The sequence below is a fragment of the uncultured Arcobacter sp. genome (assembly GCF_937982575.1).
GTDB lineage: Bacteria > Campylobacterota > Campylobacteria > Campylobacterales > Arcobacteraceae > Arcobacter.
Genome location: NZ_CALJLR010000005.1, coordinates 1 through 115,343 on the forward strand (window position 1 = coordinate 1; position 115,343 = coordinate 115,343).

Annotated in this window: 119 protein-coding genes and 4 tRNA genes (1 of these 123 running past the window's edge); 59 read left to right on the plus strand and 64 right to left on the minus strand. The window is 28.1% G+C overall.

Annotated elements, in window-relative coordinates:
* From Q0617_RS03475 to Q0617_RS03495, 5 genes are all read left to right on the plus strand, one after another.
* On the plus strand, nucleotides 1–1,829 hold a 1,829-nt coding region (locus Q0617_RS03475), incomplete at its 5' end, for a tetratricopeptide repeat protein (protein WP_298750525.1).
* Complete coding sequence (locus tag Q0617_RS03480) at nucleotides 1,826–2,578, plus strand: hypothetical protein (RefSeq protein ID WP_298750528.1); 753 nt, start codon at nucleotides 1,826–1,828, stop codon at nucleotides 2,576–2,578. The genes Q0617_RS03475 and Q0617_RS03480, both read left to right, overlap by 4 nt.
* A gap of 41 nt (nucleotides 2,579–2,619) precedes the next feature.
* On the plus strand, nucleotides 2,620–3,252 hold the full coding sequence (locus Q0617_RS03485) for a hypothetical protein (protein WP_298750529.1): 633 nt from the start codon (nucleotides 2,620–2,622) through the stop codon (nucleotides 3,250–3,252).
* Nucleotides 3,253–3,255: 3 nt separating this feature from the next.
* On the plus strand, nucleotides 3,256–3,723 hold the full coding sequence (locus Q0617_RS03490; RefSeq protein WP_298750532.1) for a GNAT family N-acetyltransferase: 468 nt from the start codon (nucleotides 3,256–3,258) through the stop codon (nucleotides 3,721–3,723).
* A 13-nt stretch (nucleotides 3,724–3,736) separates the two neighbouring features.
* On the plus strand, nucleotides 3,737–4,180 hold the full coding sequence (locus Q0617_RS03495; RefSeq protein WP_298750534.1) for a GyrI-like domain-containing protein: 444 nt from the start codon (nucleotides 3,737–3,739) through the stop codon (nucleotides 4,178–4,180).
* A 15-nt stretch (nucleotides 4,181–4,195) separates the two neighbouring features.
* On the opposite strand, the gene Q0617_RS03500 is transcribed toward Q0617_RS03495, so the two are convergent.
* Nucleotides 4,196–5,131, minus strand: a complete 936-nt coding sequence (locus tag Q0617_RS03500; protein WP_298750535.1) for a multidrug resistance efflux transporter family protein — start codon at nucleotides 5,129–5,131, stop codon at nucleotides 4,196–4,198.
* Between the two features lie 98 nt (nucleotides 5,132–5,229).
* Between Q0617_RS03500 and Q0617_RS03505 the strand changes: the two genes are divergently transcribed.
* Nucleotides 5,230–5,880, plus strand: coding sequence for an MOSC domain-containing protein (locus Q0617_RS03505; protein ID WP_298750537.1), 651 nt, complete (start codon nucleotides 5,230–5,232; stop codon nucleotides 5,878–5,880).
* A gap of 7 nt (nucleotides 5,881–5,887) precedes the next feature.
* On the opposite strand, the gene Q0617_RS03510 is transcribed toward Q0617_RS03505, so the two are convergent.
* Genes Q0617_RS03510 through Q0617_RS03520 form a run of 3 tightly spaced genes read right to left on the minus strand, consistent with a single transcriptional unit; the run spans nucleotide 5,888 to nucleotide 7,692 of the window.
* A complete protein-coding gene (locus Q0617_RS03510; protein ID WP_298750539.1) occupies nucleotides 5,888–6,118 on the minus strand; it encodes a hypothetical protein in 231 nt (76 codons plus the stop codon).
* 42 nt (nucleotides 6,119–6,160) lie between these two features.
* A complete protein-coding gene (locus Q0617_RS03515; protein WP_298750541.1) occupies nucleotides 6,161–7,315 on the minus strand; it encodes a DUF3095 domain-containing protein in 1,155 nt (384 codons plus the stop codon).
* On the minus strand, nucleotides 7,315–7,692 hold the full coding sequence (locus Q0617_RS03520) for a helix-turn-helix domain-containing protein (RefSeq protein ID WP_298750543.1): 378 nt from the start codon (nucleotides 7,690–7,692) through the stop codon (nucleotides 7,315–7,317). The genes Q0617_RS03515 and Q0617_RS03520 overlap by 1 nt, the downstream gene beginning before the upstream one ends.
* A gap of 127 nt (nucleotides 7,693–7,819) precedes the next feature.
* Here Q0617_RS03520 and Q0617_RS03525 point away from each other — a divergent pair, with 127 nt between their 5' ends.
* Genes Q0617_RS03525 through Q0617_RS03550 form a run of 6 tightly spaced genes read left to right on the plus strand, consistent with a single transcriptional unit; the run spans nucleotide 7,820 to nucleotide 12,515 of the window.
* Nucleotides 7,820–8,410 carry an NAD(P)H-dependent oxidoreductase gene (locus tag Q0617_RS03525; protein WP_298750544.1) on the plus strand — a complete coding sequence of 197 codons (591 nt, stop codon included), beginning with the start codon at nucleotides 7,820–7,822 and terminating at the stop codon, nucleotides 8,408–8,410.
* Nucleotides 8,411–8,470: 60 nt separating this feature from the next.
* A complete protein-coding gene (locus Q0617_RS03530) occupies nucleotides 8,471–8,767 on the plus strand; it encodes a putative quinol monooxygenase (RefSeq protein WP_298750547.1) in 297 nt (98 codons plus the stop codon).
* A gap of 10 nt (nucleotides 8,768–8,777) precedes the next feature.
* Nucleotides 8,778–9,806 (plus strand): NADH:flavin oxidoreductase/NADH oxidase, encoded by a 1,029-nt coding sequence (locus Q0617_RS03535; RefSeq protein WP_298750549.1) that lies wholly within the window; start codon nucleotides 8,778–8,780, stop codon nucleotides 9,804–9,806.
* Nucleotides 9,806–10,732: a DMT family transporter gene (locus tag Q0617_RS03540; protein ID WP_298750551.1), complete on the plus strand. Its 927-nt coding sequence runs from the start codon at nucleotides 9,806–9,808 to the stop codon at nucleotides 10,730–10,732. Before Q0617_RS03535 ends, Q0617_RS03540 begins: the two co-directional genes overlap by 1 nt.
* Nucleotides 10,733–10,741: 9 nt before the next feature.
* Complete coding sequence (locus tag Q0617_RS03545; protein WP_298750553.1) at nucleotides 10,742–11,875, plus strand: iron-containing alcohol dehydrogenase; 1,134 nt, start codon at nucleotides 10,742–10,744, stop codon at nucleotides 11,873–11,875.
* 10 nt (nucleotides 11,876–11,885) lie between these two features.
* Nucleotides 11,886–12,515 (plus strand): NAD(P)H-dependent oxidoreductase, encoded by a 630-nt coding sequence (locus tag Q0617_RS03550; protein WP_298750555.1) that lies wholly within the window; start codon nucleotides 11,886–11,888, stop codon nucleotides 12,513–12,515.
* Nucleotides 12,516–12,532: 17 nt separating this feature from the next.
* Here the strand turns inward: Q0617_RS03550 and Q0617_RS03555 are convergent, their stop codons facing one another.
* Nucleotides 12,533–13,456 (minus strand): AEC family transporter, encoded by a 924-nt coding sequence (locus tag Q0617_RS03555; RefSeq protein WP_298750557.1) that lies wholly within the window; start codon nucleotides 13,454–13,456, stop codon nucleotides 12,533–12,535.
* A 131-nt stretch (nucleotides 13,457–13,587) separates the two neighbouring features.
* Between Q0617_RS03555 and thiI the strand changes: the two genes are divergently transcribed.
* The 3 genes from thiI (at nucleotide 13,588) to Q0617_RS03570 (ending at nucleotide 18,329) form a co-directional block, all read left to right on the plus strand.
* Nucleotides 13,588–15,060: a tRNA uracil 4-sulfurtransferase ThiI gene (thiI, locus tag Q0617_RS03560; protein ID WP_298750559.1), complete on the plus strand. Its 1,473-nt coding sequence runs from the start codon at nucleotides 13,588–13,590 to the stop codon at nucleotides 15,058–15,060.
* Between the two features lie 110 nt (nucleotides 15,061–15,170).
* A complete protein-coding gene (locus Q0617_RS03565; protein ID WP_298750561.1) occupies nucleotides 15,171–16,667 on the plus strand; it encodes a hypothetical protein in 1,497 nt (498 codons plus the stop codon).
* 72 nt (nucleotides 16,668–16,739) lie between these two features.
* On the plus strand, nucleotides 16,740–18,329 hold the full coding sequence (locus tag Q0617_RS03570) for an ATP-binding cassette domain-containing protein (RefSeq protein ID WP_298750564.1): 1,590 nt from the start codon (nucleotides 16,740–16,742) through the stop codon (nucleotides 18,327–18,329).
* Between the two features lie 22 nt (nucleotides 18,330–18,351).
* Here the strand turns inward: Q0617_RS03570 and Q0617_RS03575 are convergent, their stop codons facing one another.
* From Q0617_RS03575 to Q0617_RS03585, 3 genes are all read right to left on the minus strand, one after another.
* On the minus strand, nucleotides 18,352–18,831 hold the full coding sequence (locus Q0617_RS03575; RefSeq protein WP_298750566.1) for an acyl-CoA thioesterase: 480 nt from the start codon (nucleotides 18,829–18,831) through the stop codon (nucleotides 18,352–18,354).
* Between the two features lie 110 nt (nucleotides 18,832–18,941).
* Entirely contained in the window at nucleotides 18,942–20,888 is a 1,947-nt protein-coding gene (gene ligA, locus Q0617_RS03580) for an NAD-dependent DNA ligase LigA (RefSeq protein ID WP_298750568.1), read from the minus strand.
* A gap of 10 nt (nucleotides 20,889–20,898) precedes the next feature.
* On the minus strand, nucleotides 20,899–21,603 hold the full coding sequence (locus Q0617_RS03585) for a class I SAM-dependent methyltransferase (RefSeq protein WP_298750570.1): 705 nt from the start codon (nucleotides 21,601–21,603) through the stop codon (nucleotides 20,899–20,901).
* 62 nt (nucleotides 21,604–21,665) lie between these two features.
* Between Q0617_RS03585 and Q0617_RS03590 the strand changes: the two genes are divergently transcribed.
* The 11 genes from Q0617_RS03590 to Q0617_RS03640 all read left to right on the plus strand — a co-directional run bounded on the left by Q0617_RS03590 (nucleotide 21,666) and on the right by Q0617_RS03640 (nucleotide 31,428).
* Nucleotides 21,666–22,007: a hypothetical protein gene (locus tag Q0617_RS03590; protein WP_298750572.1), complete on the plus strand. Its 342-nt coding sequence runs from the start codon at nucleotides 21,666–21,668 to the stop codon at nucleotides 22,005–22,007.
* Nucleotides 22,008–22,040: 33 nt separating this feature from the next.
* Nucleotides 22,041–22,115: transfer RNA gene (locus tag Q0617_RS03595), tRNA-Val, on the plus strand.
* A gap of 186 nt (nucleotides 22,116–22,301) precedes the next feature.
* Nucleotides 22,302–22,976: a response regulator gene (locus tag Q0617_RS03600; protein ID WP_298750574.1), complete on the plus strand. Its 675-nt coding sequence runs from the start codon at nucleotides 22,302–22,304 to the stop codon at nucleotides 22,974–22,976.
* Between the two features lie 3 nt (nucleotides 22,977–22,979).
* Nucleotides 22,980–23,942 (plus strand): cytochrome-c peroxidase, encoded by a 963-nt coding sequence (locus Q0617_RS03605; RefSeq protein ID WP_298750580.1) that lies wholly within the window; start codon nucleotides 22,980–22,982, stop codon nucleotides 23,940–23,942.
* Nucleotides 23,943–24,007: 65 nt separating this feature from the next.
* Nucleotides 24,008–25,432 (plus strand): ATP-binding protein, encoded by a 1,425-nt coding sequence (locus tag Q0617_RS03610; protein WP_298750582.1) that lies wholly within the window; start codon nucleotides 24,008–24,010, stop codon nucleotides 25,430–25,432.
* 149 nt (nucleotides 25,433–25,581) lie between these two features.
* The gene (locus Q0617_RS03615) at nucleotides 25,582–26,550 is read left to right on the plus strand and encodes a cytochrome-c peroxidase (RefSeq protein WP_298751178.1); all 969 of its coding nucleotides are present in this window, start codon (nucleotides 25,582–25,584) and stop codon (nucleotides 26,548–26,550) included.
* Nucleotides 26,551–26,869: 319 nt separating this feature from the next.
* The gene (locus Q0617_RS03620; protein WP_298750584.1) at nucleotides 26,870–28,714 is read left to right on the plus strand and encodes a 7TM diverse intracellular signaling domain-containing protein; all 1,845 of its coding nucleotides are present in this window, start codon (nucleotides 26,870–26,872) and stop codon (nucleotides 28,712–28,714) included.
* Nucleotides 28,707–29,393, plus strand: coding sequence for a response regulator (locus tag Q0617_RS03625; RefSeq protein ID WP_298750585.1), 687 nt, complete (start codon nucleotides 28,707–28,709; stop codon nucleotides 29,391–29,393). The genes Q0617_RS03620 and Q0617_RS03625 overlap by 8 nt, the downstream gene beginning before the upstream one ends.
* Before the next feature lie 60 nt (nucleotides 29,394–29,453).
* Entirely contained in the window at nucleotides 29,454–30,215 is a 762-nt protein-coding gene (locus Q0617_RS03630; RefSeq protein WP_298750586.1) for a hypothetical protein, read from the plus strand.
* Between the two features lie 85 nt (nucleotides 30,216–30,300).
* Entirely contained in the window at nucleotides 30,301–30,990 is a 690-nt protein-coding gene (locus tag Q0617_RS03635) for a response regulator (protein ID WP_298750587.1), read from the plus strand.
* A 60-nt stretch (nucleotides 30,991–31,050) separates the two neighbouring features.
* Complete coding sequence (locus Q0617_RS03640) at nucleotides 31,051–31,428, plus strand: DUF302 domain-containing protein (protein WP_298750589.1); 378 nt, start codon at nucleotides 31,051–31,053, stop codon at nucleotides 31,426–31,428.
* A gap of 6 nt (nucleotides 31,429–31,434) precedes the next feature.
* Here the strand turns inward: Q0617_RS03640 and Q0617_RS03645 are convergent, their stop codons facing one another.
* Complete coding sequence (locus tag Q0617_RS03645) at nucleotides 31,435–32,715, minus strand: M20/M25/M40 family metallo-hydrolase (RefSeq protein WP_298750590.1); 1,281 nt, start codon at nucleotides 32,713–32,715, stop codon at nucleotides 31,435–31,437.
* 134 nt (nucleotides 32,716–32,849) lie between these two features.
* On the opposite strand from Q0617_RS03645, the gene Q0617_RS03650 reads away from it, so the two are divergent.
* Nucleotides 32,850–34,634 carry an HD domain-containing phosphohydrolase gene (locus Q0617_RS03650; protein WP_298750593.1) on the plus strand — a complete coding sequence of 595 codons (1,785 nt, stop codon included), beginning with the start codon at nucleotides 32,850–32,852 and terminating at the stop codon, nucleotides 34,632–34,634.
* A 19-nt stretch (nucleotides 34,635–34,653) separates the two neighbouring features.
* On the opposite strand, the gene ccsA is transcribed toward Q0617_RS03650, so the two are convergent.
* Entirely contained in the window at nucleotides 34,654–37,419 is a 2,766-nt protein-coding gene (gene ccsA, locus Q0617_RS03655) for a cytochrome c biogenesis protein CcsA (RefSeq protein WP_298750595.1), read from the minus strand.
* Between the two features lie 137 nt (nucleotides 37,420–37,556).
* Here ccsA and cmoB point away from each other — a divergent pair, with 137 nt between their 5' ends.
* Complete coding sequence (gene cmoB, locus Q0617_RS03660; protein ID WP_298750597.1) at nucleotides 37,557–38,477, plus strand: tRNA 5-methoxyuridine(34)/uridine 5-oxyacetic acid(34) synthase CmoB; 921 nt, start codon at nucleotides 37,557–37,559, stop codon at nucleotides 38,475–38,477.
* Here cmoB and Q0617_RS03665 read toward each other — a convergent pair.
* Together Q0617_RS03665 and Q0617_RS03670 are read right to left on the minus strand one after the other, a co-directional pair.
* Nucleotides 38,474–39,442, minus strand: a complete 969-nt coding sequence (locus Q0617_RS03665) for a GGDEF domain-containing protein (protein WP_298750599.1) — start codon at nucleotides 39,440–39,442, stop codon at nucleotides 38,474–38,476. The two genes, cmoB and Q0617_RS03665, sit on opposite strands and share 4 nt — an antisense overlap.
* Before the next feature lie 82 nt (nucleotides 39,443–39,524).
* Nucleotides 39,525–40,118, minus strand: a complete 594-nt coding sequence (locus Q0617_RS03670) for an MBL fold metallo-hydrolase (protein WP_298750601.1) — start codon at nucleotides 40,116–40,118, stop codon at nucleotides 39,525–39,527.
* A gap of 59 nt (nucleotides 40,119–40,177) precedes the next feature.
* On the opposite strand from Q0617_RS03670, the gene Q0617_RS03675 reads away from it, so the two are divergent.
* Together Q0617_RS03675 and Q0617_RS03680 are read left to right on the plus strand one after the other, a co-directional pair.
* Nucleotides 40,178–40,999, plus strand: coding sequence for a ferritin-like domain-containing protein (locus tag Q0617_RS03675; protein WP_298750604.1), 822 nt, complete (start codon nucleotides 40,178–40,180; stop codon nucleotides 40,997–40,999).
* A gap of 75 nt (nucleotides 41,000–41,074) precedes the next feature.
* Nucleotides 41,075–43,954, plus strand: a complete 2,880-nt coding sequence (locus tag Q0617_RS03680) for a PAS domain S-box protein (RefSeq protein ID WP_298750605.1) — start codon at nucleotides 41,075–41,077, stop codon at nucleotides 43,952–43,954.
* Here the strand turns inward: Q0617_RS03680 and Q0617_RS03685 are convergent.
* A complete protein-coding gene (locus Q0617_RS03685) occupies nucleotides 43,940–45,076 on the minus strand; it encodes a hybrid sensor histidine kinase/response regulator (protein WP_298750606.1) in 1,137 nt (378 codons plus the stop codon). The genes Q0617_RS03680 and Q0617_RS03685 overlap by 15 nt on opposite strands.
* A gap of 185 nt (nucleotides 45,077–45,261) precedes the next feature.
* Here Q0617_RS03685 and Q0617_RS03690 point away from each other — a divergent pair, with 185 nt between their 5' ends.
* Entirely contained in the window at nucleotides 45,262–46,488 is a 1,227-nt protein-coding gene (locus Q0617_RS03690) for a response regulator (protein WP_298750607.1), read from the plus strand.
* A 1-nt stretch (nucleotide 46,489) separates the two neighbouring features.
* Here Q0617_RS03690 and Q0617_RS03695 read toward each other — a convergent pair whose 3' ends face one another.
* The 12 genes from Q0617_RS03695 to dnaJ all read right to left on the minus strand — a co-directional run bounded on the left by Q0617_RS03695 (nucleotide 46,490) and on the right by dnaJ (nucleotide 57,509).
* Nucleotides 46,490–47,563 carry an EAL domain-containing protein gene (locus Q0617_RS03695; protein ID WP_298750609.1) on the minus strand — a complete coding sequence of 358 codons (1,074 nt, stop codon included), beginning with the start codon at nucleotides 47,561–47,563 and terminating at the stop codon, nucleotides 46,490–46,492.
* A gap of 10 nt (nucleotides 47,564–47,573) precedes the next feature.
* Nucleotides 47,574–48,215 carry a pyridoxamine 5'-phosphate oxidase gene (gene pdxH / locus Q0617_RS03700; protein WP_298750611.1) on the minus strand — a complete coding sequence of 214 codons (642 nt, stop codon included), beginning with the start codon at nucleotides 48,213–48,215 and terminating at the stop codon, nucleotides 47,574–47,576.
* A gap of 9 nt (nucleotides 48,216–48,224) precedes the next feature.
* Nucleotides 48,225–48,758: a DUF3833 domain-containing protein gene (locus tag Q0617_RS03705; RefSeq protein ID WP_298750613.1), complete on the minus strand. Its 534-nt coding sequence runs from the start codon at nucleotides 48,756–48,758 to the stop codon at nucleotides 48,225–48,227.
* Nucleotides 48,755–49,981, minus strand: a complete 1,227-nt coding sequence (locus Q0617_RS03710) for a cyclopropane-fatty-acyl-phospholipid synthase family protein (protein ID WP_298750615.1) — start codon at nucleotides 49,979–49,981, stop codon at nucleotides 48,755–48,757. Before Q0617_RS03710 ends, Q0617_RS03705 begins: the two co-directional genes overlap by 4 nt.
* Nucleotides 49,981–50,724 carry a DUF1365 domain-containing protein gene (locus tag Q0617_RS03715; protein ID WP_298750618.1) on the minus strand — a complete coding sequence of 248 codons (744 nt, stop codon included), beginning with the start codon at nucleotides 50,722–50,724 and terminating at the stop codon, nucleotides 49,981–49,983. The genes Q0617_RS03710 and Q0617_RS03715 overlap by 1 nt, the downstream gene beginning before the upstream one ends.
* Nucleotides 50,721–51,956 (minus strand): FAD-dependent oxidoreductase, encoded by a 1,236-nt coding sequence (locus tag Q0617_RS03720; protein WP_298750620.1) that lies wholly within the window; start codon nucleotides 51,954–51,956, stop codon nucleotides 50,721–50,723. Before Q0617_RS03720 ends, Q0617_RS03715 begins: the two co-directional genes overlap by 4 nt.
* A 9-nt stretch (nucleotides 51,957–51,965) precedes the next feature.
* Complete coding sequence (locus Q0617_RS03725) at nucleotides 51,966–52,463, minus strand: lipocalin family protein (protein WP_298750622.1); 498 nt, start codon at nucleotides 52,461–52,463, stop codon at nucleotides 51,966–51,968.
* A 79-nt stretch (nucleotides 52,464–52,542) separates the two neighbouring features.
* Nucleotides 52,543–53,781, minus strand: a complete 1,239-nt coding sequence (locus Q0617_RS03730) for an MFS transporter (RefSeq protein ID WP_298750623.1) — start codon at nucleotides 53,779–53,781, stop codon at nucleotides 52,543–52,545.
* On the minus strand, nucleotides 53,778–54,212 hold the full coding sequence (locus Q0617_RS03735) for a nuclear transport factor 2 family protein (RefSeq protein WP_298750625.1): 435 nt from the start codon (nucleotides 54,210–54,212) through the stop codon (nucleotides 53,778–53,780). The genes Q0617_RS03730 and Q0617_RS03735 overlap by 4 nt, the downstream gene beginning before the upstream one ends.
* Nucleotides 54,209–54,961, minus strand: a complete 753-nt coding sequence (locus Q0617_RS03740; RefSeq protein WP_298750627.1) for an SDR family NAD(P)-dependent oxidoreductase — start codon at nucleotides 54,959–54,961, stop codon at nucleotides 54,209–54,211. The genes Q0617_RS03735 and Q0617_RS03740 overlap by 4 nt, the downstream gene beginning before the upstream one ends.
* 73 nt (nucleotides 54,962–55,034) lie before the next feature.
* Nucleotides 55,035–56,243: a tryptophan synthase subunit beta gene (trpB, locus tag Q0617_RS03745; protein WP_298750629.1), complete on the minus strand. Its 1,209-nt coding sequence runs from the start codon at nucleotides 56,241–56,243 to the stop codon at nucleotides 55,035–55,037.
* A 132-nt stretch (nucleotides 56,244–56,375) separates the two neighbouring features.
* On the minus strand, nucleotides 56,376–57,509 hold the full coding sequence (gene dnaJ / locus Q0617_RS03750; protein WP_298750631.1) for a molecular chaperone DnaJ: 1,134 nt from the start codon (nucleotides 57,507–57,509) through the stop codon (nucleotides 56,376–56,378).
* Between the two features lie 76 nt (nucleotides 57,510–57,585).
* On the opposite strand from dnaJ, the gene recR reads away from it, so the two are divergent.
* The 6 genes from recR (at nucleotide 57,586) to Q0617_RS03780 (ending at nucleotide 61,750) form a co-directional block, all read left to right on the plus strand.
* Nucleotides 57,586–58,158 (plus strand): recombination mediator RecR, encoded by a 573-nt coding sequence (gene recR, locus Q0617_RS03755; RefSeq protein WP_298750634.1) that lies wholly within the window; start codon nucleotides 57,586–57,588, stop codon nucleotides 58,156–58,158.
* Nucleotide 58,159: 1 nt separating this feature from the next.
* Nucleotides 58,160–58,336, plus strand: a complete 177-nt coding sequence (locus Q0617_RS03760; protein ID WP_298750637.1) for a uracil-DNA glycosylase — start codon at nucleotides 58,160–58,162, stop codon at nucleotides 58,334–58,336.
* Nucleotides 58,337–58,401: 65 nt separating this feature from the next.
* Entirely contained in the window at nucleotides 58,402–59,787 is a 1,386-nt protein-coding gene (locus Q0617_RS03765) for a HAMP domain-containing sensor histidine kinase (RefSeq protein WP_298750639.1), read from the plus strand.
* A gap of 9 nt (nucleotides 59,788–59,796) precedes the next feature.
* Nucleotides 59,797–60,717 carry a dUTP diphosphatase gene (locus Q0617_RS03770; RefSeq protein WP_298750641.1) on the plus strand — a complete coding sequence of 307 codons (921 nt, stop codon included), beginning with the start codon at nucleotides 59,797–59,799 and terminating at the stop codon, nucleotides 60,715–60,717.
* 33 nt (nucleotides 60,718–60,750) lie between these two features.
* The gene (locus Q0617_RS03775; RefSeq protein WP_298750643.1) at nucleotides 60,751–61,440 is read left to right on the plus strand and encodes an AzlC family ABC transporter permease; all 690 of its coding nucleotides are present in this window, start codon (nucleotides 60,751–60,753) and stop codon (nucleotides 61,438–61,440) included.
* Nucleotides 61,430–61,750 carry an AzlD domain-containing protein gene (locus Q0617_RS03780; protein WP_298750645.1) on the plus strand — a complete coding sequence of 107 codons (321 nt, stop codon included), beginning with the start codon at nucleotides 61,430–61,432 and terminating at the stop codon, nucleotides 61,748–61,750. Before Q0617_RS03775 ends, Q0617_RS03780 begins: the two co-directional genes overlap by 11 nt.
* A gap of 1 nt (nucleotide 61,751) precedes the next feature.
* On the opposite strand, the gene Q0617_RS03785 is transcribed toward Q0617_RS03780, so the two are convergent.
* The 9 genes from Q0617_RS03785 to Q0617_RS03825 form a co-directional block, all read right to left on the minus strand.
* On the minus strand, nucleotides 61,752–62,318 hold the full coding sequence (locus Q0617_RS03785; protein WP_298750647.1) for a GNAT family acetyltransferase: 567 nt from the start codon (nucleotides 62,316–62,318) through the stop codon (nucleotides 61,752–61,754).
* Between the two features lie 65 nt (nucleotides 62,319–62,383).
* A complete protein-coding gene (locus Q0617_RS03790) occupies nucleotides 62,384–62,992 on the minus strand; it encodes a Crp/Fnr family transcriptional regulator (protein WP_298750650.1) in 609 nt (202 codons plus the stop codon).
* Entirely contained in the window at nucleotides 62,985–64,256 is a 1,272-nt protein-coding gene (locus tag Q0617_RS03795) for a response regulator (RefSeq protein ID WP_298750653.1), read from the minus strand. The genes Q0617_RS03790 and Q0617_RS03795 overlap by 8 nt, the downstream gene beginning before the upstream one ends.
* Nucleotides 64,257–64,282: 26 nt before the next feature.
* Complete coding sequence (locus Q0617_RS03800; RefSeq protein WP_298750655.1) at nucleotides 64,283–64,783, minus strand: gamma carbonic anhydrase family protein; 501 nt, start codon at nucleotides 64,781–64,783, stop codon at nucleotides 64,283–64,285.
* A 61-nt stretch (nucleotides 64,784–64,844) separates the two neighbouring features.
* A complete protein-coding gene (locus tag Q0617_RS03805) occupies nucleotides 64,845–67,430 on the minus strand; it encodes a M14 family zinc carboxypeptidase (RefSeq protein WP_298750657.1) in 2,586 nt (861 codons plus the stop codon).
* 4 nt (nucleotides 67,431–67,434) lie between these two features.
* A complete protein-coding gene (locus Q0617_RS03810; RefSeq protein ID WP_298750659.1) occupies nucleotides 67,435–68,931 on the minus strand; it encodes a helix-hairpin-helix domain-containing protein in 1,497 nt (498 codons plus the stop codon).
* Nucleotides 68,928–69,842 (minus strand): ATP-grasp domain-containing protein, encoded by a 915-nt coding sequence (locus tag Q0617_RS03815; protein WP_298750660.1) that lies wholly within the window; start codon nucleotides 69,840–69,842, stop codon nucleotides 68,928–68,930. The genes Q0617_RS03810 and Q0617_RS03815 overlap by 4 nt, the downstream gene beginning before the upstream one ends.
* A gap of 12 nt (nucleotides 69,843–69,854) precedes the next feature.
* Nucleotides 69,855–70,949, minus strand: coding sequence for a M20 family metallopeptidase (locus Q0617_RS03820; protein WP_298750662.1), 1,095 nt, complete (start codon nucleotides 70,947–70,949; stop codon nucleotides 69,855–69,857).
* Between the two features lie 154 nt (nucleotides 70,950–71,103).
* Complete coding sequence (locus Q0617_RS03825; protein ID WP_298750664.1) at nucleotides 71,104–72,342, minus strand: argininosuccinate synthase; 1,239 nt, start codon at nucleotides 72,340–72,342, stop codon at nucleotides 71,104–71,106.
* Nucleotides 72,343–72,408: 66 nt separating this feature from the next.
* Here Q0617_RS03825 and Q0617_RS03830 point away from each other — a divergent pair, with 66 nt between their 5' ends.
* Genes Q0617_RS03830 through lptB form a run of 4 tightly spaced genes read left to right on the plus strand, consistent with a single transcriptional unit; the run spans nucleotide 72,409 to nucleotide 74,790 of the window.
* Nucleotides 72,409–72,672 (plus strand): RNA-binding S4 domain-containing protein, encoded by a 264-nt coding sequence (locus Q0617_RS03830; protein ID WP_298750666.1) that lies wholly within the window; start codon nucleotides 72,409–72,411, stop codon nucleotides 72,670–72,672.
* Nucleotides 72,665–73,645, plus strand: coding sequence for an anthranilate phosphoribosyltransferase (trpD, locus tag Q0617_RS03835; RefSeq protein WP_298750668.1), 981 nt, complete (start codon nucleotides 72,665–72,667; stop codon nucleotides 73,643–73,645). Before Q0617_RS03830 ends, trpD begins: the two co-directional genes overlap by 8 nt.
* Nucleotides 73,646–73,655: 10 nt before the next feature.
* Nucleotides 73,656–74,075, plus strand: coding sequence for a tRNA (adenosine(37)-N6)-threonylcarbamoyltransferase complex ATPase subunit type 1 TsaE (tsaE, locus tag Q0617_RS03840; RefSeq protein ID WP_298750670.1), 420 nt, complete (start codon nucleotides 73,656–73,658; stop codon nucleotides 74,073–74,075).
* On the plus strand, nucleotides 74,068–74,790 hold the full coding sequence (gene lptB / locus Q0617_RS03845; protein ID WP_298750672.1) for an LPS export ABC transporter ATP-binding protein: 723 nt from the start codon (nucleotides 74,068–74,070) through the stop codon (nucleotides 74,788–74,790). Before tsaE ends, lptB begins: the two co-directional genes overlap by 8 nt.
* Here lptB and Q0617_RS03850 read toward each other — a convergent pair.
* The 3 genes from Q0617_RS03850 to Q0617_RS03860 are packed head-to-tail and all read right to left on the minus strand — an operon-like array spanning nucleotide 74,787 to nucleotide 78,197.
* Nucleotides 74,787–76,031: a response regulator gene (locus Q0617_RS03850; protein ID WP_298750674.1), complete on the minus strand. Its 1,245-nt coding sequence runs from the start codon at nucleotides 76,029–76,031 to the stop codon at nucleotides 74,787–74,789. The genes lptB and Q0617_RS03850 overlap by 4 nt on opposite strands.
* Nucleotides 76,032–76,055: 24 nt before the next feature.
* Nucleotides 76,056–76,781 carry a 3-deoxy-manno-octulosonate cytidylyltransferase gene (kdsB, locus tag Q0617_RS03855; protein ID WP_298750676.1) on the minus strand — a complete coding sequence of 242 codons (726 nt, stop codon included), beginning with the start codon at nucleotides 76,779–76,781 and terminating at the stop codon, nucleotides 76,056–76,058.
* Nucleotides 76,782–76,793: 12 nt separating this feature from the next.
* Entirely contained in the window at nucleotides 76,794–78,197 is a 1,404-nt protein-coding gene (locus tag Q0617_RS03860; RefSeq protein ID WP_298750678.1) for a PAS domain S-box protein, read from the minus strand.
* A gap of 72 nt (nucleotides 78,198–78,269) precedes the next feature.
* On the opposite strand from Q0617_RS03860, the gene polA reads away from it, so the two are divergent.
* The 5 genes from polA (at nucleotide 78,270) to Q0617_RS03885 (ending at nucleotide 83,529) form a co-directional block, all read left to right on the plus strand.
* Nucleotides 78,270–80,972: a DNA polymerase I gene (gene polA, locus Q0617_RS03865; protein WP_298750680.1), complete on the plus strand. Its 2,703-nt coding sequence runs from the start codon at nucleotides 78,270–78,272 to the stop codon at nucleotides 80,970–80,972.
* An 89-nt stretch (nucleotides 80,973–81,061) separates the two neighbouring features.
* A complete protein-coding gene (locus Q0617_RS03870) occupies nucleotides 81,062–81,772 on the plus strand; it encodes a response regulator (RefSeq protein ID WP_298750682.1) in 711 nt (236 codons plus the stop codon).
* A gap of 14 nt (nucleotides 81,773–81,786) precedes the next feature.
* On the plus strand, nucleotides 81,787–81,978 hold the full coding sequence (locus Q0617_RS03875) for a hypothetical protein (RefSeq protein ID WP_298750684.1): 192 nt from the start codon (nucleotides 81,787–81,789) through the stop codon (nucleotides 81,976–81,978).
* Complete coding sequence (locus tag Q0617_RS03880; protein WP_298750686.1) at nucleotides 81,978–82,232, plus strand: DUF2116 family Zn-ribbon domain-containing protein; 255 nt, start codon at nucleotides 81,978–81,980, stop codon at nucleotides 82,230–82,232. The genes Q0617_RS03875 and Q0617_RS03880 overlap by 1 nt, the downstream gene beginning before the upstream one ends.
* Nucleotides 82,216–83,529, plus strand: a complete 1,314-nt coding sequence (locus Q0617_RS03885; RefSeq protein WP_298750689.1) for a response regulator — start codon at nucleotides 82,216–82,218, stop codon at nucleotides 83,527–83,529. Before Q0617_RS03880 ends, Q0617_RS03885 begins: the two co-directional genes overlap by 17 nt.
* Here the strand turns inward: Q0617_RS03885 and lgt are convergent.
* Genes lgt through argF form a run of 4 tightly spaced genes read right to left on the minus strand, consistent with a single transcriptional unit; the run spans nucleotide 83,526 to nucleotide 87,922 of the window.
* Nucleotides 83,526–84,338, minus strand: a complete 813-nt coding sequence (gene lgt / locus Q0617_RS03890; protein ID WP_298750691.1) for a prolipoprotein diacylglyceryl transferase — start codon at nucleotides 84,336–84,338, stop codon at nucleotides 83,526–83,528. The two genes, Q0617_RS03885 and lgt, sit on opposite strands and share 4 nt — an antisense overlap.
* Complete coding sequence (locus Q0617_RS03895; protein ID WP_298750693.1) at nucleotides 84,338–85,636, minus strand: (Fe-S)-binding protein; 1,299 nt, start codon at nucleotides 85,634–85,636, stop codon at nucleotides 84,338–84,340. Before Q0617_RS03895 ends, lgt begins: the two co-directional genes overlap by 1 nt.
* Nucleotides 85,636–87,003 (minus strand): oxygen-independent coproporphyrinogen III oxidase, encoded by a 1,368-nt coding sequence (gene hemN, locus Q0617_RS03900; RefSeq protein WP_298751180.1) that lies wholly within the window; start codon nucleotides 87,001–87,003, stop codon nucleotides 85,636–85,638. The genes Q0617_RS03895 and hemN overlap by 1 nt, the downstream gene beginning before the upstream one ends.
* Complete coding sequence (gene argF / locus Q0617_RS03905) at nucleotides 86,996–87,922, minus strand: ornithine carbamoyltransferase (RefSeq protein WP_298750695.1); 927 nt, start codon at nucleotides 87,920–87,922, stop codon at nucleotides 86,996–86,998. The genes hemN and argF overlap by 8 nt, the downstream gene beginning before the upstream one ends.
* A 199-nt stretch (nucleotides 87,923–88,121) precedes the next feature.
* On the opposite strand from argF, the gene Q0617_RS03910 reads away from it, so the two are divergent.
* The 3 genes from Q0617_RS03910 to Q0617_RS03920 are packed head-to-tail and all read left to right on the plus strand — an operon-like array spanning nucleotide 88,122 to nucleotide 91,033.
* Nucleotides 88,122–90,236, plus strand: coding sequence for a ribonucleoside triphosphate reductase (locus tag Q0617_RS03910; RefSeq protein ID WP_298750696.1), 2,115 nt, complete (start codon nucleotides 88,122–88,124; stop codon nucleotides 90,234–90,236).
* Complete coding sequence (nrdD, locus tag Q0617_RS03915) at nucleotides 90,214–90,378, plus strand: anaerobic ribonucleoside-triphosphate reductase (RefSeq protein WP_298750697.1); 165 nt, start codon at nucleotides 90,214–90,216, stop codon at nucleotides 90,376–90,378. Before Q0617_RS03910 ends, nrdD begins: the two co-directional genes overlap by 23 nt.
* Nucleotides 90,356–91,033, plus strand: a complete 678-nt coding sequence (locus tag Q0617_RS03920) for an anaerobic ribonucleoside-triphosphate reductase activating protein (protein WP_298750698.1) — start codon at nucleotides 90,356–90,358, stop codon at nucleotides 91,031–91,033. Before nrdD ends, Q0617_RS03920 begins: the two co-directional genes overlap by 23 nt.
* Here Q0617_RS03920 and Q0617_RS03925 read toward each other — a convergent pair.
* The 3 genes from Q0617_RS03925 to hemB are packed head-to-tail and all read right to left on the minus strand — an operon-like array spanning nucleotide 91,010 to nucleotide 93,886.
* Nucleotides 91,010–91,690: a response regulator transcription factor gene (locus tag Q0617_RS03925; RefSeq protein ID WP_298750699.1), complete on the minus strand. Its 681-nt coding sequence runs from the start codon at nucleotides 91,688–91,690 to the stop codon at nucleotides 91,010–91,012. The genes Q0617_RS03920 and Q0617_RS03925 overlap by 24 nt on opposite strands.
* Before the next feature lie 2 nt (nucleotides 91,691–91,692).
* On the minus strand, nucleotides 91,693–92,910 hold the full coding sequence (locus tag Q0617_RS03930) for a PAS domain S-box protein (RefSeq protein ID WP_298750701.1): 1,218 nt from the start codon (nucleotides 92,908–92,910) through the stop codon (nucleotides 91,693–91,695).
* Nucleotide 92,911: 1 nt separating this feature from the next.
* Nucleotides 92,912–93,886 carry a porphobilinogen synthase gene (gene hemB, locus Q0617_RS03935; RefSeq protein ID WP_298750702.1) on the minus strand — a complete coding sequence of 325 codons (975 nt, stop codon included), beginning with the start codon at nucleotides 93,884–93,886 and terminating at the stop codon, nucleotides 92,912–92,914.
* A 60-nt stretch (nucleotides 93,887–93,946) separates the two neighbouring features.
* On the opposite strand from hemB, the gene ribA reads away from it, so the two are divergent.
* Genes ribA through Q0617_RS03970 form a run of 7 tightly spaced genes read left to right on the plus strand, consistent with a single transcriptional unit; the run spans nucleotide 93,947 to nucleotide 97,990 of the window.
* Nucleotides 93,947–94,510, plus strand: a complete 564-nt coding sequence (gene ribA / locus Q0617_RS03940; protein ID WP_298750703.1) for a GTP cyclohydrolase II — start codon at nucleotides 93,947–93,949, stop codon at nucleotides 94,508–94,510.
* Entirely contained in the window at nucleotides 94,510–95,094 is a 585-nt protein-coding gene (gene rsmG / locus Q0617_RS03945; RefSeq protein WP_298750704.1) for a 16S rRNA (guanine(527)-N(7))-methyltransferase RsmG, read from the plus strand. The genes ribA and rsmG overlap by 1 nt, the downstream gene beginning before the upstream one ends.
* Nucleotides 95,094–95,315, plus strand: a complete 222-nt coding sequence (locus Q0617_RS03950; protein ID WP_298750705.1) for a PP0621 family protein — start codon at nucleotides 95,094–95,096, stop codon at nucleotides 95,313–95,315. Before rsmG ends, Q0617_RS03950 begins: the two co-directional genes overlap by 1 nt.
* Entirely contained in the window at nucleotides 95,312–95,689 is a 378-nt protein-coding gene (locus Q0617_RS03955; RefSeq protein ID WP_298750707.1) for a hypothetical protein, read from the plus strand. Before Q0617_RS03950 ends, Q0617_RS03955 begins: the two co-directional genes overlap by 4 nt.
* Nucleotides 95,686–95,832, plus strand: coding sequence for a hypothetical protein (locus Q0617_RS03960; RefSeq protein WP_298750709.1), 147 nt, complete (start codon nucleotides 95,686–95,688; stop codon nucleotides 95,830–95,832). Before Q0617_RS03955 ends, Q0617_RS03960 begins: the two co-directional genes overlap by 4 nt.
* Nucleotides 95,825–97,840 carry a glycine--tRNA ligase subunit beta gene (glyS, locus tag Q0617_RS03965; protein WP_298750711.1) on the plus strand — a complete coding sequence of 672 codons (2,016 nt, stop codon included), beginning with the start codon at nucleotides 95,825–95,827 and terminating at the stop codon, nucleotides 97,838–97,840. Before Q0617_RS03960 ends, glyS begins: the two co-directional genes overlap by 8 nt.
* A gap of 9 nt (nucleotides 97,841–97,849) precedes the next feature.
* Nucleotides 97,850–97,990 (plus strand): entericidin EcnAB, encoded by a 141-nt coding sequence (locus Q0617_RS03970; RefSeq protein ID WP_298750714.1) that lies wholly within the window; start codon nucleotides 97,850–97,852, stop codon nucleotides 97,988–97,990.
* Nucleotides 97,991–98,018: 28 nt separating this feature from the next.
* Here Q0617_RS03970 and Q0617_RS03975 read toward each other — a convergent pair whose 3' ends face one another.
* The 7 genes from Q0617_RS03975 to Q0617_RS04005 all read right to left on the minus strand — a co-directional run bounded on the left by Q0617_RS03975 (nucleotide 98,019) and on the right by Q0617_RS04005 (nucleotide 100,520).
* Nucleotides 98,019–98,300 carry a hypothetical protein gene (locus Q0617_RS03975; protein ID WP_298750715.1) on the minus strand — a complete coding sequence of 94 codons (282 nt, stop codon included), beginning with the start codon at nucleotides 98,298–98,300 and terminating at the stop codon, nucleotides 98,019–98,021.
* Between the two features lie 133 nt (nucleotides 98,301–98,433).
* The gene (locus tag Q0617_RS03980) at nucleotides 98,434–98,679 is read right to left on the minus strand and encodes a helix-hairpin-helix domain-containing protein (RefSeq protein WP_298750717.1); all 246 of its coding nucleotides are present in this window, start codon (nucleotides 98,677–98,679) and stop codon (nucleotides 98,434–98,436) included.
* Between the two features lie 102 nt (nucleotides 98,680–98,781).
* Entirely contained in the window at nucleotides 98,782–99,279 is a 498-nt protein-coding gene (locus Q0617_RS03985; RefSeq protein ID WP_298750719.1) for a nucleoside 2-deoxyribosyltransferase, read from the minus strand.
* Between the two features lie 23 nt (nucleotides 99,280–99,302).
* Nucleotides 99,303–100,202, minus strand: coding sequence for a uroporphyrinogen-III synthase (locus Q0617_RS03990; protein ID WP_298750721.1), 900 nt, complete (start codon nucleotides 100,200–100,202; stop codon nucleotides 99,303–99,305).
* A 65-nt stretch (nucleotides 100,203–100,267) separates the two neighbouring features.
* Nucleotides 100,268–100,344, minus strand: a tRNA-Met gene (locus tag Q0617_RS03995).
* A gap of 15 nt (nucleotides 100,345–100,359) precedes the next feature.
* Nucleotides 100,360–100,436 (minus strand) — tRNA-Met (locus Q0617_RS04000).
* A gap of 9 nt (nucleotides 100,437–100,445) precedes the next feature.
* Nucleotides 100,446–100,520, minus strand: a tRNA-Gln gene (locus Q0617_RS04005).
* Between the two features lie 117 nt (nucleotides 100,521–100,637).
* Between Q0617_RS04005 and Q0617_RS04010 the strand changes: the two genes are divergently transcribed.
* Nucleotides 100,638–101,669: a bifunctional 3,4-dihydroxy-2-butanone 4-phosphate synthase/GTP cyclohydrolase II gene (locus Q0617_RS04010; RefSeq protein ID WP_298750723.1), complete on the plus strand. Its 1,032-nt coding sequence runs from the start codon at nucleotides 100,638–100,640 to the stop codon at nucleotides 101,667–101,669.
* 16 nt (nucleotides 101,670–101,685) lie between these two features.
* Here Q0617_RS04010 and Q0617_RS04015 read toward each other — a convergent pair whose 3' ends face one another.
* From Q0617_RS04015 to Q0617_RS04035, 5 genes are all read right to left on the minus strand, one after another.
* A complete protein-coding gene (locus Q0617_RS04015; RefSeq protein ID WP_298750725.1) occupies nucleotides 101,686–102,180 on the minus strand; it encodes a hypothetical protein in 495 nt (164 codons plus the stop codon).
* Between the two features lie 64 nt (nucleotides 102,181–102,244).
* Nucleotides 102,245–103,825, minus strand: a complete 1,581-nt coding sequence (gene pckA, locus Q0617_RS04020) for a phosphoenolpyruvate carboxykinase (ATP) (RefSeq protein WP_298750727.1) — start codon at nucleotides 103,823–103,825, stop codon at nucleotides 102,245–102,247.
* A 21-nt stretch (nucleotides 103,826–103,846) separates the two neighbouring features.
* On the minus strand, nucleotides 103,847–105,172 hold the full coding sequence (locus Q0617_RS04025) for a sodium ion-translocating decarboxylase subunit beta (RefSeq protein WP_298750729.1): 1,326 nt from the start codon (nucleotides 105,170–105,172) through the stop codon (nucleotides 103,847–103,849).
* Nucleotides 105,173–105,192: 20 nt separating this feature from the next.
* Nucleotides 105,193–107,001, minus strand: coding sequence for a biotin/lipoyl-containing protein (locus tag Q0617_RS04030; protein ID WP_298750732.1), 1,809 nt, complete (start codon nucleotides 106,999–107,001; stop codon nucleotides 105,193–105,195).
* 5 nt (nucleotides 107,002–107,006) lie between these two features.
* Nucleotides 107,007–107,255, minus strand: a complete 249-nt coding sequence (locus Q0617_RS04035) for an OadG family transporter subunit (RefSeq protein ID WP_298750734.1) — start codon at nucleotides 107,253–107,255, stop codon at nucleotides 107,007–107,009.
* Nucleotides 107,256–107,564: 309 nt separating this feature from the next.
* On the opposite strand from Q0617_RS04035, the gene Q0617_RS04040 reads away from it, so the two are divergent.
* Nucleotides 107,565–108,221 (plus strand): S24 family peptidase, encoded by a 657-nt coding sequence (locus tag Q0617_RS04040; protein ID WP_298750736.1) that lies wholly within the window; start codon nucleotides 107,565–107,567, stop codon nucleotides 108,219–108,221.
* Here the strand turns inward: Q0617_RS04040 and Q0617_RS04045 are convergent.
* Genes Q0617_RS04045 through mobB form a run of 5 tightly spaced genes read right to left on the minus strand, consistent with a single transcriptional unit; the run spans nucleotide 108,218 to nucleotide 112,717 of the window.
* Nucleotides 108,218–109,207 carry a peptidoglycan synthetase gene (locus Q0617_RS04045; protein WP_298750738.1) on the minus strand — a complete coding sequence of 330 codons (990 nt, stop codon included), beginning with the start codon at nucleotides 109,205–109,207 and terminating at the stop codon, nucleotides 108,218–108,220. The genes Q0617_RS04040 and Q0617_RS04045 overlap by 4 nt on opposite strands.
* A gap of 8 nt (nucleotides 109,208–109,215) precedes the next feature.
* Nucleotides 109,216–111,165 (minus strand): methionine--tRNA ligase, encoded by a 1,950-nt coding sequence (metG, locus tag Q0617_RS04050; protein WP_298750740.1) that lies wholly within the window; start codon nucleotides 111,163–111,165, stop codon nucleotides 109,216–109,218.
* A gap of 13 nt (nucleotides 111,166–111,178) precedes the next feature.
* Nucleotides 111,179–111,379 carry a hypothetical protein gene (locus Q0617_RS04055; RefSeq protein ID WP_298750742.1) on the minus strand — a complete coding sequence of 67 codons (201 nt, stop codon included), beginning with the start codon at nucleotides 111,377–111,379 and terminating at the stop codon, nucleotides 111,179–111,181.
* On the minus strand, nucleotides 111,369–112,214 hold the full coding sequence (locus tag Q0617_RS04060; RefSeq protein ID WP_298751182.1) for a class 1 fructose-bisphosphatase: 846 nt from the start codon (nucleotides 112,212–112,214) through the stop codon (nucleotides 111,369–111,371). Before Q0617_RS04060 ends, Q0617_RS04055 begins: the two co-directional genes overlap by 11 nt.
* The gene (gene mobB / locus Q0617_RS04065) at nucleotides 112,214–112,717 is read right to left on the minus strand and encodes a molybdopterin-guanine dinucleotide biosynthesis protein B (protein ID WP_298750744.1); all 504 of its coding nucleotides are present in this window, start codon (nucleotides 112,715–112,717) and stop codon (nucleotides 112,214–112,216) included. The genes Q0617_RS04060 and mobB overlap by 1 nt, the downstream gene beginning before the upstream one ends.
* Before the next feature lie 78 nt (nucleotides 112,718–112,795).
* Between mobB and Q0617_RS04070 the strand changes: the two genes are divergently transcribed.
* On the plus strand, nucleotides 112,796–113,305 hold the full coding sequence (locus Q0617_RS04070; RefSeq protein ID WP_298750746.1) for a hypothetical protein: 510 nt from the start codon (nucleotides 112,796–112,798) through the stop codon (nucleotides 113,303–113,305).
* On the opposite strand, the gene Q0617_RS04075 is transcribed toward Q0617_RS04070, so the two are convergent.
* The 3 genes in view from Q0617_RS04075 to gltX are tightly spaced (at most 10 nt apart) and all read right to left on the minus strand, a layout consistent with a single transcriptional unit that may run on beyond the window.
* Entirely contained in the window at nucleotides 113,271–114,650 is a 1,380-nt protein-coding gene (locus Q0617_RS04075; RefSeq protein ID WP_298750749.1) for a transglycosylase SLT domain-containing protein, read from the minus strand. The genes Q0617_RS04070 and Q0617_RS04075 overlap by 35 nt on opposite strands.
* A 10-nt stretch (nucleotides 114,651–114,660) precedes the next feature.
* Entirely contained in the window at nucleotides 114,661–114,939 is a 279-nt protein-coding gene (locus Q0617_RS04080; RefSeq protein ID WP_298750751.1) for a YggT family protein, read from the minus strand.
* Nucleotides 114,936–115,343: the 3' portion of a glutamate--tRNA ligase gene (gene gltX, locus Q0617_RS04085; protein ID WP_298750753.1), read on the minus strand. Its footprint extends 873 nt past the window's final position; the window shows 408 of its 1,281 coding nt (coding positions 874–1,281); its start codon lies beyond the right edge, outside the window — the gene reads right to left on this strand; it ends in the stop codon at nucleotides 114,936–114,938. Before gltX ends, Q0617_RS04080 begins: the two co-directional genes overlap by 4 nt.

Here is a 115,343-nt window from a genome sequence, read left to right on the forward strand (position 1 = left end):
AAAATCACGCAGATACGGCAGACTCTTATAATTGCTTAGGCGTTTATTATGATAGAATAAATGATTTTGAAAAAGCAAAAGAGTACTTAGATAAAGCATTAAAGATAAGATTGGAAGTATTAGGAGAAAATCACGCAGATACGGCAGACTCTTATAATTGCTTAGGCGTTTATTATGATAGGATAAATGATTTTGAGAAATCAAAAGAGTACTATGATAAAGCACAAAAAATAAGATTGGAAGTATTAGGAGAAAATCACGCAGATACGGCAGACTCTTATAATTGCTTAGGCGTTTATTATGATAGGATAAATGATTTTGAGAAATCAAAAGAGTACTATGATAAAGCATTAAAGATAAGATTGGAAGTATTAGGAGAAAATCATGCTGATACTGCAGAGTCTTACAATAATTTAGGTTTTTATTATTATAGGGTAAATGAGTTAGTAAAAGAAAGAGAGTACTTTGAAAAAGCACTAAGAATTTCTTTGAAACTAGGGAATAGGATTTCTAATATAAATAAAAGTACAAAACTTTTTTATAATAATTTAAAGTCTATTTCGTATAAAAAATTCTTTATTGATTCAAGCTTTAGTATTGCACCTTTTGTTAAAAAAGCAAAAATTGAAAACTTCAAACTTTTAAAAGATTTTGAAATAGAGTTTTCACCAAATATAAATATTATAATAGGGGAAAATTCTTCAGGAAAAACATCTTTATTACAAGCACTTACTTTAGGACTTTTAGAAGAGAATTATAGTGGAGAATCAAATGAAAAGTATCCAAACTACATAACAAAAAGTAAAGATAGTGCTAATATTGATTTAACGATAGATGAATATAAAAAGAGTGTTAAAATAACATCTCAAGAAAGAACAATAGATAATATTATACTTTCTCCTTTTGTTTTATCATATGGTTCAAATATCTTTACAAAATACAAGCTTGAAGTAAATGATTTGGTTTCAGATATTTTAGAAAAAAAGATTACAAATAATTTTACAAACTCTATTTTTAAAGATTATGTAGATGAGTTTCATAATCCAAAAAGTATTTTAAATGAACTTGAAAGAATTGATACACGAAGAGCAAAAGAGGTAAAAAAAATATTTATAAATACTATAAATAATTTACAAGATGAATATGAGCTAGTATATGATAAAGGAAAGTATTTTTTTAAACACAATAATAAAAATATTTTTAAATTAGAAAACTTAAGTGAAGGATATAGAAATAATATCTTACTTATAACAGATATTTTAGTAAGAATTTTAGGGATAGGAAAAACTCCTGAAACAATAGAAGGTGTTATCTTAATAGATGAGTTTGATAGACATCTTCATCCAAAATGGCAATCAAATATTGTATCTAAACTACTAGATACTTTTCCGAAAATTCAATTTATTTTAACTACCCATAATCCTATGTCAATATTAGATAGAAACGAAGATGAAATAACTATTATTAAAGAAATAGATGGAAAGCTAGAAGCTCAAAAAGGTTCAGGTACTAAAAATATTGATGTTGGAATGGTACTTTTAAAATATTTTGGAGTAAATTCTTTAGTAGGTGAAGAGATGCAAAAAAACCTATCAAAATTTACTAAGATAAAGCTTTTAGATGAATTAACAGATGAACAAGAGGATGAACTAAAAAGTTTAGAAGATAAATTAAGTGAAACAGTTGCAACAAACTTTATTTACAATAGAGGATACTTTCAGTTCTTAAAATTTATAAAAGAACATAAAGATATAGAATTTGAAAAATTAGATGAGATGAGTGAAGATGAAATAGATGATTTATTAAAGGATTTTGAGGAATCTTTATGATAGATATGAGAGAGATTTATGTAGATAAACTTTTCCAAGAAGCTCTAACAGAGTTTAACCATAAGGAACTTGATGGAGATTGCACTGGAGTGAGTGAATGTAAATGGAAAGTTTTTAAAAAAGCTTTTTTAGAATTTACTAATTCTAAATGTCCTATTTGTGAAAAATTAATAGATGAATATTCTCATATTGACCATTATCGACCAAAAGATAAAACTTTATACCCATTTTTGGAGTGTTGTTATCAAAATTACATGTTAATGTGCCCTGTTTGTAATAGTACCTATAAGAAAACTGATTTTCCATTATATGGTCAAAATAGAATACGGGCTAAAAATAAGTCTGAGTTGACAAATGAAAAGCCACTTATTGCTAATCCTTTACATGATGATATTTACGAACTTTTTGAATTGCAGTTTATTAATACTACAAAGGGTAAGTCAATTTTAATTCTTAATCCAAGAAAAGATTTAGATGAATATAAAAAAGCAAAAGCAGAAAAAACAATAGAATTTTATGGAATAGGTAATTGTGATAATAATGAGAAAATGAGTAGTTGTAGAATAGATTTATTGGAAGAACATTATGAAAGGCTTTTAGATTTTGCTAGATTATCTAAGAAGTGTTTAACTCAAAAAACAGAAGAAAATAAAAAGATATTAGCAGGTTATGTTAAGGATAAACCTAATATAAAGAAATATGGATTTTATAAGTTTATAGTGAAGAACCAATTTAAAATTGCGGTTTAGTAAGTAGAAGTTATATTTATAATTAAAAGGTTTTTGTAAAAATGAACACAGAAAAACTAAAAGATGTAGAGTCTGAATTTTTTGATGCCTATCCAAAGGGCTTTGAGGATGAGAAGTTAATTAAACTTATAAAAAAGTTCAACCCTGAAAAGCTAGAAGCCTATGCAAAAGATGCTTTTCAAAAAGAGAATTTTTCAGACCCTCATTTTATAGCAGAGGCATATTTTAAAACTATCCAAAAATCAGTTATGGTATCACTTTTTGATAAGGTTAAACTTCGTGATGTGATTAAGGCTTTGACTTCATATGAAAAAGATATGCTGAGTATCGAACTTTATGAACTGTTGCATGGAAATAAGAAAAATGGTTTTGAAGGGCTTGTGGAGTTTTTAGCTGAGTTTGGTATGGCAAAGTGGACTTTGGTTACTCTTGTACCTTATAGTATAAATAGGCAAACAGAGTATTTTATTAAACCCACAACTACAAAAAATATCATAAAGTATTTGGAGATACCAGACTTGATATATAAACCAAGACCATCTTATGAGTTTTATAAAGAGTATTCAAAAGTATTAGATACTATTAAATCAAAAGTTTCAGGACCACTATCCTTTGACAATGCTGCTTTTACAGGATTTTTAAAAATGGGTATTGAAATTTGTAATGAGCAATAAACAATGAAGATAGAAATAATAGAGTATGACCACCACTTTAAAAAAGATATTCCTATTCTTTTTACAAACACTATTCATAAAACTTGCAATAAAGATTACACCCAAGCCCAACTTGATGCATGGGCAAATCCAAATATAGATTTTGAAATTTGGGAAAAAAAAGTAGCTAAAACGAAACCATATTTAGCTATTATTCAAAACAAGTTAGTAGGCTTTGTAGAGTTTTATGAAGATTATATTGACTGTTTTTATATTCATCATCAGTATCAAGGTATGGGTGTAGGAAAAAGTTTAATGGAACATGTTTTATCAATAGCAAAAAATAATAATATATCTAAAATAAAAGTTGATGTAAGTATTACTGCTAAGCCATTTTTTGAAAAATTTGGATTTAAGCAAGTAAAAATGAACCATGTAAAAAGGTGCGATGAAGAGTTGATTAATTTTTCTATGCAATTAGATAATAAATAAAATTGGAGTTTTAATGAAAGTAACAAAAGTAAAAGACCTAATGATTTCAGGTCTTAGTACAACTACAAATAACAAGTTCGAATTAGAATCAGAAGATGGTAAAATTCCTCAGTTGTGGGAAGATTATATTGAGAAAAATGTTTATGGAAGTACTTTTAATAAAGCAAATAGTAAATATATGTATGGTGTTTATACTGACTATACAAGTGATGTAAATGGTGACTATACAGTAACTGTGGGTGTTGAAGTTACAAAACCTAAAAATGCTATTGTTATTAAAGATGAAAGATATTTAGTATTTTCAAACAAAGGTGAGCTTCCTGATATGGTTTTACAAACTTGGGCTGAGATTTGGGAATACTTTGAAAACAATAGTGAATATGAAAGAAAATATAGTATAGATTTTGAAAAATATGTTAAAGAAGATGAGATAGAGATTTATATCTCTATAAAATAAAAACCTTACAAAATATCAATATGCTTGATATTTTGTAAATAAAAATAGTCCTGCCATTATAAGTACAAGTCCTACCATAGCGATTAGATTTAAAGAGCCTGTTCCTAAAAATATCATTCCACCAATCAATGCAAAAACTACCTCTGTAGCTTGTGTAGCATCAACTGCTGCAAGTTCGTTTGAATTTTTAGCGATATTTCTAGTATATAAAAATATTGAAGTTGCAAATACACCTGAGAATAGAGCTACAAAGGCTGTATTCATTATTTGAGAGTCACTTGGTGCACTTGGTTGAATAATAGCTATTAAAACAAACCACAATGGTAAAGAGCCAAGAGAGAGTAAAAATACTTTATTAAAAGCATTGTTTAAGAGCTTTGATTTAATTTGTGGTACATTTTTATGTTCACCATTCTTTGCTTCCCATACAAGTTGATTTCCTATTGGATAACAAAAAGAGGCAATAAGAATAGGAAATCCACCTAACAATAGAGCTTTTAAATCAAATGTTTCCATATGAGCTAGATTTACTAAACAAACTCCAACGAATATTATAATTGAAAAAAACCAAATCTTTTTAGGAAATTTTTTACCAAAAAACATCAACACAAAAAGAGTAGCTACAACTGTAAATTGCCAAGTGGCAGCTATTACCCAACCAGGAGAAAAATCAGCACTAAAACAAATCAAGGCATAAAAAAATCCAAATCCTACTGTTCCGCTTATTGTCCAGAAAATATAATTACTAAGGTATAGTTTACATACATCAATAACTCTTTGAATTCCACCTTGGAATATCAAAACAAGAGCTAAAAATATTATCATAAAAAAGTATCTAAGTGTTGCAGACCAAAGCCAATGTCCACCTGATATACTCATAAGTTCATTTAAAACAAATGTAGTACTAAAAAATGCACCAGCAATAATTCCTAATATAATTAATTTAAACATTTATAATATCCGATAAAACAATTTTGCAGAACTCTAACATAATGTCACTTTATCTTTTTTGTGGTATATTTATTAAAAAATTAAATTCTTGGGTTTATATGAAAACAATAGCAAAAATAATTTCACTTAAAGTTGGAAAAGCAAAAGAGTTAAAGAATAAAGAAAAGGTAATACAGTCAGCTATAAATAAAAAAATTGTAGAAGAGTCATATCTTACAAAAATAGGTTTTAAAGGTGATGACCAAGTTAATAAAAAATATCATGGTGGACCTAATAAAGCGGTACTTTTTTACTCTTCTTTAACTTATGAAAAATTAAATGAAGTACTAAATATAAATTTAGACTATAAAGATATATCACCTTTAGGTGAAAACTTACTTGTATCAGAAATTACTGAAGAAGATATTTGTGTAGGAGATATTCTGAAGCTAGGAGATGCTGTTGTTCAAGTAACACAGCCAAGAGAACCTTGTAATGTATTAAATATAAATACAAAAACAAAAGAGATGCTAAAAACTGTAATCAAATATGGATATACAGGATGGTATGCAAAAGTTATAGAAGAGGGTGTTGTAAAACAAACGAATAGTGTAGAACTTGTTGAAAGATTATTTCCAAATCTAACAATTGAAAAATTAAACAATGCAAAAGCAAACCCAAAAGAAAATCTTGATTTTATACAAGAAACTATATCTTGTGAAGTATTGGGAGCGCCTTTTAAAGAGGCTTTAGAAAAACATTTGGGATAAAATAGTATTAAACTATTTTATCCACTTCATATTCATAACAATCTTTTATATCACTATACTCAAAATCTTTATATTCTGGTGATGTTATCTCATAATTTAGTCTTGTAAGCTCATCATTGAGACTAACTTTTGAAAAATCCATAGAATGTAACTTTGGAAAATCCTCAATTATATTACCAATTGTAGTTATTGAATCAAAGGCATTTGGATCAAATGGAAGTTTACTTTTTTTACTCATAGATATCCTTATTTTATCGTATAATTAACTACAATGCATTTTTCATTCTTTTGCTTTTAATCTTGCTTTTAATGCTTTTGATGCAAGAGCATATCCACCATTTGAACTATCTACAAAGTGAATATGTTTACCATGTCGCTCAAAAATAAGACAAGTCATCAATGCTGAGTCTGATTTGTGTATACCATAGACTAAATAGTCATCTTGATACTCTTTTTCTAAATAATCCTCAAGCTCTTTTGTTTGTATTTTATCTGTTGAAATTACCATTCTTAGCATATCATCAAACTTTTCTGTGTCTGTAGTTCTCATGATTCTATTTTTATAATCACCCCATTTACCAATAGAAAACTTCATAAGAAAAACTCCAAGTAAATTTTCAATAATAATCCCTATTATCGCAAAAAATTTAGAAAAAATATTTAAAGAAGAGAGTGAAGCCTCTGTATTTAAAACTTTTGGATTAAATGAAACATTAAGTTGATTTATCTCTTTTATAGGATTTCTTTGGGTTTGAGAACCTGCTATTTCGTCTATTTTATTTAAAACATTTTGATAAATAACATTTGATTTTTCGAGGTTTGTACTTTTTATCAATAAGGCAATTGTTTCCTCTTTAGGACTTTTAATATCTTCCCAACGACACTCTAATCCATCAAAATCAGGAAGATAGTCATATGTAAAGTTTTCATCTATTTTAAAAGTTTTATACTCTTTTTTTAAAAGATCTTCAGCAAGTTCAAGTCCATTGCCTCTTACTATTGCTTGAGTGTAATCTTTTGTGGCTCTAAATTTAGTGATTTCAATAAAAGAGCCTTTTTCTTTTATCTCTTTTACACTCACAACTCCCACTCTTAAGTCTAACTCAAATACGTCTTTTGCTTTTTTTGCAGTTTCTAAGAGTACAACTTTTGCTCTATCTAGTAAATGTGGAGGTATAATTAAACTAGCTCCATCACCACCAAATATATATGGAAATTCTGAATTTTTATCAATATTTAAAACACCTATTATTGCAAGAGCAGCTACAAAGTTTACTTTTTTGTACATACCTTTTTCTATAGCTTTTGTAGAGCCTTTTATATCAGAAACCAAAACATACCAATTTTCAGGTATCTTAGAATAGTTACTATCATCCATAATTTGAGAAAAATCTTTTATCTCTTCTAATTCTTTATAAAATTGTGTGGTATTCATTAATTTTGCTTACAAAGTGTTGTTTCACATGGATTTTCATCTGTGATTTTTCCACACTCTCCAACATAAGCGATTCCCCACTTGTACATCTCTTCTAATACAGGTTTTAGTTTTTTTCCACAGTCAGTAAGACTATATACTACTTTTGGTGGAACTTCAGCATAAACTTCTCTATGAATAATATTTTTTTCTTCCAATTCTTTTAGTTTAATAGTTAATGTTTTTTGTGTGATTTCACTTACGGTTTCATGTAAGTCTTTAAATCTCATATCCGAATCTAATAGATGCCAAATAATGCCTAACTTCCATCTATCATTAAATATGTCAAGTGTAACAGCAACTGAACACTTATATTCTTTATCATTTATATAATACATCATAAATCCTTTTCTTGGAATAATTATATCATAAACTAAATAAAAGTGTATTACTTACCTAAAGTAAAGTAAGGGTAAATTAAGTTTACAAGCTATATAATTTTTAAATAAGTTTTTAGGAGAAAAAATGAAAAATGTATTAATAATAAATGGACATCAATATTATAAAGATATAGCAGAAGGAAATCTAACTAGAAGTTATATAAATAAAGCAGATGAGTTTTTATCAAAAAATGGCTTTACTATAAAACATAGTACAGTAGATAAAGAGTATGATATCAACGAAGAAGTAGAAAAGTTTGCTTGGGCAGATTATATAATTTTTCAATATCCTGTTTATTGGATGAGCTTACCTTGGAAAGCAAAAAAATATGTTGATGAAATTTTTTCAACTGGGGCAGGGAAAGTAACATATGCTGGTGATGGAAGAAGTAGAGAAGATGCTAGTAAAAAATATGGAAGTGGTGGATTAATGAACGACAAAAAATATATGCTAAGTCTTACATATAACTGTCCAATAAGTGAATTTGATAATAAAGATGGTTTTTTTGAAGGTTTATCTTTAGATGAAGCAAATTATGCCGTACATAAGACATTTCAATTTTGTGGAGCAAAACAGTTAGAAACATATTCAGTGCATGATATTTTTAAAGGTGACTTGGATTTAAATTCTCAATTAGGTATATTTGAGAAAATATTGACTAAAAACTTTTTGTAAAATATAATTTAAAAAACTATACAAAACAAGATTTAAATTTGAAAATCAAAAGGAAACATTATGAAAAACATAGTAATTGTAGCGACAATAAAAGTAAAAGATGGTTTTAAAGATGTAGTTTTTAATGAACTTAAAAACTTGTATAAAGCTACTCATAAATTTGATGTAGGATGTATTCAATATGATTTACATAAAGATTTAGATGATGAAAATAGCTTTACATTTGTAGAGACTTGGGAGAACCAAGAATTATTATCAGCACATGAAAAAAAAGAACATTTTCTCTCTTTTGTAGCTACTATCAAAGATAAAATTGAACTCTTGACAATTAATAAGTTAGAAAAAGTAGATATCTAAAGGAGTTTTTATGAATTTATTATTCCAAGAGGGACAAATAGGAGATTTGAAGCTAAAAAATAGAATTGTTATGCCTCCTATGTGTATGTATAAAAGTGATAATAGTGGTGAATTAAAGACTTTTCACAAGGGGCATTATTTAAGTAGAGCTATTGGTGGAGTTGGTTTTATTATTATTGAAGCAACAGCTATTGAGCCAAGAGGAAGAATCTCTGCAAATGATTTAGGTCTTTGGAATGATTCTTTAATAGAATCACACAAAATATTAAATGAACAAATGCACTCTTTTGGAGCAAAAACTGCTATTCAATTAGCACATGCTGGTAGAAAATGTACAGTTGAAGATGAAACTCCTCTTGCACCAAGTTCAATAGCTTTTAGTGAAAACAAACCTTTCAAAAAGCCAATTGCTGCGACACTTGAAGATATAAATGAGATAAAAGAACTGTTTATAAAAGCAGCTCTTAGAGCTAAAAGTGCTAATTATGATGCCATAGAACTTCATGGAGCTCATGGGTATTTTTTATGTGAGTTTTTATCTCCTTTGAGTAATCACAGAAATGATATTTATGGAGGCAGTTTAGAAAACAGATGTAGATTACTTTTAGAAATAGCAAAAGAGTTAAAGCAAAAAGTTGATTTACCTTTAATTGTAAGAATAAGTGCAGATGAGTGGATGAGTGAAGGTTGGAATATAACTGATTCAATTTATCTTTCAAAAGAGTTAGAAAAAATTGGGGTTGATTCTATCCATGTTTCCTCTGGAGGAAATCAAGAAAAACCAAATAAAGCAATAGAATTAAAACCTATGTACCAAGCAAATTTTGCAAAAGCGATAAAAAAAGAGGTAAATATCCCAGTGATTGCTGTGGGATTAATCACAACAGCACAAGAGGGTGAAAAGCTTTTAGAAGAATTGTATTGTGATTTTGTTGCTTATGGAAGAGAACTGTTGCGTTCACCAAATTTTACTTTTATTGCTGCTAATGAGTTTAGTAAAAAAGAGTTTATAGATTCCTCATATCAAAGAGCCTTTTAATGCCACAAGAAGAGAATAAAACTAAATATTTTGTTGGTATGTTTATTGCCATGGTACTTTGGGGTATTGCTTGGACATCTGGAAAAGCAGCTGTTGAACACTCAAATATCCAAGTCTCATCTTTTTGGAGATATTTTATATCTTTTATTGGAATGATTCCTGTTATTTTTTATATGAAAAGATCTCTAAAAAGTGACTTTGTAGGATATATCTATATGGTTTTAGGTGGATTGTTGAGTGCCTTGTTTTCTTATCTTTTTTTTGCAGGACTTTCCCATGGAGAAGCGGGATATGGAGGCACAATGGTTACGTCACTAGTTCCTTTGCTTACATATTTTTTATCTATGATAATATTTAGTACAAAAGTCTCTTCAAAACAAGTTGTAGCATTGGGAATTGGTGTTTTTGGTGCTATTGTACTACTTCGTATTCCTATGGAAGGATTATCTTTTTTAAATATAAATAGTATATATTTTTTATTGTGTGCAATTGTTTGGTCTTTTGTAACAATTATAACTCAAAAAGTATCCCATAGAGTTGATCCAATGTTTTATACCTTGGTTCTTTTAGGAGTAACATCTTTTACAAATATGTTATTTGCCTTACCTTATCATCCTTTTGATATAGCTCTATATGACTCAATATTTTGGTGGAATATTCTTTTTGTAGGACTTCTATCAGGAACATTTTCAATGGCAATGTTTTTTGCAAGTGCCAGTAGAATAGGGGCCCATAATACTGGTGTATTTATGTTTATTGTTCCTATTGGAGCAGTTGTATCAAGCTATTTTTTTTATGATGAAAAAATTGCTTTATCTACTATACTTGGTTGCTTGTTATCATTTGTTGCCGTTGTATTATTTAACAAAAAAAGTAGAATTGAAAAAATGAGATTAAAAGCATTAGAAAAAACAGATAATTTATAAAGGAATAATATGCAGTTTTCATATATAAATCCAACTCAAATAGAGTTTGGTCAAGGAAAAATAGAAAAAATATCACAACTAATATCAAAAGAAGATAGAGTTTTATTTTTATATGGTGGTGGAAGTATAAAGAAAAATGGTGTTTATACTCAAGTTAAAGATGCCTTATCAAATCATACTTGGTTTGAGTTTGGAGGAATTGAACCAAACCCTAAAAAAGAGACTTTAGATAAGGCTATTTTATATGCAAGAGAAAACAGAGTTGATTTTGTATTAGCAGTTGGTGGTGGTTCTGTTATTGATGGTGCGAAATATCTTGCAAATGCTTATTATCATGATGGTGATGGATGGGATTTATTAGATGGGAAATTTATAGCTACAAAAGCTTTAAAAATAGGTGCAGTTTTAACTTTAGCTGCAACAGGAAGTGAATCAAATACAGGTTCTGTTATTACAAAAAAACAGACAAATGAAAAAAGATTTTTTCATTCTCCTTTTTCATACCCACAATTTGCAATTTTAGACCCAGATGTTTTAAAAAGTTTAGATGATAGACAACTAGTAAATGGAGTAGTTGATGCTTTTGTACATACATGTGAACAGTATTTAACCCAACCCCATGGAGCTTTGGCACAAGACTATTATAGTGAAGGACTTTTAAGAGGTTTAGTTGAACTTGCAAAGACATTTGAATCAAGGGATGACCTTTGGCATGCAAACCTTATGTGGCTTGCAAATCAAGCATTAAATGGACTAATTGGACTTGGTGTTCCTCAGGATTGGGCAACACATTTTATAGGTCATGAATTAAGTGGCTTATATGGCATAGACCATGCACGAACTTTAGCTATTATTCAACCAAATCTACTTACAATTCTAGCTGATGAAAAAAAAGACAAGCTTTTACAAATGGGAGAAAATGTATTTAAGATAAATACAAGTGACCCATTAGTTGTAGTGGAAAAAATTAGAGCTTTATATTCATCACTAAATATAGATTTAAAAATCTCTTCATATACTGAGGATAAAGAGATTACAAAAAAAGTTACAACACTTTTAGAAAAACATGGATTTACACAATTTGGTGATAGAGAAACAATTGATAAAACAGTTGTAGAAAAAATATTAGAAAAATCAATATAAAGGAATAATTATGGAAAAAAGTTTTATGGAAGCTATGGAATTTAGACATGCGTGTAAGATTTTTGATGAGAGTAAAAAGATAAGTGATGAGGATATGAAGTTTATCCTTGAAGCTGGAAGAAAATCACCATCTTCTTTTGGTATGGAAGCTTGGAAGTTTTTAGTTATCACAAATGAAGAGTTAAAAGCAAAACTCAGACCTTTTTGTTGGGATCAACCTCAAGTTACAACTTGTTCTCATTTGGTAATTGTTTTAGCTGGGATTGAAGGAGTAAAACCTGAAAGTGGAATCCCTGCAAAAAGATTTGCAAGACGAGATATGCCAAAAGAAAAATATGATTTTTACCTAAATCTTTATGCTGAACATCTAAAAGAGACTTTAAGCAGTGATAAAAATATTTATGCATGGACTGCAAGACAAACATTTATTGCTTTAGGAAATATGATGACAGCAGGTGCTGTTAAAGGAATAGATTCTTGTCCTATTGAAGGTTTTGATAAAGATGGTGTAGAAAAAGTATTAGGTCTTGATACTTCAAAATTCCAATTAACTTGTGTACTTCCTTTTGGATATAGAATTAATGAACAATCAACACAACTAAGAGAAAAATTTGAAGATATAGTAGAGTTTATTAAATAAAGAGTTTTACTCTTTATTTAATTTGTATATAAAAATATCATAAGTGGTATATAAAACAAAGATACCAATGTAGATATAAAAACTGCTAAAGACATCTTCAGGGGTTTAACATTTAGTAAGGTTGCTATTGTTACAGTATTTCCAGCAAGTGGTACGATAGAGAACAAAAACATCACCATATAAAAACCATCATTTAAAAAGTGTATAAAGTTTTTATCTATAAAAATAAATATCAAAATAAGTGCTGGCCAAAGTATAAACTTAATACCCAATGCATAAGAGATAAACTTTTTATCAAATGAGTTCTCTGTTTTGATATTTTCCATTCCCATACCTACAAGCATCATTCCCAAAATTGCATATGCACCTTTTAAATAGTTGCTATAGTCCATGAACATAGTAGGCATTTTTATATCTAGTAAGTTGAAGATAATTCCCAAAATAAAAGCATATATTACAGGTAGTTTTAATACTTTTATTAAACTATCTTTTGCACTAAAAGAACCCTTTGCTGTTATATAATATCCCACAGAGTTTTGATATAAGATAGAAGCTAGAACAGTAAAGATAAATACATCTACTAATCTAGGCTCTAAAAATAAAATTGCAAGTGGAATACCAATATTTCCAGTATTACCAGTAGCTGTGCTAAAAGCTAAAAGATTTGAAGTATTATCACTCCATACTTTTTTAAAAACTATCAATAAAACAAAAGCAAGAATTGAACTTAGAAGAAAAAAGAAAATAGGCATAAAAAGAACCGATGGGATAAGTTTTACATTTATAGTTGCATTAAATACAATTAGTGGAGCTAAAATAAAAAGTAGAATTTTGGCAACAGTATCTTTACTGCACTTTAAAATAGCAGTACTTAAAAAACCCAAAATAATACTAAAATATAAGGGAAGAATTTTTCCTAATAAAGTTAAAAAAATAGTCATTGTTTACCTTGAGTTGTTCTTATAATGCTATCTAATTATTATGTAAGAATTATGTTACCATCAAATATTAATTTTCAATTATTATTCTTATGATATAATTGCGCTTAATTAAAAATAAGGTTCATAGACGAATGGATATTTCTCCAATAAAAACACAAAAATTTATAATAAAACTATTCCCAGAAATAATGATAAAAGGGACATCTGCTAAAAGACAAATGGTTGCAAGACTTCATGGAAACCTACAAAAACTCTTAACAAGAATTTCACCAGATATTACAACTAAAAAATTTTTTGACAAGATAGAAGTAGTTTGTCCTATTGATGTTGTTACAGAAGTTAGGATTAAACTACTAGACACTCCAGGAATTGAGTTAGTTTTAGAAGCATTACAATTTGATAAAATCACAACAATTGATGAGATAAAAGAGATTGTTAATGAACATATGGCAAAAGAAATAATTGATAAAAGTTTTGTTGTAAGAGTAAAACGTTCAGGAACACATGAGTTTAAATCTACACAGATTGAGCAGACTGTTGGTGGATATATGCTTCATGAAAATAAAGGTTTGAGCAAAGGCGTAGATTTACGAAATGCTGAAGTTACTATAAATCTTGAACTAATAAACAATCAACTAAATATCATAACACTAAGACACAAGGGTCTTGGAGGATTTCCACTAGGCTCTCAAGGTGAGATTTTGTCACTTATGTCAGGAGGGTTTGACTCTACTGTAGCTTCATACCTTACTATGAAAAGAGGAATTAAAACACACTTTGTATTTTTCAATCTTGGCGGGGTGGCACATGAAATAGGTGTAAAACAAGTTGCTCTTTATTTGTGGAGTAAGTTTGGCTCTTCACATAGGGTGACTTTTACATCTATTCCTTTTGATGATGTAGTTACTGAAATATTTAGATCAACACATGAAACCTATATGGGAGTAACACTAAAAAGACTTATGTTAAAAGCCTCTGAAAAAATAGCCAATGAGTTAAAAATAGATGCGCTTCTAACAGGTGAGAGTGTGGCACAAGTTTCTAGTCAGACTTTACGAAACTTGGCATTGATTGACCAATCAACAAATAAACTTGTTTTAAGACCCCTTGCTACTATGAATAAACCAGATATTATAAATATAGCCAATGAGATTGGCACAAAAAGATTTGCAGAAACTATGCCTGAGTATTGTGGGGTAATTTCTAAAAACCCAACTACCCATGGCTCTTATGAAAGAATGGAAAAAGAGGCTAGTAAATTTGATTATTCTATTTTGGATAAAGCAGTAGAAAATGCTATTCAAATAAATGTGGATGAGATAAATGAAGATATAAAAGATATAGGTCAAATGGAAACGGTAAGTGATATTTCAAGTGGTAATTATGTTGTAATAGATATTAGGCAAAATGCAGAGTGTATAGAGACATCTTGTGAGACTATAAAAATCCCTTTTTATAAGTTGAAATCAGAGTTTGAAAAGCTTCCACAAGATAAAGAGTATTTATTTTATTGTGAAAAGGGAATTTTGAGTCAATTGCATGCTCAATATTTAAAAGATGCAAAAAATTTTAACAATATAAAAGTATATAGACCAGAAAAATAATATTTTAAGGTTCTTTATAAAACAGTTAATTTAATCTATTTTTATTGCTTTTTTACAATAAAAATAATAAAATACAAATAGAAAGAATAACTTTCAAAATAAGGTATAGTATGACAAACTCAGTTGATGTTGAGAAATGGCTTGATAGACACTCCATTGGTAATTTTTTTATTTCAAAAGATTTAAAAGTAACAGTTCATGGAAATGTTAATTTAAATGGAAAATTAACTGGGGATAAGCTACCTGTGACCTTTGACGTTGTTGATGGTTATTTTGATATTAGTAATAACTCTTTAAAATCACTTGAAGGGTGTCCTGAAAAAGTTACTGGGGATTTTAATTGTTCTCATAATATGATTGAATCTCTAATTGGATCTCCTATATCTGTATATGATTTTAATTGTTCATTTAATAAATTAGCCAATTTATCTTATTGTCCAAAAGAGATAGTGGGCTATTTAGATTGTTCAAACAATGAACTTACCACAATCAAAGGAAGTCCTAGAACTGTAAGGGGATACTTTAATTGTTCAGAAAATAAAATACACTCATTAAAGGGTGGTCCTAAATACGTAACTTTATATTTTGATTGTTCTCATAATATTTTGAGAGAATTAAAAGGTGGACCAATTACTGTTGGTGAAGATTATCTTTGTCATGGAAATGAGATACAAGATTTAGATGGTATCTCGGATGAAATAGGTTGGGATTTAATTACTGATGTTAGATTGAATCACTTAGTTCATAGTTTTGATGAGCAAACAACTACTTGGAGATATAAAGGTAAAGATGTAGTTGAACATGTTTATAAACCTATTGTCTCTTTACAAAACAGAGAAGATATTGAAAAGTGGTTACATAAATATGATATTACAAACTATAAGATTTTAGAAGATAACTCTGTTGATGTTACAGGAAGAGTAAAGTTATCTGATAGATTGGCAAACCTTTCAAGACTACCTTTAAAATTCAATGAAATAACTGGGGATTTTGATATAAGTGACAATGAGCTTACCTCCCTTGAAGGTTGTCCAAGTGTTGTAAAGGGTGATTTCTTAGCTTTTAAAAATGAAATTTACTCATTAAAAGGTGGACCAAAAGAGGTACAAGGAAACTATATTATTCTTAAAAATAATATTTCAAATTTAAAGTATGCTCCTACTATTGTAAAAGATGATTTTATTTGTTCACACAATCCAATAGATAGTTTAGAGGGATTAAATTTAGTTCAAGGTTCAATTTTTACAAATGTATCACTTCCTGATATCAAGTCTCAAAAGTTTGTCTATAATAAAATTACAACATATAAATATGCAGGTGATTTAGTTTGTGAATACTTGGATAGAATATATGTAACTTTAACTGATGAAGAAAAATTATTTGAAACAACAAGAAAAAAACTGCATAATGGTATCACGAAACTACTAAATAATAATTCTTTAAAACAAGAGATGGTAACAGATACCTTGCTTAAAAACTTAACAAAATACAATTTAAACGATTTAAAAGAGAAAGTACTTTGTATAAAAAACCCTAGTGATGATGATAAGAAAAAAGAACTAACAGAGAAAGAGCTTATAAAATTGGCTTTTGATGAAGAGGTTTAAATCGTTTTACTTTCGGTTTAGTTTACTTTAGTTAAAATCGCGAATTACTAAAACAACAATTAGGAAAAATATATGGTTCAAACAGTCAATTTAAAAAAATCATTTGGTGCAAGGGTTTTATTTCAAGAAATAAACCTAAAACTAGATGCTGGGAAAAGATATGGTTTAATTGGTGCTAATGGTGCTGGTAAAACTACATTTTTAAAAATTTTATCTGGAGAAGAAGAAGCAACAGAGGGTGAAGTACAAGTTCAAAGTGGGAAAAAAGTTGGAACTTTAAGTCAAAATCAATTTGCTTATGAAACATATAGTTTATTTGATACAGTTTTACTTGGAAACAAAAGATTATACGATGCTATTAAAGAAAAAGAAAAACTTTATATGGAAGAGTATACAGATGAAATAGGTGAAAGATTAGGTGAGTTAGAAATAATTTGTTGCGAAGAAGATCCAACTTATGAATATGATGTTAAAATTACTAAAATCTTAGAAGATTTAGGTTTTCCAGCTGCTGAACATCAAGAACTTATGTCAACACTAACTGGTGGAAATAAATTCAAAGTATTATTAGCACAAGTTTTATATCCAAAACCTGATGTACTATTCTTAGATGAGCCTACAAATAACCTTGATATTGAAACAATTGGATGGCTAGAAAATCAATTACAACACCATGATGGAACTATGGTAGTTATCTCACATGATAGACACTTCTTAAACGCAGTTTGTACGCACATCTTAGATGTTGATTACAAACAAATTAGAGAGTTCAGTGGTACATATGATGACTGGTATATCGCTTCTACTTTAATTGCAAAACAGCAACAAACAGATGTAAGTAAAAAGTTAAAAGAGAAAGAAGAGTTAGAGAAATTTATTGCTAGATTTAGTGCAAATGCATCAAAAGCAAAACAAGCAACATCTAGACAAAAACAACTTGATAAGTTAGATGTTGGAGCTATTCAAGTTTCAAGTAGAAGAGACCCTTCAATTATCTTTAGACAAAAAAGAGAAGTAGGTAAAGAGTTACTTACTGTTAGAAATATCTCTAAGTCATATGATGGAGAGCAAGTTTTAAATGATATCTCACTTACAGTTGAAAAGGGTGATAAGATTGCACTTATAGGACCAAATGGTATTGGTAAAACAACTTTATGTGAAATAATGATGGAAAATATAAAACCTGATAGTGGTGAAGTTTTTTGGGGTGCAACTATTCAAAATGGTTATTTTCCTCAAAATGCAACTGATATAATCAAAGGTGAAATGACACTATATGATTGGCTAAGAGATTTCGATAGAGATGCAGATATTTCGGAGATAAGAAACTGTCTTGGAAGAATGCTATTTAATGGTCAAGAACAAGAGAAAAAAGTAAGTGCTTGTAGTGGTGGGGAAAAACATAGAATGTGGCTTTCTAAGATTATGTTAGAACAACCAAACTTTATGATACTAGATGAGCCAACAAACCACTTGGATTTAGAAGCAATTATTGCATTGGGTGAAGGACTTTTAGAGTACCCAGGTTCTGTAATTTGTGTATCACACGATAGGGAATTACTTGATGCTTATGCAAATAGAATTATTGCGATTCAAAATGATGGTTCTATAGTTGACTTTAAAGGTACTTACGAAGAGTATATCGATTCAAAAGAAGCATAAGCTTCTTTTGTAAGAGTATTTATTATATTTTTGTAGCGTGTTTTGAAGACATTCTTTGCTCTCTTCTTTTGATTGCATCGTTATATCTTCTTTTTTCATCTTCTGTTTTTGGCTCTAACTTTGGAACAGATATTGGTTTCCAATCTTCATCAACTGCAACCATAGTAAAATAACAAACATTTGTATTTTTGATTGTGTGGTCTTTGATATCTTCAGAAATTACTTTAATCCCAATCTCCATTGATGTTCTTCCCACATAGTTAACTGATGCATGAAAAGTAACAAGAGAACCAATTTTTATTGGATCTTTAAATAAAACCATATCAACTGATAGGGTAACAGCATATCCACCTGAATATCTAGCAGAACATGCATATGCAACATGGTCTAGCATTTTTAGAATTTCTCCACCATGTACATTTTGCCCACTAAAGTTCGCTTTATCAGGAGTCATTAACATTGTCATTGTAAGAGATTTCTCACCTTTTACTGTATTACTCATATAAAACCTTTTGTAAAATATCTCTTAATTATAGACTAAAAATATATAAATATATAATAAAAACTTATTTTGAGATGATGTAAAATTAAAATTTTATTAAAAAGTAACACCTAAATCATATTATTCATTTCTTCTTCATTTATGGTTTTTACATTTAAATCAACAGCTTTATCATATTTACTTCCAGCATCTTCGCCATATATTACATAATCAGTCTTCTTAGATACACTTGAACTTACCTTTGCACCTAAAGCTTCAAGTTGTTTTTTTATCTCTCCACGGCTTACACTCATAGTTCCTGTTATAACAACAGTTTTACCTTTAAAAGCATTTTCACTTACTTCTATTTTTTCTTCAACTGTTGGATTTATAGTTTGAATTAATTTTCCAACAAGTTCTTTATTTACTCTCATAAACTCTACAAATGAGTTTGCCATTTGTTCACCTATACCATCAAGTGCTACAAGAGAATCAAAATCAACAGTTACCACACCTAATCCAAACTCTAAGCATATTTGCTTAGAAGCGACTTCTCCAATATGTTCAATACCAAGGGCATTTATAACTCTATGCAATGAACTATTTTTAGTATTTTCAATGGCATTTAAAAGATTATTTATCTTTTTTTCTTTGAATCCTTCAAGGTTTTCTAAATCTTCATATTTAAGTGAGTATAAATCAAGTATGTCATATATCTTCTTTTCTCTAACTAATATTTCAACAATTTTATTTCCTAATCCATCTATGTTCATACAATTTTTACTTGCAAAATATATTATAGAGTTTACAATTATTGAAGGACAGTCAAGGTTTTGACACTTTATTAGTGTACCTTCATCTAAAAGTTCACTTTGACATTTAGGGCATGTTGTTGGGCGAGGAATTTCTATTTGGCTTCCATCTCTTCTATCTGTAAAGACTTTAGTAATCTTAGGAATAATATCTCCACTTTTTATAATAATAACTTGGTCATTTATTCTTAAGTCAAGTCTTGCTATTTCATCATAATTGTGTAAACTAGCTCTCTCAACTGTTGAACCATCTATTAAAGTTGGTTCTACAATTGCAACAGGAGTTATTACTCCTGTTCGTCCTACTTGTTGGATTATATTTTTTATAGTAGTTGTTTTCTCAACTGCAGGGAATTTATAAGCACAAGACCATCGTGGAAACTTTACTGTATAAGCTAACTCATCTTGGGTTTCTATATCATTGATTTTTATTACCATACCATCAAGCATCATCTCTATGCTATTTCTTGAAGCTATTATTTTATGATATAACTCTTCAATTCCTTCTACTGTTGTAGTTTTTGTAGTCATTGGAGGATGAACAAAGCCTAGTGAATAGATATATTCCATCATATCTGAGTACTTGTCAAAATCTAAAGAGTTTTGTCCCACTCCCCAAACATTAAAAAATAGTTTTCTCTTAGCTGTAATATTAGGGTCTAGTTGTCTTAAACTTCCTGCTGCTGCATTTCTAGGGTTTGCAAATAGTTGTTCGCCATTTTTTGCTCTCTCTTGATTTATCTTTTCAAAGTCAGCTTTTTTGATAACGATTTCACCTCTTATTTCTATAAGAGATTGTTCTTTTATTTGAAGAGGAATTGAGTGTATTGTTTTAACATTATTGCTTACATCTTCTCCGATACTTCCATCACCTCTTGTGATAGCTTGTTTTAATACTCCATTTTCATAGATGAGATTCAAGCTTGCCCCATCAAATTTAGGTTCACAATAAAATTCTAGATTTGTATTAACCTTATGGGCTCTTTTTATCCAATCTTCCAATTCATTCGTATTAAAAACATCTTCTTGAGACCACATACGAGACAGATGAGAAGCTTTTTCAAAGCCTTCTAAAACAAAACCACCCACTCTTTTATTTGGCGAGTTTGGATGGGATAGAGTAGGGTTTTCTTGCTCAAAAGCTAAACATTCACGTGAGAGCTTATCATACTCTTCATCACTTGCTTGAGGGTTGTCTTCTACATAATAGGCTATTGCCCAAGATATTAATATATTTATTTTTTCATTGTATTGGTTTTGTGTCATTATTCTCTTCTTAAATTTTTTGTAAAATATCAACCCTAAAAGGTTTTTTAAATGTTACTGGGTTATTGTTTTGTATATATTTATTAAACTTTTTTTCTACTTCTTTTTCTAGCTCTTTTGAAATTTTGTTATCGTTAAATGTTACATTCATAATTTTTGATTGAAACTCTTCAAAATCATTATAGGTAACAGGTGAATAAAAAAATATCTCTTGAAAAAGTTTAAACTCTTCCTTCTCAACTGAACTTTTTATGGCATTAAAAGCTTCTACTCTTACTTGTTCTTCATTATGAAAAAGAGCAATAATATCACTTAAATCACCAGTAAATAGGGGCTCAGATATATAAACCAAGCCATTTGGTTTTAGTACTCTTTTTATTTCACTTAATGCTTTTGGCATAAGATTTATAGGTATATGATGAAAAGATTTAAACATAAAAATCATATCAACGCTTTCATCTTCCATATCAATATTTTCAGCCCCACAAAGTTTGAACTCTATATTTTCATAAGTTTTTTGAATATTCTTTTTGTGTTGTATTTCATCTACTTCACAAGCAATAACTTTCCTATCAAAACCATTACTTGCAATATCAATTGTTTTTGAAGCAGCTCCACAGCCCAATTCTAGAATGATTTTATTGTTTAAGTTTAGAGTTTCAATTAAGTAGTCTTCGTTTAATTCTTGAGTTATATTTGTATCTATTAATTTCATGCAAAATTATATCATTTTAAACTAATATTTTTTTTGATATAATAATAGACTTTGGAGAAAAAATGAGTTATTTAGATATTTGTATATTAGGTTGGAACTTAAATGCTTTAATGTTTGTTACAAACTTACTGCTTGCTGTTAGGGTGATAAGAGCAAATAATGTTGATGAGATAGAAGAGCAAACTAGATTTTTAGAAGAGTTAAAATTTGAGTTTGATAAATACTATCCTAATAGAAAAATAGAGATTATAATCTCTTATTTAGTTCCCTTTACTGCATTTTTTAGAATGACACTAAGACTTTTAGAAATGTTTCTTTTTTTTACAAAAAATAAAAATACTACAATGTATGACTTTATGGTTTATAAATATTCATATGACATACAAAAAGCTAAATCAAAATAATATTTAGTTAATATCTCAATTATTAAAATCTATGTTTGATTAGCTCAGGGGTAGAGCACTACGTTGACATCGTAGGGGTCACTGGTTCAAATCCAGTATCGAACACCATCTAAATTACTATTAAGTACTCTTAAATATGTGCTTTATCTATAATCAATTTACTTTAAGTCTAATAAATTAAGAATATATAATTGAATAAGCATTTTCTGTATTCTATAAGATATAATAAGATTTAGAATCTTTATTCCATTATTATAGAACTATATTTTTACTTTTATTCAAAAGGGCATTTATATGAAAAATTTAAAAAACATAAAAATATTATATATAGATGATGAACAATTTATTAGAGAAGATGCTGTTGAATATCTTAGTTTTTACTGTGATAATGTATATGAGGCAAATGACGGATTAGATGGATTGGAGAAGTATAAAGAGCTAAAGCCTGATATTATTATAACAGATATAAAAATGCCAAAATTAAATGGTATTGAGATGATAAAAGAGATACGAAAAAGTGATAAAAATACTAAAATTGTCATTGCTACCGCATTTTTAGAAACTTCTTATTTACTTGAAGCAATAGAACTTGGACTTATAAAATATCTTGTAAAACCTATAATGGAAGATGCTTTATTACCTGTACTTGAAAGTTGTACAGATGATATTATCCAAAAGTCTTCTATATTTAATATTTATGGTGGATATAAATTTGACATATTAAACCAAACACTTTTTTTAAATAAAGAACAAATAGCACTTACAAAGAAAGAATTACACTTTTTAGAACTATTAATAAAAAACTCTAAACGTGCAGTAAAATATGATGAGTTTAGTAACTACGTTTGGGATGGCTATATGACTGAAGATTCTTTACGTGCTATTGTGCGAGAACTTAGAAAAAAAATTTCAAAACAGAGTATAAAAAATATATCTGGTATTGGATACCAAATTAATTTAATAGGCTAAAAAATGTATAGATATTTATTGATGTTATTAATGTTTTTTTTAACACTTTATTCAAATGAACCTATACAACCACTGCCCGAAACAATCAAATATGATAGAGAAAAAGCACTTCTTGGTAAAAAACTCTATTTTGACCCACTTTTATCAAGGGATAATACAATATCCTGTGCAAGCTGTCATAACCTTGACCTAGCTGGAGTAGATAATCTTCAATTCTCTTATGGAATAAAAGGGCAAAAAGGAATCATAAATACTCCTACTGTGTTAAATTCAATATTCAACTTTAGACAAATGTGGGATGGAAGAACAAAAACATTAACCCATCAAGTACAATTTCCTATAACCAATCCAATAGAAATGGGGAATAGTTTTGAAAACCTTATTAAAATATTGAGAAAAAAATCTTATTATAATAAGACATTTAATGCTCTTTATTCAAATGGAATTACAAAAGAAAATATTGGTGATGCGTTAGAAGAGTTTCAAAAAACACTTATAACTCCAAGTGCATTTGATGATTATCTAAGAGGCAATAAAAATGCTATTACTGAAAATCAGAAAAAAGGATTTGAACTTTTTAATAAAAAAGGGTGTGTTTCTTGCCATAATGGTATAAATATAGGCGGTGGTCTGTATGCCCAATTTGGTTTAACAAATGAAGCTATTGCAAAAAATTTGATAAATGAAAATACAGATAATAATTCCTTTAAGAATGGATATAATCCAGACTTAGGTCTTTATAATATAACAAAAAACGATTTTGATAAATTCTATTTTAAAGTACCAACATTAAGAAATGTAGCTCTAACATATCCATATTTACACAATGGTCGGATAAAAACTTTAAATGAAGCTATAAGTTCAATTGCAAAAGCTCAATTGGGTCTAGATCTAACAAAAGAAGAAACTTTTTTAATTGAAGAGTTTTTAAAATCTTTAAGTGGCAAAGTAACAATAATAGAATGAAAGAATATTTAATAAAAAACAATATCTATATAGTTTTGATAACTTTACTTATACTTTTTTTCCTAATGATTTATACAATTGTTGTACATAAAAAATATACGCAACTCTTTTTTGAACACAATGATCAAATAAATACAATTATAGCTCTAAACAATAAACTTAATAGTTATATTTTAGGTAATAGTGCTGTCAATAATTTTGATCTCTTAAATAAAGATATAGATAGAAGTTTAGAATCTATTGAAAAATTAAAAAATGATGCAATACTAAATAAATTTCAAAACTCTTATATAAAAGCATTAGATGATTTATATACTAAATTTAATAAAAAAATCATCTGGTTAGAAAGATTCAAAGCCAGAAGAGCAACAAATAAACAAACAATCTCCATTATTTTAGATAGATCACATAATGAGCTTTTAAACTTTGATATTCAGACAAAAAATAAACTCAATAATATAAGAATAGATATATTAGAAAAAATTGAACAAAATAGTTTTTACAATATTGATGTTGTTAAGCATTATGATCTAGAATTAGACAATAGTTTTTTAATAAATTTTTTAAATAAGGTTAAAACACTGCAAAAAAGCATTAACTTTCAATTAAAATATCAAGATATTGCTATAAACCATAGTATAGATAAACTCCTAAAAGAAACTAAGAACTTGCTATTTGAACAAAGAAAAAAAGCACAACATAGTGTCTATATAAGTTTAAATATATTATATGTACTGGTAACAATATTCTTAATACTTTTTACACTATTTTATAGAAAACTACAGCTATCACAAAAACAATTACAAAACCTTACATATCAAAGTAAACTTGCATCAATGGGAGAAATGATAGGTAATATTGCACACCAATGGAGACAACCACTAACACATATTTCATATATATTAATGAATATAAAAACAGCATATGAAAAAGATAAGTTAACACCGGAGTACTTTGAAAAAAAATCAAAACTAGCAAACTCTCAAATAAAATATCTCTCAGATACAATTGATGATTTTAGAGACTTTTTCAAAAATACAAATCAAAAAGAATCTTTTAATTTAAGTGTTTCTATAAAAGAGGTGACAAATCTTTTAAAAGATAGTTTTAAATCTCATAATATAAATATTGAGTATAATTTAGATGATAATATCTCTATAAAAGCGTATAGAGGTGAATTTTTACAAGTGCTTTTTAATATTCTTAATAATGCAAAAGATGAATTTATAAAAAAAGAATTAATAAATGCAAAACTAATAATAAAAACTTATACAAAAAAAGACACCATAAAAATAGAAATAAGCGACAATGCTGGTGGCATAAAAAATGAACTACTTGAAAAGATATTTGAACCATATTTTACTACAAAAGATAAAGGATTAGGTATTGGGCTTTATATGTCAAAGATTATTGTTGAAAAGAGTGATGCTAGGTTAGAAGTTCAAAATATTAAAGCTGGGGCTTCATTTATTATTACATTTAAAAAGTAAATTTTAATTCTTAGAAAAATTTTATTTTCTCATAATTTCCACATTTTTTTTTCTTATACTTCTTAATAAAACATTTTAAGGAGAGAAAAATGAAAAAAAAAGCTATGGTTTTAGTAACAGTTTTATTTGCAGGAGTAAGTGCTTTTGCAATGTCGGATTCAGAACTTTTAAAAAAAGCTGGTGATGCTGGTCTTAAAGCAATCCCAACTAGTCAATTAGAAATATTAAAACTTGTGGATAATCCAAAAAATCCAATTACAGATGCAAAAGTTGAGCTCGGTAAAAAGCTTTATTTTGATCCAAGACTTTCAAAAAGTGGAATTATTTCATGTAATACATGTCATAACTTAGGAATGGGTGGAGTTGATGGTGTAGGTGCAGCAGTAGGTCATAAATGGACTCCAAATCCAGCACACTTAAACTCACCAACAGTTTATAACTCAGTATTAAATAAAGTACAATTTTGGGACGGAAGAGATCCTCACTTAGAAGCTCAAGCACAAGGACCTATTCAAGCAGGTCCAGAAATGGCTGCGCCAAAAGGTTTAGTTGAAAAAAGAGTTCTTTCTATGCCTGCATATGTACAAGAGTTCAAAAAAGCTTATGGAGATAATATAAAAATTGATTTTGCACTAATTACTGACACAATTGCAGTATTTGAAAGAAAATTAATTACTCCTTCAAGATATGATGCATTTTTAAATGGGAACATGAATGCTTTAACTCCAAGTGAAAAAGAAGGTATGACTGTATTTATTGACAAAGGATGTGCTTCTTGTCACAATGATATTGGTCTTGGTGGAACTATGATGCCCTTTGATGCTAAAAAATATAATCTAAATGTAGGTGGATTTACTGGTACAAAAGATGGCATGGTTAAAACTCCAACACTAAGAAATATTGAAGAAACTGCTCCATATTTTCACAATGGAAATGTATGGTCTTTAAAACAAGCAGTAAAATTAATGGGTGATATTCAACTTGATATGAAAATCTCTGATAAAGATACTGATAAGATTGTAACTTTTTTAAATGCTTTAACAGGTGATAAACCAGATATTTCATATCCACAACTTCCCGTAATTACTGAAAAAACTCCAAAACCAGATATGAATTAAATGATTCTAGGGATTTGTTCCCTGGAGTCATTATTATCTAAAAGAATTAAAGCTTATTTTTTTAATATAATCAAAATTTAACAAAAAGCATTAAAACTATTTTTAAAATTTGAGAGGCATATATCCTGCCAACAAGAAGTAGGACACAAAGTTCTGACTATTATCTTTCTTTTAGAGAAGTTTTTACTAGTGGAAAGATTGTCCAAAAAAACTTGAAGTTTAGGACTTAATAGTAAAAGTGCGATAAAGTTTAATCGGTATTTATATGAATAATAATTTTTATCATGTATAATAAAGCATTAAAATTAGGCTTATACATATGAAACATTTAAAAATAATATTTTTCTTATTTATTACAACTTTTATTTACGCAAATCCAGTTACTGTGGATAATCAAACAAAATTTATTAACTTATTACCTCATAGTGAAATTTTTTTAGATAGAAGTAGAAATATGACTATAGACGAGATAGATAATTCTAGTCAACTATTTAAAAAAAATGATAAAAAGCTTTTAGGGTTTGGGTATTCACCAGATTTTGACGTTTGGATTAAATTTACTTTAAAAAACAACACAGATAAAGTCATTTCTAAAATTTTGGAATATGATAATCCACTTACTACAAATATAGAGTTTTATAATCCAAATAAAAATTATAAAAAAGAAGAAGATGGACTCTCTTTAAAAAATTTACATGAAACAATTATCAATCCTATTTTTATAATAGAACTAAAACCCAAAGAAAGTTCAACATACTATGTAAAAGCATCATCTTTTATTACTACATTAATTGTAAAGCTTAATTTATGGAATAGTGATAGCTTCTATAATAAAGAGATAAAACACCAACTTATTCTTGCACTATTTTTTGGAGCGATGTTAATACTTGCCTTATATAATCTATTTATTTTCTTTTTTACTAGGGATATTAGTTATTTATATTATGTTGTATATATGATTGGACTTATTATCCATCATCTATTATACGTTGGTATAGCAAATGCCTATTTTCTAACTAGTGAAAATATGACAATTATTATTTCTATGGCATCTTTTTTTGTAGCTCTTCCTGTATATGGGCTAGGACTTTTTACTAAAAGTTTTTTACAAACAAGTCAATACCCTATTCATAATAAGATATTAAATCTATTTTTAATTTTGATACCTATTTCTATTGGAGTTTTTCTATTAACACAAGGGTATGATAAATATAGAAATAGTATTACAATGATATTCTTGATATTTTTGATGTATATAACAATTTATGCCACAATAAAAAGAAACAAACAAGCGTATTTTATACTTTTTGGTTGGTTTATATTTTTATCTTCTGGAATATTAATGTTTTTATCAAGTGCTGGAATATTTGATATTTATGGCTATTCAAAGTATTTAATAGAGATTTCTTTTCTACTAGAAGCAGTGATTTTCTCTGTAGCATTAGCAAATAGAATTAATAGTTTGCAAAAAGAGAAAAATGAAGTAAATCAGAAATTAATAATTCAACAACAAAATGAAACAAAAAGACTTGAAAAAAGTGTTGAAGAGAAAACAAAAGACTTAAAATATGCACTAGATGAAAAAGAGCTGCTTTTAAAAGAATTAAATCATAGAGTAAAAAATAATATGCAAACTATAGTCTCTTTAATAAGACTTCAAAATGATGAAATAGAAGATAAGAAGTTGCAAGATATACTAATAACTATCCAAAATAGAATTAATGCAATGGGTCATCTACATGAGCTTTTATATAATCAAAATGATATAACAGATATCAATGCCTATGAATATTTTGATTTACTTATAGAAGAGATAAAAGATAGCTATGAAAGTGATATTGAAATAAATTTTGATATTCAAACTAGATTAAAAATAGAACAAGCTATATATTGTGGACTTATCATTAATGAATTGGTTACAAACTCTTTAAAATACGCTTTCCCAGCAAAAGAAGGGAATATAACAATTAGTTTGAAAAAGATTGAACAAAATGTACAACTAATAATAAAAGATGATGGAATAGGATTTGATGAAAAAAATAAAAAACAATCTTTAGGTTTAACTTTAGTAAATACTTTATGTGAAAATCAATTGGGAGCAAATATAAAAATACAATCAAATGATGGTGTAACTATCACTATTATTTGGGAAGATAATGAATAATATAAAAATACTAATAGTAGAAGATGAAAGTATAGTTTCTCTTGATATAAAACGCACATTAAATAGTTTTGGATATAAGAATGTAGAATGTGTATCAAATTATGATTCTGCTATTAGTAGCGTACAAATTTATAAACCTTCAATAATATTAATGGATATCAATTTAAAAAATAGTAAAAATGGAATCGATACTGTAATTGATATTCAAAAAATAGAAAATATACCAATCATATATCTTACTGCATATTCAGATGAAGATACTATATTTAAAGCAATTCAAACTAATCCTATTGGGTATTTAATTAAGCCGTTTAAAAGGGAAGAGTTAAAATCTACAATCATGCTTTGTATATATAAAATTAACAACTCAGATATTAAAAAAAGTGTAAATATTAATAAAAGTTTGGGCTTTAACTTTTATTATGACTTAAAAAATGAAATACTTTTTTATAATCAATTGCCAATAAAATTAGGACTAAAAGAGAAAAAATTATTAACACTTTTAGTTGAAGCAAATGGTAATATTGTATCTTTTAGTGAAATTGAATATTTACTTTGGCCAGATGCACCTGTATCTAATAGTACATTAAGAACTTTAATTTATAGATTACGGTCTAAATTAGAGTATAAAATTATTGAAACAATTTCCTCAATTGGTTGTAAAGTAACTTCTACTTAATAGTTTGTGACGCTAAATGTGACGCATACTGATTAAAGTTTGTCCTAAAAAGGACAAGCTATGATTAACCTAAACAAAAATATCTCCCTAAATTTACTTCAAGAATTTGTTAAACAAAATATCCAAGAAAGAGTGGATTATTTACCTAAAGGTTTTTATAAAGAACAAAAATATGCATTAGAAACTTTTCAAAAAAGAATATTTTTAGAAAGTATCATTGATGAAAGCATAACATTTAATAAAAAATTATCTTGGAATGTAGAGAATAAAAATCTTAGTCTAATAAGTACAGCAGAGGAGTTAGTTCAAGTGTTTAAATTAAGAAGTGATGTATTTAGAGAGATAAATTATCAAAATGAGTTTCCAGATACAATAGAAGGTTTAAATTTTGATATATATGATAAGACATCAGCAATAATATATTATAAAAACAATAAAGAAGTGACGGCAACCATAAGATTAATTTTTGATTCTAGCAATAAGTTACCATCTGAAGAAAAATGTTCATTTGATAATATGAGAGAAAAGTATGCATGTATTGGTGAAATTTCAAGGAATATTGTAAAAACTAGAGGCAGTGGATTAAATCAGGAGTTTAAATATTTGATGTGTGGCATTTATAATATTTTTATTAATAATAATATTGATATTGCATTGTCGGGCATAAAAAAAGAGCATTATAAATTATTTGAGAAACTTGGAGGTGTTGAGATTTATGAAGAGTTAAGTACTTATGGAAGTTTTGATACACCATGTCTTATAATTTCTTATAACCCAAATTTAGCTTCAAAGTTTTTTAAAAAAGTTTTTCTAGGATTGTAACAAATTTAATGATTTTGTGACAAAATATGTGACAATAAAATGTTATCATTTTAATGTAATTAAAAATAACTAAAGAGAATAAAAAATGAATAAAACTAAAATATTAATCGTAGAAGATGAGAGTATTGTTGCACTTGATATGAAAAAGACTTTACAAAAATTTAATTATAATGTTAGTAATTGTGTAACAAATTATGATGATGCTATAAGTAGTGTTAAATTTGATAGACCAGATATAATTTTAATGGATATTAATCTTGGGAAAAGCAAAGATGGTATTGAAGTTGTTGAGGAAATTCAAACTTTTGAGAATATTCCTATCATATATATAACAGCTTTTTCAGATGAAAATACAATTAATAGGGCTATTAAAACAAATCCTGTAAGTTATTTATTAAAACCTTTTAAAAGAGAAGAGTTAAAATCTAACATAATGTTAGGTCTGTATAAAAATAAAGCAATAGATAAAAGTAATATAAACAACGAGTATCAAAGCTTAGGTAATAATTATTACTTTGATAATAAAAATGAAAAGTTATTTTATAATGATTTAGCTGTAAAACTTGGAAGTAAAGAGGTCTCTCTTATAAAAATTCTAATTGAATATAAAGGGGAGTTTGTATCTTTTGAAGAATTAGAATCAAGGATTTGGACAAACAATGCAATTTCTGATAGTACATTGAGAACATTAATCTATAGATTAAGAAGTAAATTAGAGTATAAAGTAATAGAATCAATACCAACTCTGGGATGCAGAATAATTGTGAATAATTAAAAGTAATTTTTATAGCTTTTAGTTATACTTTAATTCAAGATTATAAAATTAGGATAGAAAATGGTTTATATTGAAAAAAGTAAAAAAAGTGTGCAAGAAGTAGTAGATAAAATACAAGAGATTATTTCAGATTTTAAGTTTGGTGTTTTACATATTCATAATGTAAAAGAGACATTAAACTCAAAAGGGATTGACTTTAAAAATGAGTGTCAGATATTAGATATTTGTAATCCAAAGGTTGCAGAAGTGTTTTTAAGTGAGGATATGAGTCTAAGTTCAATAATGCCTTGTAAAATTTCTGTTTATAAAGAAGGCAAAGAGACTACAGTTGCTACAAATTCATTGGTACAACTTGTAGATGATATAAATCCTGATATGATAGATATAGCACAAAGTGCACAAGAAACTATTTTAAAAATTATAAAAGAGGCTATTTAGCCTCTTTTATGAGATTATCTCTTTTACAATTTCAAATAAATTTTCAACAGATTTTATACTAACTCTTTCATTATAAGAGTGGGGATTATAAATATTTGGTCCAATAGAGGCTACTTTGAGGTGAGGGAATTTCTCTTTAAAAATTGCGCACTCTAGTCCTGCATGTATAGCTCTAAGTTCTGCATTTGGGTTATGTTTTTTATATATTTCAAAAACTCTTTGAGTAAACTCATTTTTATCTGGTTTCCAAGCTGGATATTTACCTTTTGTTTGGACTTCAAAGTTCTGTTTTTTTAGCTGATTGCAAGTGGATTCTTTGATACTGTTTAGTTTGTCATTATCCATAGATCTTGCACTTAGTTTTATCTCTATTTCATTGATATTTGTTTTTACAATTGCTAAGTTAATTGAGGTTTCTACTACATCTAATTCATTATTGAACTCTATTACCCCATTTTCAAAATCATATAAAAAATCTATAATTTCATCACTATATAAATTAAAATGCTGAGGAATCTCTGCTACTTCTTTGATACTCATATTTTCATGTGTACTAATAGGAGCTTTTTTTGAAGCTATGATTGCTTTTGCATTTGCTGGAATTGAGTTTATTCTCTCTCCACCATTTAAATCCAATAGTTTCCCATCACACTCTTTAATTGATTTAGCAATTAGTTTAAGGGCATTTGGTATATTTTCATGGATATTTACACCACTGTGCCCACCTCTTAGTTTTGCAATTGTTATTTCATATAGTTTTAGGTTTTGTGTATTTGCAACTAGTTTATGACTTGTATGTTTTGCAAGTATATCAACACCACCCGCACAACCTATACATATTTCTCCTTCTTCTTCGGAGTCTAAATTTAACATAAAATGAGACTTTATTTCTAAGTTTATATCATTGGCTCCTATTAATCCTATCTCTTCATCTGCTGTAAAAAGGTATTCTAAGTCTTTGTTTTGAGCCATTAGTGCTAACATATAAGAACAACCAATTCCATTGTCCGCACCAAGTGTTGAGTTTTCTGCCATAAAATAACCATCTTTTTCAACTATTTTAGGAATAGTGTTATCAATTAGACAGACAATATCATAGTGTGATTGTAAACATATTTTTGAGTTTGAATTTTTCTTTTTACATAATATATTATTTACATCATCAACTAAACATTCATAATCATATTTTGATGCATAATTTTTTACATAATCTATAAACTCATTGTGAGTACCACTACATCTTGGTATTGATGTTATCTCTTTAAATATTTCTAAAACTAAACTCAAGTTAAACCTTTAAATTTTTATGTGATTATATCAAAAAGAGTTTGTATTTAAAACAACTATTAAAATATAAAATTGTGACTTTTTTATATTTAAGATATAATAAATAATTAAAAATGAATTTTTAGGTGGAAATTATGAAACTCTCACTAAAAAGCTTACTTATACTCTCTTTTTCTCTAGTTATTGTTATTTCTATGAGTATTATACTATTTACAACTTATTACACAACAAAAAATTCACTATCTGAACAATCATATAAAATAATGGAAAATATATCTGAGTTTGCAGTTGATAAATCAAAAACCTATATGAATGTTGCAACTGATGCATCAAATTTTACAAGAAATTTACAAAGAAGAGATGTCATAAGTACTGAAAATCAAAATGAACTTATTAACTATTTTTATGAGCAAATGAATATAAATCAGTATTTTTCAGGGCTTTATTATGCATCGGTTGATGGTTCTTTTACCATGCTTCTAAAGAATAGTATTGGCTTTTTACAAAAAAGTATTATATATGATAATGAAGGTAAAAAAACAGTAAAAGTTTTTCAAAATGATAAATTCATGAATAAAATAAATGAAAGAATTTTAAAAAATGATATCTATAACCCAAAGATTAGACCTTGGTATTTAAATGCAATTAAAAATAATAAATTTACTTGGACTGAACCATATATTTTTTATACATCAAAAAAGCCTGGAATAACAGTATCAACACCAATATATGACAAGAATAATAAATTAAGAGGTGTAATTGGAATAGATATAGAAATAGATAGACTTGCCTCATTTATAAATAACTTAAAATTAGGCGATAATGGAAAAGTTTTCCTAATAAACAAATCTTTAAAAGTAATCTCTTTACCTAGTCATAAAAATGTTTTAAAAAGTATAGATACATTAAATGATGATAACATAATAAAAAGTGCATATAATGAGCTTATTAAAGTAAATAATAAACAAACAATAAAAGAAAAGATTCTTCTAACTTTTTCAAAAGATGAAAAAAATTATCAAGCTATGTTTTTACCTTTTAAAATAGGTGATTTAGAGTGGACAGTTGGTATGTATGTTTTAGAAGATGATTTTTTAGGTTTATTAAAAAAGAATAATAGATTAAATATCTTTTTAATTATATTTGTGGGTTTAATATCTTTAGTTATTAGTATTAAAATGTCAAGATATATCTCTAGTCCTATATCAAAACTAAGAGATATGACTGAGAAAATAGAGTTATTAAATTTAGACCACTCTAGTGTCAATCCAAACCCTATCAAAGAGATAAATGAACTTATTACTTCTTTTAATAAAATGAAAATAAATCTGAAAGAATCTTATTTGGATACACTATTTAGACTAGCAGTTGCAGCAGAATATAAAGATAATGATACCGCTGAACATATTAATAGAATAGGTTTGTATTCAGAAGCTATTGCAAAAAAACTTCCTTTATGTGAAGAAGATATTTATATATTAAAATATGCTAGTGCAATGCATGATATTGGAAAACTTGGTATTCCAGATAAAATATTATTAAAACCTGGAAAACTAGATAAAGAAGAGAGAATAATAATAGAAACTCATCCAGCAATTGGTGCGGCGATATTAGATAATCCAACCTCTGAAATTATGTTAGCTGGAAGAGATATATCTTTATATCATCATGAAAAGTGGGATGGCACAGGTTATCCAAAAGGTTTAATAGGTGAGCAGATACCACTATTTGCTAGAATTGTCTCTATTGTAGATGTTTTTGATGCCTTGATGTCTAAGAGATGTTATAAAGATGCTTTTGATGAAAAGAAATCTAAAGAAATTATTATAGAGGGAAAAGGAACATTTTTTGAGCCTAAAATTGTTGATGCTTTTGAAGAGTGTTTTGAAGAGCTAGTTAGTATCTCAAAATTAAATTAAAAAAGCCTAAGTATTTAACTTAGGCTTTTAGATCTCTATTTTTAAATGCGGCTACAATTGTAAAGAATACAAGGGTTGTTACAACATAAACCCAAGTTGGTACAGGTACAGGGTCTCCTGTTGCATATGAGTGCATTCCTGATAAGTAGAAGTTTACACCAAAATATGTCATAAGTATTGTACTAAATGTCAAAACAGAAGCAGTTGTTAGTACAAATGGATTATTTAGTGATTTAACAAATCTTAAGTGAAGAACTATTGCATAAGCTACAATTGAAACATATGCCCAAGTCTCTTTTGGATCCCATCCCCAATATCTTCCCCATGATTCATTTGCCCAAACACCACCAAGGAAGTTTCCTATTGTAATAGCACTTAGTCCAATGATTAAAGACATCTCATTTATATATGTTATTTGTTTAATAGTGTCATCTAAGTGAGGTCTATTTTTTCTAAAGATAAATAAAATAAGTGTCATAAATCCAATAATAGCACTTAGTCCAAAGAAACCATAAGAAGCTGTTAAAATTGAAACATGAATTGTAAGCCAATATGATTTAAGAACAGGAACTAGGTTTGTTATTTGTGGATCAATACTTGTTAGATGTGCTGTAAACATAAATATTGCAGCAACAATTACAGCAGCACTAAGGGCAAATAGTGATTTTCTAAAGAAAAATACACCTGCGAAAACACCAGACCATGAAATATAAAGTAGAGATTCATAAGTATTTGACCAAGGAGCATGTCCTGCAACTACCCATCTGAATCCCATACCAAAGGTATGTGCTGCAAAAAGTATTGATAAAACAGTAAAGGCTACTAAAGTAGTTTTCTTAGGTTTGATTTTTGGATTAAATACTACAACAAATGCAGTAATCAACATAATAAAACCAACAAGTAAGTAAGCTAAAGTAAGTTTTGGGAAAATATCAAGTTTATTAAACATAATTTCATTTGAAATCTCTTGTTCACTTGGTATTATTTTCTCCCCAACTTTTCTTTGATAAGCATAAATAAAGTCTAAGTATTTACTAGCATTTTCCCAATCTTCAAGAATAATTGTATTTACAAATCCTCTAATCATTGTCTCTAAAGCTTTTTGTGCTTGACCTTGGAAGTTTTGCATTGCATCAACTGGATTAAACCATTTTGTTGAGTCAAAATCATGTGGAGTAGGGAAGATATTAAATAAGTTGGCATTAAACGTCATAAATGCAACATTTAATCTTTCATCTACTCTTATAATATCTTTTTCGTATGTTCCTCTTTGTGCAGGTTTTGTAGCTGCTGCTTTATTTATCTCATCAGCTAAAATATATTTTCCATCTTTAAAAACCTCTGCAAAAGCAATATACTTTCTATCTTTATCAATCCCTAAATAGTTTTTTAATCTTGGAGTTGTGATTTTTATCATTTTCACACTTCTCCAAATCTCTGGACGAGAAATCATACCAAGTATAATTTGATCAGCATTTAGACCAAACATAGATTTTTTACCTGTTAGTTTTAAAAGAATTTCTTGATTTAAAGAGTCAACTGGTTTCATTCTTCCCATAGGACTTTGAACAGTAAGCGTACCAAATTTAGTAGCTAAGTCTAAAGAGTCCTTTTTAAGCATTTCAATATACTCTTCAACTGTATCATACTCTTTTACAGTAGGTTGTTGTACCTGTTGTGTAGCTTGGGTTTGTTGCGTTTGAGTTTGTTGTTCTGCTGCTTGTAGATTTGAAGCAGTAAATGCTAATCCAAGGGCAAGTACCAGTGAAAGAATATTTTTATTTTTCATTTTATTTGCAAGTATCCAAAATCTTGATTGTTTACTAAATAGGTTTAATACAAGACCTAAGGTAAGGAAAAAGTATCCTAAATATGTTGGCCATTTACCTGGGTCATTATTTACAGACAAAACTGTTCCTTTTTCATCTTGGTCATAAGAACTTTGAAAAAACAAGAAGTTTCCTTGATGAAGTGTTCTATTCATAAATATTCTATAATCATAAGATTCTCCATTTTCTTGTAGTACAGTTACTTCAGAAGCATATGAAGATGGAGACATACTTCCTGGGTACCTATCAAGTTGGAAGTCGTTTAATTTTATTGAAAAAGGTAGTTTTAGTAGTTTTGACCCATATTCAACACTTAAAATTGTATCGCCAAAGTCTTCTATTTTTGCAACTCCTTTAATACCTCTTTTCCCTGGAAGTTTTATAGCTTTTGTTTGTCCATTTAATGTAGCATCAATAGTAAGAATACTCATATCATTTTTACCTTTTTTTGCATACATATGTTTGTTGAACTTTACATTTAGAGTTTTGCCATTGAAATTAATATCATGGCTGAAGTAGTTGCCACCTAAAGCAGATAGTTCTATTGGATATTCAGCATAATATGAGCTTCCATCTTTTTCTTTGATGTTAACTTGTAAAAAAGGCTCTAAAGAGTACATTAGGTTTTGAGTTTGCCCCTCTCTTATTTGCATAATTCCTTCATAACCTGCATATCTTGTAACCGCAGCTCCTATTAAAATCAATACAAATGAAGAGTGAAACAAAAATTTTGCTTTTTGTTTCCACATCTTTCTTCTATAAATTATACCCATTAAATTTACAGTTGTAAGAACCAAGATAGATTCATACCACCAGTGGTTATATACAAGTACTCTTGCTGTGGATGTTCCGTAGTCATTTTCCATAAATGTAGCTACTCCTGCTCCAATTGCGAGTATTGCCAATAAAATCAGAGTAGTTTTAAATGAGAATAATATATCCAATATTTTAGTCAAAATATAAGTCCTTTTGTATCTTTTTTTTTGTTTTATTATAATCAGGCTTTATTAATAAAATATTAACTATGTTAACTATATTAAAGTTTTGCAATTATATCAAAAGATATTTAAGAAATAATGATTATAATTGCACTATGAATGAACAATTAAAAGAACTACAAAAAAAGAGAGTAGAATGTCTCTCCTGGAAAAACATTAAACCTTGGCATGAACAACTATTAAAAGCACAAAAAATAGTAAAAGAATCATGTGAAATTAAACTTGAGGATTGGCTTACTGTTGGTAAAGAAGAGGATTTAACCCAAGATGAAAGAGAAACTGTTTTACAAACTGCTAAAACTCTAATTCCTTGGAGAAAAGGTCCTTTTAATCTTTTTGGTTTAGAAATAGATAGTGAATGGCAAAGTAATATAAAGTATAATCTAATACGACCTTATTTTAATCTAAAAGATAAAGTAGTAGCTGATATTGGCTGTAACAATGGCTATTACATGTTTAGAATGCTTGAGGATAAACCTAAAAAACTTATTGGTTTTGATCCAAGTCCTCTAACTATGCTTCAGTTTGAGTTTATAAATCACTTTGTTAAAAGCGATATAGTTTATGAAAAACTTGGAGTTGAGCACTTGGAGATATATAATCATAGTTTTGATTTTATTTTTATGTTAGGTGTTTTATATCATAGACCAGATCCAGTTGGAACATTAAAACTGTTAAGAAACTCTTTAAGCAAAGATGGTGAAGTCTTAATTGATACTTTTATGATAGATGGTGAAGAAGAAGTTGCTCTTACTCCAAATGTAAGGTATTCTAAGATTCCCAATATCTATTTTATACCAACAATACCAGCACTTAAAAACTGGCTAATTAGAGCAGGGTTTTGTGATATTGAAGTTCTTGCTGTTACTACCACTTCAAGTGAAGAACAAAGAAAAACTCAATGGTCTTTTGACCAAAGTTTAGAAGACTTTTTGGACCCAAATGATAAAACTAAAACTGTAGAAGGGTATCCTGCACCCAAAAGAGTCTATATTAAAGCAAAAAAGAAGAACTAAAATAAATCTATATTATCTTCTTCTTTTATGTCTTTAAAAGCTAAAAATGAACTTCTTCCTTTGTTTTTAGCTTCATAAAGGGCTGTATCTGAGTTTTTGATAATTTGATCCATAGTATTTGTTGATGCTTCAAATTTATCATAACCTATACAAATAGTTTTTTTAAGAGTTGCTTCCTCATTTATTTGTATTTCTACTTGGGCAAAGTCTTGAATTAGTTTTTCACAAATAGCTTTTACTTCATCTTCTTGTGCTGTACTTAAAATAGAGACTAAGAACTCATCTCCTGAAAGTCTTGCTACTAAATCAAACTCAGAGATATTTGAGTGAATAACCCTTGCAAGTTCAATTAAAACCTTATCTCCAATATCATAATCAAATTCATCAATTACAGCTTTAAACCTGTCAATTCCAACCATTAAAAAGAAAACTTCATTTTTATCTTTATGTGATAAATTTATTAGTTTATTTACATGTTCTGTTAAGTATTGTCTATTATAAACGTTTGTAACCGAATCAATAGAATTAGCTTGAATATAGTTTTTCTTTAAAATACCACTTTGAATGATAGGAGATATCTGAAAAAATGCTGATTCAATAGCGTTGTACTCAGCTTCTAAGACAGTATAGTGTGTTTTTGAAGTTGCAGAAAAAGATACAATTGCATTTTGAGAGGTATGTGTATTTATAATAAAGAAAAAAGACTTATCATCATCTAAATAAAACTCTTGTCCTTTTACATATATATTTTCTTTTTTATTATTTTTCATATCAAATAAAGAGAAGGTTACATTATCTACGTTATAGTTTCTATTAAGCCACTCATAAATATCTTCAGCCACTTGTTTTATATTTGATGAGTATTGAAGTTGTTCATATAATTCATAAATCTTTTCTAATGACTTAAAATCTTTTTCATTGTGACTTGATGATTTTATCAAGCTTAATATTGAGTTTTTTAACATACTCTCTCTTCTTTATGTAAATTTACTTAATTATAATTCTTTTTATTTAAAACTAGCATAAAACCTATATGTTAAATAGTTTTTATAGGTAATTCAACCAACTATTTAGTGCTGCTACTTCACTTTTTAGTGTTGTACTCTCTCCATGCCCAGGAAAGATATCAATATCTTTTTCCCACGATAAAACTTTTTTTATGCTTTTTTTCATATTTTGGGGACTTGAAAAAGGAAAATCAACTCTACCAATTGTACCTTTAAATATAAAATCACCTGTAAAAAGATTGCCATCTATCTCAATAGCAGAACATCCGGGTGTATGACCTGGAAAAAAATGATACTTTACAGTTATACCTTCTATTTTAAACTCTTGGTCTCCTTCAACTAATACATCTGCAACACTTGGAGTCATTCCAAAGCCATATGGGTCTTTTTCTAGCATAAAAGCATCATCTTTAGGACAATATATTTTTAGACCAAATTCACGGCTTACTTCATTGTTTGACCATACATGGTCAAAATGTCCATGTGTGTTTAAAATCACAACAGGGTTTTTTGCGTTTTCTTTTATCCATGGCATTGCACCAACACCTGGGTCTATTATAAAATCTTTATCATTAACACTTACAATATAACAATTTGTTTGATATTCGCCCATTGGCTTTATTTTTATATCCATTTCAAACCTTATTAGATAGAATCTATTTTTATTAGATTATATCAATTTAGAGGTAATAAGTGAATTATTTTGAAAACTTAGAAGATATTTTATTAACAAGTAGTCCAAAAGAAAAATTTGAAAAATTTGAGAGCTTTTATGAAAATTTCTTAGCTAATAAAGTAAATTATGACTTAAGTTTTGAGCCAAAACCACAAAATGAACCATCATACAAAAGTTTCATGAAAATAGTTTTGCCTAGAAATGTAAAAATTAGAAAGTATTTTGATACAAATGAGGGTAAAGGAAGCTTACTTCACACAATTGCACATATAGAGTATAGTGCTATTGATTTAGCCCTTGATGCTGCACTTAGATTTAAAAATATGCCAAGTGATTATTATAAAGATTGGTTAGAAGTTGCCAGTGATGAAATAAGACACTTTTTAATGATTGAAAAGATTATGGAAAAGATAGGCTATAAGTATGGTGATTTTGAAGTGCATACAAACCTTTTTGAAGCTATGAAAAAAACAACCCACTTAGTGGATAGAATGGCAATAGTTCCAAGATATCTCGAAGCTAATGGACTTGACCAAAATCCAAAGATAATGAAAAAACTTGAATCAAATCCAGATCCAATAAATAGTGAAATACTAAAAGCTCTTAATATTATTTTAGAAGAAGAAGTTGACCATGTTTACAAAGGTGATAGATGGTTTAGATATGCATGTGAAAAAGAGAATCTAAATGTGGAGAATAAATACTTAGAACTTCTTGAAAAGTACTATCCTGGTAGTACACAAGGCAAAAAAACAGATATGAATTTTGAAGCAAGAAAAAAAGCTGGATTTTCTTGTGAAGAATTAAAAAGACTATCAAATAAACAGGAATGTTTTTAGATATAAATTTAATAACATTTATACTACTTATGCTACTATTTATTTTAATAAAACTTCAAAATAAAAGTGAATAAGATGAAAAAAATTAAAACCTCAACACATTGGCTTATTTTAGCAGTATGTATAATAATATCTTTTTCTATATTTATTTTTACCTTTAAATATAGCACAGATTTAATCAAAAATTCAAGTAAAGATAAAATTGAAACTGAATACAAATATTTAGTAAATAGTATAAGATTATTTCAAAATGATAGAAAAGCATATCTATCTATTTTAGCAAACCATATAATGCTTGTTGAGTACTTAAGAGAGTTAAATACAAATAATGAAAAAGAAGTTATAGGTCTTTTTAAAGATCAAATGAAAAAGCTTGATTTAATTATGCAAATAAGAATACTCTCTTTAGATGGGGATGAGTTAATTAAATTAGATAATAAAGATGGTGATATTAAGGTTATGTCTAAAAATGAATTACAAAATAAATCTCAAAGAGATTATTTTAAGCATTTTATTAAATTAGAAAAAAATGAAATGGGTATTTCTCCTTTAGACTTAAATATAGAAAATGGTAAAGTAGATATACCTTTTCGTGCAACGCTAAGAATTGCAATGCCTGTTTTCAAAGGAGAAGATAAAGATGGTATCGTAATAATAAATTATCAAATGAATGATTGGTTAAGAGAACATATCACTTCAACATTTTTAAATGTAAACTTAGTAGACAAAGATGGATATTTTATTATAAATTCAGATAATAAAAATAATTGGTCAAAATATCAAGATAATAAATTTACTATCAAAGATAAATTTAATGTAAGTATCTCAGAGTTAGACTCCTCAATATATACAAATACGTATGATGATGATTTTATAGTTAAAGACTTAAGGCTTTGGAACAATGAACTTTTTTATATAGTTTATAGTTTTAAAGATTTAAATGATACAAACCTATTTATAAATCAATCAAAAATAATAGGCATATCAATTATTTTTGCTATTTTAATTTTAATCTTACCTTTTTTTAAAATAGTTTATGAGTATTTAAATAGATTAAAAGAGAGTGAGTTTAAGACAAAAAAGATTTTAGACAACTCTTTAGACTCTATTGTAATGATAAATGAAAGAGGAATAATACAAACAGTAAATAATACTACTTTATTAACTTTTGGTTATACAGAAAATGAATTGATAGGAAAAAATGTAAATATTTTAATACCTGAACCACATCATTCAAGACATGATGAATATTTAGCTAGCCATGATAGAACTATGATGACAAAAGTTCTAACAACACAAAGAGAACTATTTGGTATAACTAAAAATAAAAAATTGATTCCAATTAGTTTATCTATAACAAAAGTAAATATTGATGCTAAAACTTTTTTTATTGGTTCAATTAGAGATATAGAAAAAGAGAGAGAAAATAAAAAGTTATTTGAAAATGTTTTTAATGAATCGCCCTTAGGTATCGCTTTAGTTTTACTAGATGGAACTTTTTGGAGGCTAAACAGTAAATTTGCTTCAATTATAGGTTATACAAATAAAGAAGCAGTAAAACTTACCTTTAAAGATATAACCCATGAAGATGATTTAGAAAAGGATATTTCTCATGTAAAACAGCTTTTAAGAAAAGAAATTGATAAGTATTCTATGGAAAAGAGATATATTCATAAAAATGGAACTGTTGTATGGGTAAACTTATCAGTGACACCTGTTTTTTTAGATGAGAAAAAAGAAAAAATAGAATACTTTATATCTATAATTGAAAATATCACTGAGAAAAAAGCAGTTACTGAAAAACTATTAGAAGCCGAAAAGATATCTCTATTGGGACACTGGGATTGGAATATAAAAGATAATAGTTTTTCTTGGTCAGATATGATTTTAAAGATTTTTGAAATTGAAGATTCTGATTTTGTTCCTAGTTATGATTCTTTTATGAATTTTGTTCATCCAGAAGATAAGAAGAGTGTTAAAAATGGTATTCAATATGCAATTGACAATAAAATACCTTTAAATATGGAATATAAAATAATTGTTGGAAATAAAGTAAAAACTGTTCATCTAAAAGGTAGTACAACATATTTAAATGACGAAGCAATCAATATATTTGGTACATGTCAAGATATCACAATCATAAAAGAACTACAAGAAAAAGAAAAAAATCAAGAACATCTTTTAATGCAACAATCAAAACTAGTCTCAATGGGAGAGATGGTTGCTGCAATTGCACATCAATGGAGACAGCCTTTAAACTCTATTGGATTAGCAATTCAAGACCTAATACCTGCATATAAACACAATGAAATAGATGAGGAGTATCTTACTGAGTCCCGTGATGAGATTATGGAACAATTAAGGTATATGTCAAAAACTATAGATGAGTTTAGAAACTTTTTTACAAAATCAAATAAAATTGTTGAGTTTAATATAATAGACTCACTTAATGAAATAATATCGTTTTCATGGGCTCAATTAAAAGAAAATGCTATTTATATGGATATATATATTTATAAAGATAATAAAAAAGTTAATATTAAAGAATTGGAAGATTCAGATTTTAATGATTATAATCTCAATAGTAGAGTTTCAGAGCTTAAGCAATTGATAATTAATTGTATAAATAATGCAAAGGATGCAATTATTGCTTTGGAAGATTCGGATAATATAAATCATAAAATAGATATTTCAGTACTTAAAAAAGATGATAGTACCTTTGATATTATAATTACTGATTATGCAGGAGGAATAGACCCTGAATCTAAGGATAGAATTTTTGAACCATATTTTACAACAAAAGAGATGGGTACAGGATTAGGTCTTTATATTTCAAAGATGGTGATGGAAAAATCACTAAAAGGAACTATATCTTATAATGATTCAGAACTTATTATTGAAGGTAAAAAATACAAAGGAAGTTCATTTATTATCAACTTGTCAAGTATCAGTTAACTTATTTATTAAAGAGCTTAGCCTAATAGTAAATTCAGCTCCTTTATACTCTTTTTCATCATAAGTAAAAGTAGTATTTTGGGCACTGATTTTACCCTCTAAACTATTTTCTACTATCTGTTTAGACATATAAAGTCCAATACCAGTACCTTCTGTCTCATCTTTTCCAGTTATATAAGCTTCAAATATTGAATCTATATTCTCTTGTTGTATTCCACCAGCATTATCTTTTATTTTAATTACTGTTTCATTATTCTCTTCTGTTATATCAATAAAAATATATCTTTCTGTATCAATTTTTATTAACTCATCATTTGCATTTTTTATAATATTTAAAATAACTTGTAGAAGTTCATTTTGATAATTACATAAATGCGTATTTTTAATATTTTTTATAAGTTGTATGTCATAAGCTTTACATTGTGCAATGATTAGGTTTTCTACTTTTTTTATCGTATCCTCTAAATAGAAACAACTTTCAAGTTTATTTGGTTTTAAATAGTTTTGAAAATCATTCATTGTCGTATTCATGTATTCTACAGAGTTCATAATATTATCTAAGTATTCATCCAAGTCTTCTTCATAATCAATAGTTTTCATCTCTTTGCCCACTTGAATTGTACTTGCACTAAGTGAAATTGTATTTAAAGGTTGTCTCCATTGATGAGCAATATTTCCTAGCATCTCGCCCATTGAAGCCATTTTTGATTGTATTCTTAATACTTTTTCTTTTTTACTTAGTTCTTTTTTCTCTTCTATTTCTTTATTGAACTGTCTTATTTCATTTAATAAATTATCAACATCAATTGGCTTGACTATAAAGTTTTTAACTTTTAATTTAATAGCTTCTATAAAATACTTTGGTTCACTAAATGCAGATGCCATGATAATAGGAACATCTAAGTTTTTATCTTTGATTTTTTTATACATTTCTAAGCCACTCATACCTGGCATGTGAATATCAGATACAATAATATCAGGTTTGATTTCAAGTATTTTTGCTAATGCTTCATCTGGGTTACTGAAGGAGTAAACCTCGGCAATTTCTCTTTTTAATATTCTAGTAATTCTTTTTAATAATACTTCATCATCTTCAACCACAACTAACTTTAACTCAAGCATTTAATGTATCCTATTTTTAATATAATATTTAAACTATATGTAATTATATCTTAAGTTTAAATTATAAAGAAAGATTATTAGTATGGAATAATTACTTTTTTATTATAAAATAATAATATCCTGAATTAAGCTTAGTACAGTTTAATTTTTTATGAGATATTATATACAGAATAAAAGGAATTTAAGTGGATAATAGTTTTTTAAATAAGATAACAATATTAGTTGTAGAAGATTCAAATACAGATAGAAAGATATTAGTTGATGTATTAAAAAAGTATTTCCCTACAGTTTTAGAAGCTTCTGATGGTGAAGAGGCATATGAAATTTATAAAAATGATAAAAACATTGATATCATAATCTCAGATTTAAATATGCCAAAAGTTTCAGGAATAAATTTTTTAAAACTTGTTAGAAGTTCCGATATGAATATACCTTTTATAGTTACTACTGGAAAAATAGAAGCAGAAACTATGATTGAAGCCATAAACCTCAATGTTAATTTATATATTACAAAGCCAGTTGATATTAGAACATTATTACAAAAAATAGATTATCTTTGTGAAAATAAATATCTTGAAACACGACTTGAGAATAAAAGAAGAGAGATAGAGTACTTAATTGAAGCTGTTGATGTTGCGGCTCTAATTTTTAGAATGGATGAAAAAGGTGATATTTCATATATGAATACAGCTATGCTTGATATTTCTGGATATGACAAAGAAGATGTAACTAATTTAAACTTTAATGATGTTATTCATCCTGAAATACCCAAAAAATACATTGATAATACATGGGAAGATTTAAATAATGGAAAATTATGGAAAGGAAATACTAAGTTTATAACAAAAGAAGGGGAAACCTTCTATTTAAATAATACTATTTTTAAAACAAATAATAATGATTATATAACAATAGCCTTTTTAACTACAAAAGAGAATTTAGAAAAAAGAGATTTTCAAAGAAAAGTAATAATGAAGTTCCAAGAATCAAACAAAAAAGAGTTTGAATTAAAAAAGAAAAACAGTATATTACAAGAAAAAATAGGTACATTAAGAGATTTATATGAAGAGTCTGAAATGACAATAAAATCTTTAAAAGAAAAGAATGCTTCAAATGTAAGACAACTAAAACATTATGAACTTCAAGGAGATAATCTATCTCAAAAATATGAAAAGTTTATGAACACTAAAAAAGAGGAGATAGACTCTTATATCAAAAGTTTAAATACAGAAAAACAAAAAAATGATAAGCTGGCATTTAAATACGATGAACTCTTAGAGTTAGTAGAACATTTTAAAGAAAGAAATAAAAACTTAGAAGAAGATGTTAGAAATAAAAACCGTAGAATAAATGATTTAAATGAAATGCTTGTAAATAAAAGTGATCCTAAATCAAAAAAAGGTTTTTTCTGATTTAGATTAATTTTGTTTTGAGTTTCCTAATTGGTTCGGCTAAGGGTTTTGAATAGTAATAACCCTGCACATAATCTACACCTAGTTCTCTTACTTTATTTAGCTCTTCTACAGTCTCTACTCCTTCAGCTAAAAGTTTTATATTGTTATCATCTGATATTTGTTTTAAAGCTTTGTATATTGATTGTTTCATTGTATCTTTTTGAATATTATCTATAATATTTCTATCTATCTTAATAATGTCTGGCTTTATATCAATAATCATGTTTAAAGATGAATAACCTTCTCCCACATCATCTAGGGCAATTAGAAACCCTTTTTCTCTATAAAAATTGAGAATAGTTTTTAGATGCTCTTTATCTTTTACCTTTTCAGTTTCAACAACTTCAAAAACTATGTTTTTTGGATCATATTCTAACTGTTTTGCCCATTTAACTGTTGATTGAAGGCAGAATTCAGGGTCATATATTGAAGTTGGTAAAAAGTTAATAAATATCTTTTTATTTATTCTTTTTGTTGCAGCTGTTTTTAAAGCTGTTTCTCTACATATTTGATCAAGTTTAAAGTTTGTATTATTTCTTCCTGATTTTTTAAAAATTTCATCTGGATACATAAGTGTACCATCTGGATAAACACCTCTTATTAGTGCTTCATGTCCAAAGATAGAGTTGTTTTCCATATCAATAATTGGTTGAAAGTGAGAGGTAAAGCTTTTACTATATAAAATCTCAAAAAATGAAATATCATTGATGAAATTTAAATACAAAAATAGTGATTTAGCTTTAAGAATATTATTTATTGTAAGTGGATGTTTATGGTTTTCTATAAATACGCGTATTTCTTTTTGTTCAAACTCTGAAAAACTTTCAGATAAGAAATTGATATTTTCATGAAAAAACCTATTTGGATTTAACAAAACTACAGAACAAATATTTTCATCAATTTTTGATTTTAGATGCAAGTTCTTAAGTAGTTTTGAAACTTTTTGTATCATTTCTGGAATATTTGTAATAAAATGAATTGTAGATTCACTTCCGCAAATATTAAACTCTTCTTTACATGAACATTCAATCATATCTATTCCTTTATGGTGCTAATCTATTTATTTCCCAATTGTTTTTTTCATTTAGATTATACTCAAATCTATCATGAAGTCTATCTTTGCCACCTTGCCAAAACTCAATAACTTTTGGTTTTATAATATATCCACCCCAAAAAGATGGAAAAGGTATTTCACCTTTTACAAATTTATTTTTTATTTCATCAAATTTTGCTTCAAGTAGACTTCTAGAAGTAATAACTTCACTTTGGTGTGAAACCCATGCTCCTATTTGACTACCTTTTGGACGTGAAAGAAAGTACTTTAAAGAGTCTGTTGTACTTATCTTTTCAATTATTCCTTCTATTTTAACTTGTCTTTCTAGCTGTAGCCAAGCAAATTGTATTGCAGCATTTGGATTTTCTTCTATTTGCCAAGCTTTTTTACTCTTATAGTTTGAAAAAAATACAAATCCTTTTTCATCATAAGATTTTAGTAAAACAGTTCTAATTGATGGTTTCATATCTTTGCCAACAGTTGCTAAACTCATGGCATTGGGCTCTAAAACTTGAGCATATAAAGCTTGTTCAAACCATAATTCAAACTGTTTAATTGGAGAGTCTAACAAGTCTTCTCTTCTTAAACCCTTTGTTGTGTACTCTTGTCTTAACCTAGATAAGTCTTTCATAATATTTCTTTATAATTTTATAATAGTAATAACTAATTCTCCAACTGTAAAGCCAAACTTTTTCATTTTTGAATGATTTATAATTATACCATCTTCTTGTAAATGTAGCCAATCTTTTACATTAATATCTATTGTACTCTTTCCATAAGGAACTCTCATAGTGTAATTCATCATTACAGTATTCCCTTCACTTCTTAAAACAGCATCACCAACTATATCAGAAGCAGTTCCAATGTAAGTACCATCTTTTTGAGGAGTTAAAGTCCAAACTCTTGTTTGCTTAGTACCATCACTATAAACAAACTTTTCATCTAAAGTTCCAACTCCATGATTATCCCAAGAGCCATGCATATCAGCTTTGAAGCTTTTTATGATTTTTCCACCCATATCTTTTACTATTCCATAAGCTATTAAATCTCCATTAAAATAATCTTTTGGAATAAACACTGGTTTTGTATCTTTAAAGTCACTCATTTTCATAGAAGTACATCCTGTAATTAAAATTGTTAAAACGATAAGTAAAGAATATTTTATAAGTTTCATGCTACTAATCCTTTGTTTAAATTTATATTTTGATCCCTTGTTAATGTAACTTGTACTAAGTTTACATTTCTAGTTAAAAAGGCAGCTTCACAATAGTTAAAGTACATTTCCCACATTCTTAAAAAGTATTCATCAAATCCTAGGTTTTTTATCTCTTCTTTTTTATCTAAAAAGTTTTTGTGCCAGATGTTTAAAGTTTTTGCATAATCTTCTGTAAATTCTTCCATATGTTGTAGGTTTAGATTTGTATGTTTTGTAGTTGTTTCTAATATCTTTGAAACACTAGGTAAATGACCACCTGGGAATATATACTTTTGAATAAAGTCTGTACTATTACTATAGTGTTTGTATCTTTGATCTGGCATTGTAATTATTTGTAAAACAATAACTCCACTAGGCTTTAATAAAGCTTCACATTTTTTAAAGAATATATCAAAATACTCTTTTCCAACAGCTTCAAACATCTCTACGGCTATAATTGCATCAAATTTACCCTCTAAGTCCCTATAGTCTTTTAAGAAAATATCAATACTCTCTTCAACCTTATGCTCTTTAAACTTCTCTTCGCAAAGTCTTTTTTGTTCAGTACTTAGTGTTACAGTTGTCACTTTACACTCTTTTTCTTTTGCTAGATGTAAAGCCATGGAACCCCAGCCTGAGCCGATTTCTAGTACATTATCACCTTTTTTTAGTTTTAGTTTATTTGCTAAGTGTTCTATTTTTCTTTTTTGAGCTGTATACAAATCTTCATCTTTGCTTTTAAAAATAGCTGCTGAATACATCATAGTTTCATCTAAAAAAAGTTTATAAAAATCATTTGATAAATCATAATGCTCTGAAATGTTTTTTCTTGAATTCGTTTTTGAATTTTTTCTTAGTAAATGTTTTATCTTATTGAAGTGAGGTAATAAGTTTATTAAAAAGTTCTTTCCATTATCTTCACTTTTGATTCCTATATGTTTTGAATTTAAAAGTGCTAGTTTTATAAGTCCTGTTAAGTTATTTGTAGAAAATTCTTTATTCATATAACTTTCAGCAAAACCTATATCTCCATAATATAGAAGATTTTTAAAGAAGTCATAGTTATGGATTTTTAAAGATATTTCTTCATCTAAAATATTCCCATAAGTTTTTGTTTGATTATTTGGATAGCTTACTTTTAAATTTCCTATTTGTATTTTTGATAGTAAATTTTCTCCAAATTTATGCCATAATTTTTTCATTAGTATCTCCTTACTTGATCTTCTTTTGTAACTTTTACCCAAGATAGTCCCAAGTTTTTTAATTTTATTGATTGCCATATTGTTCTTGTAACTACAAAAAATGTTAAAAATGTATGTTTAAAAAATAGTTTTAAAACATTTTTTGATGAAAACTCCATTGAGTTTCCATTAAAATATGCGCTTAACATTCTATTTTTATTTTCAAATAAATCAATTTTTATTAGCATTGCGTCTTTTGTATATTTAAAAGTAAACTCATAATCGCCAACTCTATTAAAAAAAGGAGATACATACATATCTTTTTTTATTTTTCCTTTATATTTATTAGCTTTTATCTCTTCTAAATCTACATCATAAATAACTCTTCCACCATTGTAATTATGCACTTCTGCAAGAAGTTTAGTTGGTCTATTATCTTTGTTTTTTATTATTAAAAGGCTAATTGGATTAAAAACGAAATTCATGATTCGAGGAAGTGTTATAAAGTGAATCTTTGATGACTTATCTATATTGTGAGCTTTTAATAGATATTCTACATTCTCAAGAAAAGTCTCTTTTTTACCAAAATGATCTTTTGATAAGAAAGAGAATAAGTTGAATCTATTGATTGAAAATAGGCCATTTTTTAAGGTCTTTATATTATCTAAATCAATATCAAGCATAAAGAATTTGTATTTAAAGCTATGCTCAACTGGTAAAAACCTTTTATGATATATTATTCCATCAAAAAATTTATGGCTCATAATCCACATCCTAGCTCTTGTGCTATTGTATTAGCACTCCATAGTCCATCTTCATGAAAACCATATCTCCAGTATGCACCTGCAAAATAGGTATTATTTACTCCATTTATCTCTTCTCTTCTTTTTTGCATATTTATTGCTTTTGTATCAAATTGAGGGTGTTCATACTCAATTCTTTCAATAATATCATCTACATTATCACTTTCATTTAAAGTAACAAAATAGTCTTTTTTAGTTTTTAGGTTTTGAAGAGTGTTAATCCAATAAGAAAGTATTGCATTTTCACTGTTTTCACTGCTTTTATAATTCCATGCAGCATAAATCTTTTTGTCTGGATATAAAGCTTTATTGTCAGTATGGAGTAGGGCATTATTTTTTTTGTATTCAAAAGCTTCTAGTATCTCTGTCTCTTTTTGGCTAGCATTTTCAAGTAAACCAAGTGCATCAGGAGCATGCATAGCAAATATTACTTTATCATAAATTGATTCATTGCCATTTTTATGCATTAGTATTACTCTTTTTTCTTCTCTTCTTACTGAAATAACATCTGAGTTTAAAATTGTTTTTCCAGATATCTTTTTAATAATCTTATTTACATAGTTAATACTTCCATTTGATACTGTTAACCATTGATGATGAGTGTCAACTCCAAGTAGTCCATGGTTTTTAAAGAAGTTTATAAAAGTGCGAGCAGGAAATTCATGCATTTTATTACTTGGTGTTGACCAAATTGATGAACCCATTGGTATAAGGTATCTTTCTTTAAAAGCTTTACTATAAGTGGAGATATATTCACCTAATGTTTTATTTAAATCAGGAGAATTTATCTCTAAATCATTATTTGCTTTTTTATTAAAATTTAATATATCAATAATCATTTTATAATGTGTTGGAGAAAAAAGATTCTTTTTTTGAAAAAACATTCCAGCTAATGACTCACCATTATATGCAAGATTTGACTTTGTATCCCAAAAACCAAAACTCATATCTGAATTCTCTATTTTTACGTCAAGTTCTTTAAATAGTTTTGTAAGAAGAGGGTAAGTTTCATGATTAAATACTAAAAAGCCAGTATCAACTCCAAACTCATTTTCACCTTCACGAACTTGAGTTGTCCTCGCATGTCCACCAAACCTATCGCTTATTTCATATAAATCAACTTCATGTTTAGCACTTAATAAGTAAGCACTGCCCAGTCCACTAATCCCTGCACCCAATACTGCTATTTTCATCTTTAATCCTTATGAATGACTTGAGTAAATAAGCTTAGATATGTCTATATAGTCATCTAAAAAATTTAATATCTTATTTAACTCATCTTTTTCTATATCTTTAGATTTACTCATAATCCAAATATTTTTCAAGTCTGTACTTGCCATAACAGCAGTTTTATAATCATTTAAATATATGATTCTGTACTCACTAGTAAAAATATAAAAATATGTCATATCTATACTTGCCATAGAGTTCTTTTCTTTAGAAACTGCTTTTCCTTCATACGCAATAATGCGTTGAGTGTCGTTCTTGTCATAACATCTGTTAAATACTTCAAATTTATCAATATCAACAAGTTTGTATTCAACACTAGGTGATAGACAATCTCTTTCAAAATAATTATAGGTACGTGCTATTTCAAACCAAGTACCACTAAAAAGTTTAGGATCTACAAAGTTAATACTTTGTGGCATCTTTGCATTTAATGATAAGAAAAAAATCAGCAACACAATTAGCATACGCATATTTACTCCTAAAGTTTTATTATTACAATTATATAGGCAGGTGAAATGATTTAATAGTTAGTTTTTGTCAATTCATAAATTAAAACTGATATCTATTTATAAAGAAAACTGCTACGAGTTTAAGTAGAATAGGTAAAATTGAGTAGAGTATAATAAGCGTATTTAAAGCTAGATTGGAAAGATTATTTACGTCAAAACCAACTATTTCTAATATTATAAAAGTGATAAATACTGCCAAAGCCAAAGATAGTTTTGTAAGCATATTCCAAAAACCAAACAATACACCAGAAATTTGATTTCCTAGAGTTTTTGATTTTTGGGCAATATCTGACTGTATTGATGCTGGTATTGCCATATCTGCACTTAAACTTACTCCTGTACAAAAAGATATAAGACCAAATAAAATATAATCCTCTTCACCTAAAAATGGTACAAATGAAAAAGAGACTACAGCTAGAGCTATTGAGCTTATCCAAACTTTTTGCTTATCTATTTTCTTAGATAAATATATCCAAAAAGGCAAAGCAATGACAGCAGATATAAAATATACTAAAAGTAGGGCACCTGTATATTCTGGTGTTTTAAGAACTAATTGAACATAAAACAAAAATAGTGTTGCTGGTATGGCATTTGCAAGATTGTTAAGTATAAAAGCGATAAAAATATTATTAGCTTTTGCAAAATCTTTTTTAAACCTTTTTAAGGAGTCAAAAAAAGGCAAAGTTTCCATTGAACTCTTATTTTCTTTTATAAAAAAAACGAAAATAAAAATCACTATAGGAAAAACTATAAGTGAAGTTTTTAAAAGTAAATTTAAACTCTCTTTTGGATTTTGAGATATGTTATAAATATATGGTAAGAGAAGTGCTATTACCACACCTATGATTGTAAAAACCTCCCTTGAAAAAGAGAGGTTTGTATTATCTTGGTAATTTTTACCAAGTTCAGCATTTAAAGCAAGGTAAGGTATATTTATAAAGCTCCAGGATATATAAGTTAAAGCAGAGAAAATAAATAACCATAAAAATGAATTTGAACTTGAAGGATGAATTAGAAAATAAAAACTGAAAAGCAAAGTTATGCTACCCAAGACAATTAGATAACTCTTTTTTATATATTTATCACTAATAAGCCCAATAAAAGGGTCACTTATCATATCAAGTAATCTTGATAAAAAAAGAGCAATACCAACGAGTGCAACATTAAGTCCTATCTCATTTACATAAAAATTTGGTAAATAAATGTATATAGGAAGACCTAAAAAAGCTATTGGTATGGCAAGAGTTCCATAAGCAATTTTTGCTATATTTTTATTCATGCTTTTATCTTATTTTTTATGAGTTTTATTATATGTTTTAATAGTGGAATTTTTTCATAAATATTTACTCCACTATCCCAATAATCAATATGGGAAGAAACTTTCCCCTTTGATGTAAATTCAACTCTAGATACTCCAATAAAAGATTGAAAATCTTTGCTGTTTTTTGAAGTTTTGTATCTAAAAGTCCATCTAAGATAAGAAATGTTTCCTTTTGTTATGGCTTCTGTGATTTTAAAACTTGGCTCTTCCAAGGTTTTATACATATGAGAAAAGATATTTATCAATGAATCTATATCATTAGTCTTTTGAAAGGGGTCTTCAAAATAGACATCTTCTATAAATATTTCTTTGTACTCTTCTAAAGTTACATTAATATTTAAGTTCTCAAAAAACAAAGCATAGTTTTGAGCATATTGTTCATAATTCATTTTAGTAACTTTTTATTAATTATAAGAGATATTTTATAAGGTAGTATTGCCATAAGTCTTAAAAACAGAGATATTTTAAAAGGAAACCTTATTTCAAATGAGTACTTTCTATTTACACCTTCATATATGTTTTTAGCTGCCTCTTCACTTGTAATTAAGTCTGGCATCTCAAAATTATTTTTTTGAGTAAGTCTTGTTTGTACGAAGCCATGATTTATAATTTGAATTTCAATATTTTTTACGATAAGTTCTGCTTGAATTGATTGTGCAAAATTTACAAGGGCAGCTTTACTAGCACTATATCCACCACCATAAGGTAGCCCAAAATAACTTGATAAACTAGCATTAAAAACTAATCGTCCAAAGCCTTGTTTTTCATAAAAAGGTATAAGTGACGTTGTAACTCTAAGCGCACCAAGGTAATTAATATTTGTCATCTCTTCAAAGTGCTTTATATCCCACTTTTCCACTCTCATTACTTCATAAACAGCTGCATTAAAGATTGTAATATCAATTTTATCAAATATGCTAAAGAGTTTTTGTACTGATTTTTCTACACTTGTTGTGTTTGAAACATCTATATTAAGTAGTGTAAGCTTTTGGGGGTACTTTTTTTGTAAAGTAAGTATCTCTTCTGATGATTCTATGGTTCTTGAAGATGCTATTATTTTATAGTTTAATTTTAAATATATTTTTAAAAGATCTAATCCAATACCGCTACTAGAACCTATTATCCAAATATTTTTCATAGTTAAAACCTTTATATGAGATTTTAACTATGTTTGATATATTTTGGTACTCTTTATTTGTAAGTTAATAGATTTATTTTAAATTAGCAATAGGGTAGTTCTCAATAACAAAATCAATATCTTTATCCCCTCGACCACTTAAATTTACTAATATAGTTTTATCTTTAGATAGAGTTGCTGCTAATTTCATAGCATATGCAACTGCATGAGCTGATTCAAGAGCTGGAATTATCCCTTCTAGTTGTGATAATTTATAAAATGCATCTACAGCTTCTTCATCATTGCATAGACCAACTTTTGTTCTACCTTTATCCATTAAAAAAGCATGTTCTGGACCAACTGATGGATAATCAATGCCACTACCTATTGAATATACAGGCGCAGGATCACCTTTCTCGTCTTTTAGCATGATTGAATTAAAACCATGCATAACTCCCTCACTTCCATAAGTTAAGCTTGCTGCATGTTCACCTAAACTTTCCCCTTTACCCAAAGGTTCAACTCCATATAAATCTACTTCTTTATCATCAATAAATCCAGAAAATATCCCCATAGCATTTGAACCTCCACCAACACAAGCTACAACGTTATCAGGAAGTCTATTTTCATGCTCTAAAAATTGCTCTTTAGACTCTAATCCAATTACACTTTGAAAGTCTCTTACCATCATAGGAAAAGGATGAGGGCCTACTACTGAACCAATACAATAAATAGAGTTATCAGTATCACCTAAATATGCTTCAAATGCAGAGTCAACAGCCTCTTTTAAAGTTTTGAGTCCATGAGTTGCTGGTACTATTTTAGCACCTAGAATTTTCATTCTAACTACATTTGGGTACTCTTTTTTTATATCAACTTCTCCCATATGTATTTCACACTCTAATCCAAAATATGCAGCTGCTGTTGCTAGTGCAACCCCGTGTTGTCCTGCACCTGTTTCTGCAATTACTTTTTTCTTACCTAAATGCTTAGCTAAAATAACTTCAGCCATACAGTGATTTAGTTTATGTGCTCCTGTATGATTTAAGTCTTCTCTTTTTAAATATATTTTCGCGCCACCACAAAACTGTGTTAAGCTTTTTGCATATGAAATTGGAGTAGGTCTTCCTTGATAGTGTTTTCTTACATATTGAAGTTCATCTAAAAATGCTTTTGAATTTTTTATTTCATTGTATGCTTTAGTAATCTCTTGAAAAGGAAGTTCAAGTTGAGGAGGTATAAATGAACCTCCAAATTTTCCAAAATAACCTTTTTCATCAGGGTATGATTCTAGATGTGTCATTATATAAATCCTTAAATAGTATATTTAAAAATATTATATAGAATAAGTTTTTAATTGATTATGAAATAAGTAGTTATTTTTGGTTTTATCACAGTAATAAAAATACTGTGATAAATTTTAGTTAAATATAGTTTATTTAAACCAGCTTTTTACTTTGTCAAACATATTTTCAAAGTTTTTTTCATGTGGTTTGCTCTCTATTCCAAAGCTTTTTTGTAGTTTTTCTAATAACTCTTTTTGTTCATCATTTATATTTTTAGGATATTTTATTTTTATTTGAACAATTAAACTACCTTTTCCATGTCCTTGTACAGATTTAACACCTTCATTTTTAAACTTAAATTGCTCTTTGTCTTTAGTTCCCATAGGAATTTCTAATGATAATTCCCCTCTAAGACCTGGTATAGTGATTGTATCACCAAGAGCTACTTGAGTAAAGAATAGCGGAACCTCTATATAGATATCATCATCATGTCTTATATAGTGAGGATCTTCATTTACATTGATTTGTAGATATAAATCACCTCTTGAGCCATCTTGGGCAATATTCCCTTTATTTGATACTCTAATTCTATTTCCATCATTTACACCTTCTGGAATATCTACATTAAATTTTTCTTCTTTTTCTTCATATCCAGTACCTGAACATTTTTTACATTGATTAGCTACAGATTCACCGCTACCATTACATGTAGGACAAGTTTGTGCAAATGTCATAAAACCTTGTCTTGCATGAACTTGACCTTGTCCCGCACAAGTTTTACAAGTAGATAGTTTACCATCTTTTGCACCAGTACCTTTACAAGGTTTACAAGCAGTTTTATATTTATAAATAACATCCTTGTTTGCACCAAATACAGCTTCATTGAACTCTACTTTTAATTCAACTCCAATATCTAAATTATAACTATATGTTTTTTTCTGTCGTCTTTGTTGTCCACCAAATCCACCAAATCCAGATTGTCCAAACATCTCTTCAAAAATTGAACTTAAATCCTCAAATCCACCAGAGCTAAATCCACCTCTACCTTGTCCATGTCCTTCTAATCCTGCTTTTCCATATCTATCATATAAAGCTCTTTTTTCATCATCACTTAAAACTTGATAAGCTTCATTAATTGCTTTAAATTTTTCTTCTGCTTCATTATCATCTGGGTTTTTATCAGGATGATATTTCATTGCCATTTGTCGGTAAGCTTTTTTTAATGTACTTTTATCAGCACTTTTTGTAACTTCTAATAATTCATAATAATCTATGTCTAACAAAGTATTGCTCCTTTTATTATTTAAAAAACTTCGCGATTTTATCTAATTTATGATAAATCTTTGATATAATCGCCACATGAAACTTGGATTAAATAAATTTTATGACTTAGTAGAGGCCTTTGAATCTCTTCCCACTATTGGAAAAAAATCAGCACAAAGACTTGCTTATCATATAGTAATGAGTGATAACTATTGTGGTATCAAAATTGCTCATAGTATTGAAAGTGCATTAAAATCAATAAGAAAATGTTCACAATGTGGATGTATGAGTGAACATGAGATTTGTGAGATTTGTTTAGATGATGATAGAGAATCTAGCTTTGTATGCGTAGTTCAGTCTGCAAAAGATATTTTCACAATAGAAGAATCAAAACAGTTTAATGGTAAATATTTTGTTATATCTCAATTGGATGAGATGGTTTTAGATAAATTAATTTTATTTGTTAAAACAAACAGAGTAAAAGATGTGCTTTTTGCAATATCTCCATCTTTATCAAATGATGCTTTTATTTTGTTTATTGAAGATAGATTAAAAGAGTTTAATATAAACTTTACGAAAATAGCACAAGGTGTTCCTACAGGAGTTAGTTTAGAAAATGTTGACATATTGTCATTAGCAAAAGCAATACAAAGTAAAGTGATAATTTAAAATGGAAGAAAGAATTATATGTCAAAAGTGCATTCATTATTATGTAACTTGGCAAAATGGTAGATCACATGGATGTAAAGCATATGGCTTTAAATCGCCAACAATACCAAGTGTTGTTGTAAAAAGTTCAAGTAAAATGGATTGTAAACTTTATTATAAAAAACCAAATACAAAATAGGACTTATCTATTTGCAAGAGAATATACTAAAAATTCAAAAGGATCAAATTAAAATCTTCACACATATGATAAATAATGAACAAATAAGTTCTTTACTTGAAGATAAGCAGATTAGTTATAAAGAGTTTTTAGAAACAATTCTCGTACCACTATTTAATACATTTATAAAGTTTTTACAAAATGAGAAAGATATTAAATTAAAGTTTTTATTGAAAAATACTTTACAAAAAGATGAGCTATTCTTAATTCTTAGAACATTTAAGAACTCTATATTTTTAGATGCTAAAAATAGTAGTAAATTAAGTGATTATGATTTTACAAGAAGAGTTGATGAAGTTTTTGATATCTTTTATCTATACTTATTTAAAAAAAGTCAAACTATTAAAATAGTAAAAGATGAAGATGAAATTAATCATCTACTTAATACTTTAGATGAGAATTTAGCTATTTTATATCTAGATTTAGATGGAAAAATTGAAAATTCAAGTGCTTTTTTTAGAAAACTATTTTTAGCAAATAATAAAAAAATCAAATTTAAAAAGATTGAAGATTTAATAGTACATAAAAGTGAAGCTACAACTTTTATAGAAAAGATAAATAATGAAGATAATTTTAATATTGATTCCTTAGAGGTAATAAAGTGTGACAAATCAGCATTTTGGGTTGAAATAAATGTTGAAAAAAGAGAAAAAGATATTATTATAATTTTCAAAGATATTAGCTATAGAAAGAGTTTAGAAAATCAGAAAAAAGTATTTCTAGAACAATCCAAAATGGCAGCAATGGGAGAGCTAATATCTATGATTGCACATCAATGGAGACAGCCACTTCAAACAGTTTCAATATTGGCACAAAAGCTTGTATTGAGAAAAAAACTAGATGGTTATGTTGATAATGATATCCTACAAAAATCTGTTACAGATATTGATTTACAGTTAGATTATATGTCAAAAACAATAGATGACTTTAGAAATTTTTTTAAACCTGAAAGTCAAAAAACAATTACAAAACCAAGTAAAATAATAGATAAAGCTATTAAGTTTTTGCATTATATTTTAACTATAAATAATATTGACTTTAAACTAGAGATTATCAATGATAGAGAAATTAGTATTATTGAAAATAATCTTATACAAGTTATGATAAATATCATAAAAAATGCAATAGATGTTCTTTTAGAAAGACAAATAGAATCAAAATTGATAATTATTAGATGTGATTTTAACGAAAATTATGTAATAATAGAAATCGAAGATAACGCGGGTGGAATACCTGCAGAAAATTTAAATAAAGTTTTTGATTCGTACTTTACAACTAAACACAAGGACAAGGGCACCGGTCTTGGCTTGTATATGAGCAAAACTATCATTGAAGAACATAGCTTAGGTAAACTAAGTATAGAAAATAGTTCAAATGGTGCATTATTTAAAATAGAATTACCAGTAGAATAGGAGTTAATATTGTTATATGAGGATTTGAAAATTGCTACAAAATCTTTAGGTTTTTTTACTATAGAAGATTTTGCAAAATATATTGGTGTAACACCATCTGAAATTTTGAAATGGGAACAAAAAGATAGTGTTCCTTATACTGTCTCTTTAATTGTACATTTACTAAGAGGTGAAGAGAACTTACCTGAAAGTTCAACTTTAGAGAGTTTAGTTGAAGAGTGTTTACCACTTGCAACTTTATTAGAAGAGGCTTCTAGCTTTCCTCATAAATTAGAAGAGATGTTTTTATTACAAAAAGAGTTAAATGACTCTACAAATGGTAAAAACTGGGAATTGGGAACTAATAAGTATGGCAAAGAAATAAATTGGTTAAGATGTATTCATATGGAAGTTTCTGAACTTATTGAATCAACTCCTTGGAAACATTGGAAGAATATCAATTCAGAACCTGATATGAATAATATTCATGTTGAGTTAGTAGATATTTGGCACTTTTTGATGTCATATATTTTACAAGAGACAAATATTCCAAAAGCTGTATCTTTAGTAAATACACATTGTATTTATGAAGCAAATAGTGAAGTAGATGTGAATCTTATGGTAAAAGAGTCTGAAAAACTTTCTTATATCTCATTAGCTATCCAAACTGGAAACATGCCATCATTTTCAGGAATAGAGAGATTTATTGACCAATACTTTAGATGTTGTAAAATCTCAGGATTATCTTTTCCTTGGCTTCAAAAGCTATATATTGGTAAAAACTGTTTAAATAAGTTTAGACAAGACAATGGATATAAAGAAGGAACTTATACAAAAGTTTGGAATGGAGATGAAGATAATGTAGTTATGGTCTCAATACTAGAAGAGTATGAAAGTATTGATTTTAACCTTTTATATACAAAACTCACTGAAGCTTATTCAAAACTGTAAAGAGATTTTTTCTCTTTACAAAACCTCCCTCAAATGATAAAATCAAGAGAATTTAAAAGCGCACTAAAAGTCTCAATTCCTGTTATGATGGGTTATTGTGTACTTGGTTTTGCTTTTGGATTATTGATTACCAGTTTAAATTATCCTTGGTATTTAGCTTTTATTATGTCTGTATTTATTTATGCAGGAGCACTGCAGTTTTTGGCTATTGGATTTTTTAGTTCAAAACTTGGACTTCTGGATATTTTTATTGCATCTATTTTTGTGAATATTAGACAATCCTTTTATGGCTTATCTATGTTAAAAAAGTTTAAAAAATCTGGAAAACTCAAACCCTATTTGATATTTGCACTTACAGATGAAACTTATGCACTTTTAACAAGTATAAAAGAGGATGAACAATTAAATAAGAAGTATTACTATTTTTATCTAAGTGCTCTCAACCAATTTTATTGGGTTACTGGAAGCCTTATAGGTGCAATATTTGGTACAAATATATCTTTCAATACAAATGGATTAGAGTTCTCTTTAACCGCTCTGTTTGTAATACTAGCAATTGAACAATATAAAGCTAATAAAAATTTTGTACCATTTTTTATTGGTGCAATAACTTCAATAATAGCAATTTTGTTAGTTCCTATAGATAGTATGCTTATTTTTGCTATTGTTTGTTCTTTGATTGGGATGTTTATTTTTAAAAGTAGTTTAGAAAATGCTAAGTAATGAAATATATTTAGCTGTTTTAGTGATGGCTATAGCAAACTTTATTACTAGAGTTTTTCCATTTTTATTTTTTGTAAAATATGAGCCACCAGCTTGGGTTGTTTTCATCGAAAAAAATTTTCCACCAATTATAATGACTATTTTAATATTTTATACTTTAACAAGTATCGATTTTAAAATTGTTCCTTATGGTGCAAAAGAGCTCTTGTCTATATTAGTAACAGCTTTTTTACACATAAGATTTAACAACTATTTAGTCTCTATAATTGTGGGAACTCTTTTTTATATGGGACTTGTACAGTTTTTATAACTTATTTTTCTAAAACTCTTTTAGTGGTATCAAAAACCATTTCGTAGTAAGTATTATTATTAAATTCAAACTCTTGAATAACATCAAGCCCAAGTTTTCTTTTATGTGCAGAATAAGAACGCTCATTGATTTTATTTACAAAAGTTACTAAAATAGGGTATCGTTTAGACATAGACTCTAAGGCAAAATCAAAAAGTTTTTCTAACAGTCCACTTCCTCTTACACTTTTATCTATACAAACTGGTCCATATTGATAAGAGTTATCTACTGTTAATGTTTGTCCCAAATATCTTAGTTTTGGTAAATCTTTTATCATATGCACAAACATAGGCCATTTTGACCAAAACTGCCACGAAGCTGACATAACATATCCTAATACAACATCATCTTCAACTGCTATAAATAAGCCTTGTTCTTGTTCAATAAGGGCTGTTAGTTCTTCTTTTGAAAAGCCTGTTGTTACAAACCCATCTTTTTTATCAACTTCAGCAATAGTTGCTAGTTGGTATTTAGCATGTAGTTTTAATATATTCTCTATATCTTTTATTTCTGCGATTTTTAATTGCATTTTTGTCTCCATAAAATTGATGATGTAAGTATACAATCAAAAAAAAATATTGTCATTAACCTATGTTAATTTTTCATCTCTTTTCTAATTCTAGATAGTGCAACATCAGTAATACCTAAATATGAAGCAATATGATAGTTTGTTACAGCATCTTCAATCATAGAATAATCATCTAAAAACTTTTCATAACGCTCTCTTGCATTTAAAAGTAGAAAATCAGCTTCTCTTTTTTCTTTTTTGATTATAAGATTTTCATAAACTCGTAAAAGTAAGTCATTCCACTGTTTATGCTCACTGCCAAGTTCTAAAAGCTTTTTATAAGATATATGTAAACAAGTAAAGTCACTAAGCACTTCTACACTAAAAGGGCAGGGTGTTCCATGGGATACAGAAGAGATACTGCTTAATAAATGTCCTTGTTTTTCTGCAAAAGATTTATTAAACTCTTTCCCCTCAACTGTTAGATAGTAGTATCTAGCTAAGCCAGAAATTAAAAAATAAAAATCTTCAACTTTATCATCAATAGAAAAAAGATGCTCGCCTTTATTTAATGTTTTAGTATTAAAAAAAGGTTTTACCATATTCCAATTTTCCTTAGAAATAGGGGAGATATCATTTAAAATAGGGTATAAAATATCAAATTGTTTTTCTATATTCATTTGATATTTACTCACTTTTTTCACCTTTTAATTCTTTCATCTCTTTTTGAAGATTATTAACTAAATCAAGTAGATTTGATATTCTTTTTTCGTGCTCTTCTTGTTTTTTTTCTAAAGTATCTATTTGTTTATCTTTATTGAAAATAGCTTTTTTTAGATCTTCTAACTCTATTACTAGGGATTTATTTTGAGTTTTTATTTGAAGTAGTTGTTTAGCTATTAAATCAAATTGTTTCTTTTTATCTTGCTTCATCATTAAATCAAGCTTTGAGTATTCAATATTTTGTTTTTCATATATTTCAAGTTGTGAAAGTAGGCTTTTTATTCTATTTTCATATGTAATAACTTTATTTCTTAGAAGCTCACTATTATCATTGAAGCCACTTATTTTTGATAAAATTATCTCTTTTTCTTTTTTTAGATTAGATATCTCTTTTTTATAAGTAGTAACTTGTTCTAAATATCTTTTGTTTTGTGCTCTTCTTTGATTCTCTTCATCAGTAACTAAAAATCTAATACTAATAAACTCAACAATATCTTTACCCAAATCATCAAATACAGGAATAATTTTTGTATTTATGTAATATGTTTCATTATTTTTAGATAGATTTCTAAGAGTTCCTTCCCAGGTTTTTCCACTTTTAATTGTCTCCCATAACTCTTTAAATAGGCTTTTAGGAGTATCTGGGTGTCTTACAATATTGTGATTTTTCCCTATTACTTCATCTTCTTTGTACCCTGAAACTTCTAAAAATGCATCATTTACAAAAGTTATATTTCCTTCAAAATCAGTTTTAGAAACTATTGCTTCTTTATTTAACAAAGATAAATATGACTCAGTCTCTTTTTTTTGTAGGATATAGTTTTTCTTATAATATATATCTTCACATACAGTTTCAAGATTTTTATCAAGTATTGTAAAATCTAGAGGTTTTAGAAAATATGAATTAACATTTAGGTTTATTGCTTTTATCATTTGTTCAGACTCTAATATACCTGTTGTGAAAATATATGGCACATCTTTATTTTCTTCTCTAATTTTTTCAAGAAGTTCGATTCCACTCATTTTTGGCATATTGATATTACTTATGATTAAATCATAAGGTAAGTTTTCTTCTATGGCTTTTTTGTAAGCATCATAGCCATCAAATGCATTACTGCACGAAGTAGTAGTTTCAAATTTTTTATTTAAAAAGTCTTCAAAAACTTTTCTCTCTTCATCATCATTTTCTACATATAAAACTTTTAACTTTTTTATAAATTCATTAATATTTTCCAATATGTATCCCTATTTATACCATTTACTTATCTATAGTCATTTTTGTATTCAACATAGTGGGCAGCGTGTTTAATTAATTTATCAACATCTTCTTGATTTAACTCTTTCACTACTTTAGCAGGGCTTCCCATGATTAAACTTCTTGGTGGAAACACTTTTCCTGAAGTTACAAGTGAATTTGCTCCAACTATACTTCCTTCTCCAATTACTGCATCATCCAAAATTGTTGCACTCATGCCAATTAGACAATTATCTTCAATAGTACAGCCATGAAGCATAACTTTATGGCCTATTGTTACATTATCTCCGATTATTGTTTTTGTATTTGTATCAGTGTGAATACATGATAAGTCTTGGATATTACTATTTTTGCCTATTTTTACTTCATTAACATCAGAACGAATAACACAGCCAAACCAAACAGATGAATCTTCGCCTATAGTTATGTTTCCAATTAAATCAGCGCTTGGAGCTATCCAAGCACTTGGGTCTATTTGTGGGTAAAATTCTTTAAATTTCAATATCATTTTAATATCCTAAAATTATTTTAGAATATTATAGCTACTCTAATTAAAAGCTAAATAAAAATTATTTAGCTTTATATTCTAAAATAATAGGTTCAGAATAGTTTGGAACATCATCATAAGTAAATATTGCATAATACTTATCTATATCAGTAGCTCCAAAGTCATCTAGTGTATATTCATCTACACCTGCATAAAGTTTTTGACCATCTTGTGCAGATAGAGGTTTTCTATAAGCATTTTTAATTATTTTTGCACCTGTAAAATCTGGATCTTTTGGGTTATTCCAAGTGACTTTTATTTTACCATTTTCCATAACTAACTGGGCATTTGTAACTTGTTCAACAGGAAGTCTTCTTTTAGGAATATGTTCAATAATTAATTTTGGGCAAAGGGCAGTATTATTTGCTTCCCAAGAAACAGTTTTATCTTTTATTATTTTAGTAGCCGATGTAGGCTTTAATACAAAGGCAATATCTGATTTATTTTTTAGCTTTTCATTTAAAATAATTTCAGAAAAGGAATCAAACATAAAGTATTGGGTTTGATTGTTTTTTAGTTCATTTGCACTAACGTCATAACCAACATTTTGAATTACTTCTCTATTTGTAATATCTCTATAACTTTTATCAATATTTTCATCTACAAACTCTAAATGGAATCTAATATCATCTTTTATATAGATTTTTGTAGAGTTTAATTCAAAATAAGCTTTAGTAATCATTGTGTCATTATAAGGAGGAAGAGACGATAAGTTAAACTTGAAAGTAGAATATATCTTATTTCCTTTTTCATCAAAACCAGCAGTTATTACATCATCTGTTACTTCTGTTTTACTTACTGTATGAATAGATTTTGGATATAAAGTTGCAACTGTAGGTTCAATAGTATATGTTAATTCAAGTCGTGGTCTATATGATAAACCAAAACCATACTTCCCATATCCAATATCCCATTGCATCATCTGTTTAGTTCGTCCAACTCTTAACTCTTTGGGCCCTTCAACTCTTAATACGATAGTATCATTGAGAATTGATTTTTTTAAATCCACACACTCTGAGCCTGATAAACTCCAAGTTCTCCAAATCCCTTGTGTAAGCTGATGTGATTCAGTTGGTCGGCCAATGTATCTGATTATTTCCATATTATCTACATCTTCAAAATTTGTAATATCACCCATAGTTTCTTGATTAACAAGTCCAACATTCCATTCACCATATTTTTCAATTGTTGTCGAAACTCTGTTAATAGGATATAGATTAAAAGAAGCTACTTTTATAAGGGCATTTTGAGGAAGAGATTTCATATTTATAGATATAACAGCATAAGAAATACCTTTATTTTCATCAACTCCAACAAATAAAGAATTTATACCAAAATGTTTAGGATTATTATTTAAATTTTCAGCAACGTAACCTGTACCTTTTGCATTTGCGTAATAAGTTCTACTATATTCATCATACTCTACTGATGTTCTAACTCTAATTTGTGGATAAAAAGGTGATTTTTGATTTGTTTTTTTATTTACAGCTCTGATATTATAAAAGTAATCTTTATTTGATGCTAAATTAATATCACTAAACTCTAAGCTTTGTGTTTTTGTAATCAAATTAGATGCGTTACAAAAGTGTTTATCGCTACGACTTCTAAATATTTCGAAATATACATCTTTGTCTATTGTAAAATCCCATTTTAAATTTACATGATTAGAACCAATTTCAGTTACATCAAAAGAGTTTACTCTCGACATAGGAGAGTTTTTACTATAGTTATCAACTTCTTTTAAGGCATAAATTAAAGCTGGAATATGTTCTCTAATATTTTCATTCATATCTTCCATATAATCACTAATATTCCTAGTTCCAACTTCTACCACAGATGATAATATACCTTGTGAATAGTAAAACTCTCTTCCACTTCCAGAGATTAGTTTTGCTGGTGGTTTACCTTGGTGTATACCATACTCTCGTCCTGATATTTTTCTAATCTCTTCTGCCATATTTGCACATAATGTATTCATATCAATTGTATCAATAGTATCTTCATGTCTAAAATCATGAGCAGGAAAGAAAACATTTCCTTGACTATGATAATCTAATGCAATTGTAATATTTGGATGAGCTAAAACAAAATCCCTTAGACTTTGAGTTTCTGGTTCAGAAAAAGGTTCAGGTCCTCCATATACATTTGAAGAGGTATTTGTAGATTTTACAAATCCTATGGGAAAGTTTCTATTTAAATCTACTCCATAAGTCCCATCCATATTTTGTCTTCTATTTTTTCTCCAAAAAGAGAAATGGTTTCTTGAATATTCATATCCATCTGGATTTGCACAAGGTACCATGTATATAGTACTTTCGCTTAAGTAAGTTTGTAGTGTTGGGTCGGTTTCTAAGTTTCTTAGAACATAAGAAGCAAATTCAATTGCTAATTCATGTCCTATCCATTCTCTTGCATGAATAGTTCCAGTATAAAATAGTGCTGGTTTACTATTTGCAGTTTTTATATTTTTTGAAATTGTGATTAAATTTATATCTCTTTTTTCCCAAGTTTGACCAATCGATTCTATTTTAAAATATTTTGGATATTCTGCTTCTAGTTCTTTAAAAATTGTTGTTGAAGCATCGTATGATCTGTATAGTATTTTCAAAAATTTATTCTCCTACTTTTAATCTGGATTTTAGCTGATTAAACTTATTTTTTCCTATACCATCTATCTCTTTTAACTCTTCAATATCTTTAATTGAAGTTACCTTTTCTTTGTAATCAAGGATAACTTTTGCAAGCTTTGGTCCTATCCCTTTTATTTTCTTTAAAATCTCTTTTGATGCACTATTTATGTCAACTCTCATATCACCAATTGTTTGGTCCCATGATTTTAGCATTTGTTTATCTATTGATTCTATTTCAAGTAAATCAGAACTATCTGTTATTATGTTTTCATCTAAATATTCTTTGATTTCAAAAGCTAAATCTTCTTCCATACCGTATAAAGACATTAAATCTGTCAAAGTAGCTTCGTTTAAATTGATTTTTTTCTTTTCAAACTCAACAACAGTGCTTGCTTGTTTTGCATAGGTTTTTTCTAAATCTTTTGGTGCAATAGAATCTGGAACATCATTTTCATTACTTATTTCTGTTAAAGACATATCAAAGCCTTTTGTATCATTTAAAAAATACTCTCCATCAAAACTAGGTTTATATTTACTAAACCCTATATGTCTCATTGTTCTAAGTAATGAAGAGTCTATTTTCCCTAACTCTTCCCAAGAGAACATTGGAACATGAGGTTTTTTAAATCTTCCCATAGAAAAGTCCCACATCAAGTATTGACAAATCCAGTCTCTTATGTAAGGGAAAGCAGCAAAGGCAGTTGCACACTCTAAAATATATGCTTTTCCTGTTTTAGCACAAATAGCAATATCACAAGCCCAATATTCAGCTTTTGCCGCTTTACTTGCTTTTACAGCTAGTTCAAGAGCATTCATAGGAATATTTTCATAAGACATCGAACCACCTTGTGATGTATTTGTTATCCATTCTCCAGTACCTGAATATCTCCAAAAAGCACAAATAGGTTTGTGTCCTATAAGCATTACTCTAATGTCCCCTGAATCTTTTAAATCAATCGCATTTTGAGTGTAAATAGGGTTATATTTTTTTTCATCTAGAAGTTTTTTTGCTTCTTTGTAACTATCAGCTTTATGAACAAAATATCCACCATAATTAGATGCTCCGTAACTTCTTTTTATGATTTGTGGGTAAGTAGCTTTATTTTTTAGATAATCATACCCCTTATCTTTATCATAATAGATTTTTGTTTTAGGAATTGAAATATTAAATTTCTTACAAAATAGAGTTACATTCTCTTTTGATTTATTTGAAAACTGTGTTTCAATTGAGGGTACAAATCTTACATTTGGAAGCTCTTGTGATATCTCAACAAATGTCTCATATGCAGTTGCCGGAATATTCCCAATTAGTACTTCAATCTTTTTTCTTTTAATCTCTTTTATGAACCTAGCTTTGTCATTTTTCCAATGGTATGTAACAGTTTCTATTTTATCTGGCCAGCCTTTAAAGTTTGACTTATCAAAAAATCTCATTACATAATCTAAATATAAGAATCCTATCTTTGGCAGTTTTTTCATTTTTTATCCTCTTTTTTTGTTTTTCTATCTATTAAATCAACAATCAAATCAATTTTTTTATCATTGAAGTTTAAGCCCATTTTCTCTTGTTCTGGTGTTGCAAAGGCAGGTATACCATTTACTTCTAATACAATATATTCCTCTTTCTTTCTATCATATATTATATCAACACCTGCAATATCAAGCCCAGTGATTTTAGTTGCTTTTAGTGCCAAATTGATTACATCTTCATTTGGCTCTCTTAAAAACACGCTTCCTCCACTAGTTACATTTGTACGCCAATCAGCACCATTTGCTTTTCTTCCATAACATCCTACAAATTGACCATCAACAATATCAACTCTATAGTCAGTATTATCATAATCGATAAATTTTTCAACGTAAAAAAATCTTAAATCCATTTGATTTAAAAAAGGAATAAGCATATTTAGAGTCTCTTCATTCTCTATTTTTGTAAGTCCAACTCCACCCCAACCATCAGTTGGTTTATACACCATTTTAGACCACTTTTTCATTATTGTATTAAGATGATGTGTATCATCCCTATGGCATAACTTATAATCTGCAGTTTTTACACCATTTGCTCTTAATAAAAATGATGTGTGGAATTTATCTTCGGTAAGTTCAAATGCTTCATAATTATTAATCATTGGAATAACTCTATTTAGGGCTTTATATAAATACATTTGATACTGAGTTTGCTCTCCTGCATTATATGAGAAAAATAAGTCAAGTTTTTCTAACTTAATTTTATCGTACATTATATGAGAGTTTTTAGCAATTGCATTTCGTAAATTTAAATTAGGATGAGTAACAATATCCCTTTCATTTAGCTTGCTTATAATCTTTTTTTGTATCTCTTCTCCACCACTATTTTGGTAAAGCCACATACCTATTTCTCTTTTTGCCATGTTATTCCTTTCTTAGTTGTTATTTTGAAAATGAGCTAAAATTTTAGTCATTAAATCAATTCTTTTTGGAAAACTATCTTTTAATGCTCTTTCTTTTATGGTATGATCTCCATCCCCATAAGGGCCAAAACCATCTAAAGTTGTAACACCACAAGATGCAACTATATTAGCATCACTTACACCACCTCTTTTTTCAGTTAATAGCTTACTATTTGTAATCATCTCTATTTGACTGATTAATTCTAATTGTTTAGAATTTTCTTGCATAACATCTCTTTGAATTGACCCAGTAAGCGTAGAGAGAGTTCCTTTGACATATGATTTATTGACTATTGTATCAATAGCATTAAGAACTCTTTGTTTCTCGTCATTAGACGTGTATCTAATCTCTAAGGTTAATTCACATTTTGGAGATATCGTATTTGCACCAATTCCTCCATTTATCTTACCAACATTTACAGTTGTTTGCAAATCTAGATTTGTTAGTTTTACTAAATCTTGTAGTTTAAAACTAGCTTCTAAGTTTGCATCAATTCCTTTATCATAATGATTTCCTGCATGTGAAGCTTTTCCTTCAATATGTATAGTAAAAGTTCCTACTCCTTTTCTTTGAGTAACAACTTCCATATTCTCTCCAGCAGCTTCAAATACAAAACATAAATCATAATTTTTTGCTATAGAAGAAGTAACTAATTTAGAGTCATCACTACCTGATTCTTCATCCGAAACGAGTAAAAAATCTATATTAAAAATCTCTTTATTGCTAGTATATATATTTCTAAGAGCTTGTAAGGCAACAATATTTCCACCTTTCATATCACAAGCACCTGGACCATAAATCCACTCTTCATCTTCGCTTACATCTTCAAAGCTATTTGCAGGAAATACGGTATCATTGTGACCTAAAAGTAGAATTTTAGTTCCATCTTTTTTCTTTGATGAAAAAAGTAAATGATCACCGATTAATTCACGAGTGTATATTTTCTTTTGAAAGTTTAAATCTTCCAGCCATGTTGACATAAATTTGCCAACATTATCAACGCCGATTTTATTTTTTGTATATGAGTTTATACTCATAATGGCCATTAGGTCAGTTAGGTAGTTCATGTTATTCCATTTTTATTTTGTAGAATAGTTTACTATAAGAAAGTAGCATTTAAGTTACAAAATTAATTATAGTAAATTGTCTTACTCTACATTACCATAAAATAACAATTTTAGAATAATTAAGGTGGTTATTTTCTAACCAACCTTAATATATTTATTTATTACGTTTTTGCCCAGCAATAATAAATCTCAATGCATTAAGTCTAATAAATCCTTCTGCATCTTTTTGATTATAAACTTCATCTTCTTCAAAAGTTGAGTGAGCCTCTGAGTATAAAGAGTTTACAGATTCTCTTCCTACAACCATAACATTACCTTTGTAAAGTTTTAGTTTAACAGTTCCTTCTACATATTTTTGAGTAGCATCGATTGATGCTTGAAGCATTTCTCGCTCAGGTGAGAACCAATACCCTTGATAGATAAGTTTTGCATATCTTGGCATAAGTTCATCTTTTAAGTGAGTAGCTTCTCTATCTAAACAAATAGATTCAATAGCTCTATGAGCTTTTAGCATAATAGTTCCACCTGGAGTTTCATAACATCCACGAGCTTTCATCCCAACATATCTATTTTCTACTATATCAATTCTTCCAATACCATGTTTATTTCCATAATCATTTAGTTTTTTAAGAAGTGTTGCAGGAGATAACTCTTCACCATTTATTGATATAGGGTCACCATTTTTATATCCAATTGTGATATATTCTGCAACATCAGGAGCTTTTTCAGGAGAGTTTGACCATAACCACATAGACTCTTCAGGCTCATTATTTGGATTTTCTAAATGTAAACCTTCATATGAAATATGTAAAAGGTTTGCATCCATAGAGTATGGACTAACAGATGGATTACCATCTGCATCGATGTGCTTTTTATCGATTTCTATCCCATTCTCTTTTGCATATGCAAGAAGTTTTTCTCTAGAATTTAAATCCCACTCTCTCCAAGGAGCAATAACAGTAATTTCAGAATCTAATCCTAAATAACCTAACTCAAATCTTACTTGGTCATTTCCTTTTCCTGTTGCTCCATGAGATACAGCATCTGCACCCATTTTATGAGCAATCTCAATTTGCTTTTTAGCAATAAGAGGTCTTGCAATAGAAGTACCTAATAAATACTCTCCCTCATAAATTGCATTTGCTCTAAACATAGGGAAAACATAATCTTTTACAAACTCTTCTTTGATATCTAATATAAAAATATTTTCAGGTTTAATTCCACAAGCTAATGCTTTAGTTCTTGCAGGTTCAACCTCTTCACCTTGACCTAAATCTGCTGTAAATGTTATAACTTCTGCATTATATTCATCTTGAAGCCATTTTAATATTGTAGATGTATCAAGTCCACCACTATAGGCTAATACTACTTTTTTTACTTCTTTTTTACTCATTTTTATATCCTACATCATAGTAATTTTAAGGAGTTATTTTATCTAATCTTAGCTATAATCTTGTTTATGAGAATAGATAAATTTTTAAACGCAGTTAATATTACAAAAAGAAGAGCCGTTGCTGAAGATATGCTTGAGCATAAAGTTGTACATATAAATGGAATGTCCGTAAAAAAAGCAAAAGAAGTTAAAGTAGGGGACATGATACAAATAAGATATTTGGAGTACACAGAAGAGTACAAAGTACTACAAATCCCACAAACTAAATCAACTCCAAAATCAAAACAAGATGAATATATAGAAAAACTAAAAGGAAAAGATGATGTTTAGTATGGATAAACTAAAATTTGATGATATTTTTGAAAACAGGCTTCCCCAAGAAGAAGTTAGAGATTTTTTAATCAAATTATACGAAGATGGAGAAACTGCAGAACAAATAGCAGCAGCTGCTGATGCCATGAGGGACCATCTTATTCCACTTCCTATTCATTACTCATTAAAAGATGAATTAATAGATAATTGTGGGACAGGTGGAGATAAATCAAACAGTTTTAATATCTCTACAACAGTTTCATTGCTTTTAGTTGCTTGTGGAAGTAAAGTTGCTAAACATGGAAATAGAAGTATTACAAGTAAGTCAGGAAGTGCTGATATGCTGGAAGAGCTTGGAATAAATTTAAATCTAAGTATTGAAGACCAAGTTAAGATGCTTGAAGTGACAGGTTTTACTTTTATGTTTGCTCAAAATCATCATCCTTCAATGAAAAATATTATGCCTATTCGAAAATCAATTCCACATAGAACTATTTTTAATATTTTAGGACCTCTAAGTAACCCAGCAACTGTTTCAAAGCAATTAATTGGGGTATTTAGTGATGAATATATTCATAGAATGATTACCGCACTAAGTCTTTTAGATGCAAAAAGAGCTATGGTTGTTAGTTCAAAAGATGGTATGGATGAGATATCTATTAGTGATGTAACTTATGCAACTACATTGATAGACCAAAGAACAAGTGATTTTATAATAGATCCTAAAGAGTATGGCTTAGGTTTATATCCAAAAGATGAAATTATTGGTGGTAATGCAAAAGAAAATGCTCAAATCACAAGAGATATCCTAGAGGGAAAAGTAGTAGGTGCAAAGCTTGATATTGTTCTTATAAATGCAGGTGCAGCCCTTTTTGTTGATAATAGAGCAAAAGATATAAAAGAGGGAATTGAAATAGCAAGAGAAGCTATTATTTCAGGAAAAGCTAAAGAAAAATTAGAACAAATAATTAGTTTTTCAAAAAGTATATAATAGGATTATTTTGGAAAAGATAGAATTAATTTTAGAAGAGAACCAATTATCAAAAATTATTGATAAACTAGAGAATTTGCTTAATGAAGATACATCTATTGTATTGTTACGTGGTGATTTAGCAAGTGGTAAAACCACATTAGTTAAGAATTATGTTAAGTCATTAAAAATAGATGATTTAGTAACATCTCCAACATTCTCTATTCAAACGATTTATGGTGAGAATATTTTTCATTATGATGTTTATAATAAAAGTTTAGAAGAGTTTATATCTTTGGGTTTATTAGAAGAGTTTGAAAAAGAGGGGACTCATTTTGTAGAGTGGGGCGATGATAGACTTGATGAATTACTTAATTCATATGGATTTCACACAATTAAAGTTGATATTGAGAAATTAGAGAATAAAAGGCGATATATAATTAATGCATAAATTAAGAATAGAAAACATAACTAAAAGTATTAAAAAAACTCAAATATTACATGGAATCTCACTGGAAGTTAAATCTGGTGAAATAGTAGGTTTATTAGGACCAAATGGGGCAGGAAAAACTACTACATTTTATACTGTTTGCGGATTAATAAAACCAACATCAGGTGAAATATTCTTAGATGATGAAAATATTACAGGATTGCCTTTACATAAAAGAGCACTGAAAGGTATTGGGTATTTACCCCAAGAATCATCTATATTCAAAGATTTAAGTGTAGAAGATAATTTAATGCTTGCAGCTGAAATTGTTACACAGGATAAAGAGGAACAATTTAAAAGAGTAGAAGAGTTACTTGAAGTTTTTAATATTGAACCAATTAGACAAAGAAAAGGTGTATCTTTATCTGGGGGTGAAAGAAGAAGAACTGAAATAGCAAGAGCACTTGTTTCAAGACCAGACTTCTTACTTCTTGATGAGCCATTTGCAGGTGTTGATCCCATAGCGGTAAAAGATATTCAAGAGATTATTCATCAGCTAACAATTAGAGGAATTGGTGTACTAATTACTGACCATAATGTAAGAGAGACTCTTGAAATTTGTGATAGAGCATATGTTATGAAAAGTGGTGCATTATTAGCATCTGGAAATAGTGATGAGATAAGAAATGATGGAAGTGTAAGAGAACACTATTTAGGAGAAAGTTTTACTTTTTAGAAGTAAGAAACTCTCTCTTCTTGATTGTCTAAAGATTTATTTAATGCTAAAGATACTCTTTTCATAATAAGTTCTTCATTATCATCATTATTTAGTTCAACTATCCCAAAACAAGACTTTTTAGAAAAGTTTTTCTCTTCAAGCATAATATTTAACAACTCTTCTAATTTATAAGCAACATTTAATGCTCCATCTAAATCTGTTTCAGGTAGTAGAATCAAAAATGCTGATTGTTCAGCTTTAAAATTTATATCATGTTCCCTAACATTTTTAGTAATTAGTTCTGATATGTTAATCAATAAATCTTCATAAGATACAATATTTTCATCTATGTTTTGAATCTCAAGTTTTATTAGAGATAAACTTTTTCTATATCTTCTAACTCTTTTAGATTCAAGTGAAAATATTTTATGAAATTTATTTAGATTATATAAACCAGTTATTAAATCATGGTTATATTTGTATTCAAATAGGTTTGATTTTTCATTTAGGTTTGTAATATCATATAAAGATACTAAAAAATAGTTTTTCTCTTTTTCTATTTTTGATACGTTTAATTTAAAGATTTTTTCACTATCTTCAATTTTTAATTTTACTAATACATTTTGTTTGTCTAAATTACTAATAAATTCATACCAAGGTATATCATTGCTGAAAGAGTACTGCTCTTTATCAATCATTGAGTCTTCAAGATTAATGGTAAACTCTTTAAAGCTTTTCAAAAAAGATTCATTTGCAAAAACTTCTTTTCCTTCATGCAAAATTGCTACAAAACTATCTTGATTGTTTAAAACTTCAACTATCTCATCAGTCTTACTTAAATCTGTTGACTCTTTTTTTAGCTCTTTATTTAAAAATTTATGTTCCAAAGACTTTGTAATATTTTTCATCAATTCATATAAATCTAAAGGCTTTAAACAATATGATGTTATTCCTAGTTCTATTGACTTTTTGTAAAAATTAGAATCAGTATGGGCAGTTGTTGTTATTGTTGGAATACTTGGATTGATTTGGTTAATATTTTTAACCATCTCTAAGCCATTCATTTTAGGCATATTAATATCAGTGATTATTAAATCTATTTCAGGATTGTTTTTAAAGGCATCAAGTCCTTCTTGACCATCACTACATATCACTAGCTTTTTTACAAAACTACTTAAAATATTAGAAGTAAAATTTCTAATTTCATCTTGGTCTTCAACATAAAGTATAGTTAGTTGAGTTAAAAAATTTTTGTTCATGAATACCTCTAATTTTAAAGTAACCTACTTAGTAAATATTTTCAATGCATTTCTTAAATCTTCTTCTGTATCAATTCCAAAAGATTTAGATTCTACCTCTACCATTGCAATCTTCTTTTCATGATAGATTGCTCTTAATTGTTCCAATTTTTCTATATGTTCAGTCATAGCACTAGGTAGTTTACAAAATTCATCTAAGCTTTTTGCTGTAAACCCATAGATACCTAGGTGCCCATGATATGTAGACTCTTCGTAATGGTCTCTATGGTAAGGTATTTTACTTCTTGAGAAGTATGTAGCATTTCCTTTACCATTTAATAATACTTTTACATGATTTGGATCATCAGCTAATTCTGAAGATATTTTCTTATGACACGATACAATCATAATATCTTCATTGTATTCTTTTACTTTTTTAACTCTATTTATTACAGCTTCTATTACCTCTGTTTCAATAAATGGTTCATCAGCTTGAACATTAATTACAATATCATCATCTTTTAAATTTAACTTCTTAGCTGCTTCATTTATCCTATCTGTTCCACTTTGATGAGCTGATGAAGTCATAATAGCATTTATTCCATGTTCTTTTGCTAAGCTTATTACATCTTGTGAATCAGTAGCAATAGTTACTTCATCTAAACTACTTACTTGTTTTGCAGTTCTTATAACCATAGGAAGTCCTAGTATATCAGCTAAAATTTTATTTTGAAATCTACTAGAGTTTAATCTTGCAGGTATAATTATCATTTATTAATTCCTTTAATTTATTACTGGTAAAGTAATTTTTGTAATTGTAGCATTAGCACTACTTGTAATTGAAATACTACCTTTTAAGTGTAATTCTATCACATTTTTTGCTATGTATAAACCTAAACCTACACCGTGTTTTTCTTGTTTGGTGGAGAAGTATGGCTCAAAAATTTTTGTTAAATGTTCTGGTTCAATTCCACCTGCATTATCTTTTATAAAAAGCTCTATAAAATCTTTTTTCCTCTTAACTTGAACTATAATTTTTTTATTGTCTACTATCATATTTCTCTGCATTGCTTCAATAGAGTTTTTAACAATATTATTAAATACACTTACTAGTACACTTTCGTAAGTCTCAATGATTATTTTATTATCACACTCAATTTCAAACTCAGTAATTCTTTTATATGGTTTTATTAAAGTTTCAATTAACTTCTTTAGTTCTACAACTTCTTTTTGTGCTTCAACTTCAATAAGTGACTTAAACTCCTCAATTGTATTTGAAAGATTTCTTACATTTTCAGTTATTATCTTTAGAGCATCTGTAAAGGTTTCATTCTCTTCAACTTCTAATGATAGTTTTTGTGCCAAAATTGAAATAGTGTTAAGGGGTTGTCGCCATTCATGTGAAATTGTTTTAATTGTTTCACTCATGATATTTAGTTTATTGTCTTGTGCTATAACCTTTTCATCAAGTTCTAATTCATGAGTTATATCAAACATCAATGCTGTAAAGCCAGTAATATCTCCGTACTTGTTGTTCATAGGTTTTATTTTTATATCTACCCAAAAAATGTCATTATTTTTCTTTACATTTTTTATTTTTCCTGTCCAGTCTTTACCTTTAAGAATTGTATCCCACATATCCTTGAAGAGTTCAGAAGGGGTATCTTCATGCTGAATTACGGCATGGGATCTTCCTAGTAGTTCACTCTTAGCATAACCTGTTAGTTTACAAAAGGCATCGGAAACTTTTGTAATAAATCCATATTTATCAGTATGACTTGAAATAACATAATTATTTAGTATTTGGTCATCTGAAATTTGTTTTGTAATATCTTTTGCATTTAAAACAAAGAATTTTTTATTTAGCATAAGAGAAATAGTTACTTTTAAATAAATTGGTTTTTTATCTTTTCTTGTACAAAGAACATTTATGTCAGTATCATATGAGTTTCTCATATTGTCGCGTAGAAGTTGTAAAAAAGATATTTTGTATTCATAATTAACAAAGTCTACAAAATTTCTTGATAAAAGTTCAATATTTGAATAACCCAATATTGGACTTAATGCATCATTGACATACAAAAATTTACTTTTGAAGTCTATTATCCCAATACCATCCCAAGAGTTATTTATAATCTCTTTCAACTCATGGTTTGTACTTTTTAATTTTTCTAAATCTGAACCCATCAAAAACCTAAATAAACTTATTTTTATATCTTTTCATTATAATATAAAAACTTTAAAACTAGGGAATATTTTATGGATAATGATGATTTAAGTGCTAAAAAAACCATAACTGTAATAGATACATTTGGATTTTTATTTAGAAGTTTTTACGCACTTCCTCCTTTAAAATCAAAAGAGGGTTTTCCTACTGGACTACTTACAGGCTTTATGAATTTTATTTCAAATGTTGGTAAAGATTTTCAAACAGACTATATAGTATTTGCACTTGATTCAAAGGGTGATACGTTTAGAAATGAAATCTACACTGAATATAAATCTCATAGACCAGATGTTCCAGAGGATTTATTAAAACAGCTTCCAGTTGCAATTTCATGGATTGAACAAATGGGTTTTAAAACAGCAATCAAAAGTGGCTTTGAAGCTGATGATATTATTGCTTCAATTGCACATGATGCAAGGCAAAAAAACTTAGAAGTTAGAATTGTAAGTCATGATAAAGATTTATATCAATTAATTGATGATGATACTATTTACTTATTTGACCCAATTAAAAAAGTAGTAATTAATGAAGAAAAGTGTTATGAAAAATATGGAATTCATCCAAAACAATTTACAGATTATCAGTCGCTTTTAGGTGATAGTGCTGATAATGTACCTGGAGTAAAAGGTGTTGGGGCTAAAACAGCAGAAGCCTTGATAAAAGAGTTTGGAACTTTAGAAAATATATATGAAAATATAGAAAATGTACCAAAACCTAGATGGAAAACACTTCTTTTAGAGAATAAAGAGATGGCTTTTATCTCAAAAGAGTTAGTAACTTTAAAAACCGATTGTCATTGTATAGATTTTTTAGATGAGTTTGTATTGCCAAAAGAGAATCCAATATTAAAAATTCAAGAAACTTTATTAAAATATGATTTAAATAAAATAGTTGAAAGAGTTCATCAAAATGGACTTAATTATAAAACTGAACTTCCTAAAGTAAAAGAGAAAGTAAATTATGATTTTGTCTTATTAGATACCAAAGAGAAGTTAGAAAAAGTTATAAACTCTATTTCTAAAGACTCTATAGTTGCCTTTGACACAGAAACTACAAGTTTAGATACAAAAATAGCAAAGATAGTTGGTTTTTCATTCTCTTTTGATGAAAATAGTGCCTACTATGTTCCAATAGGACACTCTTATTTAGGTGTATCGGACCAAGTTTCAATGAAAGATGCAAAAGATGCAATAATAAGACTAAATGAGTTTAAACTAATTGTTCAAAATTTTAAGTATGACTTTGACATTATAAAATTTAATTTTGATATCCAATTAAATCTATACGCAGACACTATCATTTTAGCATGGCTTTTAGATAGTAGTTCAAGGGTTGGTCTTGATGCTTTATCAAAGAGCTATTTTGACCATACAATGATTGCTTTTAAAGATGTAGTTAAAAAAGGTGATGATTTTTCTACAGTGGATATTGCTAATGCTTGTAATTATGCAGCAGAAGATGCTTTAATGACTTACAAAATATATTTCAAACTACTAGAAGAGTTTAAAAAACAAAACTGTGAACATCTTTTAGAAATAGCAGATGAATATGAGTTTAAATTTATTGATGTTTTAATTAATATGCAAAATAATGGAGTAAAAATAGATACTCAAATATTAGAAAACCTTAAAACTAAAAATCAAGAACATATTCAAGAATTAACTAAAAAAATTCATGAATTAGCAGGAAGTAAATTTAATATAAACTCTCCAAAACAATTAGGAGTAATACTTTTTGAAACATTAGGATTACAAGCTTCAAAAAAGGGTAAAACTGGCTATAGTACAAACGAAGTTGTGTTAAATAAACTAATAGATTCCCATGAAATTATTCCAGCACTTTTAGAGTATAGAGAAGCTTATAAACTGCAATCAACATACATAGAGCCACTTTTAGAGTTAGCTTCAAATGATAATGAAAATAAAATTTACACATCATTTTTACAAACAGGAACAGCAACAGGAAGACTTAGTTCAAAAAATCCAAACCTTCAAAATATCCCAGTAAAAAGTAGTGCAGGGCGAGAGATAAGAAAAGCATTTATTGCAAGAGATGGATATAAGTTAGTTGGTATTGATTACTCACAAATAGAATTAAGACTATTGGCTCATTTTAGTAAAGATAAAGCTCTAGTGGATGCCTTTAATAATGATTTGGATATTCATAGCCAAACAGCAATAAAAATATTTGGTGAAGAAAAAGCAAGTGAAAAAAGAAATATTGCTAAAACAATAAATTTTGGATTACTTTATGGAATGGGTAGTAAAAAACTTGCAGATACACTTAAAATAACTCCAAAAGAGGCAAAGGTTTATATAGAATCATACTTTGAGGCCTTTACAAATGTAAAAGAGTATATGAAGTCTATTGAAGATTATGCTTTGGAAAATGGATATGTAGAAACGTTGATTAAAAGAAGAAGAGTATTTGATTTTAATGCTGCTAATACAATGCAAAGAATTGCTTACCTAAGAGAAGCCGTAAATACAAAGTTTCAGGGAAGTGCCGCTGATTTGATAAAACTCTCTATGATAAAAATCTTCAATAAATATAAAAACAATGATGATTTAAAAATGATTTTGCAAATACATGATGAACTTATTTTTGAAGTAAAAGAAGAAAAGCTAGATGAAATAACGAATGATTTGAAAAAAATAATGGAAAATATTTTTACCTTAGATATACCCCTAAAAGTTTCACTTGCCATAGGTAATAGCTGGGGTGATTTGAAGTAAAATAAAGATTAATTTTATTTAAAAATAATTTTTTTTGACAAGAGTTATAATTTTAGGTATAATCGTAGAAAATAAATAAAGAGTAGCTGATGATTAAGACATTGAAAAATATCAGAAAATTGGATAATGCCAAATTACTAGTAGTAAGTAGTGATTTAGAGGTTAAAAAATCTTTAGAAGAAGATTTAGATAATTATTTTAGGGAAGTTAGTTTTGTATCTAACAATAAAGATGCATTAATCCTAGCTAATCAAAACAATTATGACCTAGTAATTATTGACACTTTGTGTGAAGGTTTGTCATTTAAAGATTTTTGTTTTGAGTTAGTAGAAGTGGCACAAACCCTGCCTAAGATCATTATTTCAGCAGAAGATGATAGTGATGATATTGTTACTGCTGTTAACTGTAATGCATATACTTTTATTTCTAAACCTTTAAGATTACAAGATTTAAAATTAGCAATTATAATGTGCTTAAATCAGACAAAAAGAGGGGACAAAGTAGAGTTCCAAGGTGGGATATATTTTGATGAATATAGAGACCAATTCTTTAAACCAGGTGGTGCTGCAATTGATTTTACAAGACTTGAAAAAGGCTTCTTAAAACTTCTAATTGCAAGAAGAGGTGAAATTACTGATTATGATACAATTAAAGAAGTAGTTTGGAAAGGTAAGAACATGTCTATTTATACAATGAGAAATATTGTAAATAAAATCAGGCAAAAAACTTATTATGAGATAATAAAAAACCACTCAAACAAAGGTTATGTTATTGATGAAACAGGTATGAAGAGATTCTAAATAAAGGTGTCTAAATGGAAGAATTAATTTTGACCAAAGATGAGTTGGTTGAGATGTTTGAAAATCATAAGCTTGAGGATACCAATAAAGGATGGATGATGGAAGGTAAAGTTGTGGAGATTATTGCTTTACATGAAGTTGATCCAAAATATCTACAAGATATTACAAATGCAAAGTATTATAAAATAATCCCGAAAGGTTACTAATGTCACACTGTCCGTTCTGTAAAAAAAAGATTGCTATGAGTAAAGCATTTTGCTCTAGAAGTTGTAAGGAAAACTATTTTCAACTTATAGCAATACAAGTTCCAAAACCATTTCTTAAAAGAATTTTTGTGTTTTGTGACTTTGAACAAAGAGAAGCCGAAATTGAAAACTTTGCTGATAGGCATGGCTGGCGATTAGATTTACTCAAGAATAAAATTGATGAACTAGCAGTCGAGCATGGATTTACAAGCTAGCCAAGTAGACCTTAAAAATTCTATCATCAATAAATCAACTATTTTATATGTCGAAGATGAAGAGATTTTAAGAGAAGAAATTTCAAGTTTACTTGATGGCTTTTTTCAAAAAGTTTTTATTGCTTCAAATGGCGAAGAGGCATTTGAAATTTATAAAAAAAATATTGATGAAATAGATATTGTAATAACTGACATAAATATGCCAAAAATGAATGGTATAGAATTGATTTCTAAAATTAGAGAAATCAATTCAACTATTCCAGTTTTAGTATGTACTGCATTTAACGATGCAGAGATTATAATAAAAGCTATAAGATTAGGTGTAAATGATTATATAATCAAACCTATTCAAATGATTACAACACTTAAAGTTTGTAATAAGATACTAACTAACTGTAATAATGAACTATTAATTAAAAAAAATCTAAAAGAATTAGAAGATTTAAAATCTGTTTTAGAAGATGAAAACTTTATAATAGAAACCAATTTGGATGGTAATATTATTCATGTTAACTCTTTAATTTGTAAAGCTTCAGGATATGAAGAGAGTGAATTATTAGGACAACACAACAACATATTAAAACATCCAGATACATCAAAAGATTTTATAGAGAATTTATGGACTACAATTAATAATGGTAATAAATGGCAAGGTAAGGTTAGAAACCTAGCAAAAGATGGTAGTACCTTTTATACTAAAACAACAATAATTCCTATTTTTAATGAAGATGAAGAAATCATTAAATTTCTATCAACTGGTATGTTAATTACAGCAGAAGAAGAGGAAAAACAAAATCTAAAAAGGCTAATTCTTCAACAAAAAGGTGAAAAACTAAAAGTTGAAAATTCTATTCAAAAAAGAGTTGAAGATGAAGTAAAAAAAATGATGGCATCTAGTTCAGGAGAGAAAGAGGCTCAAAATAAAAAGCTTATCCAACTAGTAAATGATTTAGATGGAGAAATTAAAAGGTTAAGAAATAAAAATATAGATAATAACTCTAGAGTTGTAACTTCTGAAAAAAAGCTCCAAGAAACAATGACTAGATTTGATAATATGCAAATAGCCTATCAAGGTAAAATTACAGGTATGAATAGCACAATTCAAACTTTGGCTAAAAGATTTGAAGATTTACTTAAAAAAAGTAAATCAACATCTGAAAAATTAGAAAAATCACAAACATCAATAACTATCTTACAAGGTTATATTGATGATTATAGAAAAAAAATAGCTGACCTAGAAGATGTAATTACAAGCTATGAAAAAGAGTTGAGTCAGTCTAAGTCGTATAAGTACTAAGAAATTCTTTTTTTCATAACTATTAAAATAATAATTGTTACTAGCATAACGCAAAATGATATTAACATCCCCATTGTAAGCCATCCACCATATAAAAATCCAAGTTGACTATCAGGCTGTCTAAATAGCTCTGCTACTATTCTAGCAATAGAATATGCCAATGCATATATTATTGCTAGTTGTCCATCAAATTTTTTTCTATTTCTAAAATATATTAATATTAAGAATATAACTAATCCTTCAAGGATTGCTTCATAAAGCTGAGAGGGGTGTCTTAAAACTCCATCTACATATATTGCCCAAGGTACATCAGTAACTCTTCCTATAAGCTCTTGATTAAAGAAGTTTCCAAATCTACCAAATATATAACCAAAACTTATTCCAAGTACTGCGATATCTGTTATAAACCAAAAAGAGACTTTGTTTTTCTTACAAAAAAGAAGTGAGGCAATTAAAAAACCTATAAATGCCCCATGATAACTCATTCCTGAAATCCCAACATAAGTACCATCAATAAAAGGGTTAAATATTTGCCAAGGATGAGTTAAATAGTACATTGTGTGGGGATCATAAAATAATATGTATCCTATTCTTGCACCTAAAATTACGCCAATCTCTGCCCACCAAACATATGAGTCAAAAATCTCTTGTTTAATATCTATATTATCATAGTTTATAAACCATTTAGCAACATAAATTGCACTCAATAGTGCAAAGGCATACATAATCCCATACCAATGAACAGAAACTGAACCTATACTAAAAGCTATTGGATCAAATTGAGAATAAATATTTTGCCAAAAATCCATTAATTTAGCGCTTCAGCAATAAGTTCAATTGGATTTTTAAATACAACATCAACATCAGCTTGATATAAAGAGTTTGTTATTTGCATTCTACATGCACTACACTCTGCACTTACTATTTTTGCTTTTGTATCTCTTATCATTGCAGCTTTTGGAGCACCTGCTGCTTTTGCAAAATCATACTTTTCTGTTTGCATAGTAACTCCACCAAAACCACAGCATCTATTTGAATCACTCATTTCTGTTAAGACATAGTTTTGTTTTAATAGATTTCTTGGCTCTTGCCATACATTTTGCATCTTTTTAGCATGACAAGGATCATGATATGTTACTAAATCATCTATTTGTTTACCTGAATTTGCTAGTAACTCTTTTAACTTAGTACTATTTTCAAGCCATTTAGTAGCCATAAATACTTTTTTAGATATTTTTATAGCTCTTTGTTTCCACTCTGGTTGGTCATGTAAATAGTGTTCCCAATCTTGATTTATCATCGCACTACAGGTTGCTTCAGGGATAATTATTGCATCAACATCATCAATCCATGTTTCAAAATACTCTATGTTCTTCTTAACTAAATAATCTACAGTATCAAAATCACCTGTAAAATAAGCAGGTGCCCCACAGCATAATTGTTTTTTAGGAATCATTATATCAAGGTCTAGCTTTTTTAATATTTTTACTAAACTATCACCTGTATTTGTATAGGTATAATTACTCATACATCCAATAAAAATAGCAACTTTATTTTTCTTATTACTATCTTTATTTTCTACCTTTGCGGGTATATTTTCTGGATATTTATTTAAAAAACTTCGTTTATCTGCAAAGGGTAGGGCTCTATCTTTTTTTACTATTGGCAAAGAAAATCTAGGAACTGCTGAGCTATTTTTCTCTTCTATTTTTAATGCACAGGTTTGGAACATCCATCCAAGTTTAGACATTAAGTCCATGATTTTTCTATGTCGCAGTAGAAAGAAAAATAGTCTTTTATACCAAGCTATTCCAAACTTTTTTGCAATATCAGAACGAACTTGTTCAATAATCATATCTGTTGGTAAATCATTTGGACAGACTTCAACACAATTTGTACATAAAAAACAGCTTTCAAATATATCTTTTGCATTTTTATCTAATTCTAATTCACCTCTCTCGTATGCACCTAATAAATCAATAAAACCTCTTGGAGAAGTCGCTTCATCTTGATTTATATTAAATATTGTACATACGGGTTTACATTTACCACATTTAACGCAATCATCGCTAATGCTTGTATAGTCAAATTTATTAATTGTATTCATTATATAGTTTTACTAAACCTTCTTTTATTTTCAGGAACTTTTTTCAAATAAGCATCAAAAGGCATGCAAATATTACGTATTAGCATTGCACCTGTTTGATTTACTTTTATAAATTCTTTATCTAATGTCATTAATTCTGCTTCAATAAACTCATTTAAAGCCTCTACATCTTCTTTAAAGTATTCAAAGAAATCAATATTAAACTTATTTTCTACTCTTTTTATATTTAAAGAGAAGTTACTCATAAGTTCCATTATAACAAATTGTCTTAATTGATCATCTGCACTTAACTTATATCCTTTAAATGTAGGTAGTTTACCCTCATCTAAAGCACTTTCATACTGTTTTAAATCTTTATAGTTTTGTGCATAATAATTAACACCATCACCTATTGATGTAACACCAATACCTATTAAATCAGCTCCACCTTTAGTTGTGTAGCCTTGGAAGTTTCTATGTAGTTCACCTTTTTCAATTGCTTTAAAAAGTTCATCATTCTCTTTTGCAAAGTGATCCATACCTACCATTTTATATCCATTGTTAGTAAAAAAGTCAATAGTATCTTTTAAAATAAGTAGTTTTTCACTTGGAGGTGCAAATGTTGTTTCATCAAACTTTCTCATGGTCTTCATAAGCCATGGAACATGAGCATAATTAAATACTGCAAATCTATCCGCATCAAGCTTTAGTATTTTATAAAGCGTTTGGTTAAAGGTCTCTCTATTTTGATGTGGAAGTCCATAAATTAGATCAATGTTAATTGATTTGATTCCAGCTTCTCTAGCTATATTCATAACATTTTGAGTTGTTTCGTATGGTTGGATTCTATGAATTGTCTTTTGAACCTCTTCATCTAAATCTTGAACCCCAAAACTTAACCTGTTACAGCCACCTTTTTTAAGAACATCCATATGCTCTTTTGTAAAATATCTAGGGTCAACTTCACATGAGATTTCAGCATCACTACTAAAGTTTGGAAAACTTCTTTTTATCATAGTAAAAACTTCATCTAATTGCTCTGGAGAGAAGTAGGTTGGTGTTCCTCCACCAAAATGCATTTGAGTTACTAGTCTTGAAGTATCTAAATTCTTTTCAAGTAGTTTTAGCTCTTTTTGCAAGTACTCTAAGTATCTTACTTTTTTATCCTCTTTAGATGTAAAAATCACATTACATCCACAGAAATAACAGGCACTTCTACAAAATGGAAGATGAAGATATAGTGATAGATTTCTTGAAGAGTCTTGTTTTGAAAAAATCTCTATTAAATCATCTTGTGAAAACTCTTCTGTGAACTCTGGAGCTGTTGGATATGAAGTATATCTAGGCCCTGGTTTTGAATATTTTTCAAATTTTTTAAAATCAATCATTTCTTTTTCCATCTAACCAAACCATAATACCTTTTTGTGCATGTAGTCTATTTTCCGCTTCTTCAAAAACTCTGCTTTGAGGTCCTTCAAATACCTCTTCAGAAACTTCATACTCTCTATATGCAGGTAAACAGTGCAAGAAAATTGCATCAGCTGTTGCATAAGACATAAGTTTTGTGTCTACTATATATCCTGCAAAGTCTTTTACTCTTTTCTCTTTTTCATCTTCTTGTCCCATTGAAACCCATGTATCAGTTGTAACTACTGTTGCACCTTTTATAGCTTCGATTGGGTCGTTTCCAATTACTATTTTTGCACCTGATGTCTTTGCAAACTCTAATGCTCTATTTAATATTTCTTGATTTACTTCATAACCTTTTGGAGTTGCGATTCTAAGTTCAAACCCAAGTTTTGAAGCTAACATAAGCCACGAATGTGCTAAATTATTCCCATCTCCAACATATGCTGCAACTAAGTTTTTATCTTTTCCCTCTTCAATAACTGTTAAATAATCAGCCAAAAGTTGTACTGGATGAAAATCATCAGTTAATCCATTGATTACAGGTACTTTTGAATATTGGGCGAACTCTTCAAGTTTAGAGTGTTCGAAAGTTCTTATCATAACCATATCAACCATTCTAGAAATAACTCTTGAAGTGTCACTCATAGGCTCACCTCGTCCTAGTTGTATATCATTTGATGATAAAAAAAGTCCTACGCCACCTAGTTGATAGATACCTGTTTCAAAGGAAACTCTTGTTCTAGTTGAACTCTTCTCAAAAATCATTCCTAATACTTGCTTAGGTAAATATTCTTTAAAATTTCTTTGTTTTGTTTCTGCTTTAATTTGTTTTGCTAATTCTAAAATCTCTAATAATTCTTCTTTACTAAAGTCTGCAATTGTTAAGAAATGTCTCATACTAATTCCTTGTATTTATAAAAGCAAATATTATATTAGAATTGGCTTTATTTTTAACTTAATACTAATAGATTATTCAAAAAAATAAAAATATTTTTTCTTCAAAATAGGCCATAAAATGACACTTCTGTGACATTTTGAGTAATTATAAATTAAGATAATTTCACTTAAACTTCTGTTATTCATTAAAAGGAAAAAAATGAAAAAATATATATTTAAACGGGATGATAAAAAAGAGGAATATCTATCTTATAAAATAGAAGATGCAATAAAAAAAGCTTTTAAAAGTGTCCAAGAAAATTATGATAGTAGAATATTTTTTAATGTAACAAATAAAATAGAACTAATTGATGAATTATTTGTTGAAGATATACAAGATATTATTGAAAAAGAGTTATACAATTTTAAATATTTTGAAGTAATGAAATCATTTATGATATATAGACATACTCATAAACTACAAAGGGAGCACGTATTAGGTTTAAATGATGATACAACATTTATAAACTCAACACAAACTGTTGAGGAGTACATACTAAAAAGTGACTGGAGAGTTAATGCAAACTCTAACACAGGCTATTCCCATGCAGGACTCATAAATAATAGTGCAGGAAAAATTATTGCAAATTATTGGCTGGATAAAATATACTCTAGTAAAGAAGGATATGCCCATAGAAATGCTGATTATCATATTCATGATTTGGATTGCTTGAGTGGTTATTGTGCGGGCTGGAGTTTAAGAATTTTACTTGATGAAGGATTCAATCAAGTTCGAGGTAGAGTTGAAAGTAGTGCTCCCAACCATTTTAGAGAAGCATTAGGACAAATGGCAAACTTTCTAGGGATACTTCAAAGTGAGTGGGCAGGAGCACAAGCTTTTAGTAGTTTTGATACTTATTTAGCACCATATGTATTTAAAGATAATCTATCATACAAAGAGATAAAAAAAGCTATTAGAAGTTTTATCTATAATTTAAATGTACCTGCTCGTTGGGGACAAAGTCCTTTTACCAATGTAACTATTGATTGGACTGTTCCAAGTGATTTAAAAGATCAAATTCCTACAAGAAATCAAAAACATCTTTTTAAAGATTTTAAAAATGCAAAACTTCTTAAGAAAATTAAAGAAAAAGGTTATAGCTCTTTTGAAGATTTGACCTATAAAGATTTTCAAAAAGAGATGAACCTTATAAATAGAGCTTATTATGAGATTATGACAGAAGGGGATAAAACAGGTCAGCCATTTACTTTTCCCATACCTACAGTTAATATTACAGAAGATTTCGATTGGTATGGAGAAAATACAGATCTGTTATTTGAAAATACAGCAAAAATAGGAAGTTCATATTTCCAAAATTTTATTGGTAGTCAATATGTCAGTGATGATGATGGTAATCTTATCGCAAACGATAAAGCCTATAAACCAGGACATGTTCGAAGTATGTGCTGCCGTTTACAGCTTGATTTAAGAGAATTACTAAAAAGAGGTGGAGGCCTTTTTGGAAGTGCAGAGATGACTGGAAGTATTGGTGTAGTTACTATAAATATGGCAAGACTTGGATATTTATATAAAGGTGATATCAATAGTTTACTTGCAAAACTTGAAGAACTAATGGACACAGCAAAGTCAACCTTAGAGAAAAAAAGAGTATTTATCCAAGATATGTATGAAAGAGGTCTTTTCCCATATACAAAAAGGTATCTAAAAGGTTTTAATAATCACTTTTCAACAATTGGTGTTAATGGAATGAATGAGATGTTAAAAAACTATTTTTCTGAAAAAACTGATCTTTCATCTTCTATAGGAAATGATTTTTGTATTGAAATATTGGATTTTATGAGAGAAAAAATGATTCAATATCAAGAAGAAACGGGCAACTTATACAATCTTGAAGCAACTCCAGCAGAAGGAACAACATATAGATTTGCAAAAGAAGATAAAAAAAGGTTTAAAGATATAATTCAAGCAGGATTTGATAAAAATATCTATTATACAAACTCTTCACAACTTCCTGTTGACTATACAGATGATCCATTTGAAGCATTAGATTTACAAGATGAATTACAGTGCAAATACACAGGTGGAACTGTACTTCATTTATATATGAATGAAAAAATCTCATCTGTTGAGTCTTGTAGAAAATTTGTAAAAAATGTAATTACAAATTTTAGATTGCCATATATAACAGTAACACCACTCTTTTCAATTTGTGAAAAGCATGGATATTTAAATGGAGAACATGAGTTTTGTCCAAAATGTGATGAAGAAATTTTAAAAAAGGAGTTAACAAATGAACAATCAAGAATTGCTTGAAAAAAATATAGACAAAAGAACAAAGTGTATCGTATATACGAGAGTTATGGGTTATCATAGACCAGTAGAAAGTTTTAACATAGGGAAAAAAGGTGAGCATAAACAGCGAATTAAATTTATTGAATCAAAAAATTGTTTATGATTTTACAAAGTTTACAACAACAGATTACATAAGACATCTCTCTTGTGTAATTTGGTTTAAAGGTTGTAATTTTAGATGTCAATACTGTTATAATGATGATATTGTATTTTGTAAAGAGGGCAATTATTCAATAAATGAGATTTTAGTCTTTTTAGAATCTAGAATAGGAATGCTTGATGCTGTTGTTTTATCAGGTGGGGAGGCTACTCTTTATGATTTAACTGCTATATGTAAAAAAATAAAAGAGTTTGGATTTAAAATAAAACTAGATACTAATGGAACAAATCTTAAACTAATAAAAAAACTAATAACAAATAAACTAATTGATTATATGGCAATAGATTTCAAATCACCAAAATATAAATATAAAAATATTGCAGGTGTAAATAAGTATGATGATTTTATAAAAACAATAAAATATCTAATAAATACAGACTTTGATTTTGAATTAAGAAGTACTATTAATTCATCACTTTTAGATGAAGATGACATAAATTCGATGATAAATACGATTAGCAATTTAGACTATAAAAATACTTATTATTTACAAAACTTTATACAGACAGAAACAAATATAGGAAATATTTCTAAACATAGAGATATAAATAAAGAAAAAATAAATAATAAAAAACTAAGTATCCAATGGAGAAATTAAATATCCTTGTCCCAGTATATTTTCTATAATATCCTTTGACGTTTTAATTCTCAATCTTTTTATAAAAGTTCTCAAACGCTCATCACTTACTTCTTCAGTCCAAAGTTTTGCTTTTATATCTTCAGTACTTACAATGGTATTTTGATATTTAATTAATAAAAATAAAAACTCTTTTTCTCTTTTTGTAATATTGATAATCTTTCCGTCTTTATATAAACTCATTGTATTGTTATCAAAAACGAAGTTTTCTTTTAGAAATACTTTTTTTTGTTTATTTAATTTTGGAGCTATTTTTCTTATATGCTCTATTAATTCATCTGGGTCGAAGGGTTTTATAAAATATTTATTGATACCTAAATCGATAGCTTTTAATAGTTTTTCTTTATCTGAGTGGGCACTTAATACAATAATAGGAACAGACTCATCTAGCTCTTTGATCTTTTGAGTCATCTCTAGCCCATCACAAAAAGGCATCATAATATCAGTTATTACAATATCTGGTTTAAATGATTTAAACTTTTTTAAACCTTCTTTTCCATCTTTTGCAATAATTACAGAGAAAAAATACTCAGATATAGCATCTTTTAGCAATTGAGATAATCTCTTCTCATCTTCAACTATAAGTATTTTTAACTGTGTTAATAAGTTATTTTGCATCTTTATCCTAAATTATTCAAAGGAATTAATATAATAAATAGTGAACCATCTTCAAAATTTTTGTGGCTAAGTTCACCTTCTAAACTCTTTTCAATAATCATTTTTGACATAAATAATCCCAATCCAGTACCTTGACTTTTATATTTTGTTGTGAAATAGGGATCAAATATTTTATCTAAGTTTTCTTTATTGATGCCTCCTGCGTTATCTTTTATCTGCAGTTTTGCGTATAATTTATTTGAGATTTTTTCTTCACTAAGATTTATTGTAATTATTTTCTTTTCAATATTATTAAAAAGATAAGCATCTTTAGAGTTTTGTATTAGATTTATTATTACTTGAGATAACTCGTTTAATACTCCTACTACTTTAAAGTTATTTGCTACATTAACTTCTACTTCTATATCATTTAGTACTTTTTTTAAGATTATTAAAGCCTCTTGAACAGCTTCTTTTATCTCAAAGCTTTTTTTATCTTTTTGTGGATTAAAAAAGTTTGTAAAATCTTCTATAGTAGATGACATTGTTTTTATTAGGATTTTACTTTCAAGATAGAGTTCATCTGTTTTTTCTTTGTTATTATTTTTAAAAGATTTATTCATATTAAATAGTGTGAGGTTAAGCTCTGTTAAGGGCTGTCTCCATTGGTGTGCAATATTTGCTAGCATTTGACCTAAACTAGCCATTCTTGATTGCCAAAATAGAAGTTTTTGTTTCTCTTCATTTTTTTCAATCTCTTCATTAACCCTTTGTTCTAAAGTTTTATTTAATTCTTGTAGCTTTTTAGTTTGTAAGGATACTCTATTTTCTAAATCCTTATTTAACTCTTCTAACTCTATCTCTTTTTTTTCTAGTCTTTTTTTTAACTCAACTTCTTCTGTTACATCATATCTAATAGCAATAAACTCTTTTATCTCATCATTTTCATCTAAAATAGGAGTAATTGTAGTATTTAAATATACAGTTTTCCCATCTTTTGTAAGATTTTTAACTGTTGCTTTGTAGGGTTTTTTATTTAAAATAGTATCCCAAAGTAGGGTGAAGTTACTCTTTGGGATATCAGGGTGTCTTACAATATTGTGATTTTCACCAATTAATTCATTATGAGTATAGCCTGAAATTTTACAAAACTCATCATTTACAAAAGTTATTATTCCATTAATATCAGTTTTTGATACTATATTTGAATTTTCAATTGCCTCTTGATAAGTTTGACTCATATTATTTACTATTTAGAAGTTCACAAGCCTCTTTTGCATGGTATGTAATAATAATATCAGCACCAGCTCTTTTAAATGAAATTAAAGTCTCAATCATTATTCTTTCATAATCAATCAGGCCAGCACTTCCAGCATGTTTAAGCATTGCATACTCTCCACTTACATTATAAACAGCCAATGGCAAGTTTGAAGCATTTCTTATCTCTCTAACTACATCTAAATAAGCAAGGGCTGGTTTTACCATAAGTATATCTGCACCTTGTCTTTCATCTTCAAGTGACTCTTCAATAGCTTCTCTTCTATTTGCTGGGTTCATTTGATAAGATCTTCTATCTCCAAAAGAAGGAGTTGATTCAGCAACATCTCTAAAAGGTCCATAATAAGCACTAGCAAATTTAGTTGAATATGCCATAATTGGAAGATTTTCAAATCCATTTTCGTCAAGAGTTTCTCTCAATGTTTCAATAATTCCATCCATCATACCACTTGGAGCAATCATATCAGCTCCAGCTTTTGCATGAACTATTGCTTGTAAAGCAGAGATTTCTAAAGTTTTATCATTATCAACTGTCTCAGTTTTTGGATCAAGTATTCCACAATGACCATGATCTGTATATTCACAAAAACATAAATCAGTAACTACAAACATAGTTGGAAATTTTTCTTTGATAGCTTTTATAGTTCTAGAAATAATACTTTCATCACATAAACATTCACTTCCTACAGAATCTTTTACATCAGGAACTGCAAACAAAATAATAGATTTTAACCCTATAGATTGTATATATTCACACTCTTTTAATATCTCATCTAAACTCATTTGAAAAACACCTGGCATAGAGGCAACTTCTGTTTTGATACCTTCACCTTCTTTTACAAATAATGGATATATAAAATCACTTGGGCTTAGGTTTGTTTCTTGCACTAGGGCTCTTAAATTTTCATTAATTCTCAATCTTCTCAGTCTTTTAAACATATTATTTACCTCTTTTAGATATAATCTGCACCATTTTAACAGTTTAAGGTTTAAAAAGATATGAATATAGAAGAATCAAATATTGCAAAGTTGCCTACTATACATGGTGATTTTGAAATACAATCTTTTAAAGAACATCACAAAGAACATTTAGTAATTTTTTCAAAGAATTTAGGTGATGTTGTAAATGTAAGAGTACACTCTGAATGCCTAACGGGTGATGCAGTAGGCTCTTTAAAATGTGACTGTCAAGCACAACTTAACTTTTCATTAGATTATATAAATAAAAATAATGGTATGGTTATATATTTAAGACAAGAGGGACGAAATATAGGTCTACTTAATAAAGTAAATGCATACGCTTTGCAAGATAAAGGTTTTAATACAATTGAGGCAAACCATCAATTAGGTTTTGCAGCAGATGAGCGAACTTACGAGATTGTTGAGTATATTTTAAATAAATTTAATATAAAAAAGATCAATTTAATAACAAATAATCCTCATAAAATAGAGAGTTTAGCTAATATTGAGATTATTGAAAGAATCCCTGTTGTTGTGGGTGAAAATGAGAATAATCAAGCTTATTTAAAAGTTAAAAAAGATGAAATGGGGCATTTGCTGTAGTGATTTTAGATAATATAGAAGAGTTAAACATAGATAAAGAGTTTTTAAAAAAGTGTGAAGAGTTTAAAAAAATCTTACAACATTGGGGTAAGATACATAATCTTTCTGCTGAATTAGAAGATATTAAAATAGAAAATAATATATATGACTCTATTTATGTTTTAAAATTTATCAAAAGCTATACCAGTGTTGCAGATATTGGTACAGGAGCTGGTTATCCTGGACTTATCTTAGCAATGGCAAGACCAAACATAAAGTTTTATTTGATTGAGCCAAGAGCCAAAAGAGTAGCCTTTTTAAATTTTGTAAAAAACTCTCTAAAACTTGAAAACGTAGAAATTTTATGTAATAGAGTAGAGTATGTAAAAGATATAAAAGTTGAACTTATTACTTCTCGGGCTGTTACAAATACTGCACTTTTATTAAATTTGACTAAAAATATCTCAGATGAAAATACTTCTTATTTATTTTACAAAGGAAGCATGCTTGAGTCTGAGCTTGAAGAAGCTAAAATATATAATTATAAAATAATTAAAAAAGATGAAAAAAGAAACTATTTATATATAAATAAAGGAGCAAAATAATGGTGTTTAAAGTTTTAGCAATTATTGCTGTTTTATTTTTTATTTATCTAATATTTTTCAAAAAAAGTAGAGAGAGTGAAGTCTCAAGTAAGAAAACAAAAAAAGAAGAGAAAATATCAGATATTATGGAAGAGTGTCCAACTTGTAAAACTTATATTTCTAAAAATGAAGCAATTTTAAGTAACGGAAAATATTTTTGTTCAAAGGAGTGTCTAAAATGATAATTATAGGTGATACACTTATCCCTTATGAAGAGACTTTTTACATAAGCTCTATTGATGAGATCTCAAATACAAAACCAAACTCTACACTTTTATTTGAGTATGATGAAAATATTTTAAAATATTGCTTTGAAAACTGCTTATTATTTGGGGTTGTTACAAACTCTTTAAAAGAGTCAATTTATGCGAACTCTTTGCAGGCAAGATATATAATATGCTCTAACACTTTAGATAAAAAGATTCAAGATATTGCAGAAAACTATATGTTTGATTCAAAAGTTTTATCAATAATTGATAGCAGTGAGCAAATAGAATCTGTAGCTATGAATAAAATTGATGGGGTTATTTATAAAGACCTGTTAGGAAAATCATGAAAGATATACTAGATATAATCGTTATTATTGCTTTTGTGATAATAGTTTTTGGATTTATTAGAGGGTTTAATAAACAACAAATTGATAAACATACTAAAAAATTAGAAGAAATTGAGAAAAGGGAAAAAGAAAAAGATGAATAAACCATTATTAATTGAAATAGGTGTTGAAGAATTACCAGCAATACCATTTTTAAAAGAATTACCAAATATTGAAAAAAAATGGAGTGACATTTTAGAAAAATTTAAACTATCCACAGATTTTGACTTTTTTTATACTCCAAGAAGATTAGTGCTTTGGCATAGAGAATTTAACTTATCTCAAGAAGATATAACAGTTGAACAATATGGAGCACCAGTTACTATTGCTTATAAAGATGGAAAACCAACAGGTGCTGCAATTGGTTTTGCTAAAAAGTGTGGTATTGAAGTAGAAGATTTGCAAACAATTGATAATGGCAAAGGTGATGTTTTATATTTCAAAAAAGAAGAAAAAGGTAAAGCATCAAAAGATTTACTAAATGAAATGATAAACGAGTTTATAAATGCTTTAGATTTTGGTAAATCAATGAGATGGGCTAGTAGAACAGATAGTTTTATTAGACCAATTAGAAGTTTAATTGCTATGTTAGGTGAAGAAGTAGTTCAAGGTGAACTTTATGGTGTAAAAAGCTCAAATAAATCATTTGCCCACAGAATGGTATCATATGAGCCATTTACTATTGATTTTGCAGGAGATTATTTTTGTAAATTAGATAAAAATGGAGTGATTTTATATCCAGAAGATAGAAAAAAAACCATTTTAGAACAAATGAAAAAAATAGAATCACAAAACAATCTAACAATAGATATAGATACTGACTTACTAAATGAGATTGTTGCTATAACAGAGTTTCCTACAGCGCTATTAGGTAGTTTTGATGAAGAGTTTTTAGAGTTACCAGAAGAAGTTATTGTAACTTCAATGAAAGAGCACCAAAGATACTTTGCAGTTTATAAAGATGGAAAATTAACAAATAATTTTGTAGTAGTATCAAACTCTAAAACAGAGAATTTTTCTTTTATAGTTGCTGGAAATGAAAAAGTATTAAGACCAAGATTAGCTGATGCTATGTTCTTTTACAAAAATGATTTAAATAATGGATTATCAAATGAAGGTCTTAAAAATTTAGTTTTTGTTGATGGACTAGGATCTATGTATGAAAAGAGTGAAAGAGAAGTTAAAATAGCTTTATATTTAGCTGATTTGTTTGATGTAAAAGAAAAAGAACTTCTAAGTAAAGCTGTTATGCTCTCAAAAGCTGACTTAATGTCTGAAATGGTTTATGAGTTTACAGAACTTCAAGGGCTCATGGGTTATTACTATGCAAAAGCTGCTGGTGAAGATGAACTTGTTTTTACAGCACTTAAAGAACAATACTTACCTGATGGAGAAGATTCAGATTTACCATCAAACAAATTCTCAGCAATTGTAGCTTTATCATACAAACTTGATAATCTTATGGGACTATTTAGTGTTGGTAAATTTCCAACTGGTTCAAAAGATCCTTTTGGACTAAGACGTGCAGCAGCAGGTATTGTAAAAATAGCAATGGAGCATAAAGTTGAAGTAAATTTTTCAAATATTATTGATAATCTGTTACCTACATATAAAGGCTTAGATAAAAGTAAACTAATAGAGTTTTTCAATGAAAGATTATTTAAAATATTTGATGTAAATCCATCAGTTATTAAAGCAGTACTTGGAAGTAAAGAAGGGGATATATATAAAATATCTCAAAAAATATGTGCTTTAAATCCTATTGTGTTAAGTGAAGATTTTAAAGAAGCATCTACAACTTTTAAAAGGGTAGCAAATATTATCAAAGATATAGATGTAGATAGTTCTTTAAGTGTTGACTCATCTTTATTTGAACAAGATGAAGAGAAAGATTTATATGAAACTTATACACAACTAACAAATAAAGAATATAATGACTATGAAGAAGAATTAGATGCATTATTTTCTTTAAAGCCAAAATTAGATAAATTTTTTGATAATGTTTTTGTAAATCATGAAGATGAAAATATAAAAACAAATAGAAAAAATCTAATAGGACTTGTTTATCAAGCTTTTAGAAACATTGCAGATATTAAAGAAATTACAATATAAGGAAGAGTAATGAAAAAGATATTAACCTTAATTACAATGATTGCTTTTTTTGCCATATTAAGTGGATGTGCAACATGGGATGGTGTAAAAAAAGATTCATCAGAAGCCTATGATGCAACAAAAGAGGCTATTCACGACGCAACAAAGTAAATTTTTTACTTTGTTCTTCTGTGTATTTCTAGAAGTATGTTAAGTGTATCTTGTAGTTGTTATTTATTTTAAACATAATATTTAACAACATCTTTTGAACAAGAGTATATTGTTTATATAAAACAATGTATTTATTAGGTAAAAAATCAAACTTAATGTTATTTTTACTTAGGGTATAAGTTATTTTTATCAATTCTTTTTTTGCTGATTCATATTCATTATCATAATCAAATTTAAAAACTTTATTTTCATTGTCAAAAACGTAGTATGATAAGTTGAGTGAATCAATTTGTGTTTCTATATTTTTCATGTTAATACTTTATTTAAATTTGTTACTTTATTATTTTATTATTTAAAAGTTAACAAATGATTAACAAACTAATCTTTTTTTAAGAAAGTGTGAGTTTTTTTAGTAATATAGAGTGAAATTTCACTCTATATTTTTATTTACAAGCAGAAAATGTAAGTTGACCTTCATTTTTTTGTAAAAAACCTTGACCAATACCTTTTACATTTAAAAGATCTTCTTTATTCTTGAAACACTTATGCTCGGATCTATATCTAATAATCATCTCAGCTTTTTTAGCACCTATACCATTAAGTTCTTTTAGTTCGTTTAGTGTAGCCTTATTCATATCTACGGCAAATAAACCAATACAAAACAATGCCAATAACACAATAACTCTCATTTTTTCTCCTTAAATTAGAATATTATATTATTATAAAAATTAGATTAAAATATGCTTTTATGAAACTAAAAAGTAATTAAATGAATAAAATATGTATTTTTATTATTTTTGAAGAGCTTTTAAAGAATCTTCAAAAGTACCAAAGATCATTTTATTTACACTACAGGCAATCATAAGATTAATAGAATAATCAAAATCTTCTATTACCATATTGTCCATGTCAAAATATGTACCATCAACAAGTTGCTTTTCATTACTTTTGAAAGTATCTAGGTAAGTTTGATTATCTTGCATATATCCATAAACTTCTTTTCCTAAGGCTTTTGCATAGCCACACTCCCAAATAGTACCTGAATCTGCCTCTTTGCCACGAAATGCATTTAAATTAGCTATAACAATATCTGATTGATTTATTAATTGAACATTTGCTTTATAAATATCTTGAGCAATTTTATTTTTATTTTGATTGAAATCTACAACATTATCTAAAGGATATAACCCCTTAAAGCCATACTTATCACAAAGTTCACAATAGTATTTACCTATTTGTATTGAATCTTTTTTAAATACATCATAACCTGCAATATATATCTTTTTCATATCATTATCCAATTTTATAAGTTTTAAAGCATTATAGCTTTTTTAATACAAGCATTTAAAGAAGTTTTTTCAGATAATATAGGCTTGATATTAGAAGGAAAGTATTTCAATGTTGTTTTTCCAATAGATATTGCTTTAAAGCTATAATCCCAATTAAAAGTCTTGAAGAAGTACTCAACAGTTGAGGGTGAAGAAAAAATAATCTTTGAGTTTTTTGGTAAAGTCTCTTTTTTCAAGGGCTCTACGTAATTATTTTCATAAAGTATTATTTCCTCACAAGAGATATTATTCGCTATTAACTCACTGCAAATATTTGATGTAACTTTATTACCTCTAATATATAAAACTTTTTTATTTTTAAGTGTAGATACCAACTCATTGGTAAAATCATAATTATTACTTTTTTGAGCAATTAATTTTAGATTGCCACCTAGCTCTTTCACCTTTTTTGCAGTCTCTTTACCTATAACATATGAAGGAATCTCTTTCCAAGATTTATTTATATTATTAACAGCAGTTGCCGCATTTTGCGATGTAAAAACTAAACTATCATATTTAGTCAAATCGATTTCTTTTTTTAAATAGTCAATTTTAAATAGTGGAATATTTTTAGCCCATCTTTTTTTTTGATTGTTTAATAAATAAATATTTGCTTTTGAATTATTATAGTTATCAATTTTATTTTGTACTCTTTTAAATAACTTATCAAAAAATGAAAATCTTTTATTTATAGCAATTAAAGTATTATTTTCAAGTACATCAAACAATATATTGTTTTTGGAGAGAATGTAGGTTATTTTAAAAAATTCTTTTTTTATATTTTCATTAGTATAATCCACATCATTAATAAATAAATTCTTTTCATAGTCATAGTCAAAATAAACAAGATTTAGGGAAGTAATAATTTTTTTAATATCTTTCATAAGAAGGAACCCTTTTATATTTTATAAAATGATAATATAAAATAATTAATAAAGAGTTAATGTAATGGTGTCAAGAGGGAGACTTGAACTCCCGACCTCCGGCTTATGAGACCAGCGCTCTAGCCAGCTGAGCTACCTTGACACTATGGCTAAATTTTGGTTGCGGAAGCAGGATTTGAACCTACGACCTTCGGGTTATGAGCCCGACGAGCTACCGGACTGCTCTATTCCGCGGCTATTAGATGGATGGGGTAGCAGGATTCGAACCTGCGAATATCGGCACCAAAAGCCGAGGCCTTACCGCTTGGCGATACCCCAATGTTTAGTCGTCGAATTATAGTAAAAAAATTAATTTCTGTCAAGATACTTTATATTTAATTTTGTATATTTTGATATAATAAATCTAAATATTAAAACAATTAAAAGAGATTTATAATGTCAGCAATTAAAAGAGTACAAGAAGCTATAGAAGAGATAAGAAAAGGTAACATGGTAATCATGTTGGATGACGAAGATAGAGAAAATGAGGGTGATTTAGTTTATGCAGCAGCCTTGTCAACTCCCCAAAAAGTTAATTTTATGGCAACACATGCCAAGGGACTAATTTGTGTATCAGTTACAAAAAATACTGCAAATAGATTAGAATTGAATCCTATGGTTGCTTCAAATACATCATCATATGAGACTGCATTTACAATTTCAGTTGATGCAGCAAGTGCAAGTACTGGAATTAGTGCATCAGAAAGAGATGATACTATTAGAATCTTAGCAAACCCAGTAAGTAATACAAAAGAGTTAGTTAAACCTGGCCATATTTTCCCTCTTATTGCAAAAGATGGGGGAGTACTAGTTAGAACAGGTCATACAGAAGGTTCTATTGACTTATGCAAATTAGCAGGATTTAATGGTGAAGCAGTTATTTGTGAAATAATGAAAGAAGATGGAACAATGGCTAGACGTGATGATTTAGACATTTTTGCACAAAAGCATGATATGAAACAAATCTATATCTCTGATTTAGTTGAATATAGGTTATCACATGAAATATTAGTAGAAGAAGTCTCTTCATCAAATATAGAATTCTTTGGGAAGAGTGTTATAAAAAAAGAGTTTAAAGATCATTTGGACAATATTCATACAGCTATTATTTTTGGTAACTTTGAAGAGACTACTCACGTAAAATTTCATACAGTAATCCCTGATATAAAATTGTTTCTAAATGATAATAAAATAAATTCAATGTTAAAAACAATTAATTTTTTACAAGCAAAAAATGGTATTTTGATTTTTCTTGATGAAAATATGAAACATTTAGAATCAAGAAAAGATTATGGTATTGGAGCGCAGATACTAAACCTATTTGATATAAAGAAAATAAAACTTTTAACAAGTGGAGGAACGCACTCTTTTGTAGGATTAACAGGTTTTGGACTTGAGATAATTGAAGAGATTCAAATAGAGGGATAAAAGTAGGGGAGTAAAGTTATCTTACTCCTATTGCTGTTTTAACTACCTCAATTGATTTTTTGATTTTATCAATCTCTTTAAAAGCTAACTTTTTATTTTCTTTATAATATAAAGATGACTCTATAGTATTTACTTTATCTTCAAGCCTACTAATTGCAGCTTCACGAAGATCTTCATCTTCTATATTTAAGTATTTCATTGGGTTTTGATTTGATATTCTTTTTAATCTATGTGCAAAAAGGTATTCATTATCAGGATTTTCACTTAAAAATTCGCAAATTTCATTATAAACTTCATCATTTGATGATTCAAATTTTTTATAAATAACTCCAGCATAATCATTCAAAAACTTATCGTAATTGTTATAGTTTATAAGAAACTCTTTTATTTTTCCCTCATCTAGAGTATCTTTTTCAATATCAAATTCTTTTTCAAACATATGAATAACACAAAAATATGCTATTTTTGAACAACTGTTCTCAATATTTTTTAAAAACTCTTTTATTTCCATGATTTTCCTTAAATAAAAAAAGGGGTGAATAAATTCACCCCTTTTTTATAATACTAAGCATTAATTAGTAAAGTTGAGGACCTGCACCTGTAAAGTCATAGTCACTCTCTAATGTCAAATATTTTTTAAAGTTTTTAACATACATTGAAGCAAGTTTTTTTGTTGTTTCATCGTAAGCTTCAGTATCTTCCCATGTATTTCTTGGATTTAATACTTTTGTTTCTACACCATCAAGTGTTTTTGGAATAGATAGATTAAATATAGGAAGAGTTTCAAATTCACTATTATTGATTGAACCATCTAAAATACCATTAATACAAGCTCTAGTATTTCTGATACTCATTCTTGTACCAACACCATAAGGACCACCAGTCCATCCAGTATTTACTAAATATACATTTACATTATGTTCATCAATTTTTTCACCTAATAGTGCTGCATAAATAGTTGGATTTAAAGGAAGAAATGCTTCTCCAAAACATGAACTAAAAGTAGCAACAGGCTCTGTGATACCTCTTTCAGTTCCTGCAACTTTTGCAGTATAGCCACTTAAGAAGTAGTACATCGCTTGTTGTTTAGTAAGTTTTGCAACTGGAGGTAAAACACCAAAAGCATCTGCACATAAAAAGATGATATTTTTTGGATGTCCACCTTTCATGTCAGGTGTATGATTTTCAATATGACTTAAAGGATAAGAAACTCTTGTATTCTCAGTTTTACTTCCATCTTCAAAATCTACTACACCATTATCATCATATACAACATTTTCTAATATTGCACCTTTTTTAATAGCTCCATAAATTTCTGGTTCATGTTCTGCTGATAAGTTAATAACTTTTGCATAACAACCACCTTCGAAGTTGAAAACACCACTGTCATCCCAACCATGTTCATCATCACCTATTAAGGCTCTTTGTGGATCAGTTGATAAAGTTGTTTTACCAGTTCCAGAAAGACCAAAGAATAATGCTGTATCCCCATCTTTTCCAATATTTGCAGAACAATGCATTGGAAGTTTTTTCTCTAATGGAAGCCAGTAGTTCATCATAGAGAAAAGACCTTTTTTCATCTCACCTGCATACCAAGTACCACCAATGATAGCAATATTTTCTTCTACATTAAATACCACGAAAACTTCAGAATGAAGATCATGACTTACATAAGACTTATCTATTGTTTTACAAGCATTATATACAGTAAATTGAGGAGTAAATTCATTTAACTCTGACTCTTCAGGCATGATAAACATATTTTGTATAAAGTTTGCCTGCCATGCAATCTCTGTAATAAATCTTGCTGATCTTCGTGAGTCAATAGATGCTCCACAATATACATCAGTAACAAATAAATCTTTGTTACTTAACTGTTTTTTAGCTGTTTTTAATAGATCATCATAAACATCTCTTGTTACGGCTCTATTTATATCACCCCAAGCTATGTATTTGTTTGAAGGATCTTGATTTACAAAAAATTTATCTTTTGGACTTCTACCAGTAAAAATACCAGTATCTATCATTAAAGCACCAGTTGAAGATATTTTTGCACCTTCATTTTTTACTGCATGATCAATTAATAAATCTACATCACTATTTCTGTATACAGTTTGAACGTTTTCTAAACCTAATTGGCTCTTAATATCAGACATTATTCTTTTTTTCCTAATAAATTAAAATATTGATAATAGTACACCGGCGGCCACTGCGGACCCAATAACACCGGCAACATTTGGACCCATCGCATGCATTAATAATACATTTGATTTATCGTATTCCTGACCAACTTTACTAACAACTCTAGCTGCCATTGGTACAGCACTTACCCCTGCAGCCCCAATTAATGGGTTAATTTGATTATCTTCTGAACTAAATTTATTCATAATTTTAGCCATAATAACACCAGCTGCAGTACCTGCAGAAAATGCTAATAATCCAATAATCATAATCCCTAAAGTATCTACAACAAGAAACTTATCTGCTGCTAATTTTGAACCAACTCCTAAACCTAAGAAGATAGTTACAATATTGATTAAAGAATTTTGCATTGTATCAGAAAGTCTCTCAACAACTCCTGATTGTTTTAAGAAATTTCCAAATGCGAAAGCTCCAATAAGTGGAGTTGACTCTGGCAATAATATAATAGCCATCATTAAAATAAGTATTGGTAAGAAAAGTTTTTCTAACTTATGTACTTTTCTTAATTTTGGCATTTTGATTCTTCTCTCAGCTTCAGATGTTAAAGCTTTCATAATAGGAGGCTGAATTACCGGTACAAGTGCCATATAAGAATAAGCTGCAACAGCAATTGCTCCTAGAAGTTCAGGCGCAAGTCTATTTGCAATAAAGATTGATGTTGGTCCATCCGCACCACCAATAATAGAAATAGCAGATGCACTTTGTAAATCAAAACCTATTGCTACAGCACCAACAAGTGAACCAAAAATCCCAAATTGTGCAGCTCCACCAAGAAGAGCTGATTTTGGATTAGCTAATAAAGGTGTAAAGTCTGTCATTGCACCTACACCCATAAAAATAAGCAAAGGAAAGAATCCATTTGCAATTCCCATGTTATAAATAATACCCAGCATTCCATTTTCCCCACCAATACCTGCTAGTGGGATATTTGCTAATAAACCACCAAATGCAATAGGAAGTAGAAGTAATGGTTCAAAACCTTTTGCTATTGCTAGATAAAATAGAACAAAACAAACAGTAAACATAATTAATCTACCAAATGTCTGCTCAAAAGTTGTCATAGGTCTAGCATCTTCAGCATGAGCTTCTGAAGTCATAACATCATCACTTGGATTTACAAATGAGTGAATACCTGTTGTTTTATAAAATGATTCAATTAACTCATTTAAAGATTTTGCTTTATATTCATGTTTTACTTCTTCAACTTTTACATTTTCATGCGTAGTACTAGAAGCAAATGCATTAATGCTAAACATACATAAAAATGAAATTAGCAAAGAAGCGATTAATTTTTTATTCATAAATTTCTCCAATTTAAGTATTAACCAATTACGGCAATAACTTGCCCTTCTTCAACTGCTTCACTTTGTTTAACTAAGAAAGATTTGATTGTACCATCAACTGGTGATTCAACATCAATTTCCATTTTCATAGCTTCTAAAATAGCAATAACTTCACCTTTTGCAACTTTATCACCAACATTTTTAGTTATTTTCCAAACATTACCACTAACAGTTGCCCCAATTTCAACACCTTCACCACTTACAGGTGTTGAAGGCTCTGCTGATGCTTGTACAGGTGTTACTTGAATATCTGCATTTCCTTCAGCTACTGTTACATTAAATTTTTGCCCATCTACCACTACTGTATAGTTTCCAGTTGCATTACTCATAACTTTATCTTCTCCTAATTTACAATCTTTATCGTCTTCACAAATATCTGTATTAGTTTTTCTAACACTTAAAGGACTATTTCCTTTTAAAAATGAAATACCTTTTTCATCACAAGCAGCTGCTATGAAAATATTTTCATCACTTATTTCAACGCCTTCTTCATTTAATCTGTTTTCCCAGTATTTCATAGTTTTCTTTTCATCTCTATCTGAAATATCTAAAGGATTCTCTTTCGTTGGTTCTAATTTTAACTTTTCAGCAGCAAGAGCAACGATCTCGGCATCTGGTTCAACAGGAGTTTTACCGAAGTATCCAAGTACCATTTTACCGTATCCAGGAGCAATTTGTTTCCATGGTCCAAACATAACATTTGCATATGCTTGTTGCCAATAAAATTGAGAAACAGGAGTTACAGATGTTCCATATCCACCTTTTTCAACAACTTCTCTCATAGCTTTTATAACTTCTGGAAACTTATGTAAAGTACCATTATCTCTCATCATTTGAGTATTTGCAGTCAATGCCCCACCTGGCATTGGTGAGAAAGGAATTAATGGCGAAACTTGTGTAGCTTCAGGTGGCATGAAATAATCTTTTAAACAGTCATTTAAAACTTCTTCGTATTTTAAAATTTTATCTATTTCTAAACCACCAAGGTCATAGTTCATTCCCTTAACAGTATGCATCATAGTTAAAATATCTGGTTGGCTAGTACCACCAGATACTGGGTTAGCAGCTAAGTCAATACCATCAGCACCAGCATCAAGTGCTGCTAAGTAACAAGCAACACTTACTCCTGCTGTTTCATGAGTATGAAGTCTTATATGAGTATCATCTCCTACAAGTTTTCTTGCCATTTTAATAGTATCAAATATTTTTTGAGGAGAAGAAGTTCCTGAAGCATCTTTAAAACAGATTGAATCATAAGGAACTCCACTATCCAATATTTGTCTTAATGTTTTTTCATAAAAGGGTACATCATGTGCTCCTGTACATCCAGGAGGTAAGTCCATAAGAGTAACAACTACTTCATGATTTAAACCATATTTCTTGATACATTCAGCAGAATATTCAAGATTTTGAACATCATTTAAAGCATCAAAGTTTCTAATAGTAGTAGTCCCATGTTTTGCAAACATTTTTGCATGTAAATCAATAAGGTCTCTTGAACCTGTATCTAACATAACTGTATTAATACCACGTGCTAGAGTTTGTAAGTTTGCATCGGGACCAACAATTTCTCTAAACTTGTCCATCATATCAAATGCATTCTCTTGTAAATAGAAGAATAAAGATTGAAATCTTGCTCCTCCACCAAACTCATAATGTTTTATTCCTGCCTCTTTTGCAGCTTCAACAGCTGGAAAAAAGTCATTCATTAAAACACGTCCACCAAAAACTGATTGGAAACCATCCCTAAAAGTGGTATCCATTATATCAATATATTTTTTTGACATTAAAATTAACCTTTTTGATTATTGTGATGTTGAATAACTGCAGAAATAGCAGCAATCTTTTTAGCAGTATCAGATGTTGCAACACTAGGTTGAACTTTTTTAGCAGTCTTTATATTGTCTTTTTCAGGAAAAAATTTCCCAATAAGCGCTGCTTGAGCTTTTAAAGCAAAAACCATGATAATAAGGAAAGAAAAAACTATTCCCATACCCAAAATCATAAATTTAAATGCTTCCATGACTAAGTTTGTTTCCATATATTTCTCCGTCAAAACACCGAATTCAAACTCAATTTTATAGTAATTTTCCTTTGTTAAAATTAATTTTACTAATATTTTTTCTTAAATTTTGAAATTTACATTTTTTGTACATATTTACAATATTTTATTACCATATTTGTATAATAAATAGTCTATTCTTTTGATAGCTTTTGAGATTGATGATTTTGTGTCTATAATTATTGTTTGCATGTTCTTCTCCTAAATAATATTTCAAATTTTAGTATTTTTTTTAAAAAGTATTGAAAAATATTTCATTTTGTAATATAATTTCAAAAAGGAGATAAAATGTTATTAGTAAATGAGATAATTGAAAGACTAAAAGATGTTTTAAGTACGGATGGAATTAAAGGTAAGATTTTTGATAAAGATGTTGCTGATGCTTTAAATCTTACACAAGCAAACTTTGCAACTATGAAAAATAGAAGCAAAATACCTTTTTCAAATATACTTGATTTTTGTGCTATTAAAAAAATCTCTATAAATTGGCTTTTATATAACCAAAATCCTGGTTCGCTGGTTGACTCAACTGATAAGTATTGGATTAAATATTTTCCTGAGATTTCTGTTAGTGCAGGTGGGGGTGCTTATGATAGTGATGAGAATTATGAAAAGCTAGAAGTTCCACCTTATTTTATAAATATGCTTGGTGGTGAGCAAAATCTAAAAAATATTGAAGCTATTAATGTAATAGGGGACTCAATGGAACCAACACTAAACTCAAATAATATAATTTTTGTAGATAAATCAATAAAAAGTGGATTTAGAGATGGGATATATGCCTTTACTACAAATCATGGACTTTTTGTAAAAAGAATGCAAAAAAGAGTTGATGGAAAACTTGATATTATTTCAGATAACAAAGATTATCCCGTACAAGTTATGGCTAGTGATGAACTTGAAGTCTTGGGAAAAGTTGTAGGCTCTTTTGGAATGGTATTTTAAAAGAGTTCTGAAGTTTCATTTGATGATAGTTTTAGTGTTTCTTCAATTTTTAATTTATCATAACCTATAATATAAAGTGCATTGAAATATTCGTTTTTTAGGACCTTTTTTAAGTTCCCAATATCTTCTAATACAATTTGTTGTTGATTGAAGTTTTCTATAAATAAAGGAGTTATAAATATAGTTTTACCATATTTATATTTCTCTTCTAAATATTTTATTTCCTCTAATATTAATTCTAAGTTTTTTTGGCAGATTATAACTTTATTACTTCTTCCAAAATCAATAATATTTAAATACTTATCTACAAATATTGGCTTAAAATGGTTAAGCTTCATAAGTTTTTGTAAATCTAATTCTAAATTAAAAAAGTTATAAACATCTAAAAATTGATTTATATATAAAGATGACAACTTTAATTTATGAAAAAATATTTCTTTATATGAAAATGAAGTTTCAAATAAAGAATGTTCTATAAGGTTGTTTATTTTGTACGTTTGTTTAGAAAAAGGTTTATAGTTTGGGTATATACTCTTAATAAGCTCTTCATTTGAACAAATAAATATCTCATCTTCATTTATATTTTCAATAATTTTTACACAAGTTTCTAATTTAGAAAAAATAATTCTTATTTTTTTATTAGAAGCCTTATATATATTTATTAAATCAAAAGTGACTTTATCACAATAATAAACCTCTAAATTAAAAGTTGAAAACTTAAATCTAAATAATTTGATAAGAGTTTCTTCAAGAGAGTTGACTCTTATCCATGCTATTTCATTATCTAAAATCTCTATTTCAAAGTCATGAACTACCGCAAATGCTCCATTTTTTATGGCAAGTTGAGTATCTTTTATATTTTTAGCTAAAAAAAGATCACCTTCCATAACTTTTTTTGCATCAGTTTTAATATTGTATATAAAGGAGACAGATGGAGAGTTTTGTAACTTCCCATCTATAATATCAATGACAGAAGAAATATTCACAATATTTCTTAAGAGATTTTCGTTCCAGAAACTTTTGGTTTTTCAGGACGAACAAGATTTAAACCATTTTCATCACGAGCAGCTAAAAGCATACCTTCACTTAACATTCCCATTAGTTTTGCTGGTTTTAGGTTTGCTACAACACAAGCTTGTGTTCCAACAAGTTCTTCAGCTGAATATGACTCTTTTATTCCTGCTAAAATCTGTCTATTTCTTCCTTCACCTAAATCAACTTGTAGTTTTAGGAGTTTTTTTGATTTGGGAACTTCTTCGGCCTCTACAATTGTACCAATTTTTAAAGTTGTTTCAAAAAATTTATCAATTGTAATAAGATTATCTTCTTCAACTATTTCTTCAGTTTTTTCTACTTCTTTTTTAGCAGGTTGAGTAGTAACAACTGCAGGTGAAGCTTGCTCTAATAAAATCTCTTCAATTCTAGGAAACAGTTGTTCTACTTTTGTTATAACTACATCAGGAAGTAACTCTTTGTTTAGAACTATTTTTGTAAAATTATCACTGTTTATCTCTAATCCTATAGATTGAGCTATTTTTGAAATTTTTTCTGGCATTACTGAATCTAAAAGTAGGGCAACTCTTGCCATGATATTAGTAATTAATGCTACTAGTGCCATAGCTTCTTCTACTTTTCCTTCTTTCATTTTAGTCCATGGTTCATAATCACCAATTGCTTTATTTGCTATAGTTAAAACTTTCCAGATCTCTTCAAGATATCTATTTAATTGCATATTGTAAACATAAGTTTCAATTCCGTCTAGTATTTCGTTTACTTCATCTAACTCTTTTTTATGGAATTTTATTAAGTCATTTGAAGTTACTTTATATTCAAAATATTTTCCACTCATTCCTATGATTCTATTAAGTAAGTTTCCTAGGTCATTTCCTAAATCAGAATTAATTCTATCCATTAAGGCTTTTTGAGAAAAGTCTCCATCTTGACCAAAAGGAACTTCTCTGAGCATAAAGTATCTAAAAGCATCAAGTCCATAAGCATCCGCTACTTCTTTAGGGTTTACTACATTACCTTTTGACTTAGACATTTTATCTCCATCTCTAGTCCACCAACCATGAGCTGCTATATGTTTAGGAAGTGGTAAATCTAAAGACATCAAAAATGCTGGCCAATAAATAGCATGAAATCTTAAAATATCTTTTCCAACTAAATGTACATTTGCTGGCCAAAACTCCATGTTTTTATCATCTGTTCCATATCCAAGTGCAGTAATATAGTTCATCAATGCATCTAACCATACGTACATAACATGTTTCGGTTCATTTAGTGATTCAGGTAACTTAACTCCCCAATCAAAAGATGTTCTTGAAATAGATAGATCTCTTAATCCACTTTTTACAAAATTGATAATCTCATTTTTTTTAGAACGAGGTAAAATACAGTCAGGATTATCTTCATACCATTTTAAAAGTTTATCTTCATAGGCAGATAGTTTAAAGAAATAGCTCTCTTCTTTTACTATATTTGTAGGTTTTCCACAGTCGGGACAAAACTCATTTTCAATTAGTTGTTTTTCAGTAAAAAATGTCTCACATGATACACAATAATATCCTTCATACTCACCTTTATAGATATCACCTTTGTTAAACATCTTTTCAAATGCAAACTGAACACCAGTTTTATGTTCTTCATCAGTTGTTCTTATAAATTTGTCATATGTAATATCAAAATCATCCCACAAGGCTTTAAACTTACCAGAAACTTCATCTGCATACTCTTTAGAAGTTTTACCTCTAAGTTTTGCACTCTCTTCGATTTTTTGTCCATGTTCATCAGTACCAGTAAGAAGAAAAGTTTTTTTACCAGTTAACCTTGAGTATCTAGCCAACATATCAGCAATAATTGTAGTATAGGCGTGTCCTATATGTGCAACATCATTTACATAATATATTGGAGTAGTAATATAAACATTTTTATGACAATTCATTTTTTACCTTTAATTAAAATTCAAATCCACCTGTAGAACCTTTGTTCATAGATTCATACACAGCAATTACATATTTTTTTCTTATTTCACAATCAAAAAATTTCTCACAAGGAGTACAAGAATCCAAGTTGTAAGATTTTTGACACTCCTTTAAACCAATAATTTGATTTTCTAAAGCATCATCCCATTGGTTTTTGTTTTGACTATTTTCCATTTTCACTATAAACTTTTAAAACTCTATTTATCTCATCATTTGAACCAAAGAAACAAGGAGTTGTATCATGGATATGAGTAGTCTCTACATCTAAAACTCTTTTAAATCCATCAACTGCTCCACCACCAGCTTTTTCATAAGTAAGTGCGAAAGGAAATACTTCAAAAAGTTGTCTTAATTTTCCTTTTGGTCTATCAGTTGTTCCTGGATATGAAAAAAGTCCTCCACCTTTAAGAAGTATTTGATGAAGATCAGGAACCATTCCACCGCTATATCTTAATCTATATCCATCATTGAAGATATCATCTATAAGTTGTTTATGAAAAGGAGCCCAACAGTTCTGAGTAGAACCAGGAGCATTTAATTTACCTTTTTCATTTAATTTGATATCTTGAATAAATTTAAATTCATTATTTAGTAATCTATACATTTTTACATCATCTGTTGTAATTACCATCTCAACTCTAGGTCCAAATACTACATAAACAGAAGCTATTATATTTGCAGCATTGAATTCATTTTCATAAATACCAAAAATAGAACCCACTGATAAATTCACATCAACAAGTGACGAACCATCCAAAGGATCATAAGCAATTAAATACTTTCCATCATCATGAAGATTTACAATACTCTCTTGTTCTTCACTAACTATTGATTTTATTGATTTTATTTTTGCAAATATCTCTTCAATAATAACATCACTTTGAATATCTAGTTTTAGTTGAGTATCCCCAGTTGAGTTTTCTTGTTCACTTTTTCCAGTATCACCAGTTTCTATTAAGTATTTAATCTTTATAGCTGATTCTTTTATGGCATCAAATATTTCATTCATCATTTTACTCTTTTCGCATTTTGTTCAATCCATTTGATTATCTCTTCTGGATTATTTAAGTCTAATCTTTTCATTCCTTGGGGAACATCACTTATACTTTCATCTGTTGCAATAACATCAGTTAGTTCAAAATATGATTCTTCAATTCTGTCTCTAAACACTGCAATTCTAGGTAGAGGTAAGGTTTTAAGTCCTTCTACTAAAAGATAGTCAAACTCTCCAAACATATCAATTATTTCCTCAATAGAAGAAGTTTCTTGTTTAAACATAGTTGTTCTTGTAGGTCCAACAACAGCTACATCTGCTCCTGTTTGAAAAAATTTATAAGAATCTTTTCCTTCCCTATCAAAGCTTGCTTTATCCTTAGGGTCATGCTTTACAATACAAACCTTATATCCCATATCTTGTAAAATACTAGATACTTTTACCACTAGGGTAGTTTTTCCACTATTTGAAGGTCCTGTGAATGCAACAGCTAAATATTTTTTTGTATTTAATTTCATTTGGGGATTTTATCTAAATGATGGTTAAAGTATCTTTAGTGTAAAATCACCAAATTATTATACAAATATGGAGATTCTATGAACAAATTTTTATCAATTATTTTATTTACTTTTTTACTTTTTTTAAGTGGATGTAGCTCTTACTCTATAACTAAATATTTTGATAAAGACGATTTTTATTTAAACTCTTTACAATACACAAAAAAAACTGATATCATAAAAGATGAAGAAGTAGTTGCGCTATTTACGGCAACTTATTTAAATAAAGTTGAAGAGAAGTATGATGATAATTATGAAAACTTTATAGTTTCTGTTTATGTTGCAAATAATAAAAAAAGTGAAACACCAAATATAACTATAGATAAACAAAGTTATACGCAAGAAGAATTAGAAGATGAGAAAAACTATGAAAAAAATTATGTAGAGATAAAAGAAATAGAAAAAGAGTCAAAACTAATAGAATCAATTCCTCTTAAAAATCCATGGGCAAAATATTATTTAATCAAATTTGATAAGAATAATGATTTAGAAAACTTCTTATTAAGATATAGACTTAATCAAACTCTAAAGGCTGAAATAAGTTTTTAAAAAACTCTTCTAGACTTAAATCTTTTTTACCAATTATTTTTGTATAGATTATATAATTATAAATAAACTCTTTTGCACTTTCATTCCCAAAAAGCTCTAAACTAAGGTAAGGCTTGTAGTTACTTTTAATCTTAAACAAATCAAAATTCAATCTATCATTTAGATACTCTACATCATAAATATAGGCATAAAATTGCATTAAAGGATGAGAAAACTCTACTTTTAATTCATTGAAAATATAAGAATAATAAAGTATATTTATCTTCGGAATTAATAATTCATCTCTTTTTGCATCAAGATTATTAAATAAAGATATTAGATCAGCTTTTCTTAGATTTATTTGCATTAAACCTAAATCAAACTCTGAAGAGATTTTATTTTCATCAAAAGAACTTAAAGTTTTGGCATATGAGTTGATGAGTATTGTTTGCTCTTTTGTACACCCTTTTAAAAAGTCGTATTTTAAGGTCTTAAAACTATTATCTATTTGAGTAGTTTCTTTTATATATAAAGTATAAATATTTAAATCATCTGATTCTTTTAAAGAGTTCAAACTTGTAGTATCTTTATTTAATAAATAAAGCCAAAAGTTAACTTTGTCTTTTTCATACTGTGTAAGTGCCTTTGATAGTGCATTTTGAAAATATTTTGTTGTTTGTTCATCAAGTTTTTTGTTTAAAACTCTATTTAAAGCCAATATAAATGAAATATTGTAATTGGACTCAGAATCATCAAAATCTAAAAAACTTGATTGTAAAAAATTAAGTTTTGGATTAGAAATAACTAAAGATAGAAGCTTTTCAAATCTTTTGTCATCTTTTATTTTTTGCATAGTTTTTGTAGGTAATCTGTAGTTTAATTTATCATATAAAAAACTATTTGTTGCATTTAAATACAAATCATAAATTATCTCTTTTGATGATGAAACAAGTTTTGTAAAAGGAATAGGGGAGTTTATGATTTTCAGCTCTTTTGCTAAAACTGGATAGCTATCTTCAATCTTTAATACAGTTGAGTTAAGTTCCAAGTGAGATAGTGTCAATGCTTTTTTTAAATCAAGCCCTACAGCAATACAATCACTATTTGTAGATACTAAACTCTTTGCACTTGCGTTCATACATTGTGAAACAGCTAAGGTTTCATCATAGTCAATTTTTTTTGCATACTCATCAAAAATAATTTTATTTACATTAGAAATGTTTTCTAGTGTAGTGATAGTATTTTCATATGATTTTTGACTATTTTCTAATTTAATAAAATAGTCAAAATCTTTTTTTAATAAGTTCTCATCAGAAAGTAAACTAGTAGTAAAAAGAAAAGAAAGTAGTAAAAACTTTAATCTCATCCTAGACTACTTACATACCCATAAATAGTCTTCCTAAAAATGTTTCTAGGAAAATAAGTACTAAAATCAAAATCATAGGAGCTAAGTCCATACCACCAAATACAGTAGGTATATATCTTCTTATAAGAGCATAAGCTGGTTCAGTTAGTCTATATAACATTTGAACAATAGGATTATAGGGATCAGGTCTAACCCAAGAAATAAGTGCAGAAATAATTACAACCCATTTATATAAAAATATAACACTCATAACAACTGTGGCTATTGAGCCTATTAATGCATCTGTCATTTTACAATTTCTCCTAAATAGTTTTTAATAAGTGGATAAATATCTGATAAATCAGGTCCTTTATCCTCACCAGTTAAAATATATCTTAAAGGTTTAGATAAAGCTTCATCTTTTAAATCTGTAGCATTAGTAATATAACTCTTAAACTCATCAAAATCTTCAATAAAAGGTGCAGCCAATAAAGAGTCTCTTATCTTTTTATACTCTTCTTCAAAGCCCTTAGGAGAACTTTTTGAACTAAAAATCATATCTATTTTTGTTTTTAACTCTTTTATTGTGTTTGCTTCATCTAAATAAAGTTTTCCTAGCTTTCCAATGTCATTATCAGCAAAACCTAATATTTTAGATAATCTCATTTCATCAATATCTTCTAGATGTTTTCTATTTATAAATCTTAATTTATC

Excerpts from the sequence above, each read along its gene's own strand:
- Q0617_RS03480 (WP_298750528.1), top strand. The coding sequence starts at position 1,826 with ATGATAGATATGAGAGAGATTTATGTAGATAAACTTTTCCAAGAAGCT.
- Q0617_RS03485 (WP_298750529.1), top strand. The coding sequence starts at position 2,620 with ATGAACACAGAAAAACTAAAAGATGTAGAGTCTGAATTTTTTGATGCC.
- Q0617_RS03490 (WP_298750532.1), top strand. The coding sequence starts at position 3,256 with ATGAAGATAGAAATAATAGAGTATGACCACCACTTTAAAAAAGATATT.
- Q0617_RS03495 (WP_298750534.1), top strand. The coding sequence starts at position 3,737 with ATGAAAGTAACAAAAGTAAAAGACCTAATGATTTCAGGTCTTAGTACA.
- Q0617_RS03500 (WP_298750535.1), bottom strand. The coding sequence starts at position 5,131 with ATGTTTAAATTAATTATATTAGGAATTATTGCTGGTGCATTTTTTAGT.
- Q0617_RS03505 (WP_298750537.1), top strand. The coding sequence starts at position 5,230 with ATGAAAACAATAGCAAAAATAATTTCACTTAAAGTTGGAAAAGCAAAA.
- Q0617_RS03510 (WP_298750539.1), bottom strand. The coding sequence starts at position 6,118 with ATGAGTAAAAAAAGTAAACTTCCATTTGATCCAAATGCCTTTGATTCA.
- Q0617_RS03515 (WP_298750541.1), bottom strand. The coding sequence starts at position 7,315 with ATGAATACCACACAATTTTATAAAGAATTAGAAGAGATAAAAGATTTT.
- Q0617_RS03520 (WP_298750543.1), bottom strand. The coding sequence starts at position 7,692 with ATGTATTATATAAATGATAAAGAATATAAGTGTTCAGTTGCTGTTACA.
- Q0617_RS03525 (WP_298750544.1), top strand. The coding sequence starts at position 7,820 with ATGAAAAATGTATTAATAATAAATGGACATCAATATTATAAAGATATA.
- Q0617_RS03530 (WP_298750547.1), top strand. The coding sequence starts at position 8,471 with ATGAAAAACATAGTAATTGTAGCGACAATAAAAGTAAAAGATGGTTTT.
- Q0617_RS03535 (WP_298750549.1), top strand. The coding sequence starts at position 8,778 with ATGAATTTATTATTCCAAGAGGGACAAATAGGAGATTTGAAGCTAAAA.
- Q0617_RS03540 (WP_298750551.1), top strand. The coding sequence starts at position 9,806 with ATGCCACAAGAAGAGAATAAAACTAAATATTTTGTTGGTATGTTTATT.
- Q0617_RS03545 (WP_298750553.1), top strand. The coding sequence starts at position 10,742 with ATGCAGTTTTCATATATAAATCCAACTCAAATAGAGTTTGGTCAAGGA.
- Q0617_RS03550 (WP_298750555.1), top strand. The coding sequence starts at position 11,886 with ATGGAAAAAAGTTTTATGGAAGCTATGGAATTTAGACATGCGTGTAAG.
- Q0617_RS03555 (WP_298750557.1), bottom strand. The coding sequence starts at position 13,456 with ATGACTATTTTTTTAACTTTATTAGGAAAAATTCTTCCCTTATATTTT.
- thiI (WP_298750559.1), top strand. The coding sequence starts at position 13,588 with ATGGATATTTCTCCAATAAAAACACAAAAATTTATAATAAAACTATTC.
- Q0617_RS03565 (WP_298750561.1), top strand. The coding sequence starts at position 15,171 with ATGACAAACTCAGTTGATGTTGAGAAATGGCTTGATAGACACTCCATT.
- Q0617_RS03570 (WP_298750564.1), top strand. The coding sequence starts at position 16,740 with ATGGTTCAAACAGTCAATTTAAAAAAATCATTTGGTGCAAGGGTTTTA.
- Q0617_RS03575 (WP_298750566.1), bottom strand. The coding sequence starts at position 18,831 with ATGAGTAATACAGTAAAAGGTGAGAAATCTCTTACAATGACAATGTTA.
- ligA (WP_298750568.1), bottom strand. The coding sequence starts at position 20,888 with ATGACACAAAACCAATACAATGAAAAAATAAATATATTAATATCTTGG.
- Q0617_RS03585 (WP_298750570.1), bottom strand. The coding sequence starts at position 21,603 with ATGAAATTAATAGATACAAATATAACTCAAGAATTAAACGAAGACTAC.
- Q0617_RS03590 (WP_298750572.1), top strand. The coding sequence starts at position 21,666 with ATGAGTTATTTAGATATTTGTATATTAGGTTGGAACTTAAATGCTTTA.
- Q0617_RS03600 (WP_298750574.1), top strand. The coding sequence starts at position 22,302 with ATGAAAAATTTAAAAAACATAAAAATATTATATATAGATGATGAACAA.
- Q0617_RS03605 (WP_298750580.1), top strand. The coding sequence starts at position 22,980 with ATGTATAGATATTTATTGATGTTATTAATGTTTTTTTTAACACTTTAT.
- Q0617_RS03610 (WP_298750582.1), top strand. The coding sequence starts at position 24,008 with ATGATTTATACAATTGTTGTACATAAAAAATATACGCAACTCTTTTTT.
- Q0617_RS03615 (WP_298751178.1), top strand. The coding sequence starts at position 25,582 with ATGTCGGATTCAGAACTTTTAAAAAAAGCTGGTGATGCTGGTCTTAAA.
- Q0617_RS03620 (WP_298750584.1), top strand. The coding sequence starts at position 26,870 with ATGAAACATTTAAAAATAATATTTTTCTTATTTATTACAACTTTTATT.
- Q0617_RS03625 (WP_298750585.1), top strand. The coding sequence starts at position 28,707 with ATGAATAATATAAAAATACTAATAGTAGAAGATGAAAGTATAGTTTCT.
- Q0617_RS03630 (WP_298750586.1), top strand. The coding sequence starts at position 29,454 with ATGATTAACCTAAACAAAAATATCTCCCTAAATTTACTTCAAGAATTT.
- Q0617_RS03635 (WP_298750587.1), top strand. The coding sequence starts at position 30,301 with ATGAATAAAACTAAAATATTAATCGTAGAAGATGAGAGTATTGTTGCA.
- Q0617_RS03640 (WP_298750589.1), top strand. The coding sequence starts at position 31,051 with ATGGTTTATATTGAAAAAAGTAAAAAAAGTGTGCAAGAAGTAGTAGAT.
- Q0617_RS03650 (WP_298750593.1), top strand. The coding sequence starts at position 32,850 with ATGAAACTCTCACTAAAAAGCTTACTTATACTCTCTTTTTCTCTAGTT.
- cmoB (WP_298750597.1), top strand. The coding sequence starts at position 37,557 with ATGAATGAACAATTAAAAGAACTACAAAAAAAGAGAGTAGAATGTCTC.
- Q0617_RS03665 (WP_298750599.1), bottom strand. The coding sequence starts at position 39,442 with ATGTTAAAAAACTCAATATTAAGCTTGATAAAATCATCAAGTCACAAT.
- Q0617_RS03670 (WP_298750601.1), bottom strand. The coding sequence starts at position 40,118 with ATGGATATAAAAATAAAGCCAATGGGCGAATATCAAACAAATTGTTAT.
- Q0617_RS03680 (WP_298750605.1), top strand. The coding sequence starts at position 41,075 with ATGAAAAAAATTAAAACCTCAACACATTGGCTTATTTTAGCAGTATGT.
- Q0617_RS03685 (WP_298750606.1), bottom strand. The coding sequence starts at position 45,076 with ATGCTTGAGTTAAAGTTAGTTGTGGTTGAAGATGATGAAGTATTATTA.
- Q0617_RS03695 (WP_298750609.1), bottom strand. The coding sequence starts at position 47,563 with ATGATTGAATGTTCATGTAAAGAAGAGTTTAATATTTGCGGAAGTGAA.
- pdxH (WP_298750611.1), bottom strand. The coding sequence starts at position 48,215 with ATGAAAGACTTATCTAGGTTAAGACAAGAGTACACAACAAAGGGTTTA.
- Q0617_RS03705 (WP_298750613.1), bottom strand. The coding sequence starts at position 48,758 with ATGAAACTTATAAAATATTCTTTACTTATCGTTTTAACAATTTTAATT.
- Q0617_RS03710 (WP_298750615.1), bottom strand. The coding sequence starts at position 49,981 with ATGAAAAAATTATGGCATAAATTTGGAGAAAATTTACTATCAAAAATA.
- Q0617_RS03715 (WP_298750618.1), bottom strand. The coding sequence starts at position 50,724 with ATGAGCCATAAATTTTTTGATGGAATAATATATCATAAAAGGTTTTTA.
- Q0617_RS03720 (WP_298750620.1), bottom strand. The coding sequence starts at position 51,956 with ATGAAAATAGCAGTATTGGGTGCAGGGATTAGTGGACTGGGCAGTGCT.
- Q0617_RS03725 (WP_298750622.1), bottom strand. The coding sequence starts at position 52,463 with ATGCGTATGCTAATTGTGTTGCTGATTTTTTTCTTATCATTAAATGCA.
- Q0617_RS03730 (WP_298750623.1), bottom strand. The coding sequence starts at position 53,781 with ATGAATAAAAATATAGCAAAAATTGCTTATGGAACTCTTGCCATACCA.
- Q0617_RS03735 (WP_298750625.1), bottom strand. The coding sequence starts at position 54,212 with ATGAATTATGAACAATATGCTCAAAACTATGCTTTGTTTTTTGAGAAC.
- Q0617_RS03740 (WP_298750627.1), bottom strand. The coding sequence starts at position 54,961 with ATGAAAAATATTTGGATAATAGGTTCTAGTAGCGGTATTGGATTAGAT.
- trpB (WP_298750629.1), bottom strand. The coding sequence starts at position 56,243 with ATGACACATCTAGAATCATACCCTGATGAAAAAGGTTATTTTGGAAAA.
- recR (WP_298750634.1), top strand. The coding sequence starts at position 57,586 with ATGAAACTTGGATTAAATAAATTTTATGACTTAGTAGAGGCCTTTGAA.
- Q0617_RS03760 (WP_298750637.1), top strand. The coding sequence starts at position 58,160 with ATGGAAGAAAGAATTATATGTCAAAAGTGCATTCATTATTATGTAACT.
- Q0617_RS03765 (WP_298750639.1), top strand. The coding sequence starts at position 58,402 with ATGATAAATAATGAACAAATAAGTTCTTTACTTGAAGATAAGCAGATT.
- Q0617_RS03775 (WP_298750643.1), top strand. The coding sequence starts at position 60,751 with ATGATAAAATCAAGAGAATTTAAAAGCGCACTAAAAGTCTCAATTCCT.
- Q0617_RS03780 (WP_298750645.1), top strand. The coding sequence starts at position 61,430 with ATGCTAAGTAATGAAATATATTTAGCTGTTTTAGTGATGGCTATAGCA.
- Q0617_RS03785 (WP_298750647.1), bottom strand. The coding sequence starts at position 62,318 with ATGCAATTAAAAATCGCAGAAATAAAAGATATAGAGAATATATTAAAA.
- Q0617_RS03800 (WP_298750655.1), bottom strand. The coding sequence starts at position 64,783 with ATGATATTGAAATTTAAAGAATTTTACCCACAAATAGACCCAAGTGCT.
- Q0617_RS03810 (WP_298750659.1), bottom strand. The coding sequence starts at position 68,931 with ATGAAAAAACTGCCAAAGATAGGATTCTTATATTTAGATTATGTAATG.
- Q0617_RS03815 (WP_298750660.1), bottom strand. The coding sequence starts at position 69,842 with ATGGCAAAAAGAGAAATAGGTATGTGGCTTTACCAAAATAGTGGTGGA.
- Q0617_RS03820 (WP_298750662.1), bottom strand. The coding sequence starts at position 70,949 with ATGAACTACCTAACTGACCTAATGGCCATTATGAGTATAAACTCATAT.
- Q0617_RS03825 (WP_298750664.1), bottom strand. The coding sequence starts at position 72,342 with ATGAGTAAAAAAGAAGTAAAAAAAGTAGTATTAGCCTATAGTGGTGGA.
- Q0617_RS03830 (WP_298750666.1), top strand. The coding sequence starts at position 72,409 with ATGAGAATAGATAAATTTTTAAACGCAGTTAATATTACAAAAAGAAGA.
- trpD (WP_298750668.1), top strand. The coding sequence starts at position 72,665 with ATGTTTAGTATGGATAAACTAAAATTTGATGATATTTTTGAAAACAGG.
- lptB (WP_298750672.1), top strand. The coding sequence starts at position 74,068 with ATGCATAAATTAAGAATAGAAAACATAACTAAAAGTATTAAAAAAACT.
- Q0617_RS03850 (WP_298750674.1), bottom strand. The coding sequence starts at position 76,031 with ATGAACAAAAATTTTTTAACTCAACTAACTATACTTTATGTTGAAGAC.
- kdsB (WP_298750676.1), bottom strand. The coding sequence starts at position 76,781 with ATGATAATTATACCTGCAAGATTAAACTCTAGTAGATTTCAAAATAAA.
- Q0617_RS03860 (WP_298750678.1), bottom strand. The coding sequence starts at position 78,197 with ATGGGTTCAGATTTAGAAAAATTAAAAAGTACAAACCATGAGTTGAAA.
- polA (WP_298750680.1), top strand. The coding sequence starts at position 78,270 with ATGGATAATGATGATTTAAGTGCTAAAAAAACCATAACTGTAATAGAT.
- Q0617_RS03870 (WP_298750682.1), top strand. The coding sequence starts at position 81,062 with ATGATTAAGACATTGAAAAATATCAGAAAATTGGATAATGCCAAATTA.
- Q0617_RS03875 (WP_298750684.1), top strand. The coding sequence starts at position 81,787 with ATGGAAGAATTAATTTTGACCAAAGATGAGTTGGTTGAGATGTTTGAA.
- Q0617_RS03880 (WP_298750686.1), top strand. The coding sequence starts at position 81,978 with ATGTCACACTGTCCGTTCTGTAAAAAAAAGATTGCTATGAGTAAAGCA.
- Q0617_RS03885 (WP_298750689.1), top strand. The coding sequence starts at position 82,216 with ATGGATTTACAAGCTAGCCAAGTAGACCTTAAAAATTCTATCATCAAT.
- lgt (WP_298750691.1), bottom strand. The coding sequence starts at position 84,338 with ATGGATTTTTGGCAAAATATTTATTCTCAATTTGATCCAATAGCTTTT.
- Q0617_RS03895 (WP_298750693.1), bottom strand. The coding sequence starts at position 85,636 with ATGAATACAATTAATAAATTTGACTATACAAGCATTAGCGATGATTGC.
- hemN (WP_298751180.1), bottom strand. The coding sequence starts at position 87,003 with ATGATTGATTTTAAAAAATTTGAAAAATATTCAAAACCAGGGCCTAGA.
- argF (WP_298750695.1), bottom strand. The coding sequence starts at position 87,922 with ATGAGACATTTCTTAACAATTGCAGACTTTAGTAAAGAAGAATTATTA.
- Q0617_RS03910 (WP_298750696.1), top strand. The coding sequence starts at position 88,122 with ATGAAAAAATATATATTTAAACGGGATGATAAAAAAGAGGAATATCTA.
- nrdD (WP_298750697.1), top strand. The coding sequence starts at position 90,214 with ATGAACAATCAAGAATTGCTTGAAAAAAATATAGACAAAAGAACAAAG.
- Q0617_RS03925 (WP_298750699.1), bottom strand. The coding sequence starts at position 91,690 with ATGCAAAATAACTTATTAACACAGTTAAAAATACTTATAGTTGAAGAT.
- Q0617_RS03930 (WP_298750701.1), bottom strand. The coding sequence starts at position 92,910 with ATGAGTCAAACTTATCAAGAGGCAATTGAAAATTCAAATATAGTATCA.
- hemB (WP_298750702.1), bottom strand. The coding sequence starts at position 93,886 with ATGTTTAAAAGACTGAGAAGATTGAGAATTAATGAAAATTTAAGAGCC.
- ribA (WP_298750703.1), top strand. The coding sequence starts at position 93,947 with ATGAATATAGAAGAATCAAATATTGCAAAGTTGCCTACTATACATGGT.
- Q0617_RS03950 (WP_298750705.1), top strand. The coding sequence starts at position 95,094 with ATGGTGTTTAAAGTTTTAGCAATTATTGCTGTTTTATTTTTTATTTAT.
- Q0617_RS03955 (WP_298750707.1), top strand. The coding sequence starts at position 95,312 with ATGATAATTATAGGTGATACACTTATCCCTTATGAAGAGACTTTTTAC.
- Q0617_RS03960 (WP_298750709.1), top strand. The coding sequence starts at position 95,686 with ATGAAAGATATACTAGATATAATCGTTATTATTGCTTTTGTGATAATA.
- glyS (WP_298750711.1), top strand. The coding sequence starts at position 95,825 with ATGAATAAACCATTATTAATTGAAATAGGTGTTGAAGAATTACCAGCA.
- Q0617_RS03970 (WP_298750714.1), top strand. The coding sequence starts at position 97,850 with ATGAAAAAGATATTAACCTTAATTACAATGATTGCTTTTTTTGCCATA.
- Q0617_RS03975 (WP_298750715.1), bottom strand. The coding sequence starts at position 98,300 with ATGAAAAATATAGAAACACAAATTGATTCACTCAACTTATCATACTAC.
- Q0617_RS03980 (WP_298750717.1), bottom strand. The coding sequence starts at position 98,679 with ATGAGAGTTATTGTGTTATTGGCATTGTTTTGTATTGGTTTATTTGCC.
- Q0617_RS03985 (WP_298750719.1), bottom strand. The coding sequence starts at position 99,279 with ATGAAAAAGATATATATTGCAGGTTATGATGTATTTAAAAAAGATTCA.
- Q0617_RS03990 (WP_298750721.1), bottom strand. The coding sequence starts at position 100,202 with ATGAAAGATATTAAAAAAATTATTACTTCCCTAAATCTTGTTTATTTT.
- Q0617_RS04010 (WP_298750723.1), top strand. The coding sequence starts at position 100,638 with ATGTCAGCAATTAAAAGAGTACAAGAAGCTATAGAAGAGATAAGAAAA.
- Q0617_RS04015 (WP_298750725.1), bottom strand. The coding sequence starts at position 102,180 with ATGGAAATAAAAGAGTTTTTAAAAAATATTGAGAACAGTTGTTCAAAA.
- pckA (WP_298750727.1), bottom strand. The coding sequence starts at position 103,825 with ATGTCTGATATTAAGAGCCAATTAGGTTTAGAAAACGTTCAAACTGTA.
- Q0617_RS04025 (WP_298750729.1), bottom strand. The coding sequence starts at position 105,172 with ATGAATAAAAAATTAATCGCTTCTTTGCTAATTTCATTTTTATGTATG.
- Q0617_RS04030 (WP_298750732.1), bottom strand. The coding sequence starts at position 107,001 with ATGTCAAAAAAATATATTGATATAATGGATACCACTTTTAGGGATGGT.
- Q0617_RS04035 (WP_298750734.1), bottom strand. The coding sequence starts at position 107,255 with ATGGAAACAAACTTAGTCATGGAAGCATTTAAATTTATGATTTTGGGT.
- Q0617_RS04040 (WP_298750736.1), top strand. The coding sequence starts at position 107,565 with ATGTTATTAGTAAATGAGATAATTGAAAGACTAAAAGATGTTTTAAGT.
- metG (WP_298750740.1), bottom strand. The coding sequence starts at position 111,165 with ATGAATTGTCATAAAAATGTTTATATTACTACTCCAATATATTATGTA.
- Q0617_RS04055 (WP_298750742.1), bottom strand. The coding sequence starts at position 111,379 with ATGGAAAATAGTCAAAACAAAAACCAATGGGATGATGCTTTAGAAAAT.
- Q0617_RS04060 (WP_298751182.1), bottom strand. The coding sequence starts at position 112,214 with ATGAATGAAATATTTGATGCCATAAAAGAATCAGCTATAAAGATTAAA.
- mobB (WP_298750744.1), bottom strand. The coding sequence starts at position 112,717 with ATGAAATTAAATACAAAAAAATATTTAGCTGTTGCATTCACAGGACCT.
- Q0617_RS04070 (WP_298750746.1), top strand. The coding sequence starts at position 112,796 with ATGAACAAATTTTTATCAATTATTTTATTTACTTTTTTACTTTTTTTA.
- Q0617_RS04075 (WP_298750749.1), bottom strand. The coding sequence starts at position 114,650 with ATGAGATTAAAGTTTTTACTACTTTCTTTTCTTTTTACTACTAGTTTA.
- Q0617_RS04080 (WP_298750751.1), bottom strand. The coding sequence starts at position 114,939 with ATGACAGATGCATTAATAGGCTCAATAGCCACAGTTGTTATGAGTGTT.